This is a genomic window from Halorubrum alkaliphilum (assembly GCF_017873815.1).
GTDB classification, from domain to species: domain Archaea; phylum Halobacteriota; class Halobacteria; order Halobacteriales; family Haloferacaceae; genus Halorubrum; species Halorubrum alkaliphilum.
The window spans coordinates 1-81497 of sequence record NZ_JAGGKQ010000013.1; the positions used below are offsets into that span (position 1 = coordinate 1).

Below are 81497 nucleotides of genomic sequence, written 5' to 3' on the forward strand. Positions count from 1 at the left end.
TATCTTCGGCGGTGGTTGCCGTCGATCGTGACGTTTGCCGAGCAGGCCGTCGAGGGGTTCGAGGTGCCGTGGACCTCGAACCCCGTCGAACGGCTAATGGGTGAGGTCAGCAAGCGCTGTAAGAACCAGTGGATGCGCTGGACAAAGGAGGGATTGGAGGCGATACTCCAGCTTCGGCTGGTGAAGTACGCTGATCCAGAGTACTACCAATCGTTCCTTGACGAGCTGCTCCAACGATCGACCAAAACAGCAATGAGCTGTGAACTCTCAATTGAGAGCACCAGAGGCAAACTCTAGACCGCTTTGCAACACGACCAAAATATTGGCGTGAAGGAAGCTTTTGAGCCTTGTTTAGCTCAGAGAACTTGGCCAGTGTGAGGGGTGGATAGTTCTCTCCTCCTATGGGTATCTCCAACCCACCGAGAAACTCGAACGCCTCGCCGACGACAAAGGTTATCACGACCAATCTCTCTGTGACGCCCTCCGTTCAGGGGTCGTCCGACCCTTGCTGCGTCACCGGCTGTTTGCTGCGTACGATCACACCCACAACGCACGGCTGGACAGCGAATTATACGGTCAGCGCTGGATGGCCGAGACTGCCTTTTCAGCCATTAATCGTCGGTTCGGCCCCGCTGTCTATCCTCGCTTATGATACCGCGATTTCTGTGAACTCGTGTTGACCGACACAGTCTACAACCTCGAACAGACTCTCAAACAGTGATCCCCACGCCGTCATCGGATTCAACAAAGCAGAGCTATTTAAATAAGAAGGGATGGTTATATTGGTGGCCGCCGATGGTCAGTTGCCTGCTCGAAAGCATACGCTAGCTCAAACAGACGGGGCTCTTCGAATTCACGACCCAGTAACTCAACTCCGACTGGGAGGCCATCATTGGTGAAGCCTCCGGGGAGAACGATAGCTGGAAGGCCTGTGTGAGCTGATATTTCGCAGTTCATTTCTTCGAACGGTTGGCTGTCTGGAATCTCAACTGGAAGGATACGCGAAGGCGGGTACATCAGGGCATCAAGGTCATGCTTTGCCATCTCTGAAAGTGTTTGACTTTTGATCTTTTTTCTGCGGTTGAGAATCCGTAAATAATCTGTGTTTGATTCTAATGATTCAACATCCACGTCGAGAACAGATCTTTCTTCGATTCTATTTTGAATATCCGGGTATAGTTCACCCGTAGCGACGAGTTCGGCCAGAGAGTTGACTGGTGCTGAGTCGCCAAGTTGGTCAAGATACTGGTCGAAGGCGTGAGCGAATTCATATTTAAGCGTGCGAGCACTCTCAAGAAGCGACTGGTCGATAATGTCAACTGAATCGATAATCGTTGCCCCCGCAACTTCCATCTCTATAATTGCGTCTTCAACGACGGTCGTCACTTGTTCAGCATTACTCACTGGCGCACTTTCGTCATCTCGGAGGCCAAAAAATTGCCGTGGCACGCCTATACGTGCGTTATTAAGACCGTTTGGATCTAGATGGTTAGTATAACTCTCATCGGGATGTTTTCCTTGACCAAAGTGCCTATTCCTCAATTATTCCTCAACGGGTGCTGGTGTCTCATTGAGGAGCGTCCGTAGATCCTGAATAGTGTCAGCAAGCACGTTTGACGATCGATACTCGTACGTGTGAGACGTTTCGATGTCGGTGAAGTATAGCGTGGCGGTTACTTCACGGCCCGGGTCCTGTTGGGTGAGTGCGGCGGCGTACGCTTGGAGTTGTGGGCGGTGGTGTGCGGCTCGTGCTTTGAGAAACTCGTCGGGTGGCTGGCTCGGTGGTTTCCGATCGGTTTTGTAGTCGATGACGTGGTATGCGTCTGGGGTGACGATGAGGTGGTCGATGAAGCCGCTGACGGTGCCGGTGTCCAGGCTGAGTTCGATGTAGTACTCGTCGTAGGTGTGCTGGACGTCAAGGTCAGCGTGGAGTTCATCGAGGTACGTGATGGCGGAGTCGGCGGCAGTTTCGATGGCGTCGTACGCTGAGTCTGGGTACGTGTCTTCAGCTCTTCCGGTTGTCCGGTCGTGTTGTTCCTGAATTGCTTGGTCGATCACGTGGCGACGTTTCTCGATCGGTGGCTGGGTTTCACAGAGGCGGTGGACAGCATGCCCGTAGATGGCGGCTGGAATATTGCGGGCGTCGGTTGTCGGATAATCATCCTCGTATTCTTCACTATCGGGTTGTACGGCGCTGGCCGTGATCCGATGCGTGTCGTTGTTGAGTTGGAGTTCAACGTTCCCGGTGGGGATCCGGCTGAGATCGGATGCGGAGAGTCTGAACTCCCACGGTTGTTCGTACGCGTACGCCGACCGGGTGGTTGACGCCGGGACTGGATCGGGGTCCCGGTCGTATGTTTCGGTGTCCGGAGGGAGGCGAACGGATATCGTGCCGTGATCAGTGTCGCCAGCAAGCGTGTACGGGAGGGTCGCGGTGAATGCGCCGTCGGTTTCGAGGTGGTGCCAGTTCGTGATGGCGTCGTCATCGGTTCCGAACAGCGTTGGTTGGATCCAATCGCGGTAGGAAAACGGTTCCTCAGGGTCGGGCTGGGTGATGCCGGTTTCGTGGTCGTTATCGGCGGTGTGGCGGCCGGTGAGGATGAGGTGGTCTTCGGCGCGTGTGGCAGCGACGTAGAGAACGCGTTTTTCTTCGGCGTGCTCTTCGGCGCGACGGCGGTCGCGGGCCACGTGTCGCATGAGCGTCGAGTCGGTGTTCGTACGGTCGTCCGTGGGGACGTTCAACCCGAGCAGGGGTCGGCGTTCGTCGGCGATCGGGACGCGTTCGTACTCGATGCTGCCGTTGCTGAGTCGTGCGCGGTCGTTGAACCGTTTGCCGAGACCTGGTACGATGACGACGGGGTATTCTTGGCCTTTCGCTTCGTGTACGGTCATGATACGAACGCCGGTTGAGTCAGTGGCGTCGTTGGCTTCGGCCTCTTTGCGGCCCTGCTCGGCTAGAGTGGTGAGTCGTGTCGTGACGCTGTCGAGGCTGGGGACGCCACTCGCGTCGAATTCGCGGAGTTTGTCGCGGAGTTTATCGACGTTAGCGAGTGCGGCGGTGCCGCGTTCATCGGCAGCGATCGCGGCGAGGTATCCGGTTTCAGCGAGGATCCGGTCAAGGAGCGTCGCCCAGCTATCGACGGCGGCTCCGGGGGTAGATCCGGTGCCGGCGTAGTTGCGCCAGCGTTCAAAGTCCTCGACGACGACCTCTATCTCTGGGTCATCGCTCGCACGCAGCGAAGCCCAGAGGGATTCACCCGGATCGTGGGCCGTGGCGAGTTTGGTGTCGGTGAGTCCACACAGCGGAGAGCGTGCGGCGGCGTAGAGTGCGATGTCGTCCGTCGGGTCGGCGAGCGCGTTCAACAGTGCGGTGACCGCACGAATCTCCGGGGTATCGAAGAACCCCTCGCCTTTGATCACGGTGTACGGGACCTTCGCGGTTCGGAGGCCGCGTTCGTAGTCTTTGAGGTCGCTGCGTGATCGGATCAGCACGGCGATATCGTTGGGTTCGACGGGCCGCGTGTCGGCATCCGAGTCGTCATCGTTGTCAGTGACGGGTGTCTCGGCGTTGAGGAGGCCGGCAATACGATTGGCGATCGCGTTGGCTTCGATATCGGCTGGTTCGGACTCCGGAAGGGACGTGAGGTCGTGGTCCGCACCGAAATACCGGGTACGCAGGTCAGTATCAACCGGGACAGGTAGGTACTCTCTGATCGGGTCGATCCCGGCGGGTGTCTCACGCCCGGCGGTGAGCGGGCCGCTGACGGCTTCGTATGCGTCGTCGGTGCCGTACGCGAACACGTGGTCGAACAGGCCGTTGATTGCGGTGAGGGTCTCCGGAAGCGTGCGGAAGTTAGTGGTGAGTGCCGGGTCGCACGGGGGGCGATCGCGTACTGTGTTCGCGCCATGCATCATCTCGGTGGCGTCGCCAAAGACTGTGACGTCGGCGTCACGGAACCGGTAGATGCTCTGTTTGACATCGCCGACCACACACACGGTATCTCCGTCAAACGGGTCTGCCGTGTCGAACGGGTCGGAGCCGCTGGTAAGTGCTTGTACGAGCCGCCACTGGCGCGTGTTAGTGTCTTGGAACTCGTCAACCATGACGTACCACACGTCTTCACGAAGCCCAGCGACTGCACCGGCGTGGGCAGTTTCGTCAGCATCGGAGAGGAATGTGAGTGCGTGCCCGATCAGGTCATTGTAATCGAGCACGCCACGTTGCTGTTTGCGATCGGCGTACTCCGCACGCGCCTCGTCGGCAAGGGTAGCAAGCGCCGTGAGAAGGTCGTGTGCGTCTCGGTCCGGGTCAAGCGACACGTCGGTCGCCCGATTCTCGGGCGCGAGTGCGTCAAGCACACCGTCCATTGCCTCACGGAACCGTCTGGCGGTCGGACCGTCGCTTTCACGGAACGATTTGTTCCCGTAGTAGTTTCCGTCGCCGTAGCGCTCACCGTCACCGTTCGTGAATACATCACATAGTTTGAGACACAGCGAGAGCCGTTGAATCGGTGACGCTTCCTCGATATCCACGCCCGTGAGTTCCTCATAGAAGTCGAGTAAATCATTCCCGACGTAGTTCATCGGGTTCGCACCCAACCGATCGGTGACATCGTCATCACCGTACAGTTCACTGAGCGTTTCCAGATCGTCACGGATCGTGTCAAGCAGCGCTTTCGGATCGGTATCCAGTGGGTGCAGCGAAACGAGGAACGCCTCGTACGCCTCCGGGTCCGCTAACTCACGCATCTCTTCGATCCACTGTTCAGTCATGTCGGGCTCAGCGATGAGGCCGGTGAGCACGTCAGCGAGTTTTGACCGGTCGAAAAGCGGTGCGAGCACGCGGGTTTCCGGCGGCTCAGTTTCGACGAGTTCCGTGGCGACAGTCGCTCTGAGCCGACCGGCGTCGTTTGCTTCCAGCACCTCGAAGTCAGGGTCAACAGCGGGGTGGGTGACGGCGTGTTCTTCCAAGATACGACTGCAGAATCCGTGCGTGGTGTCGATGTACCCGGCTTCGACACCGTCAGCGGCGGCGCGCCACACGGCCCAGCGATCCGGGTCGTCGATGTCTGCGAGTCGCTCGCGGATCTTCTCGCGGATGGAGCGTTTCAGGTCATCCGCGGCGCGGTCGGTGAACGTAGTGACGACGATCCGTTCAGGTAGTCGGCGTGCTGCGGTCGGGTCCGTAATGCGTTCAATGTCGTCTGGAACGTGGTACGACGGTTCATCCTCGCCAGCAGTGAGGCTGTCTGGACCGTCAAGGTGAGCTCGCAGGATCGTGAGGTATCGTTCGGTGAGCGTCGTCGTCTTCCCAGTTCCGGCTCCGGCTTCCACGGTGACGTTCCGGTCGATCGTTCGTGCGGCGCGTTGCTGTGCGCGAGTCAGATCAACGTCATCGGTGTCTGCGTGCATATCGTCAGTCATGAATCGTCCTCCGTGTCGAGACCGGGCGCGTACTGTGGCGTGTTTTCCTCGGTGAGTGTCTGATGAATCGCGTGTCTACGGTGGTGTCGGACGTCACACGCATCGCGGTACGGACAGTACTTGCACCCGGCCGTTTGAGGGTCGAGAACGGTCGGGTGGAACGACCCGTTCTCGACAGCGGTCGAGATCCGATCGATCCGGTCAGGGACGGTCTCATGGAGGAACGTGGTGAACTCATCGCGGGTGTCAAACGCGAGTGACTGGGAGCGCCGCAGCGGGGCTGGGTCGTCAGTCCCCCAGTACACGTGAGCGGCGTCTTCATCGCCGCCGATCGTGCCTTTGTGTGGAGAGATGGAACTGGTCGGATTCACCTGGTAGTACGAGGCTCCGACTGGCTCGCCACCGAGTGCGTCTTCGGCCATCAGCAGGTATGCCGGGAGTTGAAACGCGTGCCCGTCAATCGTGTCCCCTTCGCTTGGTGTGCTGCCGGTTTTGTAGTCCAACCCGACGAGTCCACCGTCTGGCGTGATGTCGAGCCGGTCGATCTTCCCGCGGAGTTCGACGGTCGTTCCGGGAACACGGACCGGGTCGCGTGAGATCACTTCCGGGCCAGGCTCGTCCGGAGTGAGTCCGACGTGTGGCTCAAAGTACGTCGGCGTCGCATCACGCGGTGCGAGCTGGACCTCCGCGTGGAGGAACCGCTTGAACAGCCCGGCAGCCGCGTCCGGATCACCGAACTGGTTGTCCGTCACACGCAGTCCGTTGAACAGCGCGGCGAGCCACGCATCGTGGAAAACGGTCTCGCGCGCATCCAACTCCGTGAGCCGGTCGGTCGCCACGGTGTACAGCTTCGTCTCTGCCTCCTCAATACTCTCGTTCGTAACAGCTTCGTGACCCGCCGCGCGCCACTCACGGTAGAATCGTTCGAACACGTCGTGAACGTACGTTCCAATATCGAGTGCGTTCGGCTCCAACGTGACCTCGTCATCCGGTTCGATCTTCAGGATGTACTTGAGGTAGTACTTGAATCCACAGTCCGCGAACGTCTCCAAGCGACTCGGACTGTACGGTCCTCCGCCGTCGCGTAACTCCGCGACGACCGCCGGGTCAACGTGCCCGTCATACTCACCGACACCGTCTTCTGCGCGTTCGGCTGCGACTGTCACGCCGGCCGCGAGTCGCTCCGACGCATTCACGTTCGGTACCGCTACGTCGTACGTGTCTGCATTTCTGGCGACCGTCGCAGGCGTGAGACCCTCTGTATCGATGGCCGTAGCGATCGACCGGTGAACGTCGGTGAACGTGGCCGGAGCGGCACTATCATCCGCGCGGTCAGGGTTCAGTCCGGTGACGCGTTCGAGTTCCAACAGCGGATCCGCGAGCACATACGGGTCACCGTTCGCATTCCGCTCAGGCGCGGAGAACGTCACGGTCGTCTCCGAGGCAACCAACTGGGCGAACACGTACCGCATATTGGCAACCGGATCCGCCGCCTCAAAATCCGGATGTGCGTCGTTGAGCGGTCGAGCAAACGCCAGTCGCCGCGGCGGTGACGGCGTGTGCTCGGTGGTTAACCCGGGAACGAACACGTATTCGACGGGATTCGCCACTGCCTCCGTCGGTTGGCACACGCGAACACTATCTGAGTCCCGGGCAACTGACACCCGAATTGTCACCTGATCGAGTGCACGTCGAACCTCCTCAACGTCAGGATCCGCGTCACCGTTCTCGTTGGCCACGTTTCGGCGGAGAGTCAGCGACGCACACACTTCGCTCGCGCGTTCGACCGCCTGTCGCTCTCTATCCTTAACATGCCGGGAGAATCCAACAGCGTCGGTGAATCCGCCTCCGTCACCGGTCGTTGGCACGTCGAGTTCGTCGAACAACGCCTGCCGCCCAGCATCGACATCGATCGCGTTCACGAACCGCTCACACGCTGTGACGACCTTCCGAACGAGCGCCTCTTCATCCTCCGCAACGTGTTCTACAAGGGTTGAGACACGCGTGGACTCCAACAACTCCGCGTTTCGAAGCACCGCTCGTGCCGCGTTACGCTGTTCCGGAACGACAAGCGGGTTCGACAGAAGCCGCGTGAGTGGCTCTAGTCGATCCGGTTCGGTACCGAGGTTGATCGCTGCTTCGAACAGCTTGCCGGTCGTTGTAGCGAAAAACGAGCGCGACGAATCAACCGTCACGGGCACGTCCGCTGCACGGAGCGCATCTGCGAGTCGATCACTGTACGTTCCCTCATCAACCGGTGTGACGACGATTTCCTCAGGGTCAACACCGTCACCGATCAGCGACCGCACGTCACGCGTAATGGATCGGACCTCGCGCCCGACAGTCGCATGCGTTTCGACCGTCACGTTGGTCCCAGCCGTGACTGACTCGCCCGTGCCATCGTCGTGCTGGTACAGAGCGGCCGCCGCACTCTCACGCAGTGAACGAGGATCCGACTCCGAAGGTGACTCTGGTGGCGTGAATCCGAGGTCGTCGTACCACTCGTGTAGGCGGCCCACGGCGTCGTCTGCGCCGTGTAAATCATCAGTGACGGTCACGTGGGGGAGTACTACGGCGGTGTCGAACGAGTCAGCTAACAGCCCGACGACGTCGCGCTCCTGCAGGGAGAGCGTCTGGAACGAACCGACCACGACAACATCTGCTGCAGCGAGTTCGGTCTCCACGAGTTCTGTTCCAGCATCGAGTACGTGTCGGAACCGTTCGCTTCGAAACGTCTTCGACTCGGCAAACCCTTCTTTCCGCACCTCATGAACCTGGGCGACGAACTGAGACAACACCTTCCCGAGTTCGTTCAATCCTTCCCGAGAGAGTCGTTGCTCGACATCTTCCGGCGTGATCTCTCCGGCGAACTCAAGAAGTGTCAGTAGTTCTTCGGCCTGCTCGACGAGACCGGCGGTCGGGTCACCATCCGTGTAGAGTGGGTGTACAGGATCATCGATGCGTCCAAGCGCCTCCTCGATGATCCATCGACGCTCGGTATCTGTGAGAAACGTCGCTGATCCGCTGTGCGTGTCCGCCTCATACAGGTTATCGACGAGCGTGCGAAATCGTTCGAGTCGCAGTTCCACACGCGATCCGTACGCCTCCCACTGATCACGCACGGTGACATCATCTGCTGCCGCTGGCTGGAGATACACCACCGAATGGGGCACACCAGTCGATCGGTCACCTGCCCATTGGAGTGCGGAGTCTCGGCTGCTGGAAGGCGTCGGGCAAGAGAATATTCGCCGTGTCGTCATTACGTTTGTCTCTCGACACGGTAATGAAAAACTTGTGTCGTCCACGCAGGTCTCCGCCTACTGTCTTCCAGTCCCTACCTGGTATATCATCTCCTGCCACCAGCAATCCTCTTCGAAGAGTGTCGAATTATATATCCCAAAAATCTAAGCTACGCTCTTTCGAAGCAGATTGTTGGTCGGGTAGAGCTGTCGCTGTAAAAGCGTACCGGGCAGGGGTGACGCATCGGCGTCACCCGAATGTAATGTTCCATTTGAATTGCTGAGTTCTGAGGCGACTGATTCGGAGGCGCTGAGTACTTTCCTCTCCGACCCGTCGTTGAGAGCACCGTGACGGGACTGCTATCGGACATCGATCGGCAAAAAATCGATTCAGGTGACGACAAGGAGTTTTACAGCTCACCTCGATTCGTCACCCACGCAGACGATGCGTTCACATCTCGACTGACGAAGCTGTACGAGTCGGAGATTACATCTGGAGATCGTGTTTTCGATGCGATGAGTAGTTGGGTATCGTTTCTTCCCGATGTCACGCTGGGGTTCGTTGTTGGCCACGGACTCAACGAAACCGAACTCGAAGCAAATGATCGTCTAGACAAGTATTTCGTGCAGGATTTCAACAACGATCGGACGCTCCCGCTCGACGAGAACTCATTTGATGTCGTGAGTTGTGCGTTATCGGTGCAGTATCTCCAGTATCCTGGCGACGTGTTCAGTGAGTTCGGACGGGTGCTCAAGCCCGGAGGCACTGCCATCGTGAGTTTCACTAACCGGATGTTTCCGACGAAGGCGATCCGAGCGTGGCGAACCCGATCGATGGACGAACGAGCGACGCTCGTCGAAGAGTACTTTGTCGCCGGTGGATTCGGAGAAACGGAACGCGTCGTCGACCAGCCCGGGACCGACCCGTTCTATGCCATCATTGGCCGGCAGCCACCCGGTTGAGTAAACGGCCGGTGGGTAAGTGATATTTTTATGAGACCCGCTTCCAGATCTGTGCGAGAATTAATAGGCCGAGCACAGTGAAGCTCACCCCGATTACGACCCATTTTCCGAACGTAACGATCGGCACGAGATGTGAGAGCACAGGTACCTGATCTGGATAGAGAAACATCACGACCGATGCCGAGGTGTTCTCCATGAAATCCAGCAGTACGGCCAGTAGTGGAAGTAACACGGAGTATTTGACGCGCGCGTTCGGTATTCCTTGCTGGAAGTAGGTGATACCGGTCCAGAGAAACCAGCCGTACGCGAGTGGCCAGACGATGTCGAACGTGAACCGCGAGCGGATGTAGTACCGGCGGCCTTCAGCGCCATAGGCGCTTGCCATGTCGTAGAGGTCTGCCGAAGAGTAGATGAATGAGCCGTCCGGTGTAGGGTTGTCGCCGAGGTATGCCGTATTTCGACTGGCTTCTTCGGGGAGAATGACGGTGAGAAATACGATGAACGTAGCCGTTGCAAGGCCGAGCATACGCCCGCTGGCGAGTGACTCCGAGATATCAACGAGTCGGTCACTCAGTTCAACGGCCCGTTGCATACGACCAGTATCCAGTATCTGCTAGAAAAGCACTGCTACTCCCGCTGAATTACCTCAGTTCTCTGCCCCGTCCACGTCGGCGTACAGCCCGCTTGTTTACAATCGGGCGGCCACAAAGGTTGATAGAGATGTCCGGATCCGAGCGTGAGTATGATGTTGTGGTGTGGGGAGCAACGGGTGTCGCCGGGCGATTCGTGTCTGAGTATCTTACTGAGCAGTACACGCCTGAGGACCTTTCACTCGCGGTCGGTGGGCGGGATCCGGAACGACTTGAGTCAGTTGCCACCGATCTCACCCGTCGCAGCGACGCGTGGGGTGACGTTCCCGTGGTGGTGGGTGACGCGACAGATCCCGAGAGTCTGCGTACACTCGCCGGAAATACACGAGTCGTCTGTACGACAGTCGGGCCGTACACCTCGTACGGCACACCGCTCGTTGAGGCGTGTATCGAGATGGGGACCGATTACTGTGACCTCACCGGAGAGATTAATTGGGTTCGTGAGACGATTGATCGATTCCACGACGCGGCTGTCGATGCCGAGACACGGATCGTCCACAGCTGTGGGTTCGACTCAGTCCCCGCCGATCTCGGGACACTCCTTCTCCAGTCGTATGCGATAGAGCAGTTTGACACCCCGTGTGAGACTGTTCGTATCTATTTAGAAGACGGGAGCGGTGGTGTCAGCGGTGGCACGCTGGCGAGCTTTGCCGAGTTGTTCGAAGCGGCTGAAACTGACCCGCTCGTTCAAGAAACGCTCCGGAATCCGTACTCGCTGGCACCGCCGGGCGAGCGAAGCGGTGTCGATCCCGGTGAACAACGACTGCCCCGCAATGATTCGCTCCGCGGGTCGTGGACGGCCCCCTCACCGATGGCAGCAGTGAACGAGCGCGTGATCAGACGGAGTAATGCACTGTTAGGCTATCCGTGGGGGCATGAGTTCCGCTGTACCGAAGTCGTCACAACTGGTGATGGTCCGACGGGTGCGGTCATCGCCGGAGCGATCACCGGCGGACTCGGTCTATTCAACACCGCCATGTCGGTGGGGCCACTCCGCTCCGGGCTTCGTCGCTACGTCTTCCCTGAGCCTGGGGAAGGACCAACGCGCGAAGAAGCCGAGAACGGGTCGTTCAAAATACGACTGCTCGGGCGCGGAATGGCCACGGATGGACCGTTCACAGTTGACGGAGAATTCAGTGCTGACAGAGATCCGGGATACGGCGCAACCGCGCGGATGCTCGGTGAGGCTGCCCTCTGTTTGGCGAACGATGATGTCGAAACGCCGTTCGATGGCGGAATACTGACGCCAGCGTCTGGCATTGGACTGCCACTTGTTGAGAAACTCCGGAGCGTCGGGTTCACCATAACCGTGAACGACGCCGAAGCGACATGAGGTGACCCCACGACGCAGACACGCGCCGATGTACTCGTAGCTGCGTATGAGTCACTCAACAACGAGGTTGAACACGCACAGTACAATGCGACGCGTATCCCAACTCGTGTAGCCGAACAGGATCGACATGTGTATGTGTCAACCGTCTTAATGAGTGGCTCTCAGGGGTACTGATACACACTCGACAGCCCGAGAAGGTGAGAATATCATCCCGAAGAGTGATATACTCATGTTTCGTACGTTGATTCGATGCCAGACTCTGCCCCGGCATTTGAGGATGTGAACGACCGCGCCAAAGAGGACTGGAAGCGTGAGACCAGTCCGTTCGACCGTGTGCGGTCAGTGATGCGTACGGCGTACGAGCCCATGAGCGCGGCGACCGTTGCCGAGAACGCCCTCACGTCGGAGCAGACAGCCCGCAAGCATCTTCGCTCGTTGGCCGAGCACGGCTACGTGGCAGAGACCGCGTCGCCGGACTCGACGGGGACGCTGTATCAGCGGGCCAAGGATTCGATCGCCCTCGAACAGGCTCGGCGTATCCTCGACGAGACGGACACCGATACGCTCTCGACACGCGTTCTGGAGATGCGCGAGGAGCTTCGAGAGTACGGCGACCGGTTCGATGCTAACTCTCCCGATGACGCCGTCCGATCCCACGCGGATATCGACGCAGAGACGCTCCTGGAGTGGCGAACGACGCGGCGGAACCTCGCATTCGCGGAGGTGGCGCTCGCGCTCAGCGCGGTCGAAAACCCCACTGATGCCGCAGAAGCGGTCTGATGCAATTCGACAATGGAGACGGCGAGTCTCACACACTTCGAGGCACGATCGACGTGACGAAACTCGATGCGTTCCGAGAGGCGTTCAGCGCCATCGAACCGATGGCCTCAGGCGAAATCGATGACCGACTCAACCCGCGAGAGCTCCGGATCACGATACCGTATGGCATCGGGGAGGCAGATACAACCATATTCACGGTTCGATGGACGACGGCGGGCGACTACAATATTCATTACTCGGATACGTCCGGGCGCAACCTCCGGTGGGATATCCACCCTCACGACTTTTCAGCACCACCCGACGACCGACACTTCCACCCGCCACCAGACGCATCCAGCGCGGATACCCACGTAGAAAAATCGTGCCTCAAGGAACCCTCAGTCGACATTGTTGCCCGGGCAATTCATCTCTTATGGCGACAGGCACTTGACGAGGGCTCAATGACGAGCATTAACGCCGGAACGAACCACCCCTGACCGCGCTCAACACAGGGTATCGGTACTCAGTCGGATTCCTCTCACATCTGAAGCCGTGAGGCTCCTCCTTGTTTCTCTGTGAATAGACCGCTGTCCTCCAGAATCAGTGGGTTCGAGTCATATCGTTTGAGTGCTACTCGGTGCAGTTATCAACAAATTCTGTGATGATTCGGTTGAATTTGTCTGGTTCTTCGAGGAATGGACAGTGCCCACTGTCTGTGAATCGTTCAAGGGTAGCGTTCGGCGTCTGCTCTGCGATGTATTCGACTCCAGCAGGGTCTAACAACGTGTCGTCTTCACCGACGCAGACGAGCGTTGGGATATCTACATCACTGAGAACATCGCGGTAGTCGCGGACTGATTGATCGAAGAAGATCGCGCTTTTGATCGCGGGGGGAACGCGGGCGATCTCGTCGAACACGAGCTGTCGGATGTCGGCAGGCGGTTCGTTAGCGAACATCTGGTCGATCAGTACCGCACCCAGTTCGTGGTGATCCGTTTGCGCGAGTTCCATGAGATCAATCAGTTCATCGAAGTCAAACACGCCGTGCTCGTAGTCCTCTTGTTCGAGATCGAGCGGTTGTTGCTCGACGGATACGAACCCGGAGAGTCGGTCAGTGCCGAAGTGGTCGATGTACTCCCACGCAACCAGCGATCCCATTGACCATCCGACGAGCACGATATTCTCGAAGCTTTGACTCTCAAGGAACGCTTCGAGATCAGCGGCATACGTCGGGAGTGTATGACCGGTCTCTGACTTCGCAGACCGACCATGACCACGGAAATCAAGCACGACTGGCCGGTGGTCTTCAGCGATGCTGTTCTGCTGTTCGTTGAAGAACCGGCTACCCATCAACACGCCATGGAGAAAGACGACTGGCGTTCCATCACCTGATTCTTCATAGTACAACTGGGTGCCGTTGATTGTTTCTGTCGGCATACGTGATCGTTGCTGACGGAGAGGTTAGTTGTTGCCCGTCAGAACGTGGTCCGGTGAGGGGTAGTTTCACGCGTGTTGAGGACAGTGATTCGAGTATGTCGTCGTCCTCACACCATCGTGTAGAGTCGCCCGATGCCTCAACGATTTTCGAATACCACGACCTTACCCCGCCAACGACTGCTGACGTGTATCGAGCAAAGAAGGATCTCAGTGGGCATCTCCCCCAGACGCCGCTCGTCAAGAGTGAATGGCTCTCTGAAAAGTACGAGGCTGAAATCTACCTGAAACGAGAGGATACGCTTCCGACGGGGTCGTTCAAGATTCGTGGTATCACGTGTCTTCTTGCTGGGTTGAGTGAGGAGTTCCGGCAGCAAGGAGTCATAACAGCAAGCACTGGAAACTACGGACGCGCACTCTCACAAGCCGCCCGTTGGTTCGGTACTGACGCACTCGTCACCGTCCCGGAGGGGACGGGCCAGAACCGGATTGATGGGATCGAACGACTTGGCGGGCGTGTCGAAGTCGTCGGTGCCGATTACGATGACGCCGCAGAGTGGGCAGCCGACCTGGCTGCTGAAGAGGGATATCGATACGTCCATCCTGGTAATGAACGGCGAGTGATCGCCGGCACCGGAACTGCGGGACTGGAAATCGCCGAGACACTCCCTGACGTGGATGTTGTTCTCGGGCCGATTGGGGCCGGTAGCATCGGAGCTGGCTACAGTCTCTCGGTTGGGCAGGTTACTGATGCCGATGTAATCGGCGTTCAAGCCGCCAACGTTGACGCGGCCTACCAAGCGTGGCGGACCGGTGATCTGACTCCACAAGAGGAGGCTAATACGTTCGCTGACGGCATCGCAGCGCGCGTCCCGTATGCCCTTCCAATGGAGGTGATGCGGGAGCACATGGACGAGATGTACACGGTGAGTGAAGCGGAAATCGTCGAGACGGTAGCGGCGGTGTTCCGAGAAGAACGCATCTTGATGGAAGGCGCGTGTGCGCCGCCGTTCGCCATCCTCGAAACGCTCCGAGGCGAAATAAACGGGCAGACAGTCGTCATTCCGGTCACCGGTCGGAACCTCCCTGGCTCAAAGGTTGAACAAGTGGTGTGCGACGCCTGACTTGCCAGGAGGTCACACCACACACCAACCTCATTTAATACGGGGATTAGGTCCCCGTCATCCGTCGGTTTGGGCATATCCCACTCAACGGTTTGACACCAACATCTAGATACACGTTCTCAAGTGGATCTTTCAGGTATCAGGGTCGGTCTTTTTATACGTGAGCTCTTTTTGCACCATTGCTCCTCGTTTCGTGTTCGGGTGGGTTCAAGCGATCCAAAGTATCATTCGGGGCGGGCGTGTCGGGTGTGGGTATGGTTGTGGTTCGCGGTGAGCGGTTAGATCAGTTCTTGCTGCGACAGTGGGAGAGCGGGGTGCCGCATGGGCTTGGGGAGCGGTCGGGGCGGTTGTGTGTGACGGCCGGGTCGATCGCGGAGCGGAATCTGAAGCGGTCGCTCGTGTCAGAGGGAGTGCCGGCGTCGCAGGCGGCGTCGTACTCGTCTATCGAGGATATTGCGCGGGCGGTCCTCTCCGCTCACCACGGGTCACGGGCGGCAGTGCTGGATCCGTCGTTGCGACGGCGAGCTATCGTTGAGATCGTATCGGAGGCTGCGTGTGAGAAGCCGGAAACGCCGCTTGAGCGGTTCGTCGATCGGGTCGAATGGGATGAGGACGCGTATGCGCGCTTGTCATCGGAGCTTGAAGCGTATTTCCGGGCGTCGAACGTCGGAGCGCCATCTGAAGCGTACCGGGGTCACGAGTCGTTGAAGGCGGTCGCTGCAGGACTGTCGGATCCGTTCGCGGCGTGGAAATCATCACAGGGGTTGGCGGCGTTTGCGAAGATTCACGCAGCGTTACGTGAGCGGATGCAGGAAGTGCCGGCACACGTGTATTTGTCGCGGAGTCACTTGGTTGCGGCTGCGAGCGAGCGGCTCGCTGGTGAGTGGGAGGCGGTGTTTCCGACGGTTGAATGGGTCGGTGTGGCGACGGTGAACGTGTTTGACAACCCGACGACGCGGTTACTCGCGGCGCTAGACGATCTTTCGGGTGGGCCGACGGTGAACGTGTTTGGTCGGTCGGGAACGCGAACGGATCTGGTATCGCGGTTACGGGCCGTCGGGGTGGATGTCACTGAGGGTACGGCGGAACGGTCGGCGGTGAGTGAGGCGGTTGACGACGTGTTGGCGGTGGCGCAAAACGAGTTCGAGGGTGAGGAGCCGGCAGGTGGCGTGGAGTTGGTCGAGGCACCGGATCATCGGCGCGAAGTGGAGGCGGTGGCGGCGCGGATACGGGAGTTGTTTGCTGATGGTGTGGTGCCGAAAGACGTCGTTGTCGTGGCGCGTGATGCTGGTGCGTACCGGTCAGTGGTTGAGGACGTGTTCACGACGAACGAGTTCCCGTATCACGTGGAGACGCGGGTGTTGATGGGGAACGTGCCGGCGTACCGGTTCGTGAAGGCGACGATCGATCTGATCGCGGTAGTGTCGGAAAGGCCGAACGCATCAGTCGGATATGAGGCGGTAATCGGTCCGTTACGGCTCGGGTTGTGTGTACTGGACACGGACGTGGGATCGTGGCCGGTGCCGCAGGCGGAGTTTCTGCGGCTCGAAGAGGAGTTCGCGGCGGCCGAAGAGACGTCTGGGCCGCGAAGCGTGTCGGAGTGGGCTGAGTTCACGGGTGACCGGTCGGGGCGTGAGTGGGAGATCGCGTCGGTGTACCTAGCGTGGATTCAGGAGCAAGCTGACCGGTCGGTGCCTGACGGAGCGTGGCTGAGTGAGTGGATTCAGCGACTGTTAGGGCAGCACATAGAGCAGATGGTAGGAACCGACGTGCAGAGCCCGGTTGGTCCGATGGTGGATCCGAGCCGCTCGGACTTGTCGTCGAAACACGAGAGTCATTACGCGGAACGCGTACAGGATCAGGCTGGGCGAGTCAGGGCGTACGTGGACCGAGCGGGGCAGTTGACCCCTACTGATGCTGGGAGTGGGTGGGAGCTTGCTGCGCGGGCGGTCGGTGACGTGATGGGCAGTGAGTCGATCGGGACGCGGAACGCGGACGCGAGCGCGGTACGAGTGGTGGACGCCGGTAACACGTACTTCCTCGATGCAGCACACGTGTTCGTGCTCGGGTTGTCCGCGGAGACGTTCCCGCAATCGTTCACACCACCGACGTTTCTACATGAAGACTTGTTCGACGCGGTGTACGACGTGGCACACGGAGCTGACGGCGAAACGACGGAAGACGTGGACCCGTACGTGTTTTACGAGAATCGACAGAGCCAGTACGGCCAAGACCTCGATTTGTACGAGGCAGCGGCGGGTGTCAGTGCTGAATCCGTGACGTTGCTGCACAATTACCTGGATTCGGCGTCGGATCCGGTGGCGTGGTCGTCGTTCGTCGATTACCTCGATCCGGAGGCAACGGAGGACGCGTACGTGTCCCGGATCGCCGTTGATGACTGGTTACCAACGGTGCGTGGAGCTTCCGGTGCCACGGCAGGGACGGCCACCCCGGATGATTCGGTAGCGAAACACGGTGCGGTGTCGGCGTGGAGTGAGTTGGCCGGGCGGGATCGGCTGCGAGCGTACGCGTTTCATGCGGCGGACGCAGGTCACGTGTCCGGCCCGTCTATCTCGCCGATCGCGTTCACGCGGCTGGCGTTGTGGACGGACGGCGAGGCGTTCCACGGGACGATCCGCCCGCGGGTTGACCGGTTGACGACCCCGACGTTCCGCGTTGGCGTTGACGAAGCGGACGCAGCGTTCTCGCCGGACATCGACCGAGAAGCAGTGACGGGTGACCCGGCACGGTCGTTTGAAGCCGATCTGTACGCACAGTGTGAGCTGAAATACTACTTCTACCAGTACCTGTTCAACCGAGACGGTGACGAAATCGACCGCAATCGGATTCCAGACGGGCGGCAGTCGAATCCGACGAGTCGCTTCGGGCGCGTGCCACGGCTGCTTCGTGAACAGCACGTGACAGACCGGTATGGAGACGCGATCCGTGTGCTGATCGAGGAACTTGCGCCGGACCGGCAGGCAGATTTGAACGCGTTCAGCGACCCCGGCGCGGTCGTTGCGTGGTGGCGTGAGAACGCGCCGTCGAACGCACCGCCGTCGATCGCGCAGTCACTCATTCGGGAGTACGAGCGCGTTCAGTCGGAATTGGCGGCCGGGGTAACCCGTAACTGGGACTGGGTCGGTGGGCGAACAATTGATGCGGGCGACGGGTCGCTCGCGCTCGGCCCCCACCGGGTCGATACGGTGACGTTTCCGGCAGCAGATGAGCCGGACCCCGACGGTCGTGACGCGGGACCGTATCACCTCCCGGTTTTTTACGTCGCTGAACGCGGTGCAGCAACGCACGCACCGAAACTGTGCTGGGAGCCGCCGCGTGACGGGGCGTTGCGGCCACAGGAGTGTCACGACGTGTGCCGGCAGTGTGATGGCGCGACCTGGTGTCAAATCGGGTCGAAATTCGACCTCGATCACCGGTTACACGGGGCCGCGATCGAATATACCGATCCGATCGGCGTGGTGTTCGTTGAACAAGGCGTGAGCGGGCCGAGCGGCCGAAACGGGTACCTTGTCACGCAACCAGGGACGGAAGACTGTCTTGATGCGGTCGAACAGACGGAACGACGCGTGACACCGGCAACGTGGCAGCGCTTGGCAGAATCGTGGCGGGCGGATCTCACGGAGCACCTCGAAGCGATGCAGCATGACATCGGTGAGACGGCCGTGTACAACGTGGACGAAGCGTTCGTGGGCGAAGGGACGGATCGGTACGGGAACAACACGGGAAGCGGTGACAACGGCTGTGCGACGTGCGTGTATCGTGACCTGTGTCAGCTACCCCAAAAGGTGAACGAGCGATGACGGGGCGTATCTCCGCGATACCGCCGTTGGAGACGCGGGGCAGCGTGTCGTTGAAGGGCCCGCAGCAAACCGTGTTCGACAGGTTCCATGACCCGCAGTACGGTCGCGTGTGTGTGAACGCCGGCGCGGGGACCGGGAAGACGATGACGATGATCCGAACGGTCGCACAGGCCGTCGTCGCGGAGGACGACGCCGGGCGTGATCCGTTCGATCAGATCCTGTTGACGACGTTCTCGAACGACGCGGCACACGAGCTCAAAACGCGGCTGAAAACGCAGCTCCGTGAACACGACGCCGTCACAACTGACCAGTTGAGCGACGCGGTGTGGCGGAACATCGAAACGAACGCGGATATCGGCACGATCGACGGGTTCCTCCAAGGGTTACTCGAAGAGATCGCTGTTGATATCGGGGTGCCGGCATCGTTCGAGATCCGCGATTCGGTTACCGAATCCGATCTCATCGATACCGTGTTCGATGCTGTGCGGGGTGACTGTCCGTCGGAACTCAGGCAACTCCGCGACGCGTTCCCGCCAACGGACGATCAGCCGGCCGGCTACCGTGATCTAGTCGTACAGATCCAACAGAAGTGCCGGGAGTACTGCTGGACGCCGGCGAAAGCCACACGACACCTTCGAAAGAGCCTCACGGAAATGCACGCCGGGCACGACCGGCCAGCAACCATCGATGACGTACAGGAAATCCTGGAGTCACTTGTACCGAATCCATCGATGCTATCCGATACCGACGACGACGCCCTCGCGCAACTACTCGTACACGTCCAAGAGACGTACGAGAACACGGCAGCGGTGATCGACGCGTTCAGCGTGGTGCTCGAATCGTTCGAACGGCATTACGACCGGTTAACGCTCGAAACCGGCGCACTATCACACACTGACGTGACGTTTCTCCTCGTCAGGGAACTCGACGGCGACGCACACGGCTTGGATGGCCGCCTCCCGTCGGCTGTCGCCGATCGGTGGCGGGACAGCCTCGCCTCGCGGTACCAGTACGTGTTCGTCGATGAGGTACAGGACACGAGTTACGCGCAGTGTCAAGTGCTGTCTCACGTGATCCGTAACGACGCACACCAGACGCAAGTGCTGTTGATCGGCGACGTGAAACAGTCGATTTACGAGTGGCGGTCGGCGGAACCGGAAATATTCGGCGACGTGATCGATGCCGCACAACGCGCGGACAACCTCCGTGACCGGGACGTCGAACCGAGTGTCGTCGATGATCACTTCGGGATCCGCGGGTTGACGCACGTCCCGTTGACGCTGAACTTTCGCAGTCACCCGGACATCATCGCGGCGGCCAACCGACTGTTCTCGCACGTGTTCTCACACCCGAGCCTCGGCGGTATGGGTGACATCGACATCGCGTATGAACCGTTAGACGCGTTCCGTGACGACGGCGACGCGAATCAGGCACGCGTTCACGCGATGGATTTCTCCGGGAACACGACGCGTGACGACTGGGTTCGCGTCGAAACCGAGCGCATCGCTTCGACGATTGCGACGATCGTTGACCCTGACGACGACCCGCCGGTGCGGGTCGATCCGTACACGAAATCCGAAGCGAGTACGCCCGTGCCACCGGACCCGGGTGACATCACGCTACTGTTCAGATCGCGGTCTCGCATGGAGGAGTACGCCACCGCGCTTCGAGATCGCGGCCTCCGCGCCGCAGTCGATGCGAGCGATGACCTGTTCGAAACAACCGAGATCAAACTCATCATCGACATTCTCGAATGGTTCGCTAACCCACACTCCCGTCCGTCGTTACTACGTATCCTCAGGTCCCCGTTGGTCGCGGTTTCCGATGAGACGCTTCGGACCGTCCCGCGGTTCAACGGCAGCGTCCAAGCGTTGCTCGACGACTGGCCCGAACGCCTCCCATCCGACGATCGTGACCGAATCGCTGGGCTCGTCGCGCTCCGAGATGACTTACGGTGGAGTCGTGAAGAGGCGAAATCCGATCTCGTCCACAAGATCCTCCGACATTCAGGGTTCGAGACCGTCCTGCTCACGAACCCGAAAGCGATCCGTGAGTACGGGAACCTGTGGACACTCACCGAACTCATCGACCAATGGGAAGAAGACGAACTCCTCGCGTATCGAGAACTCGTCGATCGACTCACGACGCTACGAGATTTGACACCGCAGAACCAACCGGACTTCACCGTCGCACCGATCGCCAGCGAAGAAAACGACGACGCGGTCGTACTAACCACTGTACACGCGTCGAAGGGTCGTGAGTTCCCCGTCGTGTTCCTCGTCGATCTGTTGAACCGACTCAACTTCCCGCGCTCGCAACTCAACCGGCTCGTCTGTAGTCGCCGCGACGGGCTCGCCATCCGCCCGCAACCCGGTGACACACCATTCCCCGAGGGACTCGATATGGATAGTCCGGACGATGACGGCGTCTGGCTCGGAACCGATCGGTCCAACGGCCCGATCGCAACGGCAACCGGCCCGATTTGGCTCTCCGACGAGCGAACCGACGACGGACAGTTCCAGTACGGGAATCAGTTGAACCGACATCTCGAAAGAGAGGTCGCCGAATCGTGGCGGAATCTCTACGTCGCGTTCACTCGCGCCGCCGACCACGTCTTCTTCGGCCTCTGCACCGACCAGATCTACCACGGAGAGTACACCACGTGGATGGCACCGATGCGAGACGTGTTCTTCCCAGACACCGACGCACCAACCGGGACCGTCGAACTCACGCCAACCGACGACCGCCTCGATGATCGTGCCGGACACTCCACTGCCAGCACCGGTAGTCACGATCCGTTCACACTCGGAATTGATGACGTGCCGCTCAACGCTACACCGCGCGTCTCACAGGATCGTGAACCGTTACCCGCTGTTGACGAGTTCCTCGCCGGAACACCGGAGACAGATACGATTGACGCGCTCCCGTTACGACCACAGTCACTGACGGCGACGGCCGTTCACGACTTGCTGTCCTGCCCACGTCGATATCAGTACGAACACGTCCAAGACGTCACACCGATGTCACCGCCCCGCGAACAGGACATCTCACCGCCTGCCGGGCTCGCCCCAGCCGAGTGGGGGACCGTCGTCCACGACGTGCTTGAAGCACACGTCGTCGCCGGCCGTGACCTTGACACGGAGCTCGCTGCTGTCCGCACACGACACGGAGAAGAAGTGGTTGATGAGCTCACCGACACCGTGATCCCGAACTTCGACGCCACTGACACCGGTACACGCCTCCAGGCGAGCGTTGCTGACGGAGACATTCTTGCCGAAGAAACATTTGATGTCACGCACGACCTCGGCGAGACCACGACCCTGATCCGCGGTGACATCGATCTGCTGTACAGATGGGACGGCGGCTGGCACATCGTCGATTACAAAACTGGTGGTGTCCGCTCCGACGCTGAGTACGCAACCGGTCGATACAAAACCCAACTGCAAGCGTACGCCTGGTTACTCACGAACCTCTACGATATCAATGTCACCAGCGCTCACCTCATCTACGTCCACGACGGCGGGACAACCCACGATGTCGCCGTTGATCACGCGACGTTCGACGCCGCGCTGAACCGTGTCACTAAGCAATTGTCGCTCACACGCAACGAAAACGGTCGAATCATGTTAGCAACCACCCCCTCGCCCGACCCTGACGATCACCCAGATCGGGCGGCGCTTGATGAAACGACTCGTTGCGGCTCCTGCCCGTACGGGCAGAGCAAAGGCGGGCCATGCCGATTCGGTTAACAGATCTCAGTGTAGCGGACATCGACGACCTACTCACGCCGTCCTGAGTGCTTCGCTACTAATCCAAGGGAACGTATATACGACGAACAACCAACAAATAAAAACATCAAAATGGCTGTCCTGGACGATCTCTCCGGCTTCGAGTTCGAGGACGTGATGGAAGACGTTTTCCGGAATCTCGGCTACGAGAACGTCCGGCAGGCGGAACGGACGGCCGACGAGGGGCGCGACGTCATGATGGAAGAGGTCGTTGACGGGACTCGCAGGGGTGTCGTCGTCGAGTGCAAGCACACGGGAACCGTCGGGCGTCCGGTCGTGCAGAAACTGCACTCGGCGATTGCCACCTTCGAGTTCGACGGACCGAAACGCGGGATGGTGGCGACGACCGGTCGGTTCACCGGCCCGGCCATCGAGTACGCCCAGCGACTCCGGCGGAACGACGACCCGTACCCGATAGAGCTGATTGACGGCGAAGACCTGCGCGAGATCGCCGACGAGATCGGACTCGATCTCTACAACGGCCGGATCGAAATCCTGTGCGACGAAACGCTTCGACCGTTCGATCCGGCGACATCGGTGGCGGCACCCGCCGAGGAAGCGTTCCAAGACATCGACAACATCGAGTCGACGGACCTTCCCGCACCGCATTCTCACGTCACGTTCCGACCGGTCGTCGCCGTGACGGCGGACACGAACGCGGTCTTCGAGACGTCGGTCGGCGTGATTCACCGGGTCAACGATCGGTCCCGGTTCGTCGTTCACGCCGAACGCGGCCACCCGGAGACCGCGTCCGGTGACGTCTCGAACCTCGTGTTGGAGAACCTTCACGCGACCGTCGATCTCGAAGCGGACCGGTTCGAAGATCAGTTCGATGTAGTCGAAGAGCGGCGGTTCGGGCAGACACAGACCGAGTACAAAGACTGGGCTGTAGACCGACTCAGAGAACACCAAACCACGACGGTCTCCTACACGGGAGACAACAACGTCACGTACACAAAAACGTGTGAACCGAACCGCTCCGACATTTCGATACAGTCAATCGAACCGGTGTACCTGCCGCAGGTCCGACACACGACGGATCTACAGGAGTACTCGTATCCGTACGAGTATTTCGCGGCGGGACCATCTCGCGTAACGAGCGAAGACGAAATCCACCAATGCGTCCACTGCGACATCGCAGGCACCGACAACACCTACACGTACTGTGCGAACTGCGGAAGCATTAATTGCAACTCACACATCAAAACTGAGCGACTGGAGGAAACACCGGTCTGTACCGGATGCGCGGTAACCGAGCGCTTTGCGTTCAAAACGAAGTACTTCTATGACGAGGCGAACCGTGATGCGTTCCGGGAAGAGTACGAGGCGATGCCGTTCTACGAGAAAGCGAAGGAGAACACGTGGCTGGTCGTCAGCGCAGCCGTGTTCGTCGTACTCGTACTTCTCGGAGTGCTGGCTACCGTTGGCGGGCTCTGACTCCCGGTGCAAATATCAGACCATTCTTCGGTGGGTCTCCACAGTCTCGTACTGGGATTACAAAAACATCATTCACGCAACCACGCTGGTTTCCCGACGCGCGCGGTTCCATTCTTGATACATCGCCTCTACGGGCGTATTTTAGTTGGATAATTGTTATTATTGGCGGTATGGTCGTGCTGTCAGTCGGGTGGTCGTGCTGTGAGTCCGGATTCTGCTTCTAACGGCCTGAGGAGTTAGAAATCGCGGGCTAACGTTTATACGTACCCACGGGTTTTGCCGGTGTGCATGCAGCAAGTCATCGACCGAAAACTGTACGATACAGACCAAGCCGAACAGATCGCTAGGTACGCACCGCTGACCGACAGGGGCGATTTTAACTACCTGATCGAAACTTTGTACAAGACCGCCGACGGCGAGCACTTCCTTCACGGCGAGGGGGGCGCAGCCACGAAATGGGCAGAGAAAATCAGCAATCAGCGCACGCCTGGCGAAGAGATCCGGCTGTTGACCGACGACGAAGCGCTGGACTGGTGTGAGGAGCGAGCGATTGACGGCGGAATCGTCGTCGACGAGTTCGGCCACCTAGTCGAAACGTAGCTCCGGGAGTCGCCTCGGAAGCCCACAACCCGGTAGGTGGGTGGCGTACTTCGGATCATTCCCGGAGCGAGGCTTATGCCAGAACCCAGGCGTGTCAATCGCCTTCAGCGGCGAGGGACGAAGTGCGACACGCGAACGTACCATCCGATCCCCGAACTCTCCGTAGGATCGAGCGACGGGAGAGACGAATTATTGATCACATCGGTGGGGTTAGAAGCCCGTCGACGTGGGCAGATCGAGGAGGTCATCGAACAGCTCGCCGCCGACGGCCATGCCCTCCCCCCACCGTTCTCCGAACCAGAGCTCTATCGAGCAGCCGCAAGCGTCGGGATTCCAGTCTGGGAACCGGAGGTGAAAAATCGATTCACTGGCGGGATACTTGACCGACTCAACTACGAGTGGGACCCAGTCGCCCAAGGGTTCGTACCGGTAGTCGGAGAGACCTTGATCGGCGCTATCAAAACTGCCGCCGAGACTGTCGTTCCAGCTCTAAATTCAGAGATCTCACAGTCGCTTCGGAGACGGCTCGAAGACTGGTGTGAGTTACACGGCTTCGATTCACTGGAACACACAGCCGTTCAGACGATTATTGCACGCCAAGCACTCCTGAGTGTCCTCCTGCAGGCAGCACTCTACGAGCGACAGCGGAAGCAGCACGCGTGGCCACAGCTCGACACTAATCCGCAGACCACACTTCGCCAAATCGAGGAACGAACAGGGCACCCCGGATTCAAAGCGTGTGTGCTTGACGACGTTGTGCAGCTATTCGAGGCGACGGATCTGGAAGCAGTCCTCAGCGAACGACACAGAGTGTTGTATTCGAGCCAGCCCGCAGAATCCATCGGGAAGCTCTACGAAGCGCTACTCCCAAGCGAGTACCGCAGGACGATCGGTCAGCACAGAACCCCACCAGAGATCGGGAGCCTAATGCAGACGTGGGCGACCAGCGGTGGAGACACCGTCCTCGATCCGGGCATGGGTGCCGGCGGCTTGTCGACGCCGTTCCATCCACGATGGGACGTAAGTACTGATCCAGGAGATGTCACGGGAATTGATCGGAGTCCAATCGCCGCCCGTATGGGAATCACAGCACAGACACTGGCCCGACAAGGCACGACAGCCCAACTAACTGACTTCCTCGATCTCGCCCCGGGAGACTTGGATCACGACGTCGACGCAGTGGTGTGTAACCCGCCGTATACCCGCTATCAGGAACTCCCCGCAGAGTACAGAGCCGAACGCAACGCCCAAGCCGAAGACCAAACAGGGGTAGAGATCCCCGGTACCTCGCCGCTGTATGCATACTTCCTGTACCACTTGCGGCAGTTCCTCGATCCCGGGGATCGGACGGCAGTCATCGTCCCACACGCCTTCCTGGCTCGGGACTACGGAACGCCACTCAAGCGGTTCCTGTTGCGAGAGTTTCACGTGAAAGCGCTCCTGATGTCTGATCCGAACACCGAGTCGGTATTCGAGAATGCGCAGACGACCGAGCTGATCCTGTTTCTCGAAGCACGGAGTGAGGATGACGACACGGACGTGACGCGGTTCATTCACGTCGACGAGAAGCAGGACGTCCCGAGCCTCACCGACTCGGTCCGAAACGGCAGGCAAGGGGAAACGGAGTGGGGAGTCGTGCACTGCGTTGAACAGGCGGACTTGGCTCCCGAGCAGAAGTGGGAGCGCTTGTTCGACCCGATTGACGTCGAAACATCTCCTCGTCTCACGCCGCTCTCGGAACTCGCGGACGTTCGCCGCGGGTTACAGACGGGCGAGAACGATTTCTTTTGCCTCACACAGGAGACCATCGACGCATGGAGAATCGAGCAGCGATTCCTCGAACGAATGGTTCCGAAGCCGGAGTACATCGAGGGGTACGATGTTCGTTCAAACGACTGGCAACATCACCATGATAACGACCGGCCTACCCGGCTGCTATACCATACCGATCCCGTCGAGGGAGTGCCTGCAACGACCTACGATGAGGAGGCTGGCCGCGCGAAGTGGAGTGAAGCTACAACAACGGAAGAACCAGCGGTCTCGGTAGTGGAGTATCTACGGCACGGCCTACCTGAGCACAAAACGCTCTCGACACGGACAACCGTCCACCGTCGGGAGCCCTGGTACTGTGTTGAGCGGGGTGATGTCGCGCCGATACTGATACCATCGATGAGCCGGTCAGGCATCCGCTTCCTGCTCAACGAAACCAACGCGCGACACCTGAACAGTTATTATGGGGTCTACCCTGACCCGGCGATTGGACGGACCGGGAAGAAAGCGCTGCTCGCATATCTGAACTCCACCTTCGTCGACAAAATTGTCTCGCAAGAGCAACACACGTTGTCAAGCGGACTAAAGAAAATCGAACCGGGAGACGCGAAAGACATCCCTGTCATCGATCCGCAAAAGTTCCCTGATACTGTCGTCTCCACGCTCGCTGACTCTTTCGACGACCTTCGGGAAGCCGCACGACGTAACGAGGATGAGGAGCCCATCATCAGTCGAATCGATTCAGTGCTCGAACGGGAATTGTAGCAGGCATCGCTCTACCCTGTGGCTCACATCACTCCGTACTGGGATTTCAATGAGTCATACTCGTCGGGATTTGGGAGCACTGTCTCCCGGCTCTGTCGTTGGTCAACCTCACCGTTGAGAAACGCGTACATATCCGAGGCTGTGGGTTCTAAACCGTACCACGGTGCAATACTGCGCAGATCATTCTCGTGGATGTCCGCGTGTTCGATGAGGAGGAGCGCGTAGCTCACTTGCCTTGATCCGGTATCGGCCACGAGACTGTGACAGACGACCTGGGCAGGAGTGAGATTCTCGCCCGGTGCGTACCAAAATGCCGGTTCACCTGCCAGGAAAAACTGGAGGTCGAATGCGGCGAACCGCGCAAGTCCGGTTATCTCCCACTCATCAGCGGCTTGGAGAGCTGCGGTGTCGTCTTTGGTGTGGACGTGGACGAGTGCCCGCTCGGGGTCGGACCACTCGACTGTTGCACTTGGCGCGAGACGCCGGACACGGGTGCGGTGCTCGTGGAGAATAACGGCTTCTGCGAAGTCGTGTAACGGTTGTAGGCCGGGTACGAGCGCATACTCCGGTCCGGATGGGGAGAGCATTGCGCGATTTTTCAACGAATCCAGCGCGTTGTGGACTGCCTGTCGGGTGATCCCTAGCCGGTCAGCGATTGTTCTTGCGCGCCAAGGTTTGTTCAGAAACCAGCAGATACGTATCGTCGCTGGTGAGAGCAGGTTGGGCCACTCAACGTGACCTAGTTTTGAGAGTAGATTTCGGTACGCTTCGATCACGGGATGGCCAGTAACGCGCAGAAGTCGCTGATTGTGATGGCCTCTGGATTCGTCGATGAGTCCTGCGGTGTGTAGCTCATCGGCCGTCCGGTAGATCTGTGAAGTACTAAACCCGGTTTCGTCTGCGATCTCGTTAATGGTCGCTTCGCGCCCGCGGTGAAGAGCGTCGATGAGTGAAATTCCTGCGTTCGTGAGCACTACTGTAAAACGAAATAGTCAATCACATATAAGTGCTATTGGAAGTTGTTTTACTGTAGCCTATTTCAATCAGCTGTCGAGTCGAACAGCCGGTGATGATTTTCGAGCCATTCGACCTCGTGGTACGTCACGTCATCCTGGATGTCGGATTCTAACGGGAGTGGATTTGAAGGGCGGTTCGTGTAGGTGAGGTTGATTTCGATACAGGGTCCATGCTCAGAGACGCAATCAAATCCATCGTCACAAGCATATACGACGCTGAACCACCGGATTTGAAACCCGAAGTGATCACAGACATCTCTGACGACTGCTGCATCACAATAGGGCGTATGGATCCACAACTCACCGCCAGCGTATGCTCCATCTTTGACGCACCAGATCTCATCGAGCGACCGAAGAAATGCTGCTGCGCGATTGTAGTGCGCTTCAGTCAAGCGGTCCCACCAGTAGTATCGTTCAACTTGGTCAACGAGCAGCTGGAGGCAGTCACCACACACATCGTACTCGGTCTCTCCAAGACAGACATCGTGGAGTTCGTCATGATGTGTGGTGTCGCACGCATCGCATGCTGGACGGGAACTTGTATCTTGACACACGGAACGCGCATCAGAGTCGATGTGGTGGGAATACGCGCTGCTATGCTCTGTTTGTTCAGATTTACTCGCATCGGTATTCTCGGTCATTGGTCTCTAACCGAGAACCATCAGTCACGTCGGTGACTGGGTTCCCGGCTAGAACCCGACCGACGGGAGACTAGCCATCTGTAATAGCAAATATCGGGTTGCTGTAAATAGTTTCTGTGCACTCCACCAGAGGGTTCTAACCGTACTAAGACGTTGATGGCTGTATGGATATGATCACGATTGAGCGGGAGGACGACTGGTTCGTGATCACGGACGAAGAGACCGGGGTGACGACCCAGGGAGAGACGAAATTGGAAGCGTTGCTGGTGCTGGCTGATCTTTCTACGAGGAGAGAATCCCGGCGTTTACGCCGGGAGTGAATCCGACAACGTTGACACAGTCTCTCACCGATTGCAGGCTGGATATTCTACGCTCATCCACACCATTAAGTAAGTGTATTTACATAGGCTATGTATGGCGATTAAGGCCACACGCACCTACGTTGGTTCCATCCAGAACCACCAACAGGTTTGTGATGGCCTTGATTCGCTCGGAGACTCCGCCTCGAAAATCTGGAACATCGCACGATGGACCGCTGACCGTATCTGGGACGCAACCGGCGAAATTCCCGATTCAGGAACGCTGAAATCGTACATGAAGAACCAGTCGTGCTGGAAAGACTTGAACGCACAATCCAGTCAGAAAGTCATTGAAGAACTTTCTGACGCTTTCCAGTCATGGTTCGATCTGCGACACAAGTTCAGCGAGGCGAATCCGCCCGGCTACCGCAAACACGGCGACAGCCGACCACGTTCCACGGTGACATTCAAAGAAGACGGGTTCAAACACGACCCTGAGAACAACCGGGTTCGACTCTCGAAAGGCTCGAATCTGAAAGAACACTTCTCGGATTTCCTGCTTTGCGAGTACCAGACTCGACCTGATGTTGATCTCTCGGAAGTCAACAGCGTACAGAACGTTCGTGCCGTCTGGAACGGTGACGAATGGGAACTCCACTTTATCTGTAAAGTCGAGCTCGAATCTGCCGACACAGCAGGCGACGGTGTTGCGGGGATCGACCTCGGAATTACAAACATCGCCACGATCGCCTTCCCCGACGAATACGTGTTGTACCCCGGAAACTCGCTCAAAGAAGACAAACACTACTTCACCAGAGCTGAGTACGACACCGAGGGAGAGAACGGCCCGTCAGAGCAGTCGATGTGGGCACGTCGGAAACTCTCCGAACGTGAGACACAGTACTACCATACGGTGACGGACGCCATCATCACGGAGTGCGTTGATCGCGGTGTTGGCACGCTCGCGGTGAGCTGGCCGGAAGACGTCCGAGAGTCAGACTGGGGCAAGACCGGGAACAAGAAGCTCCACTCGTGGGCGTTCGACCGGATCTACCAGTACCTCGCGTACAAAGGCGAGATGCGGGGTGTTGAGGTGCTGAAAGAGAACGAGTGGAACACCTCGAAAACGTGTTCACGATGTGGAGACGACACGAAATCGAACCGTGTCGAACGTGGGCTGTACGTTTGCTCGTCGTGTGAGTTGGTAGCCAACGCGGATTGTAACGGAGCGGAGAATATGCGCCAGAAGATAACTCCGAGTCCTCACGGTGAGGATAGGAGTAACGGCTGTGTGGCACAGCCATCGACACACTTGTTCGACCGCGAGAGCGGGACGTTTCACACGAGAGAACAGGTCGTGTCGTAGACCAGCAAATATCCCAAATGCGGTACGGGAAGCCTCGCCGTTTACGGCGAGGAGGATGTCACTCTTGGAATACCCCAGTCGTATCAAGTTCTGAAGCTTCCTCAAAGGTATTCCGCTCGCGCTCAATCTCCTCTAAGCCATCATCGAGAAGAATCTCTGCAACATCTTTAGAGATATCTCCTTGCTTGTACTGCTGGTGAAGAGTGATTTTCTCTTCGTCCGAAAGGGCTTCTCGAAGTTTCTCTCGGAGTCCCTGTCGGGCAAGCTCACTAATGTTTATTCCCCCGAGACGCATCTGGTCGACGACCTGCGTTGCTTCCTTCTCAGCTTCCCCTCGGAACTGGATTTTGTCGTTGTTCGTCGCCATCTTATCTACTCGTTCGTTCCTTACAGCAATAGATGTTGTGACGCGCCATCCGTGTCATCACAGATCTACCACTGGGCTACGGCTTGAAAAAAGAGATTCGTTGTTTCAATGATCGGACCGCGAACTACACTCGCCAAAACAGTGCCTATGATTACCACACTCTAACTAAATTTAATACAGTTGCCACGATAACCCGTAACTGACGTCCGAAACAAACCTCGTAAACGGAGAATCCCGCAACATGGTCGATACTCGCTTCAAACCGCGGCGTGCTCGTTCTCGTTTAGCCGCGGGGCACGTGTTCGGCGAGTACCTACAAGACCAGCGTGCGGAGAGACCGGACGAGAATCGCTGGGCTTGCGTCGCCATTGAACGCGAAAGTGTGACGCAATCCGGCGATCTCCGGAGACTCTCACCCGCATAACCCGGCTCCCACGCGGACTACCCGTCAGGGGCTGGGGAACACGGGAGTGCCGCCTGCTTTCGCCTAGTACTCGTTTCGCTCACAGCGTCACGCGAGTACGGCGACTGAGGCTCGCGGCAGTTTGGTCTGCGTTCGTTCCTGACAGTGGAACGAACAAGCGATTCCGTACGCGCTGAGCGTACGAAGAGTCGCTACACACATCCCCCGCAGCGTTAGCTGCGGCTACGTCGAGCCCCGGAGTCTCCGTTGGCGAGGGACGCCGGACTTTGAATCCGGAGGTCGCCGGTTCGATTCCGGCCGGGGCGACTGCATGCCGACGTGGTGTAATCCGGCGAGCATACGGTCCTGTCACGGCCGTGATCCGGGTTCGAATCCCGGCGTCGGCGTGGACGCGTGGACAACCACGTGGGGATACCCATCGAGGTAGGCAGCCCGTTGGTGCGATCAGCTGGATCGTTCCTGCGATGCTGGGCCCGGCAGGGTCTGTAACCTACATGAGCCGGTGTGGTATTCCCGGGAGATCCCGAAGCACGCCCCCGCGATGAGACGCGCGATCACGACCACTCGGTCGAGGTTGCGCAGTTGGAAAGTCGTACAGATAGATAACCAACTGCCGAACGCTCGGCAGTCCCGTGAGCCGATGGTCCAGCGGACGACGATCTGTGCCTTGGGCGCACAGGACCGAGGTTCGAATCCTCGTCGGCTCAGTGTGCCGTGACTGGGTATTGGGGAACCCAGCGGCCTGCTACGCCGTAGCCGTCTGCTATCGGCCTCCCGGTTCGAATCCGGGTCGCGGAGTCATGACAACGAATGTCTGCCCCGCCTGCGAGGAGGAAGCGTTCCGTCACGTCCCACTCGGTGAAACAACGTCAATCGACACGATTGGAAGCGTGAAAATCTGCGTCACCGGCGACGGCGCGTACTTCCACGGAACAAGGTAACCGTCATCCATCCCTGCCGTGACTGGGTGCTGATGAGCGCATTCACCTCGAAAGAGAGAGTCAGAAAATGAGCGATGTGCGTGTTCCGGCGTCCCGGTGAGCAACGCGAGGCGGGCTCGTCGGAGCAAGCTCCGACGGTGATAGTGAGACATGCGGATAGGCGACCGCGCTCGGTTTGAAACCGAGAGCTGCGAGGCTTCGGAGTTCGACTCTCCGTCTCACCGTTGGCGGGATTTCCCTAGCTTGGTCAAGGGACTGCGCTGGAACCGCAGCGTCCGCGAGGACACGAGTGTTCAAATCGCTCTCCCGCCGCTGCGTGCCGAAGTGATTCGCAGAGACGTTGGCGATTCTCGAATTGCGCCGCCATGCCAGAGTGGTCGAACGGGCACGGTTGAGGGCCGTGTGGTTAGTCCTTCCCAGGTTCGAATCCTGGTGGCGGCATCCGGCCATCGTGCCGGTAGACAAGTCCCGATCCAACGTTACGTCGCCATACCCCAGTGGTCAACGGGAAGTGGCTCAGAACCGTTAGCGTAGGTCCTCCCGAGGTTCGAATTCTCGCGGCGACAGTTCTCCCTGTGGTCTAACGGCTACGATACCTCCCTGTAGAAGAGGAGACGCACGTTCGAGTCGTGCCGGGGAGACTGCGGGACGGTGGAAGAGCCCGGCATTCACACACTCTCGCCGAATTTTTACCGGAGACCCGGTGCGACGGAGAGAGTTCCTTCATCTCACTTGTAACGAGAACACGCAGGTTCGAATCCTGCCCGTCCCACTGGCCGATGACCCTTCGCAGGCGAGGCCAATTCGCTCCAGTGGAGTAGCGGCCAAACTCACGGCCCTCTCACGGCCGAACCCCCGGTTCGAATCCGGGCTGGAGCATGTGGGCCCGGAGCCTATGCGGACAGGCAAGCGGCCTTTAACCGCAGAATAGCGGGTTCGAATCCCGTCGGGCCCTCTTGATGCCTGGGAGGCCCCCCTGGTGGGGGTGCCGGGCTGTTACCCTGACCGTGGAAGGTTCGAGTCCTTCTCCAGGCGCTCGGAACCAGTAGCAGTGATGCTCCCGGAGTCTCCGTTGGCGAGAGACGCCAGCCTTTCAAGCTGGAGGTCGGGGGTTCGATTCCCCTCGGGAGCACTCGGGAACTGGCAGTGGACACCGACGCTCTGCGTCGTACCATCGAGGTAACGACGTAGACCGGTGACGCGTCCGCTGTCGGTTCCCATAGCGTGCAGTCGTCGAGACGGTGCGTTCCTTCAGCCCGCAAGGCACACCGGGAGTCATAGCCCGTCGCGCCGTCAGTTTCCCGACCGCACGTGGCGACCGTCGAGTCGAGGCGTTGCTTCGCCAGGAACTCACAGGTTCAAATCCTGTCGGTGGCCCCGTCCATCGAGAACATCCCGGACAAAGAGAGCACGAGGGTACTCTCGACACCGGATCCGCCTCGACAGTTTCCCAGTCGCCATCACTCATCCCGTGGCCGTCAAGTTGGAGCCATCCTTCGCCTCTGGAGCCAGAAGTCTGGGTTCGAATCCCGGCGGTGGAATCCGGTCTTCCACCGTAGTGTAACCAGGTAGCACGCTGTTCCGGCTCCAGCAGTTTTCCGGCCACATCCTTGTCTCCGTAGCTCAGCCAGGACAGAGCACCGGCCTTCGAAGCCGAGTGTCGCACGTTCGAATCGTGCCGGAGACGTTCGCTGCTTGCATCCGTGTGAGCAGCACCGGTATCGGAGTCGCCTGTTGCGGCTCCGAGTGATAGTATGGAATTCAACAAGCCAAAGCAAACGGTCGCGGAGGCAACGCGAACCACCAACTACGAAGGTGGAGAAGCATTCGGGCCTACCGACCCTCGACTCGCACTGTACAAGCGCACGATCAACCAGCTGCTGGAGAACTCGTTCTACGAAACCGATGACGAGCAACTCGCCGCTGTCGTCCAGCGATTCGACGCCGCCGCAGACGAGGATCCGGAGTTCGTCCTGAAGCTCGCCGCGTACGCGCGACAGGAACTCTACTTGCGGGACATCCCACAGGTCCTGCTCGTGCTGGCAGCCAACGACGACCGATTCAAGGATGACTCCCCCAAGTCGCTCATCCGCGAGTGGGCCCCGGCGATCATCCAGCGGATGGACGAGACGGCCACCGCGCTCGCCATCCACGACCAGCTCTTCGGCGGGACTGCACCGTGGCCGCTTCGACGCGGTATCGAAGACGCGCTCGTCTCGATGGCCGACGCTTACACGCTGGGAAAGTACGAACTGTCGCGGCGTGAGGTGACGCTGCACGACGTGTTCAACCGCGTCCACCCCACGCCCGTCGACACCGACCAAGAGGTGCTGTTCGAGCGATTCATGCGCGGCGATCTCGACGACTATCCCGACGTCGAACCGTTGCCGTCGCCCAACACCTGGGAGACGGTTATCTCCGAGCGCGGCAACACCCGAGACGCGTGGGAGACGCTCATCGAGGACGACACGTACTCGCTGCCGATCTTCGCGTCGATCCGGAACCTCCGGAATATGCTCGAAGCCGGTGTCGACGAGGACACCATCGTGGAACACCTCGACATAGAGGCGGTGCGGTACGCGCCGCTGTACCCGTTCCGGTACTACCAGGCGTACACCGCGCTCCAGAATGCGGACGTCCAAGCACCGGCGGTCGAGCGGTGGCTGGAGGACGCAATTGACGCCGCTGTCGAGACGGTGCCCGACGGACTCGGAGATACGCTCGTCGCCGTGGACCTCTCGGGGTCGATGGACACGGCGCTGTCCAAGAACAGCACGCTCAGGTTAAAAGAGATCGGCGCGTTATTCGGTGCGATCCTGGCCGACCAAGGTGCAGAGGTCGGCGGGTTCGGTGACGACTTCCAGACCATTCCGATGCACGTGGACACGCCAGTACTGCAGCGTCAAGATGCGGTGCTGGCCATCGACGAGGATGTCGGGAACTCGACGAACGGCTGGAAGGCGTTCGAGTATCTCCGCGACCGTGAAGAACCCGTTGAGCGAGTCGTCGTCTTCACCGACATGCAGATCTGGGACAGCACACCATTCACGGCGCGCGACAACCAGACGGTCAAGGCAGCGTTCGATGCGTATCGAGACGAGGTCTCCACGGACACCTCGCTTTATCTCGTCGATCTTGCATCCTACGGCGACCTCGTGACCCCGGAAGGCTACGAGAACGTCTACAACGTCTCCGGGTGGTCGGAGAACGTCTTCTCGTTCATCGAACACGCCGAAAACCCGAAGCAGGTCATCGATGCAATCGAGGCCTTCGAGTCTGCATAGCGTTGTCCTCTCATCTTTCTCCGTCAAGCGCGAGTAGTGTAGTTCGGTATCACGCGGTCGTGCCACGACCGAGACGGGCGTTCGAATCACCCCTCGCGCACTCGGAGCGTAGCTCGTGAATCAGATAGCCCGAGCGACGCTCTTCAACAGAGGTGACATCATGGCAATCTCCAATGACAACGACCCCGAGCCGACGACGACTGCTGTCGTCACGATCCGCATCCCATGTGGCGCAGACAGCGATCTCGTCACCGACGCCGAAGAGCGCCTCTCGCGTCCCGACGACATCGATACCGGCACGGTTGACGAGATGCGCGGTATCGCTCCGAACCTTTCGGCAACAACTATCACCGTCGGCATCACCATTCGCTGGACCACGACAATGACCGATTCGCAGGTGAGGAGACGGATCGTCGAGGTCCCTGGCCTTGAGTCGATCAAGCGTATCGGATGACCTGACCTGGGCACCGCTATTCCCGACGATTTCTGCGGTCACCTGCTGACGAACATCTATGGGTGGTATCGAACTCCGGAATGGAACACTCGTCGTCGAACACGAGCCGAATCAGCTCGGCGAGCTGGCGATCAGATTTTCCAAAATTCTCGGTCAGTTCGACATCAAGCACGTCTACATCGCGGGATACGTCTCTATCCTCGCTGGGCGAGCACGCTCTACCGAAGACGTTGACGTCCTCATCGAACGAATCGACGAGGAGACTACAGTCGAACTCGCAGAGACGCTTGACAAGAAGGGGTTCTGGGGCCCGGCGATGCCGCTCACTTCGATGTACGAGATGCTTGATAACGGCGACAACATCTGGGTTGCCACGGAAGACCAGATTACTCCGCATCCAGAAGTGAAGTTCGCACGTGACGAGTTCGACTGCGCATCCCTCCAAAACGCGATCACAGCAAGAATTGGTGATGAGGCGATCTCGATTGGATCGTTAGAACTCCAGATCGCATACAAGCGCCACCTCAGCGAGCCAGTCGTCAGGCATTTACAGTATTTTTTGAATTCCATGTGTTGGGTCCTCTATTGCCTGATCTAGGGTCTCGTCCGAATTTAAACCAAGTTGCCACTCCTATACCAATATAAAAATTTGGGTTATATTTGGGTAGAAGTGTGTGGTTTAGTCGTATTTTCTCATGTATTACTGGGCAAACGGTTATGTTTCCAGCACCGGACAAGCAAATTATGCAGCAGAATAATTCGGCGGTCAGGGTGACTCACTGCGACGCGTTCGCTGAACAAATCACATCGGCGAAAAAGCATTCACATGTAGATCTCACCCACAAATGGAACCCGGACGCAGACGGCGACCGTGCTGCCAGTCACGGGTCGAACATTGAGATCGAACACCCTGTCACCGATATGGCCGAGTTACAGCGGCGAGCACACCTCGCGGTACAGATCGGTCGAGAAAACCGAACGTCAGCCGCAAGTACATCTTGTGAAGGCCAGCAGGGTACCTACGAGATAGCGAAGACATTCGATGCTACCATGCTGGATGTCGCTGACGTAGCCCTTTCGGTTGAAGAGACGTCGTTTGCTGACCTGCCTATTAAGCCGCGGCACGTGAAGACGGTCATGCTACTTGATGCGTGGGGTGTAAATTCTCGGCGGGAAATCGTTGAGCACCTCGACGACCACGAGGACATAACCACTCGGATCGGGTACGACACCGCACCGAGTAATTCGACGGTTGCGCGTGCAGCAAAATCGTTAGAGGCTGTGGGACATCGAGACACGATTAGAGCCGCAGCAACGCGAAGTGTCCACGCCGTAACGCGTGCCGGGATCCAATTGCCTGATAGCGTCGCCGTTGCTCACGGTCTCGATGTCCCTCCGATCATCGATGAAGCTCTCATCGAACCTGAGACTCGACGTGCTGCGATCCGTAATTGGGTTTCAACGGTGTTGGATGAGGTGCTGGCCCCGATCACGTTCGACCGGGCAGAGAACACGCAGTTCAGTGTTCGGGCGATTATCGCCGCGATCGCGCAAGCCGCGCTGGTCAACGGGGGTGTCAGAGCAGGTCCAGCAGCCGCAGCATGGTACTATGACGAGTCCGATATCCCCACAGCAGGCCACGTTAGTGCGTTGCTTGCAGGACTCAACCGGGACGACATCGGGCGGATGTTCACGCTCGCAACGGAACGATTCTTGGATGTGATCGGTGAGCTGGGTTTCTTCGATGAGGAGCGGGACATCGCGTGTGACCCGACATGGGTGACGTGGTGGGGCGAGGATGATAGTGACGATCCTGACTCCAAATTACTGCGGAATCCAGAGGAGTGTGAGTCGGGGTACGGGTGGTGCTTCTCAACTGTCTCGTTGACCGATAGCGACGCGCGGTTTGCGGTCGGGATCGACATCGCTGGCGATAAAACAGAGCGATCGCCGCAGTTCCGTCGCTTGATGCGTCCGATTAAACAACGTGATTCGGTTGGTCGCGTACACATTGACCGTGAGTTCTTCTCGGCTCCGGCGGTGCGTGCCTGTCGAGCGATCGCCGATGACAACTGGGTGATTCGAGCGAAACAACTCTCGAAGGGCGAAGTCGCGGAAGTCATCGAGGCAACGCCGGTGGATGAATCACGGTTCCAGTCGAACGTGGAATTCGGCGGACTGTCAGTGGCCCCGAACCTGTACGTCCACCCCGTGCCGGAAAATCTCCAGAACCGGTACCAGATGTCCCCGCAGCTAGCGTTTCTTACGGATCTGTCGCCGGCAGAGTGCGACATGGCTGATCTGTTTGAGACGTACCAGTACCGCTGGTCAGCTGAAACGTTCATCAGGCAGTTGAAGCATGAGTACACGCCGAACACGCAATCACCGAATCATAATACGCGCCTGTTTCTGTTTCATCTCGGAACTCTCCTGTACAACCTCCACACGCTGATAAACCGTGCAGCGTCTCCGCAGTACGCGCTCCGGTTGGACGTCACCTACTATGAAGTGTTGCTCGGCGTCGTTGATTCGACGTTCACGCGGACGGGTGACACCCCGTGATCTGCAGTCAGATGCGTAGCTGTCGGTGGGTGACGTGCCTGACTGTATTCACCAGTCGTTCGACCCAGCTCGTCGCACAGGGGTGGCTGCTGTGATGCACGCAGAGGTGTCAACGAACGTGTTTCGGGAGACGTTCCAGCCAGTGATGGTGTTCGACGGCGAAGCCCACATCGACATCACGGCAGATGCGGTGACGATCCATGCGACTGACGAAGCACGTGCCGCTTGGGTCGATATTCACATGCCACACTCAGCGTTTGAATTCCTACAGGCGGGTGATACACCCGCATCCACAGCCCTCGATGTGAACGGCCTGCTGGATGTTCATGATATTCCATCGGTGGACACGATCACGATGGCAATACCGACCACGAATGAAGTTCAAATCACTGCGAAGCAACTGCTGTACCGGACAGGCACGATTCGAGAGGTGAATGTTCCGGAGATTTGGTTACGAACAGAGCCGGGCACGGCGGTCGATATCACAACCTCACCTGCCATGCTGTCGAAAGTCATTGACCTCGCTGTAGACATGACTGACCGCGTCGAGTTCGGCACGACATCGACTGAGAGATTGGCTTACATAGCGGGGACAGGAGACACGGACGACGTGCGAGTGGACGTCCCACTATCGAATACCTGTGAGGTACCGGAGTCGCGCGTTGAAGAGTCGTACTCATTGACGTACTTGGACCCGATTCAACAGCGGATTCCCGCTGACACACCAGTTCGACTCCAATGGGGTCCAGGTAGTCCGCTGCGGGTCGAATATCCGATTGCGGCCGGACACGCAACAGTCACATACACGATCCGGCCTAACGCGTGATCTCGCGTTCGCCCTGTAGTGACGGGCAGGCTTCCCGTGTCCCGATGAGTTCACCGATCTAGGTACTGCAATTCTGGTATCTGAGCGGTCGTGGTATAAACCCCCTCCCCCAGGTCTTTGCCCGTGTTTGCCGCCGATCGGTATGGTTCTGGGGTAGAATTCGCTGAACTTCTATTGCCTTCCCGGCAATTCCCCCGTGTTATATTATCCTGGACCCCGTTAGAAGCCTGTACACGGGCGAAAACAGACGGTGTGAGAGAAAGAAGTAGACGGAGGGGCGTAAACCTTTTATATAGGTTTACCGCGCCCTCTCACGGCAATGACCTGGGTTCAAATCCCAGCCGGAGCATTCCTTTCTCTTCGCCGTCTTGTGGTTTCGACCGAACACGACACGATCAGGATCCTATTTACCGGTGGCGGGACTGAGTCTCGTATCGCGTTGAAACGGTCATTTATAAGTGACTTAGTGGTATCACTGGCGGTGGTTTATACTCGTCGTCGCTACGTTGATAGATATTTTAAATACCGTCCCGCCACCGCCGGTCCAATCGGTCCACTGCCGATATCGCCGGTCAGTCGATCCGCTCGGCGGCGTCGCGCTGTACCAGCGGTTCCGCGTTCTCCGCGGGAAGTGCCACGACGTCCTCGCTCGCGAGGTCGTACTCCCGCTCGTCGACGCCGAAAATGGCACCAACGTCTCGTGTGATCCGGACCGTCTCGCGGTCGGCTCCTTCCCCCGCGGTCGACTCGGCGTTTCGATCGATCGGCTCCTCGTCGTTCGTGCCGGAACCCGAGTCGGCAGCCGATCCGGATCCGTCCGCGACCGGGTTAGCAGTGGGATCGGAATCCTTCGGCGACTCCGCCACATGAGGTGCGCCCGGCGGTGCCGGCTCCGGATCGACCGGAGTGGGATCGGGGCCTTCGTCGGCGGAGGCCGGCGCGGCGGGATCGTCATCGTGGGTCGACCCGCCAGCAGCGTCGTCCGCCGAACCCTCGGTGGCCGTCGAGTCGTTCGTGCCATCGATCGCCCGCTTGCCGTTGGACTCACCACCCATCGCGCCCGCGAGGACGTTCGATTCGGCGGTGGTGTCGGTCGGTTCCGTGCTCGTGTCGGCTCCGGAGTCTCCATTGGCGGTCGGATCCGGTCGGTCCGCGACCATCGACTCCGGATCGGATCGCGGCTCCTGTTCGCTCGACATCGCGGACGGTGCCTCGTCGGGGGGCTCCTCGCCCGCAAGAACGTCGAGGACGGCCGATTTGTTCGTCTCGATCCGATCGACGAGGTCGTCGAACAGCGCGCGCTCCTGTGTCGTCATTCCCTCCGTTTCGACGGGCATATCCGCCGCCGCGAACGACGCGAGTTTCACTACCTTGCCGACGCGGCGCTCGTAGAGTGCCTCCGCGACTTCCTCGGCGGTCTCGATCTCGTCTGACATCCGACGAACGTCGTCGTCGGAGAACGGGTTCGCGACCTGCTCGGCGCGTCGGTCGCGAGCAGCACGCAGGTCCGCCACGTACGCAGCCACGTCGTCGTAGAAGGCGTCGCGAAGGTGCTGGAGACTGTCCTTACGGCGTTCCTTCGACTGGACCGATCGGAGTTCGTCTAGGTTCATGCTTCGGGTGCCTTTCGCGCCTCGCCGCGGGCCATCAGGAAGACGCCCGCGAACTCGGGGACGGTGTTCGTGCCGGGTTGGACACTGATCCGCCGGCCGTTTAGTTCTACCGTCCGTTTCGTCTCACACTCGATCCGGATGTCCCGGCCGACGAACCGGTCGGGCACCGCGTCCCGGAGGGGATCGAACTCGGCGAGGTCGTCTCGATCGACCGACGTGACGACGAGCCCGGATCCGCCGTGAAGCGTTCCGGGCAGCCGGATGAGGCGGCGCGTGTCCGTCGTCACCGGCTCGTCGATGGGCGCGGTGTCCGTCGCCGCCGTGCGGGCCGCCAGCGCGCTCACGAGCCGTCGCACGCCCGGGCCACCGGCCTCGACGTTGCCCTCGCGGACCGCAGCCGGAGTACGCTCGAACGCGCCGAGGATCGTCTTCGCGCGCCCCTCCCCGATCCCGTCGAGCTCCATCAGTCGCTCGCGGGCCGCGTCGTCGTCCATCTCTCGGAGTTCGTCGGCGTACTCGACGAGCGCCCCGTGGACGCGCGCGCCCCAGCCGCCCTCGGTACGGAGCACGCGCTTCGTCGTCCCGCGCTCGGAGACGGTCCGGATCAGCCCGTCCATGTCGAGGTCGATCGCACGGACGTAGTCCACGATCTCACGGCGAGCCTCACTGTCGAGCGCGCGAACCGACTCGTCGCGGACGTGAACGTGATACCCCCGTCCGCCCGAGAAGACGATCGTGAGGTCGTCGAAGGAGAAGTCGCCCTCCAGAAAGTCGAGCAGGCGAACGAGCGCCCCTTTACACTCGGCGAGCATCTCGGCGTAAGGGGTCGTCTCCGGGTCCACCCCGGGGAGGTGATCCGCGTCGAGATCGAAGACGAGATCGGCCGACCGCCAGCCCTTCTTTCCCATTGTCGACGCGCCGGGGTCGTCGTAGCGCGCGGCAGAGAAGTAGGCGTGCCGTGGCGCGTTGTCCGCGAAGAACGTGTCGAGGTCGCCAAGGTCGTACAGCGACTGGTGGCGGACCATCGTCGTCCCTGTGCCGGGCGTCCACGGGATGTGTCCCCATTCACGGAGGTTCGCATCCGGCGGCGGGGACAGCGAGACGCGCCGGTAGTAGTCGCCGAACCGACCCGAGAGATACTCGCGTGTCCGGTCGTCCATCGTTTCCTCGTATACCCGCGGTCGAGGTATAGACGTGTCGTTCGCGAACCGGCCACAACCATTTGACCCAGGAGCATCTACCCGACGATATGCGCTCAAAAGAGGAGGTCAGAGAGCAGTACGAGTTCCTTCGCGAGGAGCTTGACGACGAGGAGATGACGCACCGCGGCGTTGAGGAACTGTTCACTCACTACAAGCGCGCTCTCGGATGGGTGTTAGAGGAGGAACACTTGTAGCGCTCGCACGTTAGGTTTATTAGTCTCAACCGGGTATTATCAGGTGACGCTTCGTCTGGAGGGCCGAAGCGTCAGCGGGGACCAATTCGGACGAATGCCTCACGCGGCTTTTTTCCGCTGGGGCATGCGTCCGTTCTCGAACGACCACATCCCGAGTCGCGACTCCGGTGCTACTTGATTGTCGGTGCGATAATACGTGTGTTTCCCGACATCATCATGAACCCGAGGTCACGGCGTGTCAGTGATAGAACGTTACTCATATGACAGTACTGAGTGGGTTGAATACCGGGCGAATGGCGGTAGTAACACACGAGTCGAACGTGTACGTAACGGAATATTTATTTATTTTCGACGGTTATGTCTGGATAGTCGCATGTACGACCTCACAGGTTTCCAGCGTGATCTGCTCTACGTGATCGCCGGGCTTGACGAGCCGCACGGACTGGCGATCAAGGACGAACTCGAGGACTATTACGAGAAGGAGATCCACCACGGCCGGCTCTACCCGAACTTGGACACGCTCGTCGAGAAGGGTCTCGTCGAGAAGGGCCAGCGCGACCGACGGACGAACTACTACACGCTCACCCGTCGCGGTCGACGCGAGATCGACGCCCGAACCGAGTGGGAGTCGCAGTACGTCGATCACTGAGCGGCACGATCGGTCCTCCCTCTGGGGTCCGACGGTCGGTCCCGGTGTCACTGCCGTGTTCCTCGATCCTCCCCGATCGTTCGTTCCGCCCTCATGGCCGTCTCTCGTGCCGATACCGGATGCTCTCCCGGCCTCGATGACCAGTCGTTTTTTCGCGGCGGCCGTCGAGAACACCGTATGAACCGTGATACGGTAACCCCCCGAGTGTCCGACTTCCCAGGTGACCGAGCGACCGAGTGGGTCGAACACCACCACCGGTCAGCCGCGCCGAGCACCTACGTCTACGAGTTCGTGTGGGACCGCACCGCGCCCGCGACGGGGCCGTTCTGTACCGACGTCGACGGCAACGTTCTCATGGATTTCACGAGCCACGTCGCCGCCGCTCCGCTGGGCTACAACAATCCGCTGATCACCGAACCGCTCGCGGAGTTCGACCTCGTCGACCCGCTGAAGATCGCGGGACAGGACTTCTACGTCTCCGACGGCAACGATCCCGGCGAGGGCGCTCCCGGCCCGGCCGATCTCATGGAGCGTCTCACCGACGTGACCAGCCACTACGACATGGACACGGTGTTCCTCTCGAACTCGGGCGCGGAGGCGGTCGAGAACGCGATCAAGATCTCCTACGACGACGCCGACGGCGCGAAGTACGCGATCACCTTCGACGGCGCGTTCCACGGCCGGACGCTCGGCGCGCTCTCGCTCAACCGTTCGAAGTCCGTCTACCGCCGCGACTTCCCCGAGATCAGTACGGTCCACGACATGCCGTTCTGTGACGACCGCGGCTGTACCCCCGAGACCTGCTCGTGCGGTTTCTTCGCCGGCGGGAGTTCCCGACTACGGACGAAACTCGATCCGAAACGCGGCCACGTCGATCCCGAGTCCGTCGCGTACCTGATCATGGAGCCGATCCAGGGCGAGGGCGGCTACCGGTTCCCCTCGGACGCGTTCATGGACGAGATCGCCGCGGTCGTCGACGAACACGACATCACTCTCGTCGCCGACGAGATCCAGTCCGGGGTCGGCCGGACCGGCGAGATGTGGGGATCGGACCACTACGCGATCGAGCCCGACGTGATCGCGAGCGCGAAGGGACTCCGCGTGGGCGCAACGATCTCCCGTTCCGACGTGTTTCCCGAAGAAACCGGCCGCATTTCCTCGACGTGGGGTGCCGGCGACATCATCGCCTCGCTACAGGGCGCGTTGACGCTCGACGCCATCGAGGAGGAGGGACTCATGGAGAACGCGACGGTCCGCGGCCGACAGTTCCGCGAGATCATGGCTGACGCCGACCCGGATGGCGTCGTCGACGTCCGCGGGCTCGGACTCATGCTCGCCGTCGAATTCGATACGAAGGGTCGACGTGACGAGGTGATGGAGCGCGCCGTGAGCCACGGGCTGCTCACGCTGGCGTGCGGGACGAAGGTGCTCCGTATTCTCCCGCCGATGGACGTCACCGAACGTGAGATCGAACTCGGCTGTGACCTGTTGACGACCGCGATCGACGAGGCGGCCTGACACGGGCGCGCCCGCAACCACCACGGATAAACGACCCACGCCCGGATCGAACGCATGGCCGATGTCGACGCGGACGACTCTCCCGCCCTCCCTGCGGACCCCGACCCGGTCCGCGAGGCGTTGATCGAGTGGTACGAGACGGATCACCGCGAGTTCCCGTGGCGGCGGACCGAAGACCCCTACGAAATACTTGTCAGCGAGGTGATGAGCCAGCAGACCCAACTCGGTCGCGTCGTCCCCGCGTGGGAGGACTTCCTCGACCGCTGGCCGGCCGTGACCGACCTCGCGGCGGCCGATCGCGGTGACGTCGTCGCCTTCTGGTCGGACCACTCGCTGGGCTACAACAACCGCGCGAAGTACCTCCATGAGGCGGCGACACAGGTGGAAACGGAGTACGACGGCGAGTTCCCTCGAACGCCCGACGAACTGTCCGAGCTGATGGGCGTCGGCCCCTACACCGCCAACGCGGTCGCGTCGTTCGCGTTCAACGCTGGCGACGCGGTCGTCGACACGAACGTCAAACGCGTCCTCCATCGCGCGTTTGCCGAAATCCATAATGCGGACGATCCAGACTACGAAACCGTCGCAAACGCCCTCATGCCGGCTGGAGAGTCCAGAATCTGGAACAACGCCATCATGGAACTCGGCGGAGTGGCGTGTGGAAAGAAACCTCGGTGCGACGAGGCAGGTTGTCCGTGGCGCGAGTGGTGTCACGCGTACCAGACTGGTGACTTCACCGCACCCGACGTGCCCACCCAGCCGAGCTTCGAGGGGAGCCGGCGGCAGTTCCGGGGTCGGATCGTTCGTGCCCTTTCGAACCACGATGAACTCACACTCGATGAGCTCGGACCGAAGATTCGTGTAGACTATTCACCGGATGGAGAAAACGGTCGAGAGTGGTTAGAAGGACTTCTGACTGATTTGGCCGATGATGGCCTTCTCGATGTCGAAGAATCAGATGACAGGACGGTGGCGAAGCTCAGTGAGTAATAGAGTCTACTGCATTGGGTCTCGCCTACAGGCATCTCTACGTCGATAGCCTGCTGTCAAGGCCGAAACTGCGTGGATGTAGTGTGTTTTAATTCGGTCTGTCTCCTACGCTGATGGGATGACTTCCCGCGTCTATTACCATCATCCCGAGGATACGAAATATTCTCTTGCGTACGTCACTCAAGACAGGGATGAAATAACGACGTCCGGGCAAGATGCGATCGTTGAGCGCTACGATTTCGGTGAAGAGTTCTTCGTACTGTATACGAATCGCGGGGCGAGCGGGACGGTCGAAGACCTTGACGACGAGTTCGAAGACGTCCTCGATGAGATGTCACCGCAGGACCGGATGATCACGGTGCGTTTACTTCAGATATTCGAGGAGATCGTCGAGGAAAAGGAGCTGGAAGAGGAAGCGAAGCTCGAAATTTACAAGCAGATCGAATTAGAACGGATTCCCGACGCTATCGCACGCGTCGATTGGACCGCTACTGCCGTCGATGTCGCAGGGCAGCTTATGTCTACGCTGATTCTGAAACACGCGCTACCTAACGCGAATCACCGGACATCGATCGGTATGGCTCAGTGGTACCTGGAGAGCATCGAAACCGGGTTCTCGTTTCCTGACTTTGCGACCGAAGCGTACGACTGGAAGACGTGGGTCAACGAGTATATTACCGAATCGAAGCGGCTTCTCACGGTTCGGCGGAACACGACGGCGTTCTCGTTACTCTCCGAGTGGGGATGTGACATCGTCGTACGGAAGAACGGCATCGAGATCGTTCTTGTAGAGTACGATCTCGATTTCACTCGTTCAGAAGCGTACACGCACTATGGGGATGTGCACACTGAACTCTGTACGAACTTCCTTGCCGAATCCGCCACCCGTGCTGGACATGACGAACTCATCAGTACGGAAGGTATCAGAAAAGCGGAGTTCGTGTCGTTCCTCGAAGCGGCAGAATAATTGCGTTAGTCCTGAAGGTCCGCGACGGTGTGCCCAAGCTCCCGGGCATGTTCGCTCTCGCTTACGTCATACCGCTCTTCTAGAGAGCGGAGTTGTTCTTGGAAAGTCATCGTTGGAGCTTCAGATGGGCCTATTCTAACCGAGGCGATTCTCGCATAAGAACCTTTCCCGACTGCCGAAGATCGGGTTCAGGATATTAAAACGAGAATCGACAGTTCACGTTCATCTTGACTGGGAACTGTTCTTACCGCGCATTCGACGTGTCAGATGACGACGCAGCGTTCGAGCGGGCCGCTTCTCGTCTCATGCCCGATGGAGAGTCCAGAATCTGGAACAACGCGATTATGGAACTCGGTGGCGTCGCCTGCGGAAAGAAACCACGGTGTGACGAATCTGGGTGCCCGTGGCGCGAGTGGTGTCACGCGTATCAGACCGGCGACTTCACCGCACCCGACGTACCAACTCAGCCTAGTTTCGAGGGAAGTCGGAGACAGTTCCGTGGACGGATCGTTCGCGTTCTCAGCAACCACGAGGAGATGGACGTCGATACCCTTGGGCACAAGATACGTGTTGATTACACCCCGGAAGGCGAACACGGACGGGAGTGACTTCGGGGTCTCCTTTCGGATCTGGCCGATGATGAGCTACTCGAAGTCGATGAATCGGAGGATGAGACGATAACTCGTCTAGGGTAGCGTGATTTGATCCAGATCACTCGTATCGGACGGCGACCACGTGCCGATAAACCACTACGGCGCGGTTCGTCGCCGATGACGCTTACTTCGGCGTTCCGGGATCCCCGAGCAGCTCGGCGTTCGCCGGCTTCAGCCACTCGCGGTGTGCGTAGTAGACGACGGCGATCGGTGGGACGAACAGCGCGACGAGCGCGTAGAGCCATTTAAATAGGCCGAAGTCGGCGACCCCCCGCTCGCCGAGCGAGAGGGCGTCGAGTAGGATCGTGGCGGTCGCGAGCGGCGCGAGGACGTACGCGTGAGTGAAGCCGACGGCGGCACCCGCCGGTGTGCCGGCCTCCAACAGTGCCCATTCGAGCGCGTACAGTCCGCCCCATGCCACGACGGCGATCGCGAGGACGCGGAGCCACGGGCCGTTAAACCGGCGCTCGGTGGTCCCGTCCTCGTGTGTGGGAGTCGTCTGCGTGCTCACGAGTTCACTCAGGGTCGTACGATATTGAAAGTCGTGATGTCGGTGGCGGAGACTCCGTTCCTTCGACCAGTTATAAACGGCGTTAGCAACCCCGCTCGCTCTTTTATAACGAGGGTATGCCGTATCACCATACCCACTCCCGCCATCAGCCACTCCCGCCATCAGCCACTCCCGCTATCAGCCACTCCCGCCATCAGCCACTCCCGCCATCAGCCACTCCCGCCATCAGCCACTCCCGCTATCAGCCACGACCGCATCGACACCGATCGAGAACGGGGAGCTGTGTACGTAACTCGTGGAGGGGAGCAGCAAAGTCGCCCGGAATACGAGTCAGGCGGGACCGTCGACGAACTTCTCGGGACCCTCGTAGAACCAGTAGCCGTTCTCGCGCATGGCGCGGCCGAGCTCCTGATGGAACGCCACGAAGTCGTCGAACTCCTCCGTCTCGACGTGCTCGAATATCTCCTCGACGGAGACGACCGTCTCGTGGTCGATCCGGATCGGGTGGTCGCCGTACTGTTCGACGTACTCCGCAGCCGACAGCGGGAAGTCCTCTCCCTCGTCGATCTTCTTGGCGAGCACCGCGTGGCCGTACTGTCGCATGCCCTCGCTACCCTGCTCGCCGTCGGGGTCGTGTGGCCAGTCCATACACGGCATTTACCGCCCCGGAGGAAAGTCGTTGCGCTCGCGCCCGGGCCGTCTCGCCCCGTTCACGCGCCTCCGGAAACGGGGCATGATCGCTCCGTCAGCTACACGCGACGACTCAGACGCCGTTGTCCTCACGATACCGGTCAGGGACGTACGCCTGGACTGGCTCGGGCAGGAGGCGCGCCACGCGGGGAGCGAGGACGGCAAGAGGGCGACGAAGCAGGGTGTACGAGAGGGCAACGCCGACCGTCCCGACGACGAGCCACCGGAGCCACCCGTCGAGCACGAGATACAGCGGGACCGCAAGGAGTCCCGACAACAGCAGGTCCCCGGGAGCCCCGTCGTACCGCACCAGTCGGCGCGGCCGGATCCACGTTCCGTGATAGTGGTCGTACACTGCCCGATCGGAGTTCCCCTCCCACGGACGGAGCTCCAGCCCCGCGCCGAGCACGTCGGAGACGGAGTGGAGCGCCGCACCCGCCAGGAAGAGCGCCAGCGCGACCGTCGCGGTGGACGGCATCGCCAGTGCGACGAGGATCGCCGCCGCGGCCAGCACGGAGTAGTACACCGGGTAGTGTAGCGTCCTGCGGTGGCCGACGTACAGGTCCACGTCCGGGAGCAGCCCCCCGAGGAAGCCGGCAGCAAAGCCGACGGGAGCGTACTCCGGGCTTACGGCCCAGAGGGGGAGGGCGAGCGCCATCCCGGCCAGCACGTGGGTCGGAAGCATCATTGTATCGGAACGAAAGCGACAGAAGCGTATGAACGTATCGCTCAAGAACGGCAGACACCACGGGATACTCACAGGAACCGATCGGGGCTCACATCCCACGGAACGAACCGTACCGCCTCCAGCAGGCCGTTAGCGACGGCGATCAGTAGCACCATGTATATGGCGTTGCCGAGTGCCGAGAGCACGACGAACTGGCGGACGGGATACCCGCTCAATCCGGCCGGGATCGTCATCAGTCCGCGAAGTCCCGGCGTCGCGTTCGAGATCCAGACCGCGTGGCCGCCGAACCGGTCGAACCACCGGTCGACGAGCGCCAGCCGCGAGTCTCCGATTCGTTCCTTCACGATCTCGGGAAGCCGATCGAGATACGGGATCATCCGCGCGAGTCGTCCCGGCGACTCTCCGTCCTCGTTGACGGTTCGGTACAGCACCAACTGTCCTGCCGTCGCCGAACCGACACAGAACGCACCGACCACGACCGTGAGGACGAGTCCCGGTTCCGTCGCGACGACGTAGAGGATGAACAGCAACGAAGGGTGGAGCAGCTTCCCGACGAGCAACCCTTCAAGCGCGTAGAGGAGGACGAGCAACGGCGAACCGACGGTGACTACCAGACCGCCGAGTGTCGTATCGATGTCGATCGCCCGAGCCATCTCTCTATGGCGTCCTTGGTGGGCGGGCCGATAGTCCCAGCGATCCGACGAGAACCCGCCGCAATCGACCGGAACGACTGCGGCTGCTCCGGTGTCGATCGAGTCACCTCGTCCCGTGCCGTGTTGTACCAGTACGACTATCTGCGTGGGGCAAAACCGGCTACGACGATGAGCGCTACTGACGGTCTCGCGTCGTACTTCGGTCGCTCGCGCCGGAACACGGTTCTCTCTTGGCTGTTCGTCGCAGTTCTCGTCGGCGCCGTTGTCGCGGGCGTGTTCTTCGACCGCCCCGAACCGGTTCTGCTCAGCGTCGTGGCGATCGTCGTGGTCGCCGCCCCCGCAATCGCGTCCCGTGATCCGAGCGTAGTCGCGCCGTGGTACTTCGTCGGACTGGTTACGCTCCCGATCCTGTGGGAGTCGTTCGCTCCGATACCGCTCGTAACGGAGGTCGTTCCGAGCCTCGCGCTCGCGACACTCGGACTCCTGATGGTCGTCGAACTCGATCGGTTCACCTCGTTGCGCCTCGTACCGTGGTTCGCGGTGACGCTGACCGTCCTCCTGACGCTCGCGATGTCGGGGCTGTTGAACGTACTCTGGTGGAGTTCGGACGTCGTGTTTGGGACTACATATCTTCTCGACGGACGGTCACAGGACGCGGTGAACGCCGCCGTGATGATCGAGTTCATCTATGCGACCGTGGCCGGCCTGCTCGCAGGCGCCCTGTTTTACACGTACTTCCGGCTGGCGTCCGGTAGAAAGACCGCACCCAACGCGCCGCCGGTTCCTGAATCGAGCCGGCGTCGGCTCGCGGCCGAGAAACGGAGTCCCGCGGCTCCCGAGACGGCTCCGGCCACCGACGGAACGGATGCGGTCACCGGCGAATCCGAGGACGTCGAGGGCGTCGTGTTGAGCGATCGGCTGGGAATCTCCGTGCGACGCCAGATCGGACTCGTTCGGTTCATGCAGGTCGCGCTGGTCGGAGTGCTTCTCTATGGCCTCTGGTCACAGCGGATCGCCGTGGTGACCAATGCCGGACTGGCGATCGGCGTCACCTTTCTGCCGGCGCTGCTGGAGCGGGACTACGAGGTCGTTATCGAGCCGGGACTCGTGTTGTGGGTCACGCTCGCGGTGTTCCTCCACGCGCTCGGGACGGCCGGGTTGTACGACGCCATATCGACGTGGGACCATCTCACACACACCCTCTCAGCCACCGTCGTTGCGGCGACCGGATACGCCGCGCTGCGGGCGGTTCACCTCCATAGCGACGAGGTCAACCTCCCCCCGTGGGCGCTGTTCGGCGCACTCCTCGTGTTCATGCTCGCGATGAGCGTTATCTGGGAGATACTCGAGTTCTTCGTCGATCAGGGCGCAATCCGACTCGACATGGAACCGATCCTCGCACAGCACGGTATCGACGACACCATCGTCGATATGATGTTCAACGTGATTGGCTCGGTGATCGTCGCGGTCTGGGGGACGGTGTATCTGACGGAAGTCTCGAAGTCGCTCGCAACGACGTTAGAGGACCTGCTCGGGACCGGATCGTAGCGAGCCGACGCTGCTGACCGCCTCATCGACGGCGCATTCCGATCCCCGAGTACCCGCAAGCGTCACACGAGAGCGTCTCGCTCGCGCCGAATGTGTACGCCGAGAGCGACGAGCCACACCGAGGACAGGGGTCGCCCGCGGCGAGCGGCGGGTCGTACCGAACGTCGGCGACGACGACGCGAACGAGGAGCGCGTCGGCCGCGTCGTCGTCGACCGCACCGCCCCAGATGACGTTCGCGTCCGCACCGATCCGCGCCCGGACTTCGCCGATCGCGTCGGTCGCGGCAGTGATGCTCGTGTCCGGATCGACGACGACGTCGACGAGCACGGCACTGGCGGTCGCCGCGTCGACTCCACACGGGAGTCGATCGAAGGCCGACTCGACCGCGACCGCGGGCGCATCGCGAGGTGCCGACCCGGTCGCGACCGCGGCGAGACCCGAGGCGAGCACCGTCCGCGCGTCGGTGAGATCGAGGTTGACGAATCCGGGATCCTGAACGGCCGCAAGGAACTCACGCACCGTGCTCGCAGGGCCGAGCGCGGAACCCGCTCCGTCCCCGGCGAGCAACACCCCGTCGACCGCCGCCGTGATCGTCGCCAGCGCGTCCGCATCGGCGTCGTCGCCGGACACGACCGCGACGGTGAAGACGCCGGTGTCGGCGACCTCACGGAGGTCGGCGAGCGTGTCCTCGTCGGTGCTCGGGCCGACGACGACGACGGCGGCGACGACCTCCGTGGAATCGCCGGACTCCGTCGGGGTGGTTCCCGACCCGGTTCTCCCGTCGATCAGGTCCGGAACCGACACGACTCGGGCACCCGGGAACGATCCCGTAGAGAGTCCGTCCGCGTCCGCGGCGTCGCCGAGTCCGCAGACGACGATGGACCCGTCGAGTGCGTCCGCGGTCGTTCGGAGGTCCTCCCCTCGGGCCATGTATCGGGTGGTTCCGCCGCCGCCGACAAACCTCTTCGGACTGCGTATGCCGACGGACGCAGTCCGCCGCCGGCGAGTGAAACGAAGTCCTTAATTACCGGACGGTCGTTCTTCGATTTGGGACGCGGGACCGTGGGGTAGTGGTATCCTATGCGGATGGGGTCCGTATGACCTGAGTTCGACTCTCAGCGGTCCCATTACTCGTATTACGCCTCCATCGGGAGCAGTGCTGACCGTCAGATAGGCGAACGGGTCCGGTTTCGATCACCGGGTGGGTCACGGCCGAAGACCGGTTCGTTCAGTCGTCCGTTCGTTTATCGGACGGCTCAACGCGATACAGCCTGTCAAACGGCACGTACCCGACCTGTTCATCCGACTTCTGTCGGCGGTTCTCGTACAGCATGAGTCCGGATTCCCCTTCATAGAGACACCCGCATTCGATGCTCCCAGTGCTCCCGTCCTCGGCCTGGTAGATCACGTCCGTGGGGAGGGTAGTCCGTGAACGATCATAAATCTCTCTCGTCTGCGCGGATGAATCGCTAACGAGACACCGCCTCGCTCGCCGGATACCGTACCTATTTCAACGATACGTCGACTCGTTCCGCCATATGAGTCCGTCGAGCGCGGACGGGGGTCAGCTCACGATCCGGGGAGGCTCTCCGCTGCCGGCCGTCCTCTTCGTGACCGGCGTGCTTCTCACGCTGATCGCGGCCGCACAGGCGGCGTTCGCGCTCGGTGACGGTCGGCCGGCGTTGGAGGCGCTGCTCGATCTCGTCTTCATCGCGGTTCCCGGCCTAACCTTCGCGTACACCGGATACTGGCTTCCACGGTCGGAAGTCACCGGGACCTACTACCCGCGGATCGTCGCCTGGATGCTCGGCGGCATCCTCGTGATGTTCGGGTTCGTCGTCCTGCGGGACATCCACCCCGGCGTCACCGCCGAGTGGTCCGTCGGAACTCAAGCGATCGCCTTGACGATCGGGTCGGTCGGCGGGCTCCTGATCGGGATCCAAGAGACGCGAGCGACGATACGAACCGCCCAACTCGAGGACCGACAGGCCGAACTCGAGAAACGGACCGCGGAGTTGGAGGCGAACGAACGCGAGCTCGAGCGCCAGAACGCGCAACTGGAGCAGTTCGCCAGCGTCGTCTCCCACGACCTCCGGAACCCGCTGTCGGTCGCACAGGGGAACGTCGATCTGCTACGCGACGAGTACGAGATCGACCGACTCGATACGGTGTCGGACGCACACGACCGAATGGAGACGCTGATCGAGGACCTCCTGACGCTGGCACGGCAGGGCGACGCGATACGCGGGGTTGAATCCGTCGGCTTGGCGGAGCTGAGCCGAGCCTGCTGGGAGCAGGTCGCGACGGAGGACGCGACGGTTTCCATCGACGATCCCCCGATGGTGATGGCCGATCGCGACCGGCTCAGGCAACTGCTCGAGAACCTGTTTCGCAACAGCGTCGAACACGGGGGAGAGGGCCCGAACGTGACCGTCGGCACCCTTGACGACGGGAACGGGTTCTACGTCGCCGACGACGGTCCGGGAATCCCCGAGTCGGAGCGGGACCGCGTCTTCGAGAGCGGCCACTCGACTGTCGACTCGGGCACCGGGTTCGGACTCGCGATCGTCGCGGAGATTGCCGAGGCTCACGGCTGGGACGTTCACGTCGCCGACGCCACGGGTGGGGGTGTGCGGTTCGAGATCACTGGCGTTGAGTTCCCGGAGTAGACGGATCACTGCCATTGAAGCGGTCGGGGACCGACCCGCCGGTATGAAACAGATCTACGCCCCGTGGCGGATCGATTGGGTCGAGCGCGACGAGGACCCGGTCGACGGCTGTCCGTTCTGTGTCCTCCCGGAGCGCGCGGACGCCCGCGAGGCGCTCGTCGTCGCGCGCAGCGACCACAACGTCGTGCTGTTGAACAACTCGCCGTACAACCCGGGTCACGCGATGGTGATCCCGGACGCCCACGTCGATGACTGGACCGGACTCGACGACGAGACGATGCTGGATCACGGGCGACTGAAGGCCGCGACGCTGGCGGCGGCCCGCCGCGGGATCGGTCCGGAGGGGTTCAACACCGGGCTCAACCTCGGGGGCGCGGCCGCCGGTGGCTCGATCGATCACCTCCACACCCACGTGGTCCCGCGCTGGGAGGGGGACACGAACTTCATGCCCGTCGTCGGCGACACGAAGGTGATAGTTGAGGCCGTCGACCGGACGTACGAACACCTCCACGAGGCGTTCGCGGCCGGGGAGTACGTCGTCGACGCGGGTGATGCGGAGTCGGGTGACGCAGTGCGGCTCTCGTTCGACGCCGACTGAGTCGCTCGATTTCGTGCTGAGCAGTGCCTACTCCCCGTCGCCAAGCTTGGTCTCGCCGACCGCGTCGTGACCCTCGATGGTCTTGGTCCCGCCCATATACGGCCGGAGCGCCTCGGGGACGGTCACCGTCCCGTCGTCGTTCTGGTAGTACTCCAGGGTCGCGACGACGATCCGCGGGACCGCGAGCCCCGAGCCGTTCAGGGTGTGGAGGAACTCCGCGGATTCGTGGTGCTCCTCGCGGTAGCGGATCCCAGCCCTGCGGGCCTGGAAGTCCTCGAAGTTCGAGACTGAGGAGACCTCCAACCACCGACCGCCCTCTTCAGGGCCGTCCTCCATGTCGTCGCCGGGGGCCCACACTTCCAGATCGTACTTCTTCGCCTGTGTGAACCCGAGGTCGCCGGTACACATCTCCAGGATCCGGTAGGGGAGTTCCAGCCGCCGGAGCACCTCCTCGGCCTCGTCGACGAGCCCCTCGAAGCGCTCGTCGCTCTCCTCCGGTCGGACGAAGTTCACCATCTCGACCTTGTTGAACTGGTGGACGCGGACGATACCCCGCGTCTCGGTCCCGTGCTCGCCCGCCTCCTGCCGGAAGTTGGGCGTGTACGCCTGGTACTTGAGCGGCAGGTCCTCGTCGAGCAGGATCTCGTCGCGGTGGAGGTTCGTGACGGGAACCTCCGCGGTCGGGAGCAGCCAGAGGTCGTCGTCGTCGTACGCCTCCTCGTTGGTTCCCTCGACGCGGTAGGCGTCCTCGGTGAACTTCGGGAGCTGACCGGTGCCGCGCATCGACGCGGAGTTGGTCGGGATCGGCGGGAACACGTCGTGATACCCCTGCTCCCGGTGAACGTCGAGCATGAACTGGATCAGCGCGTGCTCCAAGCGAGCGCCGTCCCCCTTCGCGACGTAGAAGCCGCCACCGGCGACCTTCGCGCCGCGCTCGAAGTCCAGAATTTCGAGGTCCTCGCCCAGATCGTAGTGCGGCTCGACCTCCTCCGGAAGCTCCCGGCGGTCGTCGAACCCCTCGCGGCGTCGCTCGACGTTCTCCGATTCGTCCGCACCGACCGGCACCGAATCCTGCGGGATCTGGGGAAGTTCGAGGAGGGAACGCTCCAGCTCGGCTTCCAGTTCGTCGGCGCGCTCCTCTATCGCCTGTAGCTCCGCTTTGAGCTCTTGGGAGCGCTCGATCGCCTCCTCGGCTTCGGCCTCCTCGCCCGCCTGCTTCAACTCGCCGATCCGCGAGGAGACCTTGTTGCGCTCGTGACGCAGGTCGTCGCCGCGCCCCTTCAGCTCCCGCCACTCCTCGTCGACGTCGAGTATCCGATCGAGGTCGACGTCGACGCCCTTGTTCTCCAGCGCCTCGCGGACGACGTCGGGGTTCTCCCGAACGAACTGTCGAGATAGCATTTATCGGGGGTTCCGCCGGGCGACCCAAAACCGTATCGGAGCGTGGGTCGCGCTCGGGGGTCGCGAGCGTCGCTTCACGACTAAGATACCAGCAACATACCCCGGAAACGGTAAGTTGTACCTTGATAACACGTATCTCACAACCTTGCGGGTGCCCACCGGGACCAAAGCGACCGCTCCGAGGCGTTCACGAGACCGAGCGTTAAAACCCGTCTATCGTCGTTCCGTGTATTCCAACCCGTTCGGGTAGTCGAGGCGTCACTGGTACGGATCGCGGCGAGACACGATACCGGCGATATCTGCGTCCCTCGCGAAGCGTTACGTAACCTTGTCGGTTACGTGAAGGTAACCCAAGTAGGGCCGTTTTATCCGAGTAGATGACTCGAACACATTCGCGGCGATCCGCGCTCGGTCTCATCGGTGGTTCTGCGGTCGCGTCGCTGGCCGGTTGTCTGGGCGGCGGCAACGGCGGCGAGACCGTACGGATCTCGGGTGGCGTCGGCCCGCTCCCGATGGTCGAGGTCTGGGTCGACCTCTACGAGGAGGAGAGCGACGCGAGCTTCGACGTCTCCGGCGGCGGCACCGGCGTCGGCGTCTCCGACGTGCTCAACGATCAGGTCGACATCGCGATGATGGGCCGTCAGCCGGAACCCGAAGAGGAGGATCAGGGACTGTTCGCCGTTCCGATGCTGATCGATACCGTCGTCGGGACCGTCAACGCGGAAAACCCGGTTCTCGACGAGCTACAGGAGCAGGGACTGACCCGCGAGGACTTGGAAGCGGTCTTCACTAAGGAAGTGACGAACTGGGGCGAGCTCGTCGACGCCGATGTCGACGAGGACATCGTCGTGTACGGGCGCTCCGACGCCTCCGCGGCGTACAAACAGTGGGGAGACTTCCTCGCCGGCGAGGACGACGCGTACACCCAGAACGACCTGGAGAACCTCGCGGACGCCAACCACAACGGCGACCAGCCGGTCGCGGAGGCGATCGGCAATGAGGAGAACGCGATCTCGTTGAACAACATCAACTACGTGTACGACCTCTCGAGCGGCGAGCTCGAGGGAGACATCCGGCCGGTACCGCTCGACCGTGACGGAACCGGACTCGACCCCGAGGAGGACTTCTACGAGACCCGAGAGGAGTTCCTCGGTGCCGTCGAGGACGGCGACTACCCCGCCCCGCCCGCCCGCGAGATGTTCCTCGCATCCGACGGCGGTTTCGAGAGCGAGGCGGCCGACTTCGTCGAGTGGGTGCTCACGGAGGGCCAGCAGTACGTGCGCGAGAACGGCTACGTCCCCCTTGAGGAGGACCGGCTCGACGAGGCACAGGACGCGCTGCCCGACGGGTCGTAGTTCGAATGGGCGAGCACTCGGGCGGATCGGGATCGGGCGCGGGAGACGACGGCCGGTCGCCGCGGATCGGCCGACGCCTCCTCGTCGAGCGGCTGAGCAGCTACTGGCTCCGCGGTGCCGGATACTTCGCCGTCGGGCTGTTCGCCGCCATCGTGGTGGCGCTGTTGTATCAGTCGCTCCCGCTGTTGGCCGAGTACCCGCTGAGCGAGGTGCTGCTCTCCTCGAACTGGGACCCGGCGCAGAACCAGTTCGGTTTCTTCCCGGCGATCGTCGGGACGGTGTACGTGACGATCCTGTCGATGGCGATGGGCGCGCCGATCGCGGTCCTCGCGGCGGTGTACATCGCTGAGTACGCCGAGGGGCGGACGAGGACGCTCGTCTCCTCGTTCATCGACGTGCTCGCGGCGATCCCGAGCGTGATCTTCGGACTGGTCGCGCTGGTCGTCGTGGTCCCCTTCGTCGGCAACTATCTCGCGCCGGCGGTCGGCGCGGACGCGACGGGGCTCGGAATTCTGACGGTGAGTCTGGTGATGGCGATCGTCGTCACGCCGTTCATGATCTCGCTGTCGGTCGAGTCGCTGGAGGCGTTGCCCGATGAGCTGCGTGAGTCGTCGCTGGGCGTCGGCGCGACCGAGTGGGAGACGATCCGCTCGGTCCTGTTGCGCGCGGCGGGGCCGGGGATCTTCTCGGCCGTCCTCCTCGGCTTCGGCCGGGTGTTCGGCGCGACGATCGTTCCGGCAATGCTGATCGGCGGGCAGACCCAGTTGCCGGACTCGGTGTTCTCGACCGGCCAGACGCTCCCGACGCTCATCGTCAACGACTTCGGTGAGCTGATGTCGCTGCCGCTCACCCAGTCCGCGCTGATCTTCGTCGGACTGCTGCTCGTCGTCGTCGTCTGGCTGTTCAACTTCGCCGCGATGCTGGTCCGTCGGCGGCTCCAACGGAGGTGGCAGTACCAATGAACCGGTACACGCGGGAGCGCGTCGCGGGCGTGGCGGTCCGAGCGGCGACCGTGCTCGTGCTCGCCGTGATGGCGATCGTGATCGGCGTGACGCTCGCTCGGGGCGGCCGCGTACTCCTCGCGAACCCGGCGATCGTCGTCACGCCGCCCGGCTCGCGGTACATGCTGGAGGCGAACGGTGGCTTCCTTCACGCGGTCCTCGGAAGCCTGTTCATCGTCGGTCCCGCGACGGTCGTCTCGATGGTCCTCGCCGTCTCGACGGCGGCGTACCTCCAGAGCGACTACTCCAGCGAGCGCTTCTCGGACGTCACCAACATGTTCCTGAACGTGCTCTGGGGCACCCCGCCGATCGTCTACGGCGTCTTCGTGTTGACGGTCGTCATCGCGCTCGGTGCACGAACGAGCATGTTCTACGGGATCGTCGCCATCGCGATCTTCCAGTACCCGATCATGACGAGATACACCGACGAGGCGCTTCGCTCGGCTCCCGACACCGTTCGAGAAGCGACGTACGGGCTCGGCGCGACCCGCTTCGAGAGCGCGGTTATGACCGCGCGGGCCGCCCTGCCGGGTATCGTCGCCGGCGTGATCATGGGGTTCGCACGCGGCGTCGGCGACGCCGCGACGGTCCTGTTCACCGCCGGTCGGAGCACGCGGATGCCCGGCGGGCTGTTCGAGCCCGCGACGACGCTCCCGGTCCTCGTCTTCGATCAGGCGACCTCGTTCAACGCGGAGGTGCGGTCGCACGCGTACGCCGCCTCCTTCGTGCTCATCGTCGTCGTGTTGGGTCTGATACTCGCCTCGAAGCTGCTCGCCGGACGCTACGCCCGGTTCGCGCCGGGAGGTCGAAACTCATGACGGACACCGTACTCGAAACCGAGAACCTTGCCGTAACGTACACCGGAGACCGCCGTGTCGAGGCCGTCAAGGGCGTCGATCTGGCGTTCCCGGAGAACAGACTGACCGCCATCATCGGTCCGTCCGGCTGTGGGAAATCGACGTATCTCAAAGCGCTCGACCGACTTCACGACATCCAGCCGAACGTGGAGATAACCGGGGAGGTGTACCTTCGCGGCGAGCCGGTGTACGACACCGACGAGCCGGCACCGGAGATCCGGAAACAGGTGGGCTACGTTCCACAGGAGCCGACGGCGCTTCCCCTCTCGATCTACGAGAACGTCGCCTATGGGCTCCGGATCCACGGCCTGTTCGACTCGAAGGACGACCTCGACGAGCTGGTCGAACGGCACCTCCGCAAGGTGAACCTCTTCGAGGAGGTGAGCGACCGGCTCGACGCGCCCGCCGCCGGGCTCTCGACCGGACAGATCCAGCGGCTCTGTCTCGCTCGCTCCTTGGCGGTCGAGCCGGACGTGCTGCTCTGTGACGAGGTGACCTCCGCGCTCGACCCGATCTCGGCGGAGAACGTCGAGGAGACGCTGGCTGAGCTCGCCGAGGAGTACACCATCGTCATGGTGACACACAGCATGGATCAGGCGAAACGGCTCGCCGACGAGGTCGTCTTCCTCTACCTCGGGGAGGTAGTCGAGACGAACGACGTGCGGTCGTTCTTCGAGGACCCCCAACACGAGCGAACCAAGCGGTTCGTCAGCGGGCCGACCGACGATGAGTACGCGGTCTCCGACGCGACCTGACCCGTTTCGACGCGATCCGAACCGCCACGATTTATGTTCGGGCCCGTATCGCTCCACCCATGCTACTCACGGGTGCGGAGCTGGCCGACGAGCGCGTCCGCGACGTCCGGATCCGGAACGGAACGATCGACGCGGTGGAGCAGGAGCTCGACCCCGTCGCCGGCGAGCGCGTCGTCGACGCCCGCGGTCGACACCTCCTTCCGGGGGCCATCGACGTCCACGTCCACTTCCGGGAGCCGGGCGGGAGCCACAAGGAGACGTGGGCGTCGGGAGCGCGGAGCGCGGCGGCCGGCGGCGTGACGACCGTCGTCGACCAGCCGAACACCTCGCCGCCGACCGTCGACGGCGATGCGTTCGACGAGAAGGCGACCCTCGCCGCCGGTTCGCTCGTCGACTACGGGATCAACGGCGGCGTCACCGCCGACTGGGATCCGGAGACGCTCTTCGAGCGCCCCCTGTTCGCGCTCGGCGAGGTGTTCCTCGCCGACTCGACCGGTGACATGGGGATCAACCTCGACCTGTTTGAGGACGCGCTCGGCGAGGCGGCCGACCGCGACGTTCCCGTAACGGTCCACGCCGAGGACGCGACCCTGTTCGACGAATCAGCTCTCAATGGCGACCTCGGCGGCGTCGGCACCGCGGCGACCGTCGACGCGTGGTCCGCCTACCGGACCGCCGAAGCCGAGGAGGCGGCCGTGAAGCGGGCGCTGACGGCGGGTGCTGAAAGCGACGCGCAGGTTCACATCGCACACACGTCGACGCCGGAGGGGATCGACGCGGTCGCCGAGAGCAACGCGACCTGCGAGGTGACCCCGCATCACCTCTTCCTCTCGCGGGAGAACGCCGGCCGGCTCGGCACGTTCGGGCGGATGAACCCGCCGTTGCGCTCGGAGGAACGTCGGCAGGGGATCTTCCAGCGGCTCCGCGACGGCGACGTCGACGTCGTCGCCACCGACCACGCACCCCACACCGTCGACGAGAAGCGCCAAGGGCTCGTCGACGCCCCGAGCGGCGTACCGGGCGTGGAGACGCTCTACCCGCTCCTCCTGGAGTCGGTCAGGACGGGCGAGCTGTCGCTCGAACGCGTCCGTGACGTAGTCGCCGCCAACCCGGCGTCGATCTTCGGTCTCGACCGGAAGGGCCGGATCGCCGAGGGAGTCGACGCCGACCTCGTGCTCGTTGATCTGACGAGCCCGCGGGAGATAGAGGCCGCGGCGCTCCACTCGGCGGCGGAATGGACTCCGTTCGAGGGGGTACGGGGCGTGTTTCCCGAGCTGACCGTCGTCCGCGGCGAGGTCGTTTACGACCGTGATCCCGTTACGGGCGCGGAATCGTTCGGTGACCCGGTCGGGCGAAACGTCCGGGACTGACCGGCCACAGCGAGGTCCGGACTGACCGACTACGGCGAGCTCCGCGATCGACGAGTCCGCCGGTACGGTCGTGCGGGGCGGGCTCGGAACGGCGGAACGCCTATGCCGCTCCTGTCCCAACTGTATATCACGAACGTTCCCATGCGCAGTGTTCACACGAATTTATCGGGCCGAGGGACGGACTACGTCCTAGCGGCGGGCCGAACCGGATCGATCGCGGACCGCATCGCCTCGGCGGGAGGCTGCGTACGGCAATGACCGATGCGACCGACGCTGCCGACGCTGCCGACGCTGCTGATGCGGCCGACGCTGCTGATCCTACCGACCCCGATCGATCGAACGTTCCTCCGATGGATCCCGAGGCGGCGGCGGACCTCGTCGATCGCATTGTCGCGAACGTCGAGGAGGTGATCGTCGGCAAGCGTGACGCCGTCGAACACGTCCTCGTCACCCTGCTCGCGCGTGGACACCTCCTCGTCGAGGACGTTCCGGGCGTGGGGAAGACCACCCTCGCGAAGGCCGTCTCCCGGTCGGTCGACGCCTCGTTCAAACGGGTCCAGTTCACTCCGGACCTGTTGCCGAGCGACGTCACCGGCGTCAACGTGTTCAACCAGCGGACCAACGAGTTCGATTTCCGACCGGGTCCGGTGTTCGCGAACGTCGTACTCGGCGACGAGATCAACCGGGCTCCGCCGAAGACCCAGTCGGCTCTGCTGGAGGCAATGGAGGAGCAACAAGTGACGACCGACGGCGTCACCCGCGCCCTGCCGGATCCGTTCTGTGTCATCGCAACGCAAAACGACGTGGAGCCCGGCCGCACCTACGAGCTTCCGGTCGCCGAGATCGACCGGTTCACCAAGAAGATCCGGCTCGGCTACCCGTCCGTCGACGAGGAGTCGACCATCCTCGAACGGACCGTCGGCGATCATCCCGTCGAGAGCGTCGACCCGGTGGCGACCGTCGAGGACGTTCGCCGGGCGCGGGCGGCCGTCTCGTCGGTGGACGTGGCCGAACCCGTCCGGGAGTACGTCGCCCGTCTCTCTGAGCACACGCGGCGTGAGGCCGCACTCGGCGTGAGTCCCCGTGGAAGTCTCGCACTGGTGCGAACCGCACAGGTCCGGGCCGTCCTCGACGGTCGCGACTACGTGATCCCCGACGACGTACAGACGGAAGCCCCGACGGTGCTCGCTCACCGGGTCCGGACCGAATCCGGGGCAGAAACCGGCCGAGATGTCGTCGAGGCGGCACTCGACCGCGTTCCCGTGGAGTGATCATGGCACGGAGCGTCCTCACGCGCCGAGGCCGGTTCGTCCTCGGCGTCTGCGTCGTCGCCGCGTTCATGGCGCTGGTCGTCGCCGGACGATCGCTCAACGCGGTGGTGATCCCCGGGGTGATCGCGCTCGTCGCCGGCTACCTCCAGGTCTCGCGACTGGACGAACCGGCGGCTCGTCGGACCGGGGTCGCGGACGGCTTCGTCGGTGAAGCACACGAGATCGAACTCGAGTTCCACGGCGGCCGACCGGGTGTTCCCGTGGACCGATCGTTCGTCGCGGACGTCCGCGACCGCCTCGACGACGGGATCGAGCGTTCGGACGCTCCGACCCGAACCACCGTCGGGGAGGAGCCGGTGACCTACCGTGCCCGGTATCGACGGCGGGGTGATCACGGGTTCGGACCGGTCGAGGTCGACGCGACCGACCTGTTCGGACTGTTCACGCGACGGCTCGTCGTCCGTGAGCGCGATCCGGTGGTCGTCTACCCGCCGTGTCATCCCGTTCCGGCATGGTTCCGACGGGGCCTCTACGCGGATGAGGCGGTCGGGGACAGTCGGGAACGCAAGGAGTTCGACCGCCTCCGCGAGTACGACCGCGGCGACTCCCTGCGCGACGTCCACTGGCCCGCGACCGCCAAACACGACGAACTGGTCGTCAAGGAGTTCGCCGCGGAGACCGACCGCCGCCGGGTGTCGATCGCCGGCGAGACGGCCGACGGGGGTGATGACCTTGCGGCCGACGTTCTCGCGAGCGCGACGGCAAGTCTCTCGCTCTCGCTTCTCGCCGACGGCGTCCCGGTCGACGTGACGCTCCCGTCCGGAGCGGTCAGCGCGGAACCGGGACCGCGCGGCCGGCGGCGCGTCCTCGAACTCGCGGCACGCGTCGGCCCGGGTCGCGTCTCCGAGTCGGCGGAGAGCGACGTCAGGATCGTCGCCGACGAGTCCGATGCCCAGATCAGTGCGGAGGAGACCTCCGTTGACTTCTCCGCGCTCCGCGAGGACCACGGGAACGCCGGATCCGAACACGACCTCGCCGGGGAGGCCGCCGGTGCCACTGGGGAGGTCGCCGGTGCCACCCGAGAGGACGCCGGTGCCGCGACCGACGCGTTCGCGGTCGATGGCGGGGTGACGAACCCGTGACGGAGCGTTCGCTCGTCGATCAGATCCGGAACCGGTCACCGTCCGGCCGCGCCGGGTCCGGCGGGAACAGGTCGTCCGACGACTCCCTCCGCGGCGTCGGCCCGTTCGGCGCGGTCCCCGCCGGAATCGCCGAGCCGGCGACTCTCGGCGTGCTCGCAGTAACGCTCGCGTACCTCTCCGTCTTCGTGTCGATCACGAACGTCGTCGGGGGAACGCCACGGCTGATCGCGGCCGTTCTCGTCGCCGCCGTCGGTGGCGTGGTCCTCGCGAGGACCATCGGAGAACGGACGGCGATCCGCCTGACGGTCGTGTTGTTCGCCGTCGCGCTGGTCGGCTACTACCTCGCGATCCCCGAGAGCCAGCGAGCGCTCCTCTCGATACGCACCGTCGGCTCCGACGTGCTCTCGCTTCTCACGGGGTTGTCCGTCCTCCGCCTCGCGCTCGCCGACGTGTGGGCGCTCGCAGTCGCGCCGGTTCCGACGTTCCTCGTCGCGTATCTCGTCGGTCGGGGCCGTCACGTCGGCGCGGCGACGGCCGCCGGTGCGACGCTCGGGTTCTTCGTGCTCACCGGCGACACGGGCGGGACGACGACGCTCGTCGGCGTTCTCGGGGTCGCGGCCGCGGCGGGGCTGTCGACGCTTTCGGTCCCCGGCGGACTCCGGAGCAACGGCGACGCCCTCGCGGCGGTGTTGGCGCTGATGCTGCTCGCGAGCGCGACGGTGACGGTGATCCCGGCCGGCGCGGCACAGCCGTGGGGTGTGGGAGGGGGAACTCCCGGGATCGAGTCCACGCTCGACGACGGCGACGAGTTGGAGATCGTCGGGGCGACTCGACTCTCCCCGGAGGTCCGGTTCACGGTCGAGAGTCCGGTCGAGCGGAACTGGCACACCGCCTCCTACGACACGTACACCGGCGATGGCTGGGTCCGATCCGGGGACACCTCGTCGTTCGAGGGACCGCTCTCCGGACCGCCCGGCGAGACGGCTACGGTCGAGGGGACGTTCACGGCAGAGACGGAGATCGAGGCGTTCCCGTCACCGTGGCAGGCGGTCGATGTCAGCGGTGCGGCCACCGGGAGCGCACAGGTCGACGAACACGGGACGATCCGGGCGACCGCGCCGGTACTCCCGGACGAGCGAGTCGTCTTCGAGAGTCGCGTCGTCGACGCCGACCCCGCCGAACTCCGGAACGCGAGCACCGAGTACGACTCGGCGATCGAGGACCGATACACCCAACTGCCGGATAACACGCCGGATCGGGTCGGCGAGCGGACCGAGGCGATCATCGAGGCTGCGGACGCCGACACGCCGTACGACCAAGCGCTCGAGATCGAGCGGTACCTGATCGAGGAGTACGATTACTCGCTGACCGTCGAACGGCCCGACGGCGACATCGCCGACGGTTTCCTCTTCGAGATGGACGCCGGGTACTGTACGTACTTCGCGACGACGATGGTGGCGATGTTGCGCTCGCAGGGCGTTCCCGCGCAGTTCGCCACCGGCTACTCCAGTGGGGAGCGGGTCGGCGACGACGAGTACGTCGTCAGGGGCCAAGATGCCCACGCGTGGGTGAAGGTGTACGTCCCCGAACACGGCTGGATCGAGTTCGACCCGACGCCGAGCGCCGAACGAGACCAGGTTCGTGACGCTCGACTCGCGGAGGCACGATCCGGCGGCGACGAGGGCGTCGACACCGAGCGCTCGGATCCTGAGACGACGGACATGGACCCGCTTGACCCACGGCTCTCCAACGGGGGAGACGGGTCGGTACCCGACGACGAGACGACCGAAAGTGACGGTGACACGCCAGAGAACGACGAGGAGCCGGCTGGCAACGACGACGAGTCGGTCGGGGACGACGACGGCTTAGATCCCGCGGAGCGTGCCGTCGAGGAGCAGCAACTGGTCCGAGGGGAGACGATCGACGGTGATGGGGGCGGGGACGGGCTCCCGCTTCCCTCCCGTGAGTCGGTCGGGTTCTGGCTGTTCGTCGTCGCCGTCGCGGGAGTCGGTGCTCGTCACGCCGGACTCACGGAACGGGCGTACCACGGCATGCGGCTTCGTCTCCCGGGACGGTCGGGGACGCCCCGAGCCGACGCCGAGCGTGCGTTCGCGGACCTCGAACGGCTCCTCTCCCGCGAGTACCGTGATCGACGACCGGGGGAAACCCCCCGGGCCTACCTCGACGCCCTTCGCGAACGGGGTGTCGACGATCGGGTTCACGCGGTCGGGGAGACGTACGAGCGGGCGGTCTACGCGGGCGACGTGACTCGCGAGGAGGCCGACGAGGCCGAGCGAACGGTCCGGCGGCTCGCCGTGGCGTCCACTCCGGTGATCGGAGACCTGTTCGACCGGGAGTGATCGGAGGCCCGGGTTCGAGGCCCTCCGGCCCGAACCCCTCCCGACACTATTTAATACGGGCATACTGTATCTCCGAACTGTAATGTCGGAAGTCTGCTCGACGTGCGGACTGCCCCAGGAACTCTGCGTCTGTGAAGACGTCGCGAAGGAGTCCCAGCAGATCAGCATCCGCATCGACGAGCGCAGGTACGGAAAGGAGGTAACGGTCATCGAAGGATTCGACCCGAAGGACGTGGACATGAGTTCGCTCTCGTCCGATCTCAAGTCGAAGTTCGCCTGCGGGGGCACCGTCGAGGACGGTGCCATCGAACTTCAGGGGAACCACTCGGGTCGTGTGGAGGACTTCCTCCGCGACAAGGGATTTAACGTCGCGTGACCGCCACCTAACCGCCGCCGTCGAGCAGCGTTCTCCGTCTTTTCCGCCGACGAGCCACTGCCCTATCCGAACCCCCGAAGCGACGGTACTGCGAGGTCCGGCGCTCGAGCCGACACGAGGGCGTCCGGCGCTCAGACCAGCACGACCGCACGCCCAACGACGAACGCGGCCGCCGCGAGAAACGTTCCGTACTTGAATCGGCGTTGGGCCGCGGTCGGATCTGAGAACGCCTCGTAGCAGGCGTACAGCATCACCGTATCCGCGACGGCGACGACGAGGAGGTAGGCAGCGCCGAACGTCCCGAGGAGATACGGGAGCGGACTGACGGCGACGGCGACGACGAGGGCTCCGCTCGCGAGCCACAGGGCGCGTCGCTCACCGATCGCGATCGGGAGTGTTCGGAGCCCCTCCTCGCGGTCGCCGGCGACGTCCTCGACGTCCTTTATCACTTCCCGGGTGAACGTCGACACCCCGGCGAGCGCGGCCAACACGACCGGCGTGTCGAGGCTACCGACCGCCGCACCGCCGAACAGGAACGTGGAGCCGACGAGGTACGCGACGAGCGCGTTGCCGAGTCCCGGCGTTCCCTTAAATACGGTCGTGTAGGTGACGAGTGCGACGAGGTTGATCGCGGCGATTGCGATGGCGGCGACGGGGAGCAGCGTCGCGAGCGCGATCGCGACCGCGAAGAGGACCGCGGAGAAGGCGAGCGCGCCCCGCGGGGAGACCGCCCCGCGCGGGATGGCGCGGTCGGGTTGGTTGATCGCGTCGATCTCGCGGTCGAAGTAGTCGTTGATGGCGTTTCCGGCGGCGACGGCCAGCACCGTCGTGGCGACGGCGACGGCCGTCGGCACGGGCGCATCGCCGATCCCGGCGACGAACGCACCGGTCCCCGTCAGGGCCCCGGCGGCGACGCAGTTCGCCGGTCTCGTCAGTTCCAGTCCCCCGCGTAGCGTGTCTCGCACGTCGTGTCCGAACTCCCGCGCCCGGATTATAAACGGCGTGGGATCCGTACGATGCGTGGGCCTGCCGGCGGTCGCGAAGACGATGACGATCATTTATAAACCGGCTCGTACAGATATCGCGCATGGGAATCGGAAAGATCCTCAGCGGGGAAGAGCTCACCACGAAGCGGGCGGGGATCGTCATCGTCGGATGGCTCGTCTTCGTCAGCGTCGTCTCGGTGTTGTTGCTCCTATACACCGCCGGGTTGTGAACTCGCGTGTCGTCGACGTACTCGGATGAGTGCCTTCCACCGAGTGGCGGATCCTCCAACGAGTGGCGGTCACCTCGCCCACGCCTTCAGAACCCCCCGGATCCGATCGATGATGCCTCCCGACTCGTGACGGCGGCCGGGCTCGCCGAGTTCCCAGCCGGCCTTTTCGGCGGCGTCAGCGACGGTTCGGAACTCCCACTCGGTGGCGTCCGCGAGTCGCCGGTCCTCACGGGATGTCCCGACGAACACGTGCCGTGGCGTCCCCGTCGCCTCCCGGATCGCCTCGGTCGTACCCCACTTGTCCCACTCCCGTAGCTCGAAGTCGTTCTCGATCCCGTGTCGTCGAACGAACTCGTCGACCGCGTCCGTGTCGTTCGCGATGACGCCGACGTATCGACTCCACCGTCGTGCGTCCTCGAACGCTCCTGCCGGATCGGCAAGGGTACGAGCGGCGCTCAGCGTGAACAGAAGCGTCAGTTCTCCTTTCCGATCCTCGCTCGACTGGCGGGCGGTCACGGCGTCCGATCGACAACACGTTCGCGTCGAACCGCTAAAACAGTACGGGATGGTCGTTCCACGCCGTCGGCGGTTCACTTCTCGTCGCAAGTGTGTGATAGAACGCTGGCCTCGGCACTCATAGGGCTCGTCACTGCTGGTGCCGAGGCAGCTCGGAGCGGTCCATCGTCATTGGCCAATCACGGCTAGTCGCCTCGGCGATTAAAAAGGATCGGGCGGGCGGTGGGAATCCGAGCGGTTACTCGCTTCCGTGGCTCGACCCCGCGTACGCGTTCCACCGATCGGTCGCGTTCGGGAGCCGATCGGTGTCCGTCGAGTCGAACGTCGCCGCACACCGCGCGACCGCTTCCGCCGCGGTGGGAAGCTCATCGTTCGCGTCGGACGCCGACGTCTCCCCGTTCGGTTCCGGCGTCGGCTCGACGGCCGCCTCCGGTTCGATGCTCCGTTCGCGCGTGCTCGGCGTCTCAGGATCTGCTCCCTGTTCCGAGCGTGCGTCGACAGTGTACTACGGGTGGCACGATCGCACCGACGCACAGGTTCTTAATAATTGTTTATGTTGTATTCGATGCTGCGGGACCGGGCGACCCGACCCTGAAGGGGTCGGCGACCGTCCGCCACCGGATCTCCGGGCGAGTTTTTCGATCGTGGGAACGCGCGAAACCGGGTTCGGACCCGATCACGTATCGAGGGGCATGGTCGAGAAAACGGATCGGACCGCTACCGAGGCCGGACCCCGTTCCGCCGACGGGCGACGCTTCGAGGTGTTCGTTCGGGAGGAGGAAACTGACCCGCTTCGCCACGTTGGCACCGTCGCAGCTCCGACCCCCGACATCGCTCACGAGGAGGCGAGCAAACTCTTCGCGTGGTACGCCCGCGACGTGTGGGTGTGTCCGGCCGAGGAAACGCACCGATACTCGGCCGATGCGCTCGGCGACGACAAAGGAGCCCCGGCGGTCACCCGGGACGCTGACGAACCGCGCGGTGATGGCGACCCCGAGGAGGGGGGCGAACCGCGCGCCGACGAACCACGCGTGTACGAGGAGACGGAGGGGACCCCGACGGCCGGAGGGGCGGAAACGGAGGAGACCCGATGATATCCGTCAGCAAACTCCTCTGCGGACTCGACGCCGAGAGTGACGGCCTGCGATACGACGCCGCCGAGGACTCGAAGAAGCCGCAGATCACCGACGAGCGCCAGCAGCGCCCGGTCGTGGTCTGGAACACGACGAAACGGTGTAACCTCTACTGTGAACACTGTTACGCGGCCGCCGACGACGAGGGCGCGCCGAACGAGCTGTCGACCGCAGAGGGAAAGGCGCTCATCGACGACCTCGCCGAGTACGGCGTTCCCGTCCTGCTTTTTTCCGGCGGCGAGCCGATGGTTCGCGAGGATCTCCCCGAACTCATCGAGTACGCCGCCGACAGCGGGGTCCGACCGGTCCTCTCGACGAACGGCACCCTGCTCACCCGCGAGAACGCGCGGGAACTGAAGGAAGCGGGTCTCAAATACGCCGGCGTCTCCGTCGACGGACTCCCGGAGCGAAACGACCGGATCCGCGGTCAGGACGGGGCGTTCGACGCCGCCGTCCGCGGGATCGAGGCGTGTCTCGACGTCGGGCTCAAGACGGGGCTCCGGTACACGATCACCGAGCACAACGTCGCGGACTTGGCCGGCGTCGTCGACCTGCTCGCCGACGTCGGCGTCGACCGCTTCTGTTTCTACCATCTCGATTACGGCGGCCGCGGTGCCGACATCGCGGACATCGATCTGAGTTCGGAGGCGACCCGCGAGGCCGTCACGGACCTGTGTGATCTCACGCGCGAGTACCACGCGGCCGGCGAGGAGATAGAGACACTGCTCGTCGGCAACTACGCCGACGCGGGCTATCTCGTCGAGTACGCCGACCGAGAGATGGGAACCGACCGTGCCCGCCTCATCCGGCGATACCTCGAACGCAACGGCGGCGACCCGACCGGCGAGCGCGTCGCGGACGTCGACCCAGTCGGCAACGTCCACCTCACCCAGTTCTGGCAGGGGTACGCGCTCGGCAACGTCCGGGACCGGTCGTTCGGCGCGATCTGGTCGGACGAGTCGAACCCGCTTCTCGCCGCGTTGCGGAGCCGCGAGGAGCACCTCACCGGGCGGTGTGCCGACTGCGCGTATCAGGGTATCTGTCGCGGTGGGTCGCGCCTGCGAGCGCTCTCGACTCACGGCGACCCCTTCGCGCCCGACCCGAAGTGCTACTTGAGGACCGATGAGCGCGAGGGACGAGAGGCGATGAGCAGGATACGGGCCGGGTCGAGCGCGGACTGACGACGAACGGGGCGGACCGTCTCCGGCCGGCTCACGCGCCGACCGCGTCGAACACGTCGGTGACGAGTTTCGCCTGTGCAGTACGGAGACGCTGTGAGAGCGCCGACTTGCTGATGTCGAGCTCGGCCGCGAGCTCGCCGAGTTCGACGTCGTCGTCGAAGTAGCCACGAACGACCGCGAGTTCCAGTCCCTCCCGCTGTTTGGGAGTGAGTGCGGACAGATCGAAGGTGACCTGTTCGGTCGCGTCCGGCCCGTCGACGACCGCGAGCCTGACGAGTCGCACCCGACCGAGTGACCCCTGAAGCGCGTCGACGAGCTCCCGAACCACCTCCCGGCTCTCGACGTAGGTCGTCACGGCCAGCGTCCCCTCCTCGACACGTTGGACGTGAGGAACACAGCCGAACTTCCCGAAGACGTGACAGAGACAGTCGTCCGTGACCTCGCCGCGTGCCCGGATCACCTCGTCGCCGTCCGCGGGCTGGAGGTCGACCGCGCACTCGTCGCCGACCGCGTTGATCGCCACGTCGGTGGCGCTCTCGGTCTCGGTGACCATCGGACAGTCCCACGCTTCCGGCGTGTCGATGTCGAGATCCACCCGGAGGCGGGGTGCGTCGTCGTCGACGGTGCCGGACATATCCGCTTGTACGGTGCTCGGGGACTTAGACCCACTTCGGGTCGCCGGCGGCTGGGATCGCGGGGATGCTTTTATATAAAAAGCCGAACCGATCCGTCCGCGTCGACTACTCCTCGTCGGCGTCCGCGTCGGGGTCGTCGGTCGTGCCCGAGGAGCCGCCGGCGCTGCCGCCGTTGTCGCCCTCCTCGGAGCGGGCCGCGACCAAGGCACCGCTGGCAACGCTGTACATCGGCTCGTCGGGCGAGTGAACGCCGCTGATCGAGAACGGGATGTTCGCGTCCTGGAGGTGGTCGGCGAACAGGTCCTCGAACCCGTTCGGACTGGAAGTTCCGCCGGTGACGACAACGGGAACGTCGAGCCCCTCCTCGACGTCCTCCTCGTCGACTTCGCGGGCGATGTTCTCGATGACGTAATCGAGCAGGTTCTCGTAGTAGATGGCGAGCGCGCCCTCGACGCCGCCCACGTCGGTGCGGAAGTCGAGTTCGAAGTCGTCCTCCTTGATGGAGGTCACCTTGTCGACCGGCGTGCCGGTCGCTTGGGCGGTCTGCTCGTCGACCCAGTCGCCACCGCGGGCGATGGAGAACTTCATGACGGGGACCGCGTAGTACGAGAGACAGACGTTCGTCATCCCCGCGCCGAAGCTGATACCGAGTCCAGTGAAGTTGTTGTCGGCGAGCTCGGAGTAAATGACCGCCATTCCCTCGTTTATCGGCTCGGGATCGTACCCCATGTCGCCGAGCATCGATTCGAGCGTCTTCTCGTGATACAGCGTCGTGAGCGGCGAGTCGATCGGGTCCGCGGGACTGGAGTAGAACAGTCGCTCGTTCGGTCGGGAGGGCTCGCCGACGACCTGCTCGGTGATGAGCTTGATCATCGGGATCGCCGAGGACTCGTCGCTGGAGAGGATTCCGTGTTGCATCGGCCGGCGAGTCTCCTTGTTGAAGATGTTCGCGAAGTTGAGGGCGTCGTCGCCGACGACGTACACCTTCTCGTCCTTGCGGATGTGGAGGACGTCGCTGCGGGAGAGCATCTGCTCGGCCATATCGCTGTACTCGATCTCGACGAACGAGTTGCGCTGCTGTACGAACACGGTCTCCGCGCCTTCCTGCCGCCCGGAGAGGATGTTCATCGTACCGACGTCAAGGCCTTTCGCCATATCGCGACCTACTCAACCTTGCCTCATAAACGTTCGTGAGCCCCCGAATCGAAATACCGGACTGGCCACAACTCAGTGAGCTCCATGAGCGATCCGTATCCGTCTCGTCGGAACACCACGTGCTTCCACACGGCGACCCCCGACGCCTGACAGCAGTCCAATACGCCGTCCACCGAAGTCGAACGGACGAAGAAGCCGCCTATCGCTCCTCGGAGTCGAGCACGCGGATCTGGTCGCCGCGGACCGTGACCGGGATGGGGACGGTGGCCTCGTACAGCTCGACGGTCACCTGGTCTTTCCCCTCGTCGATGCGCTGGACGCGTGCCTTCTCGCCCTTGAACGGGCCGGCGATGAGTTCGACGATGTCACCCTCGCCGATCCCCTCGACGTCGGGCGTCGGGGAGAGGAAGTGTTCGACCTCCGAGAACCCGCTCTCCGCGGGGCCGTCGGAACCCTGTATCACGCCGCGTGCGTGTGGGATCTCGTCGAGGATCCGAGCGAAAACGCTGCCGTCCGAGGCCTCGACCATCACGTAGCTGGTGAGTTGGTCGGGGGCGATGACCGCTTGGATCTCCGGCATCTCCTTTTCAGCGAGCATGTCGGCGACCGTCCGCTCCTGGCTCGCAGTCGTTTTGACCGAGAAGATCGGCATTACGCGCCGACCCCCGGCAGGAGGCTCATCACCGCGAAGATCAGGAAGCCGATGACCCCGACGAGGATGATACCCGCGCCGGCGATTTTCGACACCTGAAGGAACTCCCCGGTGCTCGGCGTGCTCGCCAGCTTCAGCACGCGAACGTAGCTGTTGAGGTCGTACGGGACTTTCATGTTAGCGAACGCTTCGAGACGAGACGGTTTTTACCTTTTGATGCGGCGTCAAGCAGTGGCGCGCGCCCGCGCCGGCGGCGCGGGCAGCACCGGTGAACGCGTGAGCGTCGGCGGGAGGGCAGACGATCTAACAGCTCCCGCCGGCACCGCACGCGCCCCCGTAGTCGATCCCGGTCTCCTCGCGAGCGCGCTCGACGGATCGCGTCGGGAAGCGTTCGCTCGCGTTCGCTTCCGTATGCGTCCCTACCTCGGTATGCGTCTCTACCTCCGTATGTTCTCCCGTCTCCCCAACCCCCGATCGTCTCCGATCGATCCGCCGGTTCTTGAGCCCCCTCCCGAGTCCGAACGAACGGTATTTGACGCCGGAAGGTCGATCCATCGTATGAAAGTCATCGGCGTCGCCGGCCCCTCCGACTCGGGAAAGACGACGTCCGTCGCGGCACTCGCCGGACGACTCCGCGAACGCGGGACGGTCGCAACGGTGAAACACCTCACTCACGAGCCGGATGTCGACACGGAGGGGAAGGACACGGCCCGTCACCGCGCGGGTGGCGCGGCACACACCGTCGGCCTCACCGACGAGGGAACGTGGTTCGCCACGGGCGAGGGTCGGACGCTCGCCGACGTCCTGGGCGAGTTCTCTCGCACGTACGACTACGCGATCGTCGAGGGGTTCAGCGGGAGCGACCTTCCGAAGGTCGTCCTCGGCGACCGGGCCGTCGAACCTCCGATCGTTGCTCGGGCAGCGAACGCGTCCGACCTCGATGTCGAGGAGGTGCTCCGAGCCGTGGAGACGCTACCGAAATACGAGCCGTGAGGCATCGACGACCCGACTCGGACGAGCCCCGTCGGACGAGGCGGCGTCAGTCGTCGTCGGCTGCCGCCGCCTCGTCGATGTGGTCGCCGAGATCGGTGAACTCCTCGATGACGAACAGCTCGAACGCGGCCGTGAACTCGTCGGCACCCATGACGACCACCGCGTGTTCCTCATCGGGGTCGCTGATCTCCCCGACTAGCTCTGCGCCGGTTTCGCCGTCGATCTCGTCGTCCGCGAGCTCGACCGTGAAGCCGTACTCGCCGGCCGTTTCGAACAGGTCGCTGTAGACCGCCTGTGACTCCTCATTGGTCTCCTCGTCCTCGTCGGCCGCGGGTTCGAGGTCGAACGACTCGTCGAGCACCGTCTCGCCGTCCGGGTCGGTCACCGTGATCGATCCCGTCAGGACCCGATCCGTCTCGTTGAGGAGGTTGACGTCGTCGAGCACGAACTCGGCGATCAGGTTGCCGATCGTGTCGGCACAGCCGGCGAGACCGACTGACGCCGCGGCCGCGCCCGCGGCGAGGAGACGGCGTCGGCTCGGCGTCGGGTTCCGAGACGGAATCGGAGTCTCGGTCGAGTTTTCGGGCGGGGTCTCGGTCGATTCGGCGATGTCGTCGCCGCGATCGGAGCGCTCAGCGCTGGTGGAGGGCAGGGAGGGCATCAGCTCGTGGTTCGGTCGTCATCAATTTGAAACCTCGGGTTCCGTCGACGCGCACAGGTGTCGGGAGATGCGGACCGAGGCGGGCCGATCGGATCGGTTAGACCTGCTCGGCGATGTACCGCTCGATCCGGCTCACGAGCTCGGGGCGGAACGTCCAGAACCCGTCCCACACGTTGGGCTCGTCTTCGAGCGCGACGAGGGCGGCGTAGTCGCCGGGAGCTCCGCCGTCCCCGACACCGGTCGCCGCGCCCTCACGTCCACCCTCCGGCGGCGTGAACACGACGAACCACGACCGTCGATACGGGTATGAGGTCCCCGTGTGGACCGTGACCGGGAGCGTCGTCCCGTCGATGTCGCCGACGCCGTAGACGTGGACGTCGACGCCGGCCCCGCTCACCGACTCGTACACCTCGTGAGTGCCGCGTTCGTCGTCGAGACGGGAGAGTCGTTGGAACGACGCCCGGAGCGTCCCGCCGCCGGTCTCGGCCGCGATCCGCTCTATCACCCGGGAGATGACGATCAACAGGAGCTTCTCCTTGTTCGAGGCCGGATACCCCCGCACGCGGAACGGCACCTCGTCGAGTCCGCGAAGCACGTCCGGAAGCACCACCTCGTCGAGGTCGATGGTCCCCGTCTTGTACAGGTCCGAGTTGATGAGCAGCACCGACTCCAGCAGTTCGTCCAACGTCGAGCGGGCGAGCACCTCGCCGTCCTCAACCAACGCGACGATGTCGGCCTCCGGCTCCGGCGTGTCGAGGTCGTGGATCTCCACCGAGCCGCCCTCCAACAGCGAGTCGAGCAGGCCGCGAACCGGGTCCGGCGACTCCCGGTTGAGGACGACGAGTGACCGATCCGGAGCCTCGATGTCGTCGAAGAACCCACGAAGCGAGTCAGTCATGGCTCCGGATTCGGTTTCGAGGACTAATAACGATCGGTGGTGTGGCGGTGACGGTCGGACGAGCGACGGGACCGATTCGAGCACGGCCGAGGAAACCTCTATAGGGCTGCCGGTGTTCGTGCGTCCCATACCTGATGACCCGCAAACACGTCGGGCGCAACGTCGTGACTCCCGTCAGGATCCGCGTTTCCGGAGCCGAGCCGGACCATCCCGGCCTCGAAGTCGGTGACGCGGTCGAGGTCGATGGCACCGACGACGGGCCCGTCCCCTGTGCCCTCGCCGACGGCAGGAACGCGGAGCGAGCCAGCGTCATCTCTCTTATCAACTGATGCAAACGACACTCACCTACCGCACGAATCGTGACCTCTTCTCGAACCACTACCTCGACGAGCACCTCCCGGAAACGGAGGCGTGGAACGAGGTCGACGACGAGACGCTCCGGGAGGCCTACGACGAGATCGCCGACCTCTGGGAGCGCGAACGGGATACGGCACCGAAGCGAAACGAGTCCCAGCTCGAGGAGAAGTTCATCCGGCCGATGTTCCGGAAACTGGGGATCCCCTTCGAGGTCGAGGAGAGCACGAGCCGGACGCAACGCCGACCGGACTACGGCTTCTTCGAGACCGAAGACGCGGCCCGTGACGCCTTCGAGCGTCGCGAGGCGGGCGGCGACTTCTACGAGAACGCGGTCGCCGTCGCGGACGCCAAACGCTGGGGGCGACCCCTCGACACGCGCGGCAGCGGCGAGCACGACCGCGACTTCGAGAACCCGAGCTACCAGATCCACGTCTACCTTCAGGAGGTCGACGCCGCCCAGTGGGCAGTCCTGACCAACGGGCGGAAGTGGCGGCTCTACTACGGCCCGACGAGTCACCGGCTCGACTCCTACTACGAGGTGGATCTCCCGACGATCCTAGAGGACGGCGACTTAGCGGATTTCAAGTACTTTTACCTCTTTTTCCTGAGAGAGGCCTTTCTCGAAGACGCTGGCGGAGACAGTTTCCTCGACGACGTGTACGGCGAGTCCAACGTCTTCGCACAGGAGTTGGGCGAGGACCTTCAGGACAACATCTACGAGGCGATCAAGGTCCTCTCGGAGGGGTACCTCCAGTATCCCGGAAACGACCTCGACGGGACGGATCTGGACCTCGTCCACGACGCCTCGCTCATCTACCTCTACCGGCTCATCTTCGTGTTGTACGCGGAGGCCGAGGGGCGACAGCTGCTCGATACGGACAACGAGATCTACGAGGAGTCGTACAGCCTGAACGCTTTAAAACAGGAGGTCGCCGAGGAGCTCGACAGTGCCGATCCGACGTATCGCGACTGGCAGGACGACCTGAGCGACCGGCTCGACGAGCTGTTCAGTCTCATCGACCAAGGGAGCAGATCGCAGGGGATCCCCGAGGAGGACCTGTACGTCCCGGCGTACAACGGCGGGCTGTTCCGCACGGATCCGGACGATGACGACAGCGACGAAGCGCGGTTCCTCGCGAACCACACGGTCGGGGACGCGCATCTCGCGCGGGTCGTCGAACTGCTCACACGGAGTCGCAGCGACGACGGGACGATCTTCGTCGACTACTCCTCGCTCGACGTGCGCCACCTCGGGAGCATTTATGAGGGCCTGCTGGAGTACCGGCTCCACGTCGCCGACGGGCCGCTCCGCGTCGAGGACGGCGAGTACGTCCCCGCCGCCGAGGGCGGCGACTTCGAGGGCGACGAGGGCGACTTCGAGGGCGACGAGGGCGACGTCGCCGTCGAGGAGGGTGAGGTGTACCTCACGACCGGGAGTGGGGAGCGGAAGGCGACGGGATCGTACTACACGCCGGAGTACGTGGTCGAGTACATCGTCGACGAGACGTTGGGGCCGCTCGTCGACGACGTTCGGGAGGATCTGGTGGGTCAGTCGACATATAAGAAGGACGACGGCGAGGCGGGGACGTTCGCGGGGGAGTTCGCGGAGCGGATCTTCGAGTTGAAGGTGCTCGATCCGGCGATGGGCTCCGGGCACTTCTTGACGAGCGCGGTCGACTACCTCGCTCGCGAGATCATCGACGCACAGGAGAGGCAGGCGGAGCAGCGCGAGGAGGGCGAGGAGTCGCGGATCGACATGGACCGCGACATCAACTGGGCGCGTCGGAAGGTCGCCCAGCGGTGTATCTACGGGGTCGATCTGAACCCGCTGGCGACGGAGTTGGCGAAGGTGTCGCTGTGGCTCCGCACGCTCGCCGCGGAGCAGCCGCTCGCGTTCCTCGACCACCACTTAAAAACCGGGAACTCGTTGGTCGGTAGCGACATCGAGGACGTCCTCGCGAACGGCGAGGGCGGCGGGGACGACGCGGAGTCGGGGCAGCTCACGCTTCAGCAGTCGTTCGACCGGACGCGTCAGCAGGCGATCGAGCACGTGATGGACCGGTTCCAGAACCTGCTGTCCATCGACAACGAGACGCTCGCGGACGCAAAGCGGATGGAGGACGTGTACGACGAGGTGCGCGACGACGACCTATATAAGAACCTGCTCGCGATGGCGAACGTTCACACCGCCGAGGCGTTCGGCCTCGACGTGCCGAGCGACGCCGACGAACGCATGGCACGCGCGCTTAAAAGTGAGTCGTGGAAGAAGATCGAGGGACAGGACTGGTTCGAAGACGCGCAGGCGATGGCCGCGGAGGAGCACTTCTTCCACTGGGAGTTGGAGTTCCCGGTGGCGTTTTATGACGTCGACGGCGGCCGAAAGGCGGATGCCGGGTTCGACGCAGTGATCGGGAACCCGCCGTACATTCGAATGGAACAAATAAAGCCTCTCAAGCCGTATCTCGCTTCAAATTACGATGTCCACGACACCCGTGTCGACCTTTATGGATATTTCATCGAAAAGAGTCTGGATTTAACCCTAGAACGGTACGGAGTAGTTGTTTCTAATAAGTGGATTAAATCCAAATATGGGGAAAAGATCCGCTCTGTATTAGATAAACACCAGATAGAGGAGATCATTGATTTCGGTGATCTAGAAGTGTTTGAGGGAGCGACAGCATATCCGTGTATCCTAACGGTAAATACGAATCGATCACTTAAAAATGGAGTATCGGTCACAAAGGTCGAGAATCTAGAATTTAGTTCGCTACCGGACGTAGTATCCAAGAACAGTGCTACAATTCCTCCAGACTTGTTTGATGATGGAGACTGGACTGTTACGAATCCAAAAGTTGCGAAAATAAACGACAAACTGGAAGAAAAACACGGATACGTCTCCGAATACATACATAAGACGTGTGAAACGGACATCGGAGACGGGATCGGACGCGGTGTTGTGACCGGGCTCAACGAGGCGTTTCTTGTTGATCAAGAAACGAAGGATGAATTAATAAAAGAAGATGGAAGTTCTGAAGATATCATATACTCATGTATAAAAGGGACGGATATATCCAGATATCAGCACGATAGAGAGAGACAATACCTTATATACTGCCACTCGGGAATAGAGATTGATGAGTATCCGGCCGTCAAATTATATTTAAAACAATACAAATCTCAGTTGGAAGGGACAGCAACTGATGAGGAATGGTACGAGCTACAGCAACCTCAAGAGGAGTATATTGAGGAATTCACTCAAAAGAAGATAATCTATCCGGACATCGCGAAACACTCCCGTTTTAGTATGGACACGAGTGGAGATTATCTCGCCAATACCGTTTTTATGATTCCCTCTGAGGATTATTATTTACTGTCCATACTCAATTCAAAGATATTTGAGACGCTGTTCCGAATACACAGCCCCAGCATCAGAGGCGGGTATCATAGATATATAAATGAATATGTAAAGAACGTTCCAATTCCACTATTAAATATTGACAAAAAATATGAAGAAACAAATTATAAAAAGGAAGTGGAAACCCTCATAGAACAATATGACAAATATATTCAAAAAGGGTCCATGCCCAAGACGGCCAGCTACTCCAACACTGTCATACGTGAGTTCTTATCTCATCTCTCAAAGTCGATGCTGGACGATAAAAAGCGAAGGAATGAATTTAATTTGGATCTTCCCGACTACCTCGGCAACTACACTGAAGGCCCCTCGCTCCCCGATATTGGCCTCTTCCAGCCCACCGGCGAGAACGTCCTCGACGCGACCACGGAGGACTACGAGAAACTCCAGATCGAGCGCGCCCGTGTGGAGCGCAGCGACACGACGGTCACCATCGAGGCGACCGCGCGGTATAAGCCCGAAGACGAGGAGGCCCACGAGACGGACACCTACGGCTACACCGAGACGGGCTTCTTCGAGGCGTTCTCGCTCACGGACCTCTCCGAGACCGAGGCCGCTCTGGTCGCGGCGTTCGTCCCCGTCGCCGTCGACGACGAGATCGCCGGCTTCCGCGACAACGCGACGAAAACCAACTCCCTCGTCGACCGCTTAAAAGGGATCACGCTGCCCGATCCCGACGACGTCGCCGCCGATCTGGATCGCTACGTCGAGACGCGCGATCGCGCCGACGAGCTCGACGACCGGATCGCGAGGACGGACCGGCTCATCGACGAGATCGTCTACGAACTGTACGGGCTCACCGACGAGGAGATCGAGATCGTAGAGAACGCGGTCGAGGCGTAGCGACTGGACCGACTCACCCCCAAGGCTTCCACTACCCAGTATGCTGGCTGGGTTCCACCGACGTGTATCGCTCCTTGAATCGTTGATGTGCGGCAAACCCATCCACCACGCCACAATCGCCATCTCTGAGGGGTGATGCGGTACTAGTGATGATCTCTCGGGCTTGCGTCGGCGTGGGTATTTCACCACCTTCATCGAGAATGTCACCGAAAGCTGACGCCAGAACCCCGGTGACGACGGGCGCAGCGTAGCTGGACCCGCTTTTGAACTCAAACACGTCGTTTTCACAGACTGGAAAAACTACTGGCGCTGCGACGTCCGGCTTTCCGTTCGATGGTCGTGGGTTTCGTGGCCAGTTCTCCTCCGTTTGTCGACCAATACAGCTCTGGCCCGAGCAACCGTTATACCCACAATAAACGCCATCCGGTACCCAGTGGTCCACGTCTTGCTCGTGTTCTAGATAGTATGGCCCAGTGCCTTCGGAGTCGTGGACAGTATCTTTGGACTCCGGACAGTGAGATACGAACCCGTTCACAGCGATTACTCCATCAACGACCGCAGGCACGTGGACAGGTGGTTTAGAATCGTGTCCGGGTTTTTCGTGCCCCGCAGCTGCGACGATAGTGATCCCTGCCTCGATCGCTGACTGAGTCTTCTTATAAAGTGGATGTGCGTAGCGTGGAACATCCCACGGGTCGCCAAGCGATAGATTCAGCAGATCCACCTCGTCATCCATTGCCGCGTCAATTGCGTCATGATACGCCTCAACGCCGAGATCCCCGTTGTCATCGATCACCTGATAGAAGCTCACATCAATAAACGGGGCATAGTGCTTCAGTTGACGGAAGACGTGTTTTGCGTGGGGGTTTGTAATCGGTTCATCCAAGTCAATAAAGGAGCCACCGCAATCTGAAACAACCGTCGTAGTATCGATAGTTTCGTCGGATAACGTTGCTGCCGAGTCCGCGATACCGACATGGATCCCCGATCCGCCGGTTCCCATGCGAAGCGCGTTCACGGACTCACTGTGTGCCTGAAGTATGAACGACCGAAATTCCTCGGGTGAAGAGATCCACTCCGGTGGCACGATATTAGTGAAGGATCTCGGCTTCTTTGTCGGGGGAGGCCGACAAAACGCCCTCGATCTCAATGATGCGTTCTAGTTGAGACTCGGCTACATCCATGGTCAACACACCCCCGTCGAGTTCACGCAGTAGCGTGGCTCCATCCATCATGGAAATGGTCTCGACTACCTCGGAGACCACGCCCTCTTCCACAACGAGGACGAGATCGACTCGCTCGCCGTGACGAGGATCCACGGATACATCCTCGATCTTTGGATGGATGTAGGGAGCAGTCATGATCGTACAATGGCCTACCTCAGTAATAGGTTCTTTGGCCGACTGACACAAATTCAATAGATTTGAGGTACGTGTTTACCCCGAGGTCTCGACAGCCGGCACAGCGTGAGCCCGTGAGATCATTTCATTGTTGCTGACGACTCGACGAAGCTCTTCGTATGG

The 81497-nt window shown here is 61.7% G+C and carries 67 protein-coding genes, 13 tRNA genes and 2 pseudogenes; 55 read left to right on the plus strand and 27 right to left on the minus strand.

What is annotated here, in order from left to right; all coding sequences use genetic code 11:
• A pseudogene (locus J2751_RS09215) lies at positions 1-297 on the plus strand (ISH6 family transposase); the annotation flags it as partial.
• Between the two features lie 480 nt (positions 298-777).
• Here J2751_RS09215 and J2751_RS09220 read toward each other — a convergent pair.
• Genes J2751_RS09220 through J2751_RS15780 form a run of 3 tightly spaced genes read right to left on the minus strand, consistent with a single transcriptional unit; the run spans position 778 to position 8597 of the window.
• Positions 778-1542 carry an amidase family protein gene (locus tag J2751_RS09220; protein ID WP_209485420.1) on the minus strand — a complete coding sequence of 255 codons (765 nt, stop codon included), beginning with the start codon at positions 1540-1542 and terminating at the stop codon, positions 778-780.
• Positions 1543-5424 (minus strand): UvrD-helicase domain-containing protein, encoded by a 3882-nt coding sequence (locus J2751_RS09225; RefSeq protein ID WP_209485422.1) that lies wholly within the window; start codon positions 5422-5424, stop codon positions 1543-1545.
• Positions 5421-8597, minus strand: coding sequence for a PD-(D/E)XK nuclease family protein (locus tag J2751_RS15780; RefSeq protein WP_209485424.1), 3177 nt, complete (start codon positions 8595-8597; stop codon positions 5421-5423). Before J2751_RS15780 ends, J2751_RS09225 begins: the two co-directional genes overlap by 4 nt.
• Positions 8598-9011: 414 nt before the next feature.
• Here J2751_RS15780 and J2751_RS09235 point away from each other — a divergent pair, with 414 nt between their 5' ends.
• On the plus strand, positions 9012-9626 hold the full coding sequence (locus J2751_RS09235) for a methyltransferase domain-containing protein (RefSeq protein ID WP_209485426.1): 615 nt from the start codon (positions 9012-9014) through the stop codon (positions 9624-9626).
• A gap of 28 nt (positions 9627-9654) precedes the next feature.
• Here the strand turns inward: J2751_RS09235 and J2751_RS09240 are convergent, their stop codons facing one another.
• On the minus strand, positions 9655-10218 hold the full coding sequence (locus J2751_RS09240; RefSeq protein WP_209485428.1) for a hypothetical protein: 564 nt from the start codon (positions 10216-10218) through the stop codon (positions 9655-9657).
• 128 nt (positions 10219-10346) lie between these two features.
• Between J2751_RS09240 and J2751_RS09245 the strand changes: the two genes are divergently transcribed.
• The 3 genes from J2751_RS09245 (at position 10347) to J2751_RS09255 (ending at position 12865) form a co-directional block, all read left to right on the plus strand.
• Entirely contained in the window at positions 10347-11609 is a 1263-nt protein-coding gene (locus tag J2751_RS09245) for a saccharopine dehydrogenase family protein (protein ID WP_209485430.1), read from the plus strand.
• A gap of 249 nt (positions 11610-11858) precedes the next feature.
• A complete protein-coding gene (locus J2751_RS09250) occupies positions 11859-12389 on the plus strand; it encodes a DUF7342 family protein (RefSeq protein WP_209485432.1) in 531 nt (176 codons plus the stop codon).
• Positions 12390-12442: 53 nt separating this feature from the next.
• Positions 12443-12865 (plus strand): hypothetical protein, encoded by a 423-nt coding sequence (locus J2751_RS09255; protein WP_209485434.1) that lies wholly within the window; start codon positions 12443-12445, stop codon positions 12863-12865.
• Positions 12866-12998: 133 nt separating this feature from the next.
• Here J2751_RS09255 and J2751_RS09260 read toward each other — a convergent pair whose 3' ends face one another.
• A complete protein-coding gene (locus J2751_RS09260; RefSeq protein WP_209485436.1) occupies positions 12999-13805 on the minus strand; it encodes an alpha/beta fold hydrolase in 807 nt (268 codons plus the stop codon).
• Positions 13806-13900: 95 nt separating this feature from the next.
• On the opposite strand from J2751_RS09260, the gene J2751_RS09265 reads away from it, so the two are divergent.
• The 6 genes from J2751_RS09265 to J2751_RS09290 all read left to right on the plus strand — a co-directional run bounded on the left by J2751_RS09265 (position 13901) and on the right by J2751_RS09290 (position 27107).
• Positions 13901-14926, plus strand: a complete 1026-nt coding sequence (locus J2751_RS09265; RefSeq protein ID WP_209485438.1) for a threonine ammonia-lyase — start codon at positions 13901-13903, stop codon at positions 14924-14926.
• Between the two features lie 353 nt (positions 14927-15279).
• Positions 15280-18747 carry a PD-(D/E)XK nuclease family protein gene (locus tag J2751_RS09270; RefSeq protein ID WP_209485439.1) on the plus strand — a complete coding sequence of 1156 codons (3468 nt, stop codon included), beginning with the start codon at positions 15280-15282 and terminating at the stop codon, positions 18745-18747.
• A complete protein-coding gene (locus J2751_RS09275) occupies positions 18744-22496 on the plus strand; it encodes a UvrD-helicase domain-containing protein (protein ID WP_209485442.1) in 3753 nt (1250 codons plus the stop codon). Before J2751_RS09270 ends, J2751_RS09275 begins: the two co-directional genes overlap by 4 nt.
• A 111-nt stretch (positions 22497-22607) precedes the next feature.
• Positions 22608-23972, plus strand: a complete 1365-nt coding sequence (locus J2751_RS09280) for a restriction endonuclease (RefSeq protein ID WP_209485444.1) — start codon at positions 22608-22610, stop codon at positions 23970-23972.
• 288 nt (positions 23973-24260) lie between these two features.
• On the plus strand, positions 24261-24572 hold the full coding sequence (locus J2751_RS09285) for a hypothetical protein (protein ID WP_209485446.1): 312 nt from the start codon (positions 24261-24263) through the stop codon (positions 24570-24572).
• Between the two features lie 204 nt (positions 24573-24776).
• Positions 24777-27107, plus strand: coding sequence for an Eco57I restriction-modification methylase domain-containing protein (locus J2751_RS09290; RefSeq protein WP_209485448.1), 2331 nt, complete (start codon positions 24777-24779; stop codon positions 27105-27107).
• 23 nt (positions 27108-27130) lie between these two features.
• Here J2751_RS09290 and J2751_RS09295 read toward each other — a convergent pair whose 3' ends face one another.
• The gene (locus tag J2751_RS09295; RefSeq protein WP_209485450.1) at positions 27131-28081 is read right to left on the minus strand and encodes a helix-turn-helix domain-containing protein; all 951 of its coding nucleotides are present in this window, start codon (positions 28079-28081) and stop codon (positions 27131-27133) included.
• A gap of 847 nt (positions 28082-28928) precedes the next feature.
• Between J2751_RS09295 and J2751_RS09300 the strand changes: the two genes are divergently transcribed.
• Both J2751_RS09300 and J2751_RS09305 read left to right on the plus strand, forming a co-directional pair.
• A complete protein-coding gene (locus J2751_RS09300; RefSeq protein WP_209485452.1) occupies positions 28929-29084 on the plus strand; it encodes a type II toxin-antitoxin system HicB family antitoxin in 156 nt (51 codons plus the stop codon).
• A 94-nt stretch (positions 29085-29178) separates the two neighbouring features.
• Entirely contained in the window at positions 29179-30429 is a 1251-nt protein-coding gene (locus tag J2751_RS09305; RefSeq protein WP_209485454.1) for an RNA-guided endonuclease InsQ/TnpB family protein, read from the plus strand.
• A 58-nt stretch (positions 30430-30487) separates the two neighbouring features.
• Here the strand turns inward: J2751_RS09305 and J2751_RS09310 are convergent, their stop codons facing one another.
• On the minus strand, positions 30488-30796 hold the full coding sequence (locus tag J2751_RS09310) for a hypothetical protein (RefSeq protein ID WP_209485456.1): 309 nt from the start codon (positions 30794-30796) through the stop codon (positions 30488-30490).
• 654 nt (positions 30797-31450) lie between these two features.
• On the opposite strand from J2751_RS09310, the gene J2751_RS09315 reads away from it, so the two are divergent.
• The 17 genes from J2751_RS09315 to J2751_RS09395 all read left to right on the plus strand — a co-directional run bounded on the left by J2751_RS09315 (position 31451) and on the right by J2751_RS09395 (position 39287).
• Positions 31451-31526 (plus strand) — tRNA-Gln (locus J2751_RS09315).
• A 6-nt stretch (positions 31527-31532) separates the two neighbouring features.
• A tRNA-Asp gene (locus J2751_RS09320) sits at positions 31533-31606 on the plus strand.
• A gap of 248 nt (positions 31607-31854) precedes the next feature.
• Positions 31855-31927, plus strand: a tRNA-Pro gene (locus J2751_RS09325).
• 4 nt (positions 31928-31931) lie between these two features.
• A tRNA-Ser gene (locus J2751_RS09330) sits at positions 31932-32018 on the plus strand.
• Between the two features lie 369 nt (positions 32019-32387).
• Positions 32388-32473, plus strand: a tRNA-Ser gene (locus J2751_RS09335).
• 47 nt (positions 32474-32520) lie between these two features.
• Positions 32521-32602, plus strand: a tRNA-Leu gene (locus J2751_RS09340).
• A gap of 42 nt (positions 32603-32644) precedes the next feature.
• Positions 32645-32727, plus strand: a tRNA-Leu gene (locus J2751_RS09345).
• Positions 32728-32806: 79 nt separating this feature from the next.
• Positions 32807-32933: transfer RNA gene (locus tag J2751_RS09350), tRNA-Thr, on the plus strand.
• Between the two features lie 34 nt (positions 32934-32967).
• Positions 32968-33040 (plus strand) — tRNA-Glu (locus J2751_RS09355).
• A 177-nt stretch (positions 33041-33217) separates the two neighbouring features.
• A tRNA-Glu gene (locus J2751_RS09360) sits at positions 33218-33293 on the plus strand.
• Positions 33294-33773: 480 nt separating this feature from the next.
• Positions 33774-33848, plus strand: a tRNA-Arg gene (locus tag J2751_RS09365).
• 67 nt (positions 33849-33915) lie between these two features.
• Complete coding sequence (locus J2751_RS09370; RefSeq protein WP_209485458.1) at positions 33916-35445, plus strand: TROVE domain-containing protein; 1530 nt, start codon at positions 33916-33918, stop codon at positions 35443-35445.
• Between the two features lie 27 nt (positions 35446-35472).
• Positions 35473-35545, plus strand: a tRNA-Gly gene (locus tag J2751_RS09375).
• Between the two features lie 60 nt (positions 35546-35605).
• Complete coding sequence (locus J2751_RS09380) at positions 35606-35899, plus strand: hypothetical protein (RefSeq protein WP_209485460.1); 294 nt, start codon at positions 35606-35608, stop codon at positions 35897-35899.
• A 58-nt stretch (positions 35900-35957) separates the two neighbouring features.
• Positions 35958-36497, plus strand: a complete 540-nt coding sequence (locus J2751_RS09385) for a hypothetical protein (RefSeq protein WP_209485462.1) — start codon at positions 35958-35960, stop codon at positions 36495-36497.
• Positions 36498-36643: 146 nt separating this feature from the next.
• On the plus strand, positions 36644-38461 hold the full coding sequence (locus tag J2751_RS09390) for a transposase (RefSeq protein ID WP_209485464.1): 1818 nt from the start codon (positions 36644-36646) through the stop codon (positions 38459-38461).
• Between the two features lie 94 nt (positions 38462-38555).
• The gene (locus J2751_RS09395) at positions 38556-39287 is read left to right on the plus strand and encodes a beta clamp domain-containing protein (RefSeq protein ID WP_209485466.1); all 732 of its coding nucleotides are present in this window, start codon (positions 38556-38558) and stop codon (positions 39285-39287) included.
• Between the two features lie 572 nt (positions 39288-39859).
• On the opposite strand, the gene J2751_RS09400 is transcribed toward J2751_RS09395, so the two are convergent.
• Both J2751_RS09400 and priS read right to left on the minus strand, forming a co-directional pair.
• Complete coding sequence (locus J2751_RS09400; RefSeq protein WP_209485468.1) at positions 39860-40900, minus strand: DNA replication complex subunit Gins51; 1041 nt, start codon at positions 40898-40900, stop codon at positions 39860-39862.
• Entirely contained in the window at positions 40897-42060 is a 1164-nt protein-coding gene (gene priS / locus J2751_RS09405; RefSeq protein WP_209485470.1) for a DNA primase small subunit PriS, read from the minus strand. The genes J2751_RS09400 and priS overlap by 4 nt, the downstream gene beginning before the upstream one ends.
• 89 nt (positions 42061-42149) lie before the next feature.
• Here priS and J2751_RS09410 point away from each other — a divergent pair, with 89 nt between their 5' ends.
• The 6 genes and pseudogenes from J2751_RS09410 to J2751_RS09435 all read left to right on the plus strand — a co-directional run.
• Complete coding sequence (locus J2751_RS09410) at positions 42150-42296, plus strand: hypothetical protein (protein WP_209485472.1); 147 nt, start codon at positions 42150-42152, stop codon at positions 42294-42296.
• Positions 42297-42669: 373 nt separating this feature from the next.
• Entirely contained in the window at positions 42670-42945 is a 276-nt protein-coding gene (locus J2751_RS09415; protein WP_209485474.1) for a PadR family transcriptional regulator, read from the plus strand.
• A 177-nt stretch (positions 42946-43122) separates the two neighbouring features.
• On the plus strand, positions 43123-44463 hold the full coding sequence (locus J2751_RS09420; protein WP_209485476.1) for a class-III pyridoxal-phosphate-dependent aminotransferase: 1341 nt from the start codon (positions 43123-43125) through the stop codon (positions 44461-44463).
• Positions 44464-44517: 54 nt separating this feature from the next.
• A complete protein-coding gene (locus tag J2751_RS09425) occupies positions 44518-45453 on the plus strand; it encodes an HhH-GPD family protein (protein WP_209485478.1) in 936 nt (311 codons plus the stop codon).
• 118 nt (positions 45454-45571) lie between these two features.
• Positions 45572-46420 (plus strand): hypothetical protein, encoded by an 849-nt coding sequence (locus J2751_RS09430; protein ID WP_209485480.1) that lies wholly within the window; start codon positions 45572-45574, stop codon positions 46418-46420.
• Positions 46421-46665: 245 nt separating this feature from the next.
• Positions 46666-47115: pseudogene (locus J2751_RS09435) on the plus strand (A/G-specific adenine glycosylase); the annotation flags it as partial.
• An 82-nt stretch (positions 47116-47197) separates the two neighbouring features.
• Here J2751_RS09435 and J2751_RS09440 read toward each other — a convergent pair.
• The 4 genes from J2751_RS09440 to J2751_RS09455 form a co-directional block, all read right to left on the minus strand.
• A complete protein-coding gene (locus J2751_RS09440; protein WP_321168683.1) occupies positions 47198-47584 on the minus strand; it encodes a hypothetical protein in 387 nt (128 codons plus the stop codon).
• Between the two features lie 330 nt (positions 47585-47914).
• A complete protein-coding gene (locus tag J2751_RS09445) occupies positions 47915-48232 on the minus strand; it encodes a DUF5785 family protein (protein WP_209485482.1) in 318 nt (105 codons plus the stop codon).
• A 115-nt stretch (positions 48233-48347) separates the two neighbouring features.
• The gene (locus J2751_RS09450; RefSeq protein WP_209485484.1) at positions 48348-48962 is read right to left on the minus strand and encodes a metal-dependent hydrolase; all 615 of its coding nucleotides are present in this window, start codon (positions 48960-48962) and stop codon (positions 48348-48350) included.
• A 68-nt stretch (positions 48963-49030) separates the two neighbouring features.
• Positions 49031-49615, minus strand: coding sequence for a DedA family protein (locus J2751_RS09455; protein ID WP_245202703.1), 585 nt, complete (start codon positions 49613-49615; stop codon positions 49031-49033).
• A gap of 168 nt (positions 49616-49783) precedes the next feature.
• Between J2751_RS09455 and J2751_RS09460 the strand changes: the two genes are divergently transcribed.
• A complete protein-coding gene (locus J2751_RS09460) occupies positions 49784-51163 on the plus strand; it encodes a hypothetical protein (protein ID WP_245202704.1) in 1380 nt (459 codons plus the stop codon).
• Positions 51164-51185: 22 nt separating this feature from the next.
• Here the strand turns inward: J2751_RS09460 and J2751_RS09465 are convergent, their stop codons facing one another.
• Positions 51186-52094 (minus strand): hypothetical protein, encoded by a 909-nt coding sequence (locus tag J2751_RS09465; RefSeq protein ID WP_209485485.1) that lies wholly within the window; start codon positions 52092-52094, stop codon positions 51186-51188.
• 126 nt (positions 52095-52220) lie between these two features.
• Here J2751_RS09465 and J2751_RS09470 point away from each other — a divergent pair.
• Positions 52221-52291: transfer RNA gene (locus J2751_RS09470), tRNA-Pro, on the plus strand.
• Between the two features lie 101 nt (positions 52292-52392).
• On the opposite strand, the gene J2751_RS09475 is transcribed toward J2751_RS09470, so the two are convergent.
• Positions 52393-52572, minus strand: a complete 180-nt coding sequence (locus J2751_RS09475; RefSeq protein WP_209485487.1) for a hypothetical protein — start codon at positions 52570-52572, stop codon at positions 52393-52395.
• Between the two features lie 130 nt (positions 52573-52702).
• On the opposite strand from J2751_RS09475, the gene J2751_RS09480 reads away from it, so the two are divergent.
• Both J2751_RS09480 and J2751_RS09485 read left to right on the plus strand, forming a co-directional pair.
• The gene (locus J2751_RS09480; RefSeq protein ID WP_209485490.1) at positions 52703-53833 is read left to right on the plus strand and encodes a sensor histidine kinase; all 1131 of its coding nucleotides are present in this window, start codon (positions 52703-52705) and stop codon (positions 53831-53833) included.
• Positions 53834-53876: 43 nt separating this feature from the next.
• Positions 53877-54431, plus strand: a complete 555-nt coding sequence (locus tag J2751_RS09485) for an HIT family protein (protein ID WP_209485492.1) — start codon at positions 53877-53879, stop codon at positions 54429-54431.
• Between the two features lie 27 nt (positions 54432-54458).
• On the opposite strand, the gene serS is transcribed toward J2751_RS09485, so the two are convergent.
• The gene (serS, locus tag J2751_RS09490) at positions 54459-55832 is read right to left on the minus strand and encodes a serine--tRNA ligase (RefSeq protein WP_209485494.1); all 1374 of its coding nucleotides are present in this window, start codon (positions 55830-55832) and stop codon (positions 54459-54461) included.
• A gap of 377 nt (positions 55833-56209) precedes the next feature.
• Between serS and J2751_RS09495 the strand changes: the two genes are divergently transcribed.
• The 9 genes from J2751_RS09495 to yciH all read left to right on the plus strand — a co-directional run bounded on the left by J2751_RS09495 (position 56210) and on the right by yciH (position 66319).
• The gene (locus tag J2751_RS09495) at positions 56210-57187 is read left to right on the plus strand and encodes a PstS family phosphate ABC transporter substrate-binding protein (RefSeq protein WP_245202705.1); all 978 of its coding nucleotides are present in this window, start codon (positions 56210-56212) and stop codon (positions 57185-57187) included.
• Between the two features lie 5 nt (positions 57188-57192).
• Positions 57193-58149 carry a phosphate ABC transporter permease subunit PstC gene (gene pstC, locus J2751_RS09500; RefSeq protein ID WP_209485496.1) on the plus strand — a complete coding sequence of 319 codons (957 nt, stop codon included), beginning with the start codon at positions 57193-57195 and terminating at the stop codon, positions 58147-58149.
• Positions 58146-59006, plus strand: coding sequence for a PstA family ABC transporter permease (locus J2751_RS09505; RefSeq protein WP_209485498.1), 861 nt, complete (start codon positions 58146-58148; stop codon positions 59004-59006). The genes pstC and J2751_RS09505 overlap by 4 nt, the downstream gene beginning before the upstream one ends.
• On the plus strand, positions 59003-59800 hold the full coding sequence (locus J2751_RS09510; RefSeq protein ID WP_209485500.1) for a phosphate ABC transporter ATP-binding protein: 798 nt from the start codon (positions 59003-59005) through the stop codon (positions 59798-59800). Before J2751_RS09505 ends, J2751_RS09510 begins: the two co-directional genes overlap by 4 nt.
• A gap of 59 nt (positions 59801-59859) precedes the next feature.
• On the plus strand, positions 59860-61170 hold the full coding sequence (locus J2751_RS09515) for a dihydroorotase (protein WP_209485502.1): 1311 nt from the start codon (positions 59860-59862) through the stop codon (positions 61168-61170).
• A gap of 350 nt (positions 61171-61520) precedes the next feature.
• A complete protein-coding gene (locus J2751_RS09520) occupies positions 61521-62441 on the plus strand; it encodes an AAA family ATPase (RefSeq protein WP_245202709.1) in 921 nt (306 codons plus the stop codon).
• A 2-nt stretch (positions 62442-62443) separates the two neighbouring features.
• Complete coding sequence (locus tag J2751_RS09525; protein WP_209485506.1) at positions 62444-63583, plus strand: DUF58 domain-containing protein; 1140 nt, start codon at positions 62444-62446, stop codon at positions 63581-63583.
• Positions 63580-65943: a transglutaminase TgpA family protein gene (locus tag J2751_RS09530; protein WP_209485508.1), complete on the plus strand. Its 2364-nt coding sequence runs from the start codon at positions 63580-63582 to the stop codon at positions 65941-65943. Before J2751_RS09525 ends, J2751_RS09530 begins: the two co-directional genes overlap by 4 nt.
• A gap of 82 nt (positions 65944-66025) precedes the next feature.
• Positions 66026-66319, plus strand: a complete 294-nt coding sequence (gene yciH / locus J2751_RS09535) for a stress response translation initiation inhibitor YciH (protein ID WP_004046732.1) — start codon at positions 66026-66028, stop codon at positions 66317-66319.
• 131 nt (positions 66320-66450) lie between these two features.
• Here yciH and J2751_RS09540 read toward each other — a convergent pair whose 3' ends face one another.
• The gene (locus tag J2751_RS09540; RefSeq protein WP_209485510.1) at positions 66451-67284 is read right to left on the minus strand and encodes a geranylgeranylglycerol-phosphate geranylgeranyltransferase; all 834 of its coding nucleotides are present in this window, start codon (positions 67282-67284) and stop codon (positions 66451-66453) included.
• Between the two features lie 122 nt (positions 67285-67406).
• On the opposite strand from J2751_RS09540, the gene J2751_RS15705 reads away from it, so the two are divergent.
• Positions 67407-67535 carry a hypothetical protein gene (locus J2751_RS15705; protein ID WP_280901027.1) on the plus strand — a complete coding sequence of 43 codons (129 nt, stop codon included), beginning with the start codon at positions 67407-67409 and terminating at the stop codon, positions 67533-67535.
• Between the two features lie 69 nt (positions 67536-67604).
• On the opposite strand, the gene J2751_RS09545 is transcribed toward J2751_RS15705, so the two are convergent.
• On the minus strand, positions 67605-68051 hold the full coding sequence (locus J2751_RS09545) for a DUF7124 domain-containing protein (RefSeq protein WP_209485512.1): 447 nt from the start codon (positions 68049-68051) through the stop codon (positions 67605-67607).
• A gap of 692 nt (positions 68052-68743) precedes the next feature.
• On the opposite strand from J2751_RS09545, the gene J2751_RS09550 reads away from it, so the two are divergent.
• Together J2751_RS09550 and J2751_RS09555 are read left to right on the plus strand one after the other, a co-directional pair.
• On the plus strand, positions 68744-69145 hold the full coding sequence (locus J2751_RS09550) for an Htur_1727 family rSAM-partnered candidate RiPP (RefSeq protein WP_209485514.1): 402 nt from the start codon (positions 68744-68746) through the stop codon (positions 69143-69145).
• Positions 69142-70365, plus strand: a complete 1224-nt coding sequence (locus J2751_RS09555; protein ID WP_209485516.1) for a TIGR04347 family pseudo-SAM/SPASM protein — start codon at positions 69142-69144, stop codon at positions 70363-70365. Before J2751_RS09550 ends, J2751_RS09555 begins: the two co-directional genes overlap by 4 nt.
• Positions 70366-70396: 31 nt before the next feature.
• On the opposite strand, the gene J2751_RS09560 is transcribed toward J2751_RS09555, so the two are convergent.
• From J2751_RS09560 to J2751_RS09580, 5 genes are all read right to left on the minus strand, one after another.
• Positions 70397-70999, minus strand: a complete 603-nt coding sequence (locus tag J2751_RS09560) for a helix-turn-helix domain-containing protein (protein WP_209485518.1) — start codon at positions 70997-70999, stop codon at positions 70397-70399.
• Positions 71000-71105: 106 nt separating this feature from the next.
• A complete protein-coding gene (locus J2751_RS09565) occupies positions 71106-72155 on the minus strand; it encodes a cell division protein FtsA (RefSeq protein WP_209485520.1) in 1050 nt (349 codons plus the stop codon).
• 199 nt (positions 72156-72354) lie between these two features.
• Positions 72355-72807: a transcription elongation factor Spt5 gene (locus tag J2751_RS09570; RefSeq protein WP_209485522.1), complete on the minus strand. Its 453-nt coding sequence runs from the start codon at positions 72805-72807 to the stop codon at positions 72355-72357.
• Positions 72807-72983: a protein translocase SEC61 complex subunit gamma gene (locus tag J2751_RS09575; RefSeq protein WP_209485524.1), complete on the minus strand. Its 177-nt coding sequence runs from the start codon at positions 72981-72983 to the stop codon at positions 72807-72809. The genes J2751_RS09570 and J2751_RS09575 overlap by 1 nt, the downstream gene beginning before the upstream one ends.
• 127 nt (positions 72984-73110) lie before the next feature.
• Positions 73111-73362, minus strand: a complete 252-nt coding sequence (locus J2751_RS09580) for a hypothetical protein (protein ID WP_209485526.1) — start codon at positions 73360-73362, stop codon at positions 73111-73113.
• Between the two features lie 3 nt (positions 73363-73365).
• Here J2751_RS09580 and mobB point away from each other — a divergent pair, with 3 nt between their 5' ends.
• Positions 73366-73800 carry a molybdopterin-guanine dinucleotide biosynthesis protein B gene (gene mobB, locus J2751_RS09585; RefSeq protein ID WP_209485529.1) on the plus strand — a complete coding sequence of 145 codons (435 nt, stop codon included), beginning with the start codon at positions 73366-73368 and terminating at the stop codon, positions 73798-73800.
• A gap of 46 nt (positions 73801-73846) precedes the next feature.
• On the opposite strand, the gene J2751_RS09590 is transcribed toward mobB, so the two are convergent.
• Positions 73847-74461: a hypothetical protein gene (locus J2751_RS09590; RefSeq protein ID WP_209485531.1), complete on the minus strand. Its 615-nt coding sequence runs from the start codon at positions 74459-74461 to the stop codon at positions 73847-73849.
• 97 nt (positions 74462-74558) lie between these two features.
• Entirely contained in the window at positions 74559-75359 is an 801-nt protein-coding gene (locus tag J2751_RS09595) for a DICT sensory domain-containing protein (RefSeq protein WP_209485532.1), read from the minus strand.
• 134 nt (positions 75360-75493) lie between these two features.
• On the opposite strand from J2751_RS09595, the gene J2751_RS09600 reads away from it, so the two are divergent.
• Positions 75494-75688, plus strand: a complete 195-nt coding sequence (locus J2751_RS09600) for a hypothetical protein (RefSeq protein ID WP_209485534.1) — start codon at positions 75494-75496, stop codon at positions 75686-75688.
• Entirely contained in the window at positions 75688-79974 is a 4287-nt protein-coding gene (locus J2751_RS09605) for an Eco57I restriction-modification methylase domain-containing protein (RefSeq protein WP_209485536.1), read from the plus strand. The genes J2751_RS09600 and J2751_RS09605 overlap by 1 nt, the downstream gene beginning before the upstream one ends.
• A 31-nt stretch (positions 79975-80005) precedes the next feature.
• Here the strand turns inward: J2751_RS09605 and J2751_RS09610 are convergent, their stop codons facing one another.
• Entirely contained in the window at positions 80006-80977 is a 972-nt protein-coding gene (locus J2751_RS09610) for a S8 family serine peptidase (RefSeq protein ID WP_209485538.1), read from the minus strand.
• A gap of 88 nt (positions 80978-81065) precedes the next feature.
• Positions 81066-81335 carry a hypothetical protein gene (locus J2751_RS09615; protein ID WP_209485540.1) on the minus strand — a complete coding sequence of 90 codons (270 nt, stop codon included), beginning with the start codon at positions 81333-81335 and terminating at the stop codon, positions 81066-81068.
• Between the last annotated feature and the right edge of the window lie 162 nt (positions 81336-81497).

Excerpts from the sequence above, each read along its gene's own strand:
- J2751_RS09600 (WP_209485534.1), top strand. The coding sequence starts at position 75,494 with ATGACCCGCAAACACGTCGGGCGCAACGTCGTGACTCCCGTCAGGATC.
- J2751_RS09550 (WP_209485514.1), top strand. The coding sequence starts at position 68,744 with ATGGTCGAGAAAACGGATCGGACCGCTACCGAGGCCGGACCCCGTTCC.
- J2751_RS09400 (WP_209485468.1), bottom strand. The coding sequence starts at position 40,900 with ATGAACCTAGACGAACTCCGATCGGTCCAGTCGAAGGAACGCCGTAAG.
- J2751_RS09280 (WP_209485444.1), top strand. The coding sequence starts at position 22,608 with ATGGCTGTCCTGGACGATCTCTCCGGCTTCGAGTTCGAGGACGTGATG.
- J2751_RS09560 (WP_209485518.1), bottom strand. The coding sequence starts at position 70,999 with ATGTCCGGCACCGTCGACGACGACGCACCCCGCCTCCGGGTGGATCTC.
- J2751_RS09485 (WP_209485492.1), top strand. The coding sequence starts at position 53,877 with ATGAAACAGATCTACGCCCCGTGGCGGATCGATTGGGTCGAGCGCGAC.
- priS (WP_209485470.1), bottom strand. The coding sequence starts at position 42,060 with ATGGACGACCGGACACGCGAGTATCTCTCGGGTCGGTTCGGCGACTAC.
- J2751_RS09240 (WP_209485428.1), bottom strand. The coding sequence starts at position 10,218 with ATGCAACGGGCCGTTGAACTGAGTGACCGACTCGTTGATATCTCGGAG.
- J2751_RS09425 (WP_209485478.1), top strand. The coding sequence starts at position 44,518 with ATGGCCGATGTCGACGCGGACGACTCTCCCGCCCTCCCTGCGGACCCC.
- J2751_RS09225 (WP_209485422.1), bottom strand. The coding sequence starts at position 5,424 with ATGACTGACGATATGCACGCAGACACCGATGACGTTGATCTGACTCGC.
- J2751_RS09265 (WP_209485438.1), top strand. The coding sequence starts at position 13,901 with ATGTCGTCGTCCTCACACCATCGTGTAGAGTCGCCCGATGCCTCAACG.
- J2751_RS09480 (WP_209485490.1), top strand. The coding sequence starts at position 52,703 with ATGAGTCCGTCGAGCGCGGACGGGGGTCAGCTCACGATCCGGGGAGGC.
- J2751_RS09275 (WP_209485442.1), top strand. The coding sequence starts at position 18,744 with ATGACGGGGCGTATCTCCGCGATACCGCCGTTGGAGACGCGGGGCAGC.
- J2751_RS09395 (WP_209485466.1), top strand. The coding sequence starts at position 38,556 with ATGCACGCAGAGGTGTCAACGAACGTGTTTCGGGAGACGTTCCAGCCA.
- J2751_RS09520 (WP_245202709.1), top strand. The coding sequence starts at position 61,521 with ATGGATCCCGAGGCGGCGGCGGACCTCGTCGATCGCATTGTCGCGAAC.
- pstC (WP_209485496.1), top strand. The coding sequence starts at position 57,193 with ATGGGCGAGCACTCGGGCGGATCGGGATCGGGCGCGGGAGACGACGGC.
- J2751_RS09300 (WP_209485452.1), top strand. The coding sequence starts at position 28,929 with ATGGATATGATCACGATTGAGCGGGAGGACGACTGGTTCGTGATCACG.
- J2751_RS09465 (WP_209485485.1), bottom strand. The coding sequence starts at position 52,094 with ATGGCCCGAGGGGAGGACCTCCGAACGACCGCGGACGCACTCGACGGG.
- J2751_RS15705 (WP_280901027.1), top strand. The coding sequence starts at position 67,407 with ATGGGAATCGGAAAGATCCTCAGCGGGGAAGAGCTCACCACGAAGCGG.
- J2751_RS09370 (WP_209485458.1), top strand. The coding sequence starts at position 33,916 with ATGGAATTCAACAAGCCAAAGCAAACGGTCGCGGAGGCAACGCGAACC.
- J2751_RS09615 (WP_209485540.1), bottom strand. The coding sequence starts at position 81,335 with ATGACTGCTCCCTACATCCATCCAAAGATCGAGGATGTATCCGTGGAT.
- J2751_RS09565 (WP_209485520.1), bottom strand. The coding sequence starts at position 72,155 with ATGGCGAAAGGCCTTGACGTCGGTACGATGAACATCCTCTCCGGGCGG.
- yciH (WP_004046732.1), top strand. The coding sequence starts at position 66,026 with ATGTCGGAAGTCTGCTCGACGTGCGGACTGCCCCAGGAACTCTGCGTC.
- J2751_RS09515 (WP_209485502.1), top strand. The coding sequence starts at position 59,860 with ATGCTACTCACGGGTGCGGAGCTGGCCGACGAGCGCGTCCGCGACGTC.
- J2751_RS09460 (WP_245202704.1), top strand. The coding sequence starts at position 49,784 with ATGAGCGCTACTGACGGTCTCGCGTCGTACTTCGGTCGCTCGCGCCGG.
- J2751_RS09250 (WP_209485432.1), top strand. The coding sequence starts at position 11,859 with ATGCCAGACTCTGCCCCGGCATTTGAGGATGTGAACGACCGCGCCAAA.
- J2751_RS09570 (WP_209485522.1), bottom strand. The coding sequence starts at position 72,807 with ATGCCGATCTTCTCGGTCAAAACGACTGCGAGCCAGGAGCGGACGGTC.
- J2751_RS09505 (WP_209485498.1), top strand. The coding sequence starts at position 58,146 with ATGAACCGGTACACGCGGGAGCGCGTCGCGGGCGTGGCGGTCCGAGCG.
- J2751_RS09450 (WP_209485484.1), bottom strand. The coding sequence starts at position 48,962 with ATGATGCTTCCGACCCACGTGCTGGCCGGGATGGCGCTCGCCCTCCCC.
- J2751_RS09380 (WP_209485460.1), top strand. The coding sequence starts at position 35,606 with ATGGCAATCTCCAATGACAACGACCCCGAGCCGACGACGACTGCTGTC.
- J2751_RS09510 (WP_209485500.1), top strand. The coding sequence starts at position 59,003 with ATGACGGACACCGTACTCGAAACCGAGAACCTTGCCGTAACGTACACC.
- J2751_RS09445 (WP_209485482.1), bottom strand. The coding sequence starts at position 48,232 with ATGGACTGGCCACACGACCCCGACGGCGAGCAGGGTAGCGAGGGCATG.
- J2751_RS09390 (WP_209485464.1), top strand. The coding sequence starts at position 36,644 with ATGCAGCAGAATAATTCGGCGGTCAGGGTGACTCACTGCGACGCGTTC.
- J2751_RS09310 (WP_209485456.1), bottom strand. The coding sequence starts at position 30,796 with ATGGCGACGAACAACGACAAAATCCAGTTCCGAGGGGAAGCTGAGAAG.
- J2751_RS09590 (WP_209485531.1), bottom strand. The coding sequence starts at position 74,461 with ATGCCCTCCCTGCCCTCCACCAGCGCTGAGCGCTCCGATCGCGGCGAC.
- J2751_RS09455 (WP_245202703.1), bottom strand. The coding sequence starts at position 49,615 with ATGGCTCGGGCGATCGACATCGATACGACACTCGGCGGTCTGGTAGTC.
- J2751_RS09595 (WP_209485532.1), bottom strand. The coding sequence starts at position 75,359 with ATGACTGACTCGCTTCGTGGGTTCTTCGACGACATCGAGGCTCCGGAT.
- serS (WP_209485494.1), bottom strand. The coding sequence starts at position 55,832 with ATGCTATCTCGACAGTTCGTTCGGGAGAACCCCGACGTCGTCCGCGAG.
- J2751_RS09305 (WP_209485454.1), top strand. The coding sequence starts at position 29,179 with ATGGCGATTAAGGCCACACGCACCTACGTTGGTTCCATCCAGAACCAC.
- J2751_RS09495 (WP_245202705.1), top strand. The coding sequence starts at position 56,210 with ATGACTCGAACACATTCGCGGCGATCCGCGCTCGGTCTCATCGGTGGT.
- J2751_RS09575 (WP_209485524.1), bottom strand. The coding sequence starts at position 72,983 with ATGAAAGTCCCGTACGACCTCAACAGCTACGTTCGCGTGCTGAAGCTG.
- J2751_RS09260 (WP_209485436.1), bottom strand. The coding sequence starts at position 13,805 with ATGCCGACAGAAACAATCAACGGCACCCAGTTGTACTATGAAGAATCA.
- J2751_RS09285 (WP_209485446.1), top strand. The coding sequence starts at position 24,261 with ATGCAGCAAGTCATCGACCGAAAACTGTACGATACAGACCAAGCCGAA.
- J2751_RS09385 (WP_209485462.1), top strand. The coding sequence starts at position 35,958 with ATGGGTGGTATCGAACTCCGGAATGGAACACTCGTCGTCGAACACGAG.
- J2751_RS09555 (WP_209485516.1), top strand. The coding sequence starts at position 69,142 with ATGATATCCGTCAGCAAACTCCTCTGCGGACTCGACGCCGAGAGTGAC.
- J2751_RS09245 (WP_209485430.1), top strand. The coding sequence starts at position 10,347 with ATGTCCGGATCCGAGCGTGAGTATGATGTTGTGGTGTGGGGAGCAACG.
- J2751_RS09605 (WP_209485536.1), top strand. The coding sequence starts at position 75,688 with ATGCAAACGACACTCACCTACCGCACGAATCGTGACCTCTTCTCGAAC.
- mobB (WP_209485529.1), top strand. The coding sequence starts at position 73,366 with ATGAAAGTCATCGGCGTCGCCGGCCCCTCCGACTCGGGAAAGACGACG.
- J2751_RS09430 (WP_209485480.1), top strand. The coding sequence starts at position 45,572 with ATGACTTCCCGCGTCTATTACCATCATCCCGAGGATACGAAATATTCT.
- J2751_RS09415 (WP_209485474.1), top strand. The coding sequence starts at position 42,670 with ATGTACGACCTCACAGGTTTCCAGCGTGATCTGCTCTACGTGATCGCC.
- J2751_RS09420 (WP_209485476.1), top strand. The coding sequence starts at position 43,123 with ATGAACCGTGATACGGTAACCCCCCGAGTGTCCGACTTCCCAGGTGAC.
- J2751_RS09610 (WP_209485538.1), bottom strand. The coding sequence starts at position 80,977 with ATGGGAACCGGCGGATCGGGGATCCATGTCGGTATCGCGGACTCGGCA.
- J2751_RS09580 (WP_209485526.1), bottom strand. The coding sequence starts at position 73,362 with ATGGATCGACCTTCCGGCGTCAAATACCGTTCGTTCGGACTCGGGAGG.
- J2751_RS09410 (WP_209485472.1), top strand. The coding sequence starts at position 42,150 with ATGCGCTCAAAAGAGGAGGTCAGAGAGCAGTACGAGTTCCTTCGCGAG.
- J2751_RS09525 (WP_209485506.1), top strand. The coding sequence starts at position 62,444 with ATGGCACGGAGCGTCCTCACGCGCCGAGGCCGGTTCGTCCTCGGCGTC.